Below are 96451 nucleotides of genomic sequence, written 5' to 3' on the forward strand. Positions count from 1 at the left end.
TACTCGGCGATCCAGACCGGCAACAGCGTGGGCATGCAGACGCTGGACCAGAACCTGACCGACCTCGTGAAGCGCAACATGATCAGCGCGGCCGAGGCGCGCAGCAAGGCCAAGATCCCCGAGAACTTTCCCGGATGATCACGGCCGCCAAGCTTGCCGCTGCGCGGATGGAACAGCCCTCCGAGGGGGCGGTGGTCGCCCTGGGGCGGCCCGGCGGCGAACTCCAATAGCAATCGAGAAACGGGACTCGCACCATGGAACGCGACCAGGCATCCAAGTTCATCAACGACCTGCTGAAGCTCATGGTGGGCCGCAACGGCTCCGACCTGTTCATCACGGCCGATTTTCCGCCCGCGATCAAGGTCGACGGAAAGGTGACCAAGGTATCGCCCCAGCCCTTGAACGGCGGGCACACGCTGGCACTGGCCCGCTCGATCATGAACGACAAGCAGGCGGCGGAGTTCGAGCGCACCAAGGAGTGCAACTTCGCGATCTCGCCGCCCAGCGTCGGCCGCTTCCGCGTCAATGCCTTCGTGCAGCAGGGCAAGGTCGGCATGGTGCTGCGGGTCATCCCGCAGGTTCTGCCCACCATCGACGGCCTGGGCGTGCCGCAGGTGCTCAAGGAAGTGGTGATGTCCAAGCGCGGGCTGGTCATCCTGGTGGGCGCGACGGGCTCCGGCAAGTCGACCACGCTGGCGGCCATGATCGACTGGCGCAACGAGCAGAGCTTCGGCCACATCATCACCATCGAGGACCCGGTGGAATTCGTGCACCCGCACAAGAACTGCGTGGTGACGCAGCGCGAAGTGGGGCTGGACACCGACAGCTGGGAAGCGGCGCTGAAGAACACGCTGCGCCAGGCGCCCGACGTGATCCTGATGGGCGAGATCCGCGACCGCGAGACCATGGAACACGCGATCGCCTTCGCCGAGACCGGCCACCTGTGCATGGCCACGCTGCACGCCAACAGCGCCAACCAGGCGCTGGACCGCGTGATCAACTTCTTCCCGGAAGAGCGCCGTCCGCAGCTGCTGATGGACCTGTCGCTCAACCTCAAGTCCTTCGTGTCGCAGCGCCTGATTCCCAAGCAGGACGGCAAGGGTCGCGCCGCGGCGGTGGAGGTCCTGCTGAACACGCCCCTGATCTCCGACCTGATCTTCAAGGGCGAGGTCTCCGAGATCAAGGAGATCATGAAGAAGAGCCGCAACCTGGGCATGCAGACCTTCGACCAGGCGCTGTTCGACCTGTACGAAGGCAACGTCATCACCTACGAAGACGCCCTGCGCAACGCCGACTCGCTGAACGACCTGCGGCTGCAGATCAAGCTCAACAGCCAGCGCGCCAAGTCGCAGGACCTGTCCGCCGGCACCGAGCACCTGGCCATCGTCTGAGGCTTGCAGCGGCTGCAAAGCCGTTTTGCGTGCGTGGGCGTTGTGCGCCCCCCGGCTCCCGCGGCACAGTCGCGTTCCACCGAAGGAGAACGCGATGCCCTTTGTCCGACTGGAGCTTCCCGAGACCATTCCCGCCGCCCGCGCCCAGCGCGCGGGCGAAGCCGTCCACCAGGCGCTCGTCGACACGATGGGCGTGCCGGCGGATGACCGCTTCCAGCTGATCACGCGCCATCCCGCTGGCGCACTCGTGTGCACGCCCGAGTACCTGGGCGTCCGGCACACCGCGAAAGCGCTGTTCGTGCAGGTGACCTGCGCCCCGGGCCGCACCTTGCAGCAGAAGCGCGCCTTCTACGCGCGCACGGCCACCGACGTGGCGGCGGCCTGCGACGTGAGCCCCTCGGACGTCATCATCCACCTGGTCGAGACGCTGCGCGAGAACTGGTCGTTCGGCGAGGGCGTCGCCCATTACACGCTCTGAGGCCGCGGCCTAGAATCGGCCCTTCCTCCTCCAACCCACGCAGCACCATGGCGTCCACCAACCCGAAGACGTACGAATCCACCCCTTCCCGCAAGGTCGCTTTCCTCGGCCTGGGCGTGATGGGCTACCCCATGGCCGGGCACCTTGCGCTGGCCGGCCACCAGGTCACCGTCTTCAACCGCAGCGCGGAGAAGCGCCAGGCCTGGTGCAAGGAGTTCGCCGGCTCGGCGGCGGCGACGCCGCGCGAGGCGGTGGCGGACTGCGAGCTCGTGTTCTGCTGCGTCGGCAACGACGACGACCTGCGTTCGGTGGCGCTCGGGGAGCAGGGCGCACTGGCGGGGATGAAGCCGGGCGCGATCCTGGTGGACCACACCACAGCGTCCGCCAACGTCGCACGCGAGCTCGCCGCCGAAGCGAAGAAGCGCGGCCTGCAGTTCGTCGATGCGCCGGTGTCCGGGGGCCAGGCCGGCGCCCAGAACGGCATGCTCACCGTGATGTGCGGAGGCGAGCAGGCCGCGTTCGATGCGGCGCGTCCGGTGGCGATGGCCTTCTCGCGCGCCTTCACCCTGCTGGGCCCGAGCGGCGCCGGCCAGCTTGCCAAGATGGTCAACCAGGTCGCGATCGCCGGGCTGGTGCAGGGCCTGTCCGAAGCGATCGCTTTCGGCACCAAGGCCGGCCTCGACATGCAGCAGGTGCTGGAGGTGATCGGCAAGGGCGCCGCGCAAAGCTGGCAGATGGACAACCGTGGCAAGACCATGATCGCCGACCAGTTCGAGTTCGGCTTCGCCGTGGACTGGATGCGCAAGGACCTGGGCCTCGTGCTCGACGAGGCCAAGCGCAACGGCGCACGGCTGCCGGTCACCGCGCTGGTCGACCAGTTCTACGCCGACGTGCAGGCCATGGGGGGCAAGCGCTGGGATACCTCCAGCCTGATCAAGCGGCTGCGCTGAGCCGGAAGGCCGCGCAAGAATGACAAAGGGCCGCTTGCGCGGCCCTTTGTCATCGGGTGACTTCAGCGGACGGGCGAGGTCACCGCGCCGCCTGAAATGGGCGGTTGAGCATCAGGCGCCGTCGACCCCGTCGCCGGGACAGCGGATGGGGTGGCAGTGACCGGGGCCACCGTCACCGGTGCTGCGGCAGGGCTTGCCGCCAACGGTGCCTTGGTTCCCGCGGGGGTGATGCCCGCCGCCCGCAGTTCTTCCGGGCTCAACACTTCGAAAATGCGGACAACGCGTTGCACGCCCGAGATCTGGCGGGCGATGGAAGTCGCGCGGTCGGCTTCCCGGGCCGACACCCGTCCCATCAGGTAGACGTTGCCCCGCTCGGTGACCACGCGGAAGGCGTTCGTCTGCAAGTCCGACGCGTCGACGAAGGAGGCCCGCACCTTGCCGGTGATGAACGTGTCGTTGGAACGCTGCGTCAGCGACGTGGGCGCCATCACCGCAATCTCGTTGACGATGCCGCGCACGTTGTCCACGCGCGAGACGGCCTGTTCGGCCTGCTGCTTCATCGCGTCCGTGGGCGCCTCGCCGGTCAACAGCACCTGCCGGTTGTAGGCGGACACGTTGATGTGCACCCGGTCGCCGAGGGCTTCGCTCAGGCGCGAAGCGGCACGGAATTCGATCGTCTCGTCATCGACCTGCGCGCCCGATGTGCGGCGGTCGGTCGCCACCATCGCCGTGCCGACCGCGGCAGTGCCCACGATCAGCGGCGCGCAGCCGGCGAGCGCGCCGGCCAGCAGCGCAGCGGCCACGGAGCAGAGGGGGAGGGAGCGGTGCAGCTTTCGGTTCATATCGGTGGGTCCTGTTCGCCGAGGAGTTGCGCGTCGACGCCGTCGCAGATGCAGTGAAGCGCGAGGATGTGCACTTCCTGGATGCGGGCCGTGCGCTCGTGCGGCACGCAGATGTGCACGTCGGTCTCGCGCAGCACCCCGGCCATCTTGCCGCCGCCGCGCCCGGTGAGCGCGACGACCGTCATCTCGCGCTCGTGCGCCGCCTCGATGGCGGCCAGCACGTTCGCGGAGTTGCCGCTCGTGGACAGCGCCAGCAGCACGTCGCCTGCCTGTCCCAGCGCGCGCACCTGCTTGGAGAAGATGCGGTTGAAATCGTAGTCGTTGGCGATCGCGGTGAGGATGGAGCTGTCGGTGGTGAGCGCGATGGCGCCGAGTTCGGGCCGCTCGCGTTCGAAGCGGCCGACGAATTCCGCGGAGAAGTGCTGCGCGTCCGCGGCGGAGCCGCCGTTGCCGCAGGCGAGCACCTTGCCTCCGCTGGTGACGCAGGCCAGCACCGCCTGCACCGCTTGCGCGATCGGCTTGCTGAGGGTCTGCGCGGCCTGGTACTTCAGGTCCGCGCTGTCGATGAAGTTCTGCTGTATGCGTTGCTCGAGCATGGCCTTCAATGATACCGCCCGTGACGCAGGTGAAAAATGTCTGCGCTGCAGCGCGCAGGTGAACAGCCGGTTACCCGATCCGTCGCAATGTTTCGGGAAGGCGGGCCTCTGTAGTCCCTATCGGACGCCGGCGGGGAGGGAATCGCCGACGCGCGGGCGGCCGTGACCCGACACGAGGTCCCGCGCGGAACTGACTCCGCCAACGTCGTGGTTCACTAATCTTGCGCTTGCTGGCTTAAGTGCCCGCAGATTTCAAGTTCCACAAATCAAGTTCTAGGAGAAGTTGCAATGGCTGTTCTGAAAAAAATTGCCGGTCTGGTCGCTGGTATCTCTGCCGTGGCCGTGATCGGCGTCGCGGTCGCCCAAGGCGTGCCCCCGAATCCCTTCGTGACCAACCCCGCTCTGGGCGCCGGCCAGCAGAGCACCCACCTCACCTCCATGGGTGAGACGGGCGTTCCCGGCCTGATCGACCAGGTGCAGACCGCCCAGATCACGACCGTCCAGCCTGTGGCCGTGGTGGAGCAGCCCGCCGTCGTGGCCCAGGCCCCCGCTCCCGCTCCCGTGATGGAAGAGCGCCAGTCCATGGGTGCCGCCCCGGCACCGGTGGAGCAGGCTCCCGCGCCCGTGATGCGTCGCAAGCACGACCGCAACTAAGCACGGCTCGTGTGTTTCTGCTGGGGCTTCGCTCTGCGGGCGAGCCTCAGCCAGCATCGAAGGCGGCACGCATCCACAGGATGCTGCCGCCTTCGATGCTGATGACGTCGAAGCGGCACGCCGGTGTCGCAGCCAGCCTCATCAGGTAGTGGCGGGCCGCGAACACGATGCGACGCTGCTTGTCCCAGCCGATGCTGGCCGCCGCGCCACCGAAGCGGCGGTCGGCACGCTTGCGCACCTCCACGAACACCAGCGTGCCGTCGCGCTCGCGCATGACGAGGTCGATCTCGCCGCCGCCCCGGCCGGGCGTCCGATAATTGCGCGCCACCAGCGTGAGTCCCTGCGCACGCAGGTGCGCCAGGGCGCGGTCTTCGGCGGCGTCGCCTTGCTCCTTGGTACTCACACCCTGCCTTTCGAAGGAGTCCGATTGAGCGCTTCCTTTGCATCCGCGCTGGCCGCGGCGCGCGACGCGGCGGCTGCGCAGCACTACCCGCAGGGTAGCCTGTACATGCTGGCCACGCCCATCGGCAACCTCGCCGACATCAGCCTGCGCGCCCTGCACGTCCTGCAATTGGTGGACGCCGTGGCGTGCGAGGACACGCGGCACACCCAGGCCCTGCTGCGCGCCTACGGCATCCACAAGGATGCGTGGCTCAGCGTGCACCGCCACAACGAGGCCGAAGGCGCCCAGCAGGTGGTGCGGCGGCTGCAGAACGGAGAACGCGTGGCCTATGCCAGCGATGCAGGAACCCCCGGCATCAGCGATCCAGGCGCGCGCCTGGTGGCCGCCGTCCGCGCTGCCGGATTGCCGGTCGTTCCGGTGCCGGGCGCCAGCAGCGTGACTGCCCTCATGAGCGTCCTGCCGGCGCAGGTGGAGGACAGCAGCTTCGTCTTTGGCGGCTTCCTTTCGGCCAAGGCGGGCGAGCGGCAACAGAGGGTCGAACAGCTGGGGCAGGAAGCACGCGCGGTGGTGCTGCTGGAAGCGCCGCACCGCATCGCCGCCCTGGCCCAGGCGCTCGCCGCGCTGGGCGAGCGCGCAATCACGGTGGGGCGCGAACTGACCAAGCAGTTCGAGGAGATCGCGACGCTGCGCTGCGCGGACTTCCCCGCGTGGCTGCGCTCGGACCCGCAACGCGAACGCGGCGAGTTCGTGCTGGCGCTGCATCCGGTGGCGGTGGTGGCGCAGGAGGGCGACGCGCTGCGCGTGCTGCAGCTGCTGCTGGCTGAACTGCCGTTGAAGACGGCCGTCAAGCTGGCGGCGGACATCACCGGTGCGCCGCGCAACAGCCTGTACCAGTCGGCGCTCGCGCTGAGGAGCGAACCCGAAGCCTGAGCGTCAGATCGCCAGCGGATCGACGTCGACCGCCCACCGGATCAGGCCGCGCATGCGCAATCCCTGCAGCACCGGCTGCCAGGCGGCCAGGAACCCCTGCAGCGCCGGGCGCGAACCGCTTTCCAGCAGCAGCTGCGCGCGCTCGACGTTGGCCACCCGCTGCACGGGCGTGGGCACCGGCGCGTACACCACCACATGGCCGCTGCCGTCCAGTTCCGCCGCTTGTTCTGCGGCTGTGCGCAGGAACTCCTGCGCCACGTCCTGGGTGCGCGCCTCCGCGCGCAGCAGCGCCTGGTAGGCGAAGGGCGGCATGGCGGCCTGCTGCCGTTCCTTCAACTGCTGCGCAGCGAAGGCGGGATAGTCGTGGCGCTTGAGCGCCGTGAAGAGGGGGTGCTCCGGGTTCCAGGTCTGCACCCACATTTCGCTCGCGGGCGCATGCGCCACGTCGCGGCCCGCGCGTCCACCCGCCTGCATCAGCAAGCTGAACAGCCGTTCCGGGGCGCGGAAGTCGCTGGAGAACAGCGCTGCGTCGGGATTCACCGCCGCCACGAGCGTGATCTTGCGAAAATCATGCCCCTTGGTGACCATCTGCGTGCCCACCAGGATGTCCACTTCCCCCGCGTGCACCTGCGCGAGCTGCTCCTCCAGCGCGCCCTTCAGCCGCGTGCTGTCGGCGTCCATCCGGGCGATGCGCACGGGCTCGCCGCCCGGCCTGCGCGTGTCGGCCAGTAATTCGGCGAGGTGCTCCTCCAGCCGCTCCGTGCCGCGGCCCAGCGGTGCGATGTCGACGTTGCCGCACTTCGGGCAGGCGCGCGGCACACGCTCGGTGAAGCCGCAATGGTGGCAGCGCAGCGTGCGGTCGATCTTGTGGAACACGCGGTAGGCGCTGCAATGGCTGCATTCGCTGCGCCAGTCGCAGGCGGTGCAGGCCAGCACCGGCGCGTAGCCGCGGCGATTGAGGAACACCAGCGACTGCTCGCCACGGGCCACGCGCTGCGCGATCGCCGCCAGCAGCGGCGGCGAGAACAGCGTGCCCTTGGGCTGGTGGTTCATGTTGACGATGCGCACCGCGGGCAGGGCACCCGCTCCCACCCGCGTGGGCATCTCGATGCAGCGGTAGCGTCCGCGCTCGCACGCCTGCCAGCTTTCCAGCGAGGGCGTGGCGGAGCCGAGGATCACCTTCACGCCTTCGAGCCGGGCCCGGTAGACCGCCAGGTCGCGTGCCGAGTAGCGCGCCCCTTCCTGCTGCTTGTAGCTCGGGTCGTGCTCCTCGTCGACGACGATCAGCCCCAGGCGCGGCAGGGACGCGAACACCGCCATGCGCGTGCCCAGCACGATGCGGGCGCTGCCCAGGTGGGCCGCCAGCCAGCTGCGCAGCCGCTGCGGGTTGGTCATGCCGCTGTGCAGCGGCACCACGGCGCCGGCGCCGAAGCGCTCTTCGAAGCGGGCCTGCAGCTGCGGCGTGAGGTTGATCTCCGGCACCAGGACCAGGGCCTGGGCCTGCGGGTCGGCTTGCAGGAGCGTCTCCACGGCGCGCAGGTAGACCTCGGTTTTGCCGCTGCCAGTCGCACCGAACAGCAGGAACGGGCCGGGCTGCGCCGCGATCACTGACAGCGCCCGCGCCTGTTCTTCGGTCGGCTCCGGTCGGCTGGTCGCTTCGGGGGAATCCGCAGCCGGCGTTGCGCGCTTCAGACGGCGCCCTAGCTGCACCGCGTCGAGTTCACGCAGTTGCGGCGGCAACGCGGCCAGCGCGACCTCGCCCAACCCCCGTTGGTAATAGCCCGCGGCGAATCCGACGAGCTCGCGCCACGCCGCCGACAGGGGCGGCAAGCCTTCGAGCGGACCCGCGATGGACTTCAGCTCGGCGGGCGGCGTGGGCGTTTCGTCCGGCGCGTCCCAGACCACGCCGCATACTTCACGGCGGCCCAGCGGCACGCGGACCAAGCGACCCGGCGCAAGTGGAAGCTCACTGCGGTAGCTCAGCGCGCCGCCCAGGCTGCTGTGGGCGGGGGTCGGCACCACGACATCGATGCGGATGCTCATCCCCTTCTGCGGTTACGCGTCATGCTTAAGCCAGATCTCGCGAAACCCGGGGTAAGTGCTTGATTCCAAAGTCATTTGCCTTTGGGTTCACTTTGTTGTGGATAACTTTGTTGATACCCATGCCTTGGCAGCCCGGAAGGGCTCGCAAAATCAAGGGCTTGGCTGAGCCGTCCGCAAAATTCGAAGGCGCGGCATCCTAACAAAATCAACGACTTACGAGCGCTCCTGATTTTGAAGCGGCGAAAGGCCGCCGCCACCGGCCTGGATGCGCCGCAACACAGATTTTGTGCATAAGTCAAGCGCCGACCTCCGGGCTTTCCTAACCTTTGCGGCTAGGGAACACCCCGATGCGCCGGTTCAGGTCCTGGGCGATGCACCTCGCATTTGCCGCGAATGCGCGTGCACAGCCTCCACCAACGCCTGCACGTGCTCGGGCGGGGAGTGCTGGCTGATGCCATGGCCGAGGTTGAAGATCTGGGTCGGTCCCTGGCCGTGGCCGGTATGGGGGGCGCCGAAATCCTCGAGCACGCGACGCGCCTCGGCAGCGACCTGCTCGGGCGGCGCGAACAGCACCGCCGGATCGAGGTTGCCCTGCAGCGCCTTGCTGCGGCCCACGATGGCTCGTGCGCGCGCCAGGTTGACCGTCCAGTCGACACCCAGCACGTCGCAATCCAGCGGCTCCATCTCGTCCAGCCAGAGTCCACCGCCCTTGGTGAAAACGATCCGCGGGATGGCCGTGCCGGTGGCATCCGTGCGCTTGAGCTTCGCGAGGACCTTTTGCGTGTAGGCAAGGCTGAACTGCTGGAAGGCGCCGTCGGCCAGCGCGCCGCCCCAGCTGTCGAACACCATCACCGCCTGCGCACCAGCGTCGATCTGCGCATTGAGGTAGGCCGCGACGGCGTCCGCGTTCACCGCAAGGATGCGGTGCATCAGGTCGGGACGGCTGTACAGCATGCTCTTGACGCCGCGCCAGTCATCCGAGGAACCGCCGCCTTCCACCATGTAGCAAGCCAGCGTCCACGGGCTGCCGGAAAAACCAATCAGGGGAACGCGGCCGTTCAGCGCGCGGCGGATGTTGGTCACCGCATCGAACACGTAGCGCAGCCGCTCGAGGTCGGGCACCTGCAGTGCGGCCACCGACTTCTCGTCGCGCAGCGGGCGGGCGAGCTTCGGACCCTCGCCCTCGGCGAAGCTGAGGCCGAGTCCCATGGCATCCGGCACCGTGAGGATGTCCGAGAACAGGATGGCCGCATCGAGCGCGAACCGGTCCAGCGGCTGCAGCGTCACTTCGGTGGCGTACTGCACGTTCGTGGCCAGGCCCATGAAGCTGCCGGCCCTGGCGCGCGTTGCCTTGTATTCGGGCAGGTAACGACCGGCCTGGCGCATCAGCCAGAGCGGCGTGTAGGGAGTCGCCTGGCGCAGGCAGGCGCGCAGGAAGGTGTCGTTGGCGAGCGGCGGGAAGGACATGGGCGCGATTGTCGCAGGGCCTATCATTCCGCCAGTTGAGGAAAAGCATGGACAGTCATTTCGAGCAGGCGCGCGCGCTTTTCCTGTCCGGAGTGGAGCACTACCAGGCCGGACGCCTGGAGCAGGCCGAGCGGCAGTTCGCGGCCGCCCTGTCGCTGATGCCGGGGCGCCCTTCCGTTCTGACCAACCTCGGGGCGGTGCGGCTCAAGCTCGGACGTACCGAAGAGGCCTTGTCCTTGCTGCAGGAAGCGCTGGCGCAGGAGCCGGGCAACGCCGAGGCCCTGGGCCATTGCGGCACGGCGCTGGCGGAGCTCGGACGGCCCGCCGACGCGGTCGCGCACTTCGACCGGGCACTGGCCGCGGATCCCCGGCCTCCCGCGCTGTGGACCCTGCGCGGCACGGCGCTGCGCGAACTGGGGCGCCCGCAGGAGGCCGCCGCATCGTTCCGCGAAGCCTTGGCCCGCGGCGGCGATCCTGAACTGCTGAACTACTACCTGGCCGCGGTCGAACCGGTCGCCGCGCCCCGTCGACCGCCGCGCCACTACGTGGAGGCCCTGTTCGATGGCTACGCGGACGCCTTCGACGGGCACCTTCAGCGATCGCTGCGCTATGACGCGCCCCAGGTGCTGGTGCCGCGCATCGCCGAGGGACGCCACTTCGCGCATGCGCTCGACCTGGGCTGCGGCACGGGCTTGTGCGGCCCGCTGCTGCGGCCGCACGCGCGGCACCTCACGGGAGTCGACCTCTCCGCGAACATGCTGGAGAAGGCGGCCGCGCGCGGGGTGTACGACACGCTGGAACAGTCGGACGTCGCCGATTTCCTGGGTGAGTCGAGCGCGCAGTACGACGCCGTGGTCGCGGCGGACGTGTTCGGCTACGTCGGCGCGCTGGACGAGGTGTTCCGGCTGCTCGCACTGCGCATGCCTGCAGGCGGCGCGCTCGCCTTCACCGTGGAAGAGAGCGAGGAGGGCGAACTGGTGCTGCGTCCCAGCCTGCGCTACGCCCATTCGGAAGCCGGGCTGCGGCGGCTGGCGCAGCAGCATGGCTTCCAGGTGCGGGCGCTGGAGCGCCGTGCGCTTCGGGAGGACCGGGGCCGGCCGATCCCCGCCCTGTTCGCCTGGCTGGAGAAGGGCTAGCAGCCCGCGCGCAGATTCCTAGGCCACGGCCTTGCGCAGGGCCTGGTCCAGGTCCCACAGGATGTCTTCGATGTCCTCGATGCCGACGGACAGCCGGATCATGTCCGGCCGCACGCCGGCGCGGGCGAGCTCCTCTTCATCGAGCTGCCGGTGCGTGGTGGACGCGGGATGGATCACCAGCGTCTTGGCATCGCCGATGTTCGCGAGGTGGCTGAGGAACTCGCAGGCATCGATGAAGCGCTCGCCGGCCTTCACGGCATCGTCGGCACGGATGCCGAAGGTGAGGATGCCTGAAGAACCGGGCTTGCCGTCGATCGAGCGGAACTGCTTCTTCGCCAGCCCGTGGTGCGGCGAATTCTCGAGGCCGGGGTAGTTCACCCACCCCACCAGCGGATGCTCGCTGAGGAACTCGGCGACGCGCAGCGCATTGCGACAGTGCGCCTGCATGCGCAGGTGCAGCGTCTCGATGCCTTGCAGGATCAGCCAGGCGTTGAGCGGCGACAGCGCGCCGCCGAAGGTGCGGTTCACCTCCATGCGCGCCTTCATCGTGTAGCCGAAGTCGCCGAAGGTCTCGTAGAACTTCACTCCATGGTAGGCCTTGCTCGGCTCCAGCATTTCGGGGAAGTTCTTCGCGGCCAGCCCGCTGCCCCAGTCGAACTTGCCGGACTCCACCACGACGCCGGCCATCGTGGTGCCGTGTCCTCCGAGGTACTTGGTGGCGCTGTGCACCACGATGTCGGCGCCGAAGGCGAACGGGTTGCACAGGTACGGGCTCGCGACCGTGTTGTCGATGATGAGCGGCAGGCCATGCGCGTGCGCGATCTGCGCCACTGCCTCGATGTCGAACACGTTCACCAGCGGATTGCCCAGCGTCTCGCCATAGACGGCGCGCGTGTTGGGACGGATCGCGCGCCGGAAGTTGTCCGGATCCTCCGGATCGACGAAGGTCGTCTCGATGCCCAGGCGCGAGAAGCCGATCCCGAGCTGGCCCACGGTGCCGCCGTACAGCGTGCTGGCCGCGACGATGTGATCGCCCGTCTTCAGGATGGCGAGGAGCGCCGTCATCTGCGCCGCCATGCCGGTGGCGCAGGCCAGCGCCGCCCGCCCGCCTTCCAGCGACGCGACCCGCTCTTCCAGCACGGCCACCGTGGGGTTGCTGATGCGGCTGTAGACGTTGCCGAAGGTCTGCAGGTTGAACAGGCTGGCGGCGTGCTCGGCCGAGTCGAACACGAAGCTGGTGGTCTGGTGGATCGGCGTGGCGCGCGCGCCGGTCACCGGGTCGGGAATGGCACCGGCGTGGATCGCGCGGGTGCCGAACGCGTACTCGTGGTCGGCGCCCGGGGTTGGCTGGGGACGAAGGGGGTCTTTCTCTGCGGCCATGGCGAACTCAGTAGAACAGCTGCTGCGGCCGCCGGGCCGAGATGACCCGGGTGTTCACGCCGGCCCAGTTGAGCCCGCCGAACAGGCGCGCGTGCTCGATCTTCACGCACCGGTCCATCACCACGTCGAGCCCGGCCTGGCGCGCCTTGGCCGCGGACGCCTCGTCGATCACGCCGATCTGCAGCCACAGGCACTTCGCGCCGATGGCGATCGCCTCGTCGGCGATCGGCGGAATGTCCGCGCTCTTGCGGAAGCAGTCCACCATGTCGATCGTCACGCCGTCCTTCGCCAGCGCTTGCGCGGCCGCCGTCACGCTGGGGAAGCTGCGTTGCCCGAGGATCTCGCTGGCCGATGGGTTGATGGGCACGATGCGGTAGCCGTGCTCCTGCATGTACTTGGCGGCGAAGTAGCTGGGACGGTGCCATTGCGGCGACAGCCCCACCACCGCGAGCGTGCGGCAGGCGCCGAGGATGCGGCGCAGGTCCTGGATGGTGCTCATGCGGCCAGTGTACGCAGGCCGCGGGCGGCGAGCCTAGAGCGCGATCGCCTGCCGCACGTCCTCGACGCTGAGGACTTCCGACAGCACCACCGGCGGTTTACCGGGGCGGTAGATCACGTACACGGGCACGCCGTTGCGCCCCAGCTGCGCCAGCGCGGCGGTGATCGCGGGATCGCGCCGGGTCCAGTCGGCGCGCAGCAGCGCGTAGTTGTGCGTGCGGAAGTCGGCCAGCACCTCGCCGCGCGACAGCGTGGCCTTCTTGTTGTACTGGCAGGTCACGCACCAGGCGGCGGTGAAGTCCACGAACACCGGCTGGCCTGCGGCGACCAGCTGCTGCACGCGCTCGGGCGCCCAGGCCTGCCAGAGGTCGTCCCTGGCCGCCGCGTTCGTGGCGGACGGCGCCGGACGCGTGATCGCCGCACCCGTGGCCCAACCCACCAGGACCACACCGGCCAATGCGACGGAGGCCAGCGCGATGCGCGTGCGGCCGCGCAAGGTCAGCGCCCACACCACCATGCTCAGCGCCACCAGCAGGGCGAGCAGCGCGCCGGCGCCGTCGATGCCGCTTTGCTGGCCCAGCACCCACACCAGCCAGGCGACCGTGGCGAACATGGGGAAGGCCATGAGGCGGCGGAAGGTGTCCATCCAGGCGCCCGGACGCGGCAACAGCCGCGCCACGGCGGGCACCCAGCTGGCCAGCAGGTAGGGCAGCGCCATGCCCAGGCCCAACGCGATGAAGATGGCGAGCGCTTCGGCGGCGGGCAGCGAGATCGCCAGCCCCAGCGATGCGCCCATGAAGGGCGCCGTGCAGGGCGACGCGATGGCCACGGCCAGCACGCCGGTGAGGAAGGAATTCGCCACCGGATGGCGCGCCTCCAGCGTGGCGACGCTGCTGGGCAGCATCGAGCGGAACTCGAACACGCCCGCGAGGTTGAGCGCGATCAGCGTGAACAGGGCCGCCAGCGTGGCCACCACCGCAGGCGACTGCAGCTGGAAGCCCCAGCCAAGCTGTTCGCCCGCGGCGCGCAGGGCCAGCATCAAGCCACCCAGGGCGGCGAAGGAGGTGACGACACCCAGTGTGTAGGCGATGCCGCTGATGCGGTGGCCGCGGCGATCGTCCGCGTGCCGGGTGAAGCCGACCACCTTGATCGCCAGCACCGGAAACACGCAGGGCATGAGGTTCAGGATGATGCCGCCCAGCAGCGCGCCCAGCAGCGCAGCCAGGAGGGTGCCTGCCGGCGTGGCCGCCGGCGCCACCGGCGTGGCCGCGGCATTGCGCAGCGCCTCCTGCAGGGCGGGCGACACGGTGGCCGCCGGCGCGGCGGGCGGAGGCCAGGCTCCCGACATCTTGGCTTCGGTGCGCCAGCCCTGGTCGCCAGCCACCAGCACCACCGGCATCACCACGGGACTCGCACTGCGATGCGGCGACAGCGGCACGCTCGCGGTCCAGACGTTGCCTTTCCACGCCTGGGTCCAGCGGCCCGCGGGTTCGATCACTTCACCAGTCTCGGGGAAGAACTCCAGGTCCTTGCCCACCACCGAAGCGGGCAGCCCGGGCACGCTGACTTGCAGCGCCTGGCCTTCGACGCGCGCCTCCGCAGGGGCCTTCAGGTCCCGGGGCTGCGCGGCCAGGGCGGCCTGGAAGGCGCCGGCGTTCAGGGCCGTGGTGCTGCGCACCGGCAGCTTCAGCACGAAGTTGCCGTCCTCGGGGATGCATTCCTTCTTGCAGACCAGCCAGGAGGCCTTGAGCTTGATTTCGGCGTCGCCGAAGGGCGAAGGCTTGAAGGCCGAAGTCACGGTCAGCGGCACCGGCAGCAGCACGGTGCCTTCGTAGCCGTAGTTCGCCAGCGGCCCGACCGGGATCTTCTTCGGGACCGGCCAGGCCACCTCGCCGGCCTCGATGCCGGCCGGGAGCGTCCAGGTCAACGTCGTCGGCAGGCCCGAATCACCGGGGTTCTTCCAGTAGGTGTGCCATTCCGGTTGGTGCGCGATCTGCAGCCCCACCCAAAGCGGCTGGCCGGAAACGACGCCTTGCGGCGCATGGGCCATGAGTTCGGCGCGGACCCGTTCCGTGGTCACGACGGCCTTGTCCACCTGTGCCAGGCCGACCGAGGGCAGGAGGGAGGCCGACAGGAAGGCGGCGGCAAGCAGGCGCGCAGGATTCATCGCAGGAGGTGGAGCTCAGCAGGCGGTTCGAAGTTCCGGAGTTCAGGAAAAGCCCAGCACCACCCGTCGGGTGCTGGCGCTCTTTTTCTCGATCTTGGTAACGACCACGCCACCGATCTCCCCCGTGTTTGCAACATGCGTGCCGCCGCAGGGCTGGAAGTCGATGGCCAGCTCCGGGGTGCCGATGCGGATGGTGCGCACGCGGCCGGTTCCGCGCGGCGGCTGCACGGACATGCTCTTGACCAGCGCCGGGTTGGCGTCGAGCTCCTCGTCGGTGATGGCGCCGACCTGCACCGCATGCGCGGCGGCCACCAGGTGGGAGATGCCCTGCGTCAGCGCCTCCTTGTCCAGCGGGTCGGTCATGTTGAAGTCCAGGCGCGCGTACTCGGGCGTGATCGAGCAGCCGTTGACCAGCTGCGGAACGAGGTGGCACAGCAGGTGCGTCGTGGTGTGGAAGCGCATGAGCTTGTGCCGGCGTTCCCAGTCGATGCGCGCGATCACCGCGTCACCGGCGCGCAGGCGCGCGAGGACCTCGTCCTGTCCAACGGCCGGCACGTGCGCGATGTCGGCCGTCGGCTTGCCGTCCGCGTCCTTGGCCTTGCGCGTGTCGGCGATCGCCAGCGGCGTCCCGTCCGCCAGCACGAGCACGCCGGCGTCGCCCGCCTGCCCGCCGCCGAGGGGATAGAACACGGTGCGGTCGAGGACGATGCCCTGCTCGCCGACGGCCACCACGGTCGCGGGCGTCTCGCGGAGGTAGGCATCCTGTCGGAACAGCTCTTGTGTCATGGCGGCTATTGTCCCGCTTTCGCTCACCCCACAGCGGCGCAGGGTAGATGCACACTGGGACATGCGCCCGATTCTTCCTGCCCTGTCCCTGCTGGTCCTGCTGCTTGCCGCATGCGGCGACACGGCCAAGCTCTCCGAGTCCGCCACCACCGGCGCGCAGCCGCAGCTGCCGCCGCCCGCGAAGTCCCTGCTGCCCACGATGCACATCGCGCCCGCCGAAGGCTGGCCGGCCAACGGACAGCCGCAGGCCGCGCCCGGCTACGCCGTCACGGCCCTGGCGCGCGGCCTGGAGCACCCGCGCTGGCTGTATGTACTGCCCAATGGCGACGTGCTGGTCGCGGAGTCCAACAAGCCCGCGCCGCCCCCCGGCCAGGAAGAAAAGGGGATCAAGGCCTGGGTCACCAAGCAAGTGATGAAGCGGGCCGGTGCGGGCGTGCCCAGCCCGGACCGCATCCTGCTGCTGCGCGACGCCAACGGCGACGGGCAGGCAGAACTGAAGACGGTCTTCATCGCCCAGCTGCATTCGCCCTTCGGGATGGCGCTGGTCGGCGACACGCTGTATGTCGCCAACGCGGACGCGGTGGTGCGCTTCCCGTATGCGCCGGGGCAGCAGCAGATCACGGCGTCGCCGCAGAAGGTCACGGACCTGCCGGCGGGCACCAACCACCACTGGACCAAGGGGCTGGTGGCCAGTCCCGATGGCCGCAAGCTCTACGTGTCGGTGGGTTCGAACAGCAACGCGGCGGAGCGCGGCATGGAGGTGGAAGAGGGCCGCGCCGCCATCTGGGAGATCGAGATCGCGACCGGGGCCAAGCGCGTCTTCGCGAGCGGCCTGCGCAATCCGGTCGGCATGGCCTTCGAGCCCCAGACGCGCGCGCTGTGGGCCGTCGCGAACGAGCGTGACGAACTGGGAAGCGACCTGGTGCCCGATTACCTCACTTCGGTTCGCGAGGGAGCCTTCTACGGCTGGCCCTGGAGCTACTGGGGCGCACACGTCGACGATCGAGTGCAACCGCCGCGCCCCGACATGGTGGCACGGGCGATCGCTCCCGATTACGCCCTGGGCAACCACGTCGCGCCGCTGGGACTGGCCTTCGCCGATGGCCGCCTGCCAGCCTTCGCCGGCGGCGCCTTCGTCGGCGAGCATGGCTCCTGGAACCGCAAGCCACGCTCCGGCTACAAGGTCGTGTTCGTGCCCTTCGCCAACGGCCGACCTTCAGGGGCGCCGCAGGACGTGCTCACCGGCTTCGTCAGTCCGGAAGGCAAGGCGTGGGGGCGTCCGGTCGGCGTCGCGCTCGATCGATACGGGGCGCTGCTGGTGGCCGACGACGTGGGCAATGCTGTCTGGCGGGTTGCGCCGGTGCGTTAGCTGCACAGGGCGGTCAGCACCATCGCCGTGATGGAAGGGCCGCGGGTGCACTGGTCCAGCGACGCCACGACCGTGAGCGCCAGCGACGGCCAGAACGCCCGGTTCCAGCTCTCCCGCCAGAGGTAATCAGTGAGGGTGCGCAGCGAATCCATGCACACATGGTGCTGCGCAAGGCCCGCCCTGTGATTCGGCCGAAGGCGACAGCGGGCCCCCGCGTACAGGCTGCGCGACAGTCAGCCTGCGGCTGTCAACGGCAGCGACCTTGCCTACGCGTGTCGGTCAGGAGCGAATCGGCAACGGGAGCGCGGTCTTGTAGCGGACCTGCTTGAGCGCGAAGCTGGAGCGGATCTTTTCGATGCCGGGGATGGGCGTCAGCTGTTCCAGGATGAAGCGCTCCAGGGCCGCGATGTCGGGCACCGCCACACGGATGAGGTAGTCGCTGTCCCCCGTCATGAGGTAGCACTCCATCACCTCGTCGTGTTCGGCGATGCGGCGCTCGAAGGCCGCCAGCGAGTCCTTGGCCTGGCTCTTCAGGCTGATGTTGATGAAGACGCTGAGCCCCAGTCCCAGCTGCTTGGCGCTGGCCAGAGCCACGTAGCGCTCGATCACCCCGGCGGCTTCCAGCGCCTTCACCCGCGCGAGGCATGGCGAGGGCGAAAGGTGAACCCTGCGGGCCAGTTCCACGTTGGTGAGCGACCCGTCCTGCTGCAGCTCGGCGAGGATGCGGAGGTCGACGGCATCGAGTTGCATGGAATGCTGCGCTCCTGTTGTTTGACGGCATTCTATGCGGCGGCTGTGCCGTCCGAGGCCATTTCCGGTGCCCCATGCCGGACCAATGCGCCTAGAGTGGCGGCATGGCCGACCACAGCATCACCCGCTACCTCTCCGACGAAGGCGGCGACCTCGATCCCGTCGAAACCACGGAATGGCGCGACGCATTCCAGGCCCTGGTCGCGACGCACGGACCTGCGCGGGCGCGCTTCATCCTCGACCAGCTGGCCGTGCTCGGACGCCATCCGGCAGTGGGATGGTCGCCCGAGCTGGTCACGCCCTACGTGAACAGCGTGCCGGTGGAACGGCAGCCCGTGTTTCCGGGCGACCTCGCCATCGAGGAGAAGCTCGCCTCGATCATGCGCTGGAACGCGCTGGCGATGGTCGTGCGCGCCAACAGCGCGTACGGCGAACTCGGCGGGCACATCGCCAGCTACGCCAGCGCGGCCGACCTGTTCGAGGTGGGCTTCAACCATTTCTTCCGGGCGCGCAACGCAGCGCAAGGCGGCGACCTCGTGTTCTTCCAGCCGCACAGCGCGCCTGGCGTGTACGCGCGGGCCTTCCTCGAAGGGCGGCTGACCGAGCAGGACCTGGCCCACTACCGGCAGGAGATCAGCGCACCCACCGAGGGCGCGCGGGGTCTCTCCAGCTATCCGCATCCCTGGCTGATGCCGGATTTCTGGCAGTTCCCGACCGGCTCGATGGGCATCGGGCCCATCAGCTCGATCTACCACGCGCGCTTCATGCGCTACCTCACCCACCGGCAACTGCTGGACTGCGAGGGACGCAAGGTGTGGGGCGTGTTCGGCGATGGCGAAATGGACGAGCCGGAGAGCATGAGCGCGCTCACGCTCGCCTCGCGGGAGAAGCTGGACAACCTGGTGTGGGTGGTGAACTGCAACCTGCAGCGCCTCGACGGGCCCGTGCGAGGCAACGGCCGCATCGTCGACGAACTGGAGAAGCTGTTCCGCGGCGCCGGCTGGAACGTGATCAAGCTGCTGTGGGGCAGCGACTGGGACGGACTGTTCGCGCGCGACACCACCCATGCGCTGGTGCGCGCGTTCGCGCACACGGTGGACGGCCAGATGCAGACCTTCGCCGCGAAGGACGGCCGCTTCAACCGCGACAATTTCTTCGGCCAGAACGAGGAGCTGGCGCGCCTGGCGCAGGGCATGACCGACGAACAGATCGACCGCCTGAAGCGCGGCGGGCACGACCTGGTCAAGATCCATGCGGCGTACGACGCCGCGGCGCGGCACCGCGGCCAGCCGACGGTGATCCTCGCCCACACCAAGAAGGGCTACGGCATGGGCGCGGCCGGCCAGGGCCGCATGACCACGCACAGCCAGAAGAAGCTGGAAGACAGCGCGCTGCTGGAGTTCCGCAACCGCTTCAACTTGCCCTTGTCGGACGCGCAGGCGACGCAGCTCGCCTTCCACAGGCCGGCGGAGGACAGCCCCGAGCTGCGCTACCTGCACGCGAAGCGCGAAGCGCTGGGGGGCTACCTTCCCCGGCGCGAGACCGCCTGTCCGCAGGTGCCGGTACCGGACGCGGCGACCTACGCGCAGTTCGCGCTGCAGGCCGGCGGCAAGGAAATGTCGACCACCATGGCCTTCGTGCGGCTGCTAGGCGCGTTGCTGAAGGACCCTCAACTGGGCCCGCGCATCGTGCCCATCGTCGCCGACGAGGCGCGCACCTTCGGCATGGCCAACCTGTTCAAGCAGGTGGGGATCTATTCCAGCGCGGGCCAGAGCTACGAGCCGGAGGACATCGGTTCGGTGCTGTCCTACCGCGAAGCGCTGGACGGGCAGATCCTGGAAGAAGGCATCAGCGAGGCCGGCGCCATCGCGAGCTGGACCGCCGCGGCCACCAGCTACAGCGTGCACGGCATCGCCATGCTGCCGTTCTACATCTACTACTCGATGTTCGGCTTCCAGCGCGTGGGCGACGCGATCTGGGCGGCCGCCGACCAGCGCTCCCGCGGCTTCCTGCTCGGTGCGACCTCCGGGCGCACCACGCTGGGCGGCGAGGGCTTGCAGCACCAGGACGGCAGCAGTCACCTGGTGGCCGCGACCATCCCCAACTGCAAGGCGTACGACCCGGCGTTCGCGGGGGAGATGGCGTTGATCGTGGACCGCGGCATGCGCGAGATGCTGCTGGAGCAGCGCGACGTCTTCTACTACGTCACGCTGATGAACGAAAACTACGCACAGCCGGATCTGCCGGCAGAGGCGCACGAGGGCGTGATCCGCGGCGGCTACCGCTTCGACCGCTTCGGTGATGCGACCGCGCGGCAGCGCGTGACTCTGCTCGGCTCGGGCGCCATCCTCACCGAAGTGCTCAAGGCGGCGCAGCAGCTCGCGGCCGACGGCATTCCCGTGGACGTGCTGAGCATCACCAGCTGGAGCGAGCTGGCGCGCGACGGCCAGGCCTGCGAACAGCGGGCGCTGGCCGGGCAGGCGGACGCCGCGCCCTACGTATCCCGGTTACTGGAAGGCAGCGGACCGGTGATCGCCGCGAGCGACTATGTCCGCGCGGTGCCGGAAAGCATCCGCGCCTGGCTGCCGGCCGGCCGCCGCTACCTGACCCTGGGAACCGACGGCTTCGGCCGCAGCGACACGCGGGCCGCCCTGCGCGCCTTCTTCCACGTGGATGCGGCCAGCATCGTGCAGGCGGCGCACCATGCGCTCGACGCTTAAGATGCGCGCATGCCTCTTGCGTCTCGTTTCTGGGCGGAGCTGAGCACCGCCGATTTCGCCGGACTCGACGCCGCGTCGACGGTCGCCGTGCTGCCGCTCGGCGCCACCGAACAGCATGGGCCGCACCTGCCGCTTTCGGTGGACCATTGCCTGGTCGATGGCATCGTGGCGCAGGCGCTGCCGCAGCTGCCGGCGAGCCTGCCGGTGCTGGTGCTGCCCACGCAGCAGGTCGGTTACAGCCCCGAGCACGCGGACTTTCCGGGCACCCTCACGCTGCCGGTGGAGACGGTGATCGCCACCTGGATCGCGTTGGGCGAGTGCGTCGCGCGCGCCGGCGTGCGCAAGCTGCTGCTGTTCAACGCGCACGGCGGCCAAGTGAGCCTGATGGACATCGTGGCGCGCGAGTTGCGCATGCGCTGCCGGCTGATCGTCTACAGCTGCAGTTGGTGGAACCTGCCGCTGGGCGACGCCGTCACGCAGCTCTTTCCCGCCGACGAACACCGCTTCGGCGTGCACGCGGGCGACATGGAGACTTCGCTGATGCTGGCGCTGCGTTCCGGCGGCGTGCGCATGCAGCACGCCAAGAACTTCCGTTCCACCTCGCAAGACCGCGCCGCGCAGTACCCGCTGCTGGGCAACGGCCGCAGCGCCAAGCTCGGTTGGGCCATGCAGGACTACAACGACAAGGGTGCGGCAGGCAACGCGGCGGCCGCGACAGCGGACAAGGGGCGGCGGGTGCTGCAGTCCGCCGGCACCCAGTTGGCCATGCTGCTGCAGGAGATTGCGCGCCTGCCGCTGGCGACGGTGGTGGATCCCGCGCGCCGCTGAACGCGCTTCGCGGCGGCCGCCCGGCCGCGCTACCATCACGGCTGAAACTGGTTTCAGCTCATGCCGCCCAAGTCCCCTCCCTTCCTGCCGCTTCCAGGCGCCGGCCGGATCACGATCGCCGACGTGGCGGTCAAGGCCGGCGTGTCCAAGGCGACCGTCTCCCGCTTCCTCAACCGCCGGGACGAGCTGCTGACGCCGGAGATCGCGCTGCGCGTGGAGTCGGCCATCGCGGCGCTGGGCTATTCCCCGAGCCCCATGGCGCAGGCCCTCAAGCGCGGGCGTTCCCGGCTGATCGGGTTGGTGGTGGCAGACGTGACGAATCCCTTCTCGGTCGCCGTGCTGCGCGGGGCCGAAAAAGCTTGCCAGGAAGCGGGCTACCTGCTGATGCTGTTCAACCTGGGCGACGACGGCCAGCGCGAGCGCGACGCGATCGAGGCGCTGGCCTCCTACCAGGTCGAGGGCCTGATCCTGAATACGCTGGGCCGCGACGAAGGCGCCGTGGCCGCCGCCGCGCGCCAGGGCCGGCCGGTGGTGCTGGTGGACCGCCGCCACGCCAACATGCCGGCCGACTTCGTCTCCCTCGACAACGCGGGTGCGATCCGGCTGGCAGCAGCGCACCTGGTGGCCGCAGGCTGGAACGAGCTTCTGTTCGTCACCGAGCCGGTCGCCGGTGTGAGTTCGCGGCAGGAGCGGGAAGCGGCCTTCCGCGCGTTCGTGGCGGACCAGCCCGGAGTGCGCGGAGCCAGCTTCGAGTCGACGGCCGAGGACAGCGCCGGGCTGGACGCGGAACTGCGCAAGCTGCGCGCGCGGGGCGCCCGGCCGGCGGTGCTGTCCAGCAATGCCGTGATCACGCTGCGCATTGCGGACGCCGTCGCGCGTCTGGGCTGGCGCTTCGGCGAGGAGATCGGATTCATCGGCGTGGACGAAACCGAATGGGCGCCCCTGGTCGGTCCGGGCCTCAGCACCATCGCCCAGCCGACCGATGCGCTGGGCCGTCTTGCCACGGCCTGCCTGCTGGAACGACTCCGGGGACTGGATGTGCCACCTCGGCAGATCCTGTTGCCGGGCACGCTGGTCGCGCGACGTTCGTCGGCTGCTCCTTCGGCTAGGTGAAAACCCGGATGAAAAGCTGAAACCGGTTTCTATAATTCGCGCCAGAAACCGGTTTCAGACGTGAACTACCAATTCCAGTTCCAGGATGTGTTCGCAGCGTGGCCCCTGCTGCTGCAAGGCACGTGGACCACGATCCAGCTGTCGCTGACCGCCACCGTCCTGGGCCTGGCGGTGGCGATCTTCGGCGCCTGGGCGAAGACGTCGGGGCCGCAGGCGCTGCGCTGGGTGGTCAACGCGTACATCGAGTTGATCCGCAACACCCCCTTCCTGGTGCAGCTGTTCTTCTTCTTCTTCGCGCTGCCGGCCCTGGGGCTGCGCTGGTCCGCGCATTCCGCGGCGCTGGTGGCCATGGTGGTGAACCTCGGCGCCTATGCGACCGAGATCCTGCGCGCCGGCATCGAGTCCATTCCGCGCGGCCAGATCGAGGCCGGGCTGGCGCTCAACCTCAAGCGCCACCAGGTGTTCCGCGACATCATCCTGAAGCCGGCGCTGAAGGCGATCTATCCCGCCCTCACCAGCCAGTTCATCCTGCTGATGCTCAGTTCCGCCGTCGTCTCGGCCATCTCGGCCGACGACCTCACCTCGGTGGCCGCCAACCTGCAGTCGCAGACGTTCCGCAGCTTCGAGATCTACATCGTGGTGGCGCTGATCTACCTGCTGCTGGCCATGGCCTTTTCCGTGCTGTTCCGGGTGATCTACCGGTATGCGCTCGACTACCCGGACCGTCGCTGATGCGCACCTTCGGCTATTCCGAGTTCCTGTTCATCCTCGAGGCGGCGCGCTGGACCATCGCGCTGTCGCTGATCGCCTTCGTGGGCGGTGCCATCGGCGGCCTGCTGGTGGCGCTGGCGCGCACCAGCGACAACGCGGCGGCCCGCGCGGCGGCGACCGCCTTCGTGCAGGTGTTCCAGGGCACTCCCCTGCTGCTGCAGCTGTTCCTCGTGTTCTTCGGCGCGCCGGTGATCGGCATCGACGTGAACCCCTGGGTGGCCGCCGGCGTCGCCCTGATCCTCAACACCAGCGCCTTCCTCGGCGAGATCTGGCGCGGCTGCATCCAGGCCGTCCCGCGCGGCCAGTGGGAGGCGGCCGATGCGCTGGGCCTGCACTACGTGGCACGGATGCGCGACGTGGTCCTGCCGCAGGCCTTCAAGATTGCCCTCGCGCCCACCGTGGGCTACATGGTGCAGGTGATCAAGGGCACCTCGCTGGCGGCGATCATCGGCTTCACGGAAGTCACCCGTGCCGGCCAGATCATCAACAACGCCACCTTCCAGCCGCTGGTGGTGTTCAGCCTGGTCGCCGCGATTTACTTCGCGCTGTGCTGGCCCCTGTCGCTGCTGGCCGGCCGCATGGAGCGGCGCCAGGCCCGGGCGCTCGCGCGCTGACGGCCTTCCCTTTTTCCCACTGGAGACAATCCCAAATGCAATCCTTCACCCGCCGTGCCTTTGCCGCCCTGGGCGTCGCCGCGACCGTGTCGCTGCTCGCCGCTCCCGCCTTCGCGCAGTCGCTCGAAGAGCTGAAGAAGAAGGGCGAGGTCAACGTCGGCCTGCTGGTCGACTTCCCGCCCTACGGCACCACCAACGCGCAGAACCAGCCCGACGGCTATGACGCGGACGTCGCCCGCCTGCTGTCCAAGGACTGGGGCGTGAAGGTGAACCTGGTGCCGGTCACCGGCCCGAACCGCATTCCCTTCCTGCTGACCAACAAGGTCGACCTGCTGGTGGCCTCGCTGGCCGTGACGCCCGAGCGCGCCAAGCAGGTGCAATTCTCCAAGCCGTACTCCGCCGCCACCATCGTGCTGTACGGCGAAAAGAAGGCGAACATCAAGGGCGCGGCCGACCTGAAGAACTTCAAGGTGGGCGTGGCCCGCGCGAGCACGCAGGATGTGGCGCTGACGCAGATGGCACCGCAAGGCACGGAGATCCGCCGCTTCGACGACGACGCATCGGCGATGCAGGCACTGATCTCCGGCCAGGTCGACGCGATCGGCTGCTCCACCACCGTGGCCGCGCAGATCAACAAGCGCCAACCCGGCGCCTTCGAGCCCAAGTTCACGCTGCGCCAGCAGGAGATGGCCGTGGCCATGCGCCCGGGCCAGGACGCGCTGCTGAAGTCGGTGAACGACTTCGTCGCCAAGAACACGGCCAATGGCGAGCTGAACAAGCTGTACAAGAAGTGGCTGGACACCGACCTGCCCAAGATGCAGTAAGCCGGACGGGCGCGACACCATGAACGACAGGACCCCGGCCGGCGCCGAACCGATCATCCGCCTCGAAGGGGTGGGCAAGTGGTTCGGCAAGTTCCAGGTGCTCACCGACATCGACCTGCAGGTCGTGCCGGGTGAGCGCATCGTGGTGTGCGGGCCGTCGGGTTCGGGCAAGTCCACGCTGATCCGCTGCATCAACGGCCTGGAGTCCGTGCAGGAGGGGCGCATCGTGGTCGACGGCATCGACCTCACGGCCGGCAAGCGCAACGTGGACAAGGTGCGGGCCGAAGTCGGCATGGTGTTCCAGCAGTTCAACCTCTTTCCGCACCTCACCATCCTGCAGAACTGCACGCTCGCCCCGATGCGGGTGCGTAAGGTGAGCCAGCAGGAGGCCGAGGCAACGGCGATGAAGTACCTGACGCGGGTGCGCATCCCCGACCAGGCCCACAAGTACCCCAGCCAGCTGTCCGGTGGCCAGCAGCAGCGCGTGGCGATCGCCCGCGCCCTGTGCATGACGCCGCGCATCATGCTGTTCGACGAGCCGACCTCCGCGCTCGACCCCGAGATGGTCAAGGAAGTGCTCGACACCATGATCGGCCTCGCCGAAGAGGGCATGACCATGCTGTGCGTGACGCACGAGATGGGCTTTGCCCGCCGCGTCGCCGACCGCGTGATCTTCATGGCGGACGGGCGCATCGTGGAACAGGCGCCTCCGGAGCAGTTCTTCACGCAACCGCAGGATCCGCGCACGAAGAATTTCCTGGGCCAGATCCTCAGCTCGCACCACCAGCCGGTGGCCGTCTGATGCAGCAGGTCCTGATCTCGCTGTCGTCGTTCGGGGCGGCGGAAGTGCGGCGCCATGGCCAGCTGTGGTTCAGCCTGCTCTCGCTGGAGGCGGGTGCCGATGGCGTCGAGGTGCGCGGTGAGCTGCTGAACGATGCGGCATCCGAACTGCCGGCCATCGCGCAAGCGGTGCGGGCGCGCGGCGGCCAGCTGGTGTATTCCAGTCCGGAAGGGCTGTGGTCGGCCGAAGGTGGGCTGGACACCGCGGCGCTGCGGCGCGGCGTCGCGGCGGCCCGCACGCTGGGCGCCGCGCGCCTGAAGATGTCCATTGGCGGATTCGCGGCCGCCTCGTCGGCCACGCTGCCGCAGCTCGCCGGTGCGCTGGAGGGCGTCGGTGTGGAACTGGTGATCGAGAACGACCAGACCGCGTCGGCAGGCACCGTACCCCCGCTCGCGGCTTTCTTCGCCGCGACGCAGGCGGGTGGCCTGCCACTGGGCATGACCTTCGACATGGGCAACTGGCACTGGACCGGCGAATGCCCGCAGCAGGCGGCGCATGCGCTGGCCGAGCGCGTGTGCTACGTGCACTGCAAGGGCGTGCAGCGTCAGCCGCACAAGTGGGTCGCGGTGCCGCTGGCGGAATCGGCAGCGCCCTGGCGCGCGGTCCTGCGCGCCATGCCGCGCAACGTTCCCTGGGCCATCGAATATCCGCTGGCCGGCGACGACCTGCTGGCGGTGACGCGCGCGGAGATCGCGCAACTGCGGGCGGTGTCGGCCGGCTTCGGAGCCGCAGCATGAGCCAGGCGCCGCGCCACGACGTCGCGCTGTTCGGCGAGATGATGATGATGTTCGTCGCCGACCGGCCGGGCCCGCTGGAGGAGGTTCCCTCCTTCCACAAGCGCACCGCGGGAGCGGAGACAAATGTGGCTATCGGCCTGGCGCGCCTGGGGCTGCGCGTGGCGTGGGCGAGCCGTCTCGGCACCGACTCCATGGGGCGCTACCTGCTCGGCGAGATGCGGCGCGAAGGCGTGGATTGCTCGCACGTGGTGTGCGACCCGGCGCAGCGCACCGGCTTCCAGTTCAAGGGACGGGTCACCGACGGCAGCGACCCGCTGGTGGAGTACCACCGCAAGGGCTCGGCCGCGAGCCAGATGACGCCGGACGACGTCGACGCGGACTGGCTGTGCTCGGCGCGCCACCTGCACGCCACCGGGGTTTTCCCCGCGATCTCCGCCAGCGCCCGCGCCACTGCGCAGCGGACGTTCGAGGTGATGCGCGCTGCCGGCCGCACCATCTCTTTCGATCCCAACCTGCGGCCGACGCTCTGGGCCTCGCCCGAGGAGATGCGGCGCGAAATCAACGCGCTGGCGTTCCAGGCGGACTGGGTGCTGCCGGGGCTGGAAGAAGGCAGGTTCCTGACCGGCGAACAGAGCCCTGAAGGCATCGCCCGCTTCTACCGCACCCGCGGCGCGAAGCTCGTCGCGGTCAAGCTGGGGCCCGAWGGCGCCTGGTACGACGGCGAGCAGGGCAGCGGCCGCGTTCCCGGCTTTCCGGTGCAGGAGGTCGTGGACACGGTGGGTGCCGGCGACGGCTTCGCGGTCGGAGTCGTCAGCGCGCTGCTGCAAGGTCGCGGCGTCGCCGATGCGGTGCGGCGTGGTGCGTGGATCGGCGCGCGTGCGGTGCAGGTGCTGGGCGACACCGAGGGCCTGCCCACGCAGGCGGAATTGCAGGCGGCGGGGCTTTGAACGCGCGCAAGTCGGTGCTCGTGTTCCGCGAGCTGCCTGCCGACCAGTTCGCGCGCATCACCGCGCTGCACGAAGTGGTGGTCGCCAATCCGCGCAAACCGGAGCAGAAGGCCGCCTTCGACGCCGCCCTGCCGTACGCGCAGGGCCTCATTGGCTCCAGCTATGCGATCACGCCGGCGCTGCTCGACACCGCGCCGCGGCTGACGGTGATCTCGTCGATCTCGGTGGGCGTGGACAACTACCCCCTCGCCGACCTGCGCCAGCGCGGCATCCTGCTGTGCCACACGCCGGGCGTGCTGACCGAAACGACGGCCGACACCGTCTTCCTGCTGGTCATGGCGACCAGCCGCCGGTTGGTCGAGCTGGCCGCGCACGTGCGCGAGGGGCGCTGGGACCGCAACATCGGCGACCAGCTGTTCGGCTGGGACGTGCACGGCAAGACGCTGGGCATCCTCGGCTTCGGCCGCATCGGCCAGGCCGTCGCGCGCCGCGCGGCGCTCGGCTTCGGGATGCACGTGAAGTACCACAACCCGCAACCCGTCAATGTGCCGGAGCTGCAAGGCCGCGCCGTCCACACGCCCCTGGACGAGCTGCTGGCCAGCTGCGACATCGTGGCCGCGACCTTGCCGCTGACGACGCAGACCCGCGGCCTGATGGGCCCGCGCGAATTCGCACGGATGAAGCAGGGCGCCATCTTCATCAACGGCGGACGCGGCGCCACCGTCCAGGAAAGCGCGCTGCTGGCGGCGCTGGACAGCGGCCACTTGCGCGCCGCGGGGCTCGACGTGTTCGCGACCGAACCCCTGCCGCTGGACTCGCCCCTGCGCACCCATCCGCGGGTGACCGCGCTGCCGCATATCGGCTCCGCGACCCACGAGACGCGCCAGGCCATGGCGCAGCTCGCCACCAGCAACCTGCTGCAGGCGCKCGCCGGCGAGCGCCCGGCGGCGGCGTACGGCGATTGACGCCCCGCTGGCCGTCCCGTCCTACGCAAGCTTGCGAGCCGGCCGACATGGCGCCGTCACCCCGTCGCTAGATTGGACGCCATGGGCCAGCGTCTTGCCGGCCTCGACTTCCAAGGAGAACTCGATGACGACGGTGGCAGAGGTCATGACGCGGGACGTCCGCACGATGGCGCCGAACGACTCGGTGGTGGATGCGGCGCGCTGCATGGACGAACTCAACGTGGGCGTGATCCCCGTGTGCGACGGCGGCAAGCTGGTCGGCATGGTGACCGACCGCGACATCGTCGTGCGCGGCGTCGCCCAGCAGGGCGAGATCAAGGGCATGAAGCTGGCCGACGTGATGAGCGCCCATGTGCGCTGCGAAGGAAGACGACGACGTCGACCAGGTGCTCAGCGACATGGCCGATGCCCAGATTCGTCGCCTGCCGGTGGTGGACGGCAACCAGCGCCTGGTCGGCATCGTGTCGCTGGGCGACATCGCGGCGAAGAACCCGGGGGACGAGGTCGACGTCGCCACGTCTCTGGGCGACATCTCGACGCCCGCGGAGCCCGACCGGTCGGGAGCCGGAAGCAGCCAGTCCCAGAGTCAAAGCCAGGGCCAGGGACGCAAGCAGCACTGAAGGAGATCCAAATGCCCAATGCCTGGAGTGCGAAGCGCGAACGCCAGTACCAGCACATCAAGGACAGCGTCGAGTCGCGCGGCAAGAGCGAGAAGGTGGCCGAGGAGATCGCGGCCCGCACCGTGAACAAGGAGCGCGCTCAGCATGGTGAAGCGACGCACGCGAATGCGCACAGCTTGAGCGACATGCCGGCGCCCCGGCGCGGTGGCCAGCGTTCTCACCGCGGTGAAGGCGGCCGCACGCGCGAGCAGCTGTACGAGGATGCGAAGCGGAAGCGAATTTCCGGCCGCTCCACGATGACGAAGGCGGAATTGGAACGCGCCGTCGGTCGTTGAACCATCCGCCAGATGGCCGAAGTTGGAGGTCGACCACAACGCTGCGCAGCTTGTCTCGTCGAAGCTGACGCGTCACACCACGGACACGTTCACCTGCCTAAACTGCAAGCAGGTGAAGTCCATGCGTTTCTCTTCCATCTTCCAGCGCAAACCGCGGCCTCGTGAGGCCCGGCCGGAAGAGACGTCGACGCGGGAAAACCCTCAGCCCACCACTTCGCTCCCGCCGGCTGAACTGCCCGAAGACCTGGATGCCCGGGTGCGGCTGCTGGGCGAGTGGCAGGTCTCCGAGAACTGAGACACCCTCCTTGCTGCTGCGAGGAGACCCGATCAACGGAGCCCGCATGCAGACCAAGCCGCCGCTGCCACCCTTCACGACCGAAACCGCCAGGCAGAAGGTGCGCATGGCGGAAGACGCCTGGAACACCCGCGATCCGGACCGCGTGGTGCAGGTCTATACCGAGGACACGCGCTGGCGCAACCGCGCCGAATTCCCCGTGGGCCGCGAGCAGGTGCGTGCCTTCCTGCAGCGCAAGTGGGCGCGCGAGCTGGACTACCGCCTGATCAAGGAGCTGTGGGTCTGCGAGGGCAACCGCATTGCCGTCCGCTTCGCCTACGAGTGGCACGACGCCGCGGGTCAGTGGTTTCGCAGCTACGGCAACGAGAACTGGGAGTTCGATGCCGCGGGCTTCATGGAGCGCCGCTTCGCGAGCATCAACGACCTGCCGATCCGGCCCGAAGACCGCAAGTTCCACTGGCCGCTCGGCCGGCGGCCGGACGATCACCCGGGGCTGGGCGACCTCGGGCTCTGACGCGCACGTCCGCTGCCGCTCGCTTCGGGCAGTGCGCGGGGCGCGAGGAAGGCGCAGCCAGTCGGGTGGCCGCCAGCGTCCAAGGGCGAGCCGATCTTCGGCACGAGCCTTGCAGGGCCCTGCAGGTTCGCAACCCGCGCAGGCGCGGAGACGCGCGCCACGCACCGCACGCGGCACTCCACCGCACCATGCATGCACGCGCGCACCACTCGCATGCAAGGACGGGCTTGGCGAACCGCGCAACCCCATTGTCGAATTCCTGGCCTCCCTTGCGTGCCGGGGCCGACCCACTGCAAGCATCGCAACCAAACGAGGAGCCCGCATGAACCGCAACGACATCACCGAGAAGATCATCGCCGCCAAGGTGTCCCGGGGGATCACCTGGGAAGAGGTCGCGAAGAAAGTGGGCCAGTCCAAGGAGTGGACGACGGCCCTGTGCCTGGGGCAGATGACCGCGAATGCCGAACAGGCGAAAGCCGTCGGCGAGATCTTCGGCCTGAGCGAGGAGGAGCAGAAGTGGCTGAAGGTGGTGCCGTACAAAGGCTCGCTGCCCACCGCGGTGCCGACCGATCCGCTGATCTACCGGTGGTACGAGATCGTCAACGTGTACGGCACGACGATCAAGGAGTTGATCCACGAGGAATTCGGTGACGGCATCATGAGCGCCATCGACTTTTCGATGGACATCACGCGCGAGCCCGATCCCAAGGGCGACCGCGTCAACGTCGTGCTCTCGGGCAAGTTCCTGCCATACAAGACCTACTGAGTCCGGCCATGGAAAAGGGCGCCGGTGGCGCCCTGGGAGTCGACGGCCGCGCGATGGCGGCCGTGCCTTCAGCGAGACTGGCCGCTGCTGTTGTTCCCGCCGCCGTGGGACGAGCCGCTGTTGCCATGCGAGCTGCCGCTGTTGCTGCCGCTGGCATGGCTGCTGCTCGATTCGATCGCCTTGCGGCGGTTCGCACTGCGCGCCATTCCGCCCTTGCGGCCCGCTTCGCGCGCTTCTTCCGAAGTGAACTCGTGCGCCGTCCCCTTCTCGTGGGCGGCGCGGCCGCCTTCGCTGGCGATCTCGCGCTGCCGCTGCGGGTCCATGGAGGCGAATCCCCGGTTGGATTTGCCGCCTTGGTTGCCCTGATTGTTGGATGCCATGGTGAATCTCCTTGCAAAACTGAATGTTGGAACTGCATGTCCGGTCTGCGCCGGCCATGGACATGATTGAGCTTGCAAGCGCGCACTCCGCCCGTCAGGCACCAATGGAGCCGGGTGTAGGAGCGGCCCTACCTCGTCACACGAGGGAGCGTGGCAGGACGCCGTCTTTGAGGCGTTGCAGCAGCGAGCCCGCATGCTCCGGCAGGCCCGGATCGGGCTGCGGTTGAGCTTGCAACCGTGCCAGCAGGCGGGTGAACTGCGAGGCCATGGGCGGAATGGGAGCGAGGTACAGCACCTCGTTGCCGCGGGCGATCAGCAGGGTGGGAAAGGTTTGGATGTCGACGTCGCCCATGGCGTCGTCCTCGTCCTCGACGTCCACCCAGGAGAACCGCATCCCCGGTTGGGCGCGGGCCTGCGCCGTGAACAGGGGCAGCCAGTCACGGCAGACGCCGCACCAGGCGGCGCACAGGCAGGCGACCCACCAGGTGGGCTGTTCGTCGCCGGTCGTGCTGTCCATGCCGGCAGTTTACCGGCAGGGGATCAGGCCGCGGGGCAGCCCGAGTAGGCGTCCAGGGAGCGCTGGTAGGCCGAGGTGCCCACCTGCATCAGGCCCAGGACCGAGTGGAACAGGTGGTCGTGCGTGATGCGCTCCTCGACGCGGCCGCGCAGGCATTGCGGGCTGACGCCGGCCTGCTGCGCGAATCCGGGCGATAGCCACGTGATCCAGGGAATGTGTTTTTGCACGTCCGGCGCCAGAGCGTAGGGCAGGCCGTGCAGGTACAGGTTGTTCTCACCCAGCGACTCCCCGTGGTCGGACACGTAGAGCAGTGCCGTGTCGTAGTCCTGGCGCTGTTGCAGCCAGCGGACCGTGGAGCCGAGCACGTGGTCCGTATAGGCGATGGTGTTGTCGTAGGCATTGCGCAGCTGCTCGCTGCTGCAGTCCGGCAGTTGCCTGCTGGTGCACTCGGGCAGGAAGCGCTTGAAGGTCGGCGGGGTGCGCTCCGAGTAGGCCGGGCCGTGGCTGCCCATCTGGTGCATCACGAGCACGACGCCCTTGCGGCGCTTGGCCTCGGGCAGTGCCGCGACGCGCTCGTCCAGGCCCTTGACCAGGATCTCGTCCCGGCATTCACCGTTCGCGCAGAGCGCATCGTCCTTCAGCGACGAGGTGTTCACCGTCGGCACACGGTCGCACACGCCCTTGCAGCCGCCGGGCTGGTTGTCGATCCACAGCACCGCGAGGCCGGCGTGCTGCAGCACGTCGACCAGCGATTCGGTGTCCTGCCGGCGCGCCAGGAAATCTTCCCGGCTCAGTGGCGAGAACATGCACGGTACGGACGCGGCGGTGCTGGTGCCGCAGGCCCAGGCATTGCGGAAGCTGACTGCCTTGAGCTGCGCCAGCTCCGGCGTGGTGTCGCGCCCGTACCCATTGAGGCCGAAGTTGCCGCTGCGCCCGGTCTCGCCCAGCACCAGCACGAGCATCCTCGGCTTGGCTTGGCCGCTGGCCAGCAGTTGGGCATCGCGGCCGACGGGCTGCAAGCCTGCCTTGAGCCGCGTGCCGCCGAAGGCGCTCTGGCCCACGGCGTACAGCGAGTTCAGGGGATTGAGCAGGTAGCGCAGTTCCTTGTGGTTGCGCATCGCGGAGGCCAGTGGCTGGAAGCTCAGCAGGAGGAGAGCTGCGAGCAGGGCGACGCCGGCGCCCGTTGCCGCGACGTTGCGCACCGCCTGCTGCTTCCAGGGCCGGTGCGCGACCGATGTCCGCCACACCAGCCAGGAAGGAAGTGCCGCGCCCAGCAGAACGACGATCACGAGCTGCGGCGTCAGGAGCCCCAGGGCTTCGTGCCAGTCGGTTTGCAACGTGTTGGTGGCCATGGTGCTGTCGATCACCACGTGGAAGGTCCACATGAAATACGCCCCGATGGCGGACGCGAACAGCAGAACGATGATCGCGGGCTTGAGCACCGGCCGCCACGCGGCCAGGCTCAGCAGGGCGAACAGCGCGGCGGCGAGCATGCCCGCCAGCGCGAAGGCGAGCAGCCAGCCGCCCTGCGAGTCCAGTAGCCCAAGGCTCTCCAGTTTGCGCCAGAGCGGAGCATTGCCGGCACCCGCCATCCAGAGGCTGGCGCCACCGACGAGGTAGGCGGCGGGGATCCGCGGTCGCGGACGGTCTTGCACTTCAGATTCCTTCACCGATTCGGCTGCGTGGCCAGTTGGCATGCACCAGCCAGGCAATCATCCAGCAAACGGCGGCACTCCACAAAGTGTGGCTCATGAAATGGGCCCCCCTCCACTGCTGAGCCAGGCCCAGCACCGCGCCGCCCACCAACGCCGCCAGCAGCCAGCGCCGCGCGATCACGGGATCCGTCTTGCGGAACACGAAATAGCCCGCGACGAAGCTGAAACCCGAAGAGGCATGGCCCGCCGGAAAGCAGTGGCCGCCACCGCCGTCCGGCAGCAGGCTCCAGTGGGAGGCATAGTGAACGAGTCCCCCGAAGTCGGTGAGTTCCCAGGGACAGCTGGTTTTGCTGCCGAGCTTCAGGATGGAAACGGCCAGGGCGCCCAGCAGCGTCGCGACGGCGAGCTGCAGCCTTTCCGCGGTAGCCAGGCGAGTGAGTGGCCGCACCGGCCACCAGACGCAAAGGCACAGCGCGACCGCCAATGCCCACGCCAGGCGCCGGCCGCCCTCGTGGACCACCCCGGCGAGCAGCCAGTGGTCGCGCCATGGAAAGCCTTCGCCGGAGCCGGCCAGGTGCGCGAAAGGCAGGTCCAGGCCGCTCGCGTCCCAGGCGAGGGCCAACCCCAGAATGCCGAGGGTGAACCATCCGGTCTCCGTGAGACCAGACCTCCTGCTATTTTTCATTAGGTGCAATGCTCGGGCTGGCGGCTTAAGTGATCCTTAACGGCACAATCCCGGCATGCGCGTGCTCGTGGTGGAAGACGACAAGGGAATCGCCGAGGGCCTGGCCGCCCACCTGTCCCGGGCAGGCCACGCCGTGGACTGCACGCCCGGCATCGCCCCCGCCTGGCGGGCGCTGGGAGCCGAAGCCTTCGACGTGGTCCTGCTGGACCTGGGCTTGGCCGACGGCGACGGGACCGATTTGTTGCGCCGGCTGCGCCAGGCACCTGCCGGCCGGCTGCCGGACCCGGCCACGCCGGTGCTGATCATGACCGCCCGGGACCAGGTGTCGTCCCGCATTGCCGGCCTCGACCTGGGTGCGGACGATTACCTCACCAAGCCTTTCGACCCGGACGAACTCGCCGCGCGGATGCGCGCCTTGACCCGCCGGTTGGCGGGCCGCGCGGAAACCACGATCCGCTACGGCGATCTGGAGATCGACCCGGCCGCGCGCACCGTACGGCGCGCGGGCGAGCCGGTGGAGTTGTCGGCTCGCGAGTTCTCGGTGCTGCTGGCGCTGATCGAGGCGCGACCGCACGTGCTTTCGCGCGGGCAGATCGAGGCCAAGCTCTACAACTGGGACAGTGCGCTGGAGAGCAATGCGATCGAGGTGCACGTGCACCGCCTGCGCCGCAAGCTCGGCGACACCCTGGTGCGGACGGTGCGCGGCGTCGGCTACTACATGCCGGCGGAGCCCGGCGCATGAAGGCCGCGCAGGGTCCCAGCCTGACTCGCCACCTGCTCGCCTGGGCGCTGGCGGCGCTCACGCTGGTGTGGGCCACCTTCATCCTCTTCGGCTACGCCACCGGCGAGCACGAGGCGGACGAACTCACGGATGGCCACCTGGCCGGCGTCAGCTCGCTGCTGCTGCCGCTCGGTCCCGAGGCCCTGCGCGGAAACGGCCACACCGCGCCCCCCAACGGCAGGGACTTCAAGGCCCACGATTACCAGCGTTCGCTGTCGGTGGTCTTTTGGGACACGCAGGGCCGGGTGCTCGCTCGCACCGGCGATGCGCCGACGCCCCCTTTCATGCCGGATGAAGGGTTTGCCACGCTGGCGCTGGGGAATCCGCCGGCGGCGTGGCGGACGTTCTCCCACTGGGACGCCGAGCACGAGCACAAATTGATGGTGCTGCTGTCGGAAGAAGAGCGGGATGATCTTGCGAGCGACATCGCCGGCCAGGTGATCGAGCCCGGACTCTGGCTGCTGCCGGTGGTCGCCCTGGTGCTGGGCCTCGCCATCCACCGCGGGCTGCGGCCGCTGCGCGCACTGGCGGCCCAGGTGCACGCGCTCGACACGCAGCGCGCGCAGAAGGTGGCTGCACCGGTGCGCTTCCAGGAGCTTGCGGCGACCGTGGACGCCATCAACCGCCTGGTCGACCGCTACCACGCCGCGCTCACCCGCGAGCGCGCACTGGCCAATGAGTTCGCGCACGAATTGCGGACCCCGCTGGCTTCCATGGCCCTGCAGGCGCGCGGCATCCAGGACAGTCCGCCGGGGCCCGCGCAGCAGGAGGCGCTGGCGCGGCTGCAGGAGGACGCGCTGCGCGCGGGCGAGGTGCTGGCCCACCTGCTCGCATTGGCGCGCACCAGCCGGGCGGAACTGGACGAGGCGGCCGAGACCCTGGACCTGGACGCGCTGGCGCGCCGCGTGGTGTCGGAGTTCGCCCCTGCCGCGCACGCCGCCGGGCGCGAGCTGGGGCTGTCCAGCAGCGGGCCCTTTCCCTTGTCCGGCCATCCGGTGCTGCTGGAACTGGCGCTGCGCAACCTGGTGCAGAACGCATTGGCGCACACGCCGCCGGGCACGCAGGTCGAAGTGGAGCTCGATCCCTCCGCGGGCATCCTGCAGGTGAGCGATGACGGCCCGCTGCGCACGGGCAGTCCCGGCGAAGCCACGCCGTCTGCCGTGCAGCCCCTGCGGCTGGGTCTGGGACACCGGGTGGTGGAAAAGGTGGCGGCGCTGCACGGCGCCAGCTTCGAGCCGGACGTACCGCTGCCCGGACACCGGCGCGGCTGGCGCCTGCGCTTCGGCCCCCCGGCGGCGGCTCAGGCGTAGCTCACCCAGTCCCGGTACGCGGGCGCATCGAGGTGCGGGATCGCGTTGAAGCCCACCAGCATGTGGCGCTTGGGCGTGAAGGCGAACTCGGTCAGCGCGGTGTTGCGGATGCGCATGTTGAGGTCGATGGTGACTTCCGGCGGCGTCGACAGCACATGGCCGACCGCCGTGGAGATCGGCCCGCCGCTGGACACGATCAGCACGGTCTGCCCGTAGTGGTTCGCGCGCACGTGGTCCAGCGCGCCTGCCACGCCGGCCCGGAAGTCCGGATAGCTGGGCATGTTGCGCGGTTGCGCCGTGCCCGCCATCCAGCGGCCCAGCCCGTCGCGCAGCAGGCGGAAGTGGTGGCGGTACATCTCGGGCGAGGTGGGTTTCTGCAGCGTCCCGGCATGCACCGTCGCGATCACCGCCTCGCTGTCGTATTCGTTCAATCCCTCCCACGACAGGTGATCCCCCGCGCGGTTCATGCCCTGCAGGATGCCTTCCAGCGTCTGCTTGTGGCGCCGCAACGTGCCGGCGATCAGCGCGTCGAAGTGGATGCCGCGCTCGGCGAAATACTCCCCCAGCCGCACGCTCTGCTTGCGGCCCAGGTCGCTCAGGTGGTCGTAGTCGTCGGCGCCGAAAGACGCTTGGCCGTGGCGGACGAGATAAAGGGTGCCCATGCACCCATTCTGGCAAACGCGGGAAGAGGACTTGGTCCCAGCCGTGACTTCACTTGGGCGGCGACGAGGGCCATGCGCAGCGCCGGCCCACCGATCACAGCGTCAAAGGCCTGCCGAATCCAGCTTCACCCGGCCACGGGGCGTATCGAGCACGGCGCACAGCCGCGCTGCGCCTTCCTTGGCCGTCACGCCTTGCAGGCCCACGGCTTCGTAGGCCGCACGGAGCGTGGCGGCTTCCGGGTGGCTCGCGGTCAGCGAGTGCAGCGTCACGCCCGACTCCGGCATTGCCGAGGCCGGGTGGGTCGCGCCCCACTGGATCAGCGTGGGCAGCGTGCCGTCGAACAACCGCTGCCCGTCTTCGCGGATGCTCATCTGCCACTCGAGCAGGCCGCGCGGCGTCATGCGTGACGCCGCCACTGCCTCGCCGCGATCGATCTGCAGGCCACGCAATGCGGCAAGGGCCTGCCGCAGGTCCGGCACGTTCGCGACGAAATGCAGCAAACGCGGACCGTTGCGCGCGAGCGCGTCGCGCACGGCCTCGGCATCGAGGTCGAACCAGCGGCGCGGGCGCTGCACTGCGCGTCCGGGCTGCACGGCGATGATCTCGAGATAGGCGCGCGGGTGGTCCACCGTGGCGATGCGCGACACGCGGTTGTGCGTGCCCATCAGCGGGTGTTCGCCGCCCGGGCCAGGGACTGTGCCGAGCGTCGCCTCGCACCAGGCGGCGCCCTCGTCCAGGCCGGCTGCAGCCACCACCAGGTGATCGATGCGCGCGCTCATGTCACAGCGCCACGCTGCCGGAAATGCACGTGACCGACGCGCCGCCGATCCACGTCTCTCCCGCGGCATCGCGCTGCACGTGCACGCGGCCGGCGCGGCCGAGTGCAGTGCCCTGGCTCGCGACGTACTGTTCCGGCGCGAGTCCGGCGCCGATCAGCCACTGCGCCAGCGCGGCGTTGAGACTGCCGGTGACCGGGTCTTCGGCCATGCCGTTGTTGCCGGGAAAGAAGGCGCGCACTTCGAAGGCGCATTCGTCGTCCGGGGCACGCGAGCCGACCACGCCGACCTTGCCGCGCGAACCGACCACGCCGACGTCCAGGCCCGCCAGGATGGCGCCGTCGGGCTTGAGCGCGAGCACCTCGCTGGCGCTCCGCAGCAGGACGCCGCGCCAATTCGGGCCGTTGTCGCACCAGGCATGTCCCACGATGTCGCCGCGCGCGATGCCGAGTCCGCGGGCGATCAGCGCCACGTCCTCTTCCGGCAGCGGCCCACTTTTGCGCAGGGGCGGCGCGGCGAAGGCCAGTCGCTGGACGTCGCGCTTGAGCTTGACCAGTCCGACGCCGCACTCCTGCACGACGTACTCGCCCTGGGGCTTGCCGCCCGCCTCCAGCCAGGCATGGCAGCTTCCCAGCGTCGGGTGGCCCGCGAACGGCAGTTCGCGGCCCGGGCAGAAGATGCGCAGGCGGTAGTCGGCGCCGACTTGCGTCGGCGTCAGCACGAAGGTCGCCTCGGACAGGTTGGTCCAGTTGGTGAATTCCTGCATCTGCTCGCCGGACAGGCCTTGTCCATCCAGCACTACGGCGACCGGGTTGCCGCGATAGGCCGTGGCGGTGAAGACGTCGACTTGCTTGAAGAGGCGTTGCGCCATGGTCAGCTCAGGGGAAGGTCGAGAACGCCGCGAGCGGCGGGATGCCGGCGGATGCCGTCGTACCAGCGGTGCAGGTGCGGATGCGCGGGGTGCTCCAGCGGCAGGCCCCACCAGCGGTGCATCTCGCAAGCCAGCGGGATGTCGGCCATCGTGAACTGCTCGCCGGCGATGAAGGGGCGTTGGGCGAGCAGCCCGTCGAGGAGCGCCAGCAATGGCTCGGTGGCCGCGACCGACGCCGCGATCGCCTGGTCGTTGCGGCGGTCTTGCGGTGTGCGGATCAGCTGGATGAAGGCTTCGCGCCCGGCGCCGTTGAACGTGGTCTGCTGCCAGTCCATCCAGCGCTCGGCGTCGAAGCGCGCGCGCAGGTCGCGCGGATACAGCGTGCCGTCCGCGTGCTTCGCACACAGATAGCGCACCACGACGTTGGACTCCCACAGCACGAAGCCGTCGTCCTCGACGGTCGGGACCAGCGCATTCGGGTTGCGTGCAAGGTATTCGGGCGTGCGGGTGATGCCGAAGCTCGCGCCGGCGTCGACGCGTTCGAACGGCACCTGCAGCCACTGCGCGGCGAGCAACACCTTGCGCACGTTGATGGAGGAAAGGCGGCCCCAGATCTTCAGCATCGCTTGCCCGGCAGGTTGTCGTGGATCGTGGCGGCCAGCGTCGCGATGCCGGAGGCGATCTGCTCGGTGGTCGAGGTCACGAAGGACAGCCGCAGCGTGCGCGCATCCGGATCGCCCGCATAGAAAGGCGCGCCCGGAACGAAGGCCACGCCCCGCTCCACGGCCTTGGGCAACAGCGCAAGCGCGTCCATGCCTGCCGGCAGCCGCGCCCAGAGGAACATGCCGCCGTCGGGGATGTTCCATTGCACGTCCAGCCCGGCCATCTCGCGGTCCATCGCGGCGAGCATGGCGTCGCGCTGCGCGTGGTACAGCGCGCGGATCGTCGGCACGTGACGTTCCAGGAAGCCGTCCTGGATCACCTCCGCCACCATCCGCTGATTGAAGCCGGGACTGTGCAGGTCGGCTGCCTGCTTGGCCTGCAGCAGCTTGGGCAGCACGTGCCGGGGCGCCACCAGGTAGCCGAGCCGCAGGCCCGGCGCCAGCACCTTGGAGAACGAGCCCAGGTAGATGCTGCCCTCTCGGTGGCGCGCGGTGAGCGGCGCCGGCGGCGGCGCATCGAACCAGAGGTCGCCGTAGGGGTTGTCCTCCACGATCGGCAGCGCCAGTTCGCGCGCGGTCTGCACCAGTGCCTGGCGCCGCGCCTCGCTCATGGTGCGGCCGGTCGGGTTCTGGAAGTTGGGCAGTACATAGAAGAAGCGCGCGCCGGCCCGCCGGGCCGCGAGGTCGGCCAGGTCCACGCCTTCGGCATCGCTCGCCACGCCCACCACCTCCGGTTCCATCGGCGCGAAGGCCTGCAGCGCGCCGAGGTAGGTCGGCGTCTCCACCAGCACCCGGCTGCCGCTGTCGATCAGCACCTTGGCGACCAGGTCCAGACCCTGCTGCGAGCCGGTGGTGATCAGCACCTGCTCCGGGTCCACGGACCACGGAAGTTGCCTGGCAACGGCTTCACGCAGCGGACGGTAACCCTCGCTCGCGGCGTATTGCAGGGCGCCCTGGCCGTCGGCACGCAGGACCTTTTCGCAGGCTTCGGCGAAGGCCGCGACCGGAAAGGTGCGCGGCGAAGGCAGCCCACCGGCGAAGCTGATGATCCCGGGACGCTCCGTGACCTTCAGGATCTCGCGGATCACGGAGGGGTTCATGCGTTCGGCGCGTCGCGCCAGGGTCCAGCCCGTGGTGGGCGGCAGGTCATCGGGTTTCATCGAGGCTCCAGGACAGGGGAGAAAGCCGGCTTGGGGGCAGCGCGCACGGGCATCCGGCGGCCCGCGAACACGGTGGCGATTACGGCCACGCCGAAGGCGAGCGTGACCAGGTCCAGGTGCTCGCCGAGCAGCGGCACCGCGAACAGCATGCTGAGAAAGGGCTGGACCAGCTGCACCTGGCTGACGCGCACGGTGCCGCCCAATGCGAGCCCGCGGTACCAGGCGAAGAAGCCGATCCACATGGAGAACACGGCCACATAGCCGAAGGCCCACCAGGCGCTCGCCGGCAGCGCCGCGGCCGGGCGCGTCCACCAAGCCAGCGGCAGCGTGAGGGGAGAGGCGATCACCAGCGCCCAGCAGATCACGTGCTCGGCCCGCATGCGCTGGGACAGGCGCGCGCCTTCGCCGTAGCCGATCGCGGCGCACGCCATGGCGGCCAGCAGCAGCAGGTCCGCGGCCTGGATGCCGCCGGCGCCGCCGGACTTGAGCACGGTGAACCCCACCACCAACCCGCTGCCCAGGGCCGCGCAAAGCCAGAAGCCGGCCGAGGGCCGCTGGCGGTGCAGCAGCGCTCCCACCAGCGCCGTCGCCATCGGCAGCACGCCGACCACGACGCTGGCATGCACCGCCTCGACGTGGCGCATGGCGATCGACGTGAACAGCGGAAAGCCGAACACCACGCCGGCGGAAGTGAGCACGAGCGGCCACCAGTCCTGCCGGCGCGGCAGCGGAGCGCGCGTCGCCAGCAGGAACACGGCAGACAGTGCGGCGGCGACACAGGCGCGACCGAGGGCGACGAACACGCCCGACATCAAGGGCGCTTCGGCCGTGCCGACGGCCAGGCGAGTCATGGGCAGCGTCAGCGCGAAGATCGCGACGCCCAGCAGCCCCAGCAGCAGCCCCTTGCGCTCCGGCCCGTTCATACCGTCACCATCCAGGCGGCCGTGGCCGCCAGCACCAGCGCCAGCAGGCGGTTGAACCACAGCAGCCGTTGACCCTGCGCCAGCCATTGGCGCAGCATGGAACCGGCGAGTGCGTAGCTGAAGTTGCTGCTAAAGGCGAACACCGCCATCACCGCGCAGATGATGGCCAGGCGTTCGCCCGGGTTGGGCGCTGGCTGCCCGGCGCCATTCACCACCCAGCCGGCAGTGAGCGTCAGCGCCAGCATCCAAGCCTTGATGTTGAGGAACTGCAGCCCAACGCCTTGCCAGAAGCCCACGCGCAGGCGGCTCGCGTCAACTTCCACCAGGCGGCGCGCGCCGGCCAGCTTCCAGGCGAGCCACAGCATGTAGGCCACGCCGAGCAGCTTGACGGCCCAGCGCAGCGTCGGCACTTCCAGTACGAGCGCGCCCAGGCCCAGGCCGCATCCGACCATCAGCAGCGTCCAGCCCGCTGGGACGGCAACGCAGAAGCGCAGCGCGCGGGGCAAGCCCCCGTTCGCGGCAAGCGCGGTGGACAGCGTGGTGTTCGGTCCGGGCGAGAAGCTCATCGCCGTACAGAACAGCAGCAGCGCGGTGATTTCGGCGCTGCTCATGGGCCAGGGGATTGCGAGGGCATGCCGGTCAATGTAATCTCCGCAACCAGTACACCATCAGTACAGTTCGCCAGATCACCGGCGCTTCTGTGCTGCCCCAGGTGCCAGTACACAGGACGACTCCCATGCTGATGAAGGCATCTTCCCAATCGCTCACCGAGCAGCTTGCCGGCCGTTTTTCCGAGCGCATCCGCAACCGGCTGCTGGCCGCGGGCACCCGGCTGCCCTCGGTGCGCCAGTGCGCGGCGCAGCACGGCGTGAGCCCGTCCACGGTGGTGGCCGCGTATGACCAGCTGCTGGCGCAGGGCCTGGTGGAGGCGCGCAGGAACCGAGGCTTCTTCGTGCGCGAAACCTCGGCCCCCGTCAACGGCGAGGACGCAGCGCCGGTGCTGCCGGCGGGCTTCAACGCGGCCCACTGGATCGTCGCGCGCCGCGGGCCGGCACCGGTGAACGCGACCTCATTGATCCGCGGCATGTTCCACAAGATCAGCGACAAGCCGCAGCCAGGGATGGGCGTGTTCCCCTCCGACTGGCTGGAGTCCACTTTCATGCCGGCGGCCGTGCGCAAGGTCACGAGTACGAAGGCGCTGCACGCCTTCTCGCTGCAATACGGCGAACCGCTGGGCGACGGTGGACTGCGGCGGGCACTGGCGCACAAGCTGACCGGGCTCCACGTGCCGGCGACGCCGGACCAGATCATCACGACGGTCGGCGCGACGCATGCGCTGGACATCATCAGCCGCACGCTGCTGCGGCCGGGCGATCCGGTGATGGTGGAGGAGCCGGGCTGGGCCGTGGAGTTCGCGCGGCTGACGGCGCTGGGCATGCATCTGCTGCCCGTCCCGCGCCGGGCCGACGGGCCCGACCTGGAGGTCATGGCGAAGTACTGCGCGGTACACAAGCCCAAGCTCTACGTGAGCGTGAGCGTGTTCCACAACCCCACGAGCTATTGCCTGTCACCGGGGAGCGCACACCGGATTCTGCAACTGGCGCACCAGCACGACTTTCACGTGGTGGAGGACGACACGTACAGTCACATCGCGCCGCAGCACGCCACGCGGCTGTCCGCGCTCGACGGCCTGCAGCGCACCATCTACGTCGGCGGCTTCGCCAAGATCCTGGCGCCGAACTGGCGCATCGGCTTCCTCGCCGCGCCGCCTTCACTGGTCGAGCAGTTGCTGGACACCAAGTTGCTCGCAACGCTGACCACGCCCGCGCTTCTGGAAAAGGCGCTTGCGCTGTGCATCGAGCAGGGCCAGCTGCGCCGGCACTCCGAGCGCATCCGCACCCGGCTGGACGCGGCGCGCAGCCGCAGCGTGAAGCTGGCGCTGAATGCCGGCTGCCGATTCGCCGCGGAACCCGCGGGCCTGTTCGGGTGGGTGGACACCGGTGTCGACACGGACGCGCTGGCGCAGCGCATGCTGGATGAAGGCTACCTGCTGGCCCCCGGCGCGCTGTTCCATGCCGAGCGCACTCCGAGCACGCTGATGCGCATCAACTTCGCGACCACGCAGGACGCGGCCTTCTGGAAGAAATACACGGAACTGGTGAAGCGGATGTAAGGCCGCGCGCGGCTACAGCATCTCGTCGGGCGAGAAGCGGCCCAGCACGCGCACCAGCATCTTGAGCTTGGTGCTTGCGCCTGGCTCGCCGGTCTCGTCCCGGAAGCTGGCGCCCTGGGGTGCGCGCCAGTGGAGCTTGCCATCGCGCCCTTCCAGGCGGTATGCCGCCGAGGCCAGCGTGTCTTCGACCTGGCGCGTCGCCTGCTGCGCGAGGGCGGTGCTGCGGATCAGGAGACCGACCTCGCTGTTCTTCAACTGGGAGCGCAGATCCAGGTTCATGGAGCCGATCACCGAATAGCGCTGGTCGATGATCACCGCCTTGGAATGCAGACTGGCACGCGAGCCGCTGTTGCCCTTGGAACCGCCGGGCCCGCTACCCCACCAGCCGGTTTGCTTCTGGTTCTGCGAACTGGAGCCGAGCAGGGCCGCCGCGGTTTCGGGGTCGGAGCGCATCTCGTAAAGCTCGACACCCATGTCCAGCAAGGCGTTACGGTAGCGCGCGTAGCCCGCGTGCGCGGCCGGTGCGTCGTTGGAGGCGAGCGAGTTGGTGAGCACGCGGATCCGCACCCCGCGTTTTCGCAACTGCTCGTACACGGCCATCATGCGGGCGCCCGGCACGAAGTAGGGAGAAATGATGAGCACGTCGCCCTGGGCCTGCTGCATGAGGTTGAGCAGGCCGTCGATCACGGTCTCGCCGGCGTTGACCTCGTCGTCGCCCGGACCGACCTTGCCGGGCTTGTCCACGAGCAAGGTGGAAGGTGCCCAGGTGAGCGGGACCGAGCGCAGGTCCATCGGGGGACGCTCGGCCTGGATCACGGCGGTGGGCGTGACGGAGGGCAGCACCGTTGGCGAAACCGTCACGGGCAAGGCGACCGCGGGCGGCTGCGGCGTGCCGGTCGCAGGGCCGGTCGCGGAGGCGGGCGCCTGCGGTTTGCGCAGGGACTCCAGTTCCTTGGGATCGAGCAGGGTTTCGACCGGATAGGAGAGTTCGTCGTTCCAGAAGCGGTCGAAGCTGGCCGACATGTCCTGCACGATGCGGCCGGCGGCCAGCACGTCCAGGTCCACGAAGTTCTGCTTGTCACCGCTGCCGAAGTAGCGGTCACCCAGGTTGCGGCCGCCGGTGATGCCCCACGCGTTGTCGGCGATGAACAGTTTGTTGTGCATGCGCTTCTGCATGCGGCCGACGTCGTGCAGCGACGTGACCACCCGGCCGATCATGCTGCTGCGTGATCCCGGGAGCGGATTGAACAGGCGCATCTCCACGTTGGGTTCGAACGCGAGGCGCAGCACCTGCGCGTCTTCGCCGACGGAGTTGAAGTCGTCGAGCAGGATGCGCACGTGCACGCCGCGCCGCGCTGCTTCGCGCAGGCGCTGCAGGATCACCTCGGTGCTGGCGTCGGCGTGGATCGCGTAGTACTGCAGGTCCAGGCTGCGCTGGGCCGCATCGGCCATCGCCAGCCGGCTGGACAGCGCGTTGTCGACCGTGTCCAGCAGAAAGAATGCGGAATCGCTTCGCGCGCCGGCTTGCGCGCGTCGGGCCTGCACCAACTGCCCGAGCTTGGTCTGGTCGGCCTGGGCAAAGTGCGCGGAAGGCGTGCGGCCGGTGTTCGCCGGCAGGCTCGCGCAGCCGCCGGTCCAGCCCAGGAAGAGTGTGATCGCCAGCCAGCGACAGAGGCCGGGCCAGAAGGGGGACGGCCGAAGGGCAGTGGTCTCGGAAGGGCAGGCGTGCATGGGTCCAGCGACTTTAGCGGCGCCCTCTGCGCAACGGGGCCCGGACAGGTCAGCTATGACCGCCTTCGGATGACGGCAGGAGCCTACAGTTGACCCAGGGTCTCCCAGCGTTCTAGCGCCGTCATCAGCTCGTCCTCGATGCGCTCGCTGCGCGAGGCGAGTTGCTGCGCGCGACCGGGGTCCTCGCCGTACACGCGGCCATCGGCGAGTTGCGACTGGATCTCCTTTTGTTCCAGCTCGAGCGCCTCGATGAGCGCGGGCAACGCTTCCAGTTCGCGCTGCTCCTTGTAGCCAAGCTTGCGGCGCTGCGGCGGGGGTGGCGCCGCAGCCGCCGGCGCTTGCGACGGCGCGCGCGAGGATGATGGCGGCGCCGCCGGCACCTGCGCGAGCTCGCGCGCGCGGCGCGACTGGGTCAGCCAGTCCTGCACGCCTCCTTCGTACTCGCGCCAGCGCCCGTCGCCTTCGAAGGCGATCGTGCTGGTGACGACGTTGTCCAGGAAGGCGCGATCGTGACTCACCAGGAACACGGTGCCTTCGTAATCCTGCAGGAGTTCCTCCAGCAATTCGAGGGTCTCGATATCGAGGTCGTTGGTGGGCTCGTCCAGCACCAGCACGTTGGCGGGCCGGGCGAACAGACGCGCGAGCAGCAGCCGATTGCGCTCGCCGCCTGACAGCGATCGCACCGGCGAGGTGGCGCGCGCGGGCGAGAACAGGAAATCGCCGAGATAGCTCTTGACGTGCTTGCGCTGCTTTCCGATCTCGATCCACTCGCTGCCGGGGCTGATGAAATCCTCCAGTGTCGCGTTCGGGTCGAGCGCACTGCGCATCTGGTCGAAGTAGGCCACCTGCAGGTTGCTGCCGAGTCGCACCCGCCCGCTGTCCGGCGCGAGTTCGCCGAGGATCAGCTTGAGAAGCGTGGTCTTGCCGGCGCCGTTGGGGCCGATCAGGCCCACCTTGTCGCCGCGCAGGATGGTGCTGCTGAAGTCCCGCACGATCACCCGCTCGCCGAATGACTTCGACACGTGCGCGAGTTCGGCCACGATCTTCCCGGTGGGTTGCCCCGTGGCGACTTCCATGCTCACGCGCCCAAGCGCTTCGCGGCGGGCCACGCGGCGCGCGCGCAGCTGTTCCAGGCGCGTGATGCGGCCCTGCGCGCGGGTGCGGCGAGCCTCTACCCCCTTGCGCACCCAGACCTCCTCCTGCGCGAGCAGCCTGTCGGCCTTGGCGTTGACGATGGCCTCCTGCGCGAGCTGATCCTGCTTGAGCGCCTGGTACCTGGAAAAATTGCCGGGATAGGAAAGCAGTCGTCCGCGATCGAGTTCGACGATGCGCGTGGCCACCCGGTCCAGGAAGGCGCGGTCGTGGGTGATCAGCATCACGCTGCCGCGATACTCCAGCAACAGGTTCTCGAGCCACTCGATGGAATCGAGGTCGAGGTGGTTGGTCGGTTCGTCCAGCAGCAGCACTTCCGGTCGACGCACCAGCGCCTGCGCCAGCGCGACGCGCTTTCGGTTGCCGCCCGACAAGGTGTTGATCCGCGCTTCGGGGTCGAGATGCAGCCGGTGCAAGGTTTCGTCCACGCGCTGCTGCCAGTTCCAGCCGTCCTGGGCCTCGATGCGTCCCTGGAGCGCGTCCAGGTCGCCACGGCCGTGCGTGTAGTCGTCGATCAGCGCGACCACGTCCGCCAGTCCGGACTGGACCGACGCAAAGACCGTCGACTCGGAGTCGAGTTCGGGTTCCTGCTGAACGAAGGCCGTGTGCAGGCCTTGTTGCCGCTGCACTTCGCCGTCGTCGGGACGCTCGAGGCCGGCCAGGATGCGCAGCAGCGAGGACTTGCCGGCGCCATTGCGTCCGATCAGGCCGACCCGCTCTCCGGCCTCCAGCGAAAAATCGGCGTGGTCCAGCAAGGCTACATGGCCGAAGGCGAGCTGGGCGTTGGCGAGCGTGATGAGGGCCATGAGGGAACCGGAAAAGGCATGGAGCGTAGCACCGCCGCTGCAGTGGCGCCGCGAGGCATCGGCAACGTGGTGGCGCTTGGCTATAGTGGGACCTGCCGTTCAAGGGAGGGGTTCCGTGGAGCTCAATATCAATGGCGCGCGGCAGCAGGTGGAAGCCGACCCGGCCATGCCCCTGCTGTGGGTGCTGCGGGATCTGTTGCAGTTGACCGGAACCAAGTTCGGCTGCGGCGTCGCGGCCTGCGGTGCGTGCACCGTGCGCGTCAACGGACAGGCCGTGCGCTCCTGCGTGGTTCCGGTGGGGAGCGTGACCGGCAAGGCCATCCAGACCATCGAAGGCCTGGGCACGTCCGCCCGGGCCCATCCCCTGCAAGCCGCGTGGATCGCCGAACAGGTACCCCAGTGCGGCTACTGCCAGAGCGGCATGCTGATGGCGGCCGCGGCGCTCCTGGAGCGCAAGCCCAAGCCCACGGACGCCGACATCGACGAGGCGATGACGAACATCTGCCGCTGCGGCACCTACCAGCGGGTGCGCGCCGCCATCAAGCGCGCGGCGGGGCTCAAGGCGTGAAGCGACGGACCTGGCTGCTCGGCACCACGGCGAGTGCGGGCGCTCTGCTGGTCGGCTGGCTCGCGACGCCGCAGCGCTCGCGACTCGGACTCGCGTCGATGATGAGACCAGGTGAAGGGGACATCGCACTGAACGGCTGGATCAAGGTCCTGCCGGACGGCACGGTGGTGCTGGCGATGCCGCGCAGCGAGATGGGGCAGGGCGTGCATACGGCGCTCCCTCAGCTGGCGGCGGAGGAGCTCGACGTGCCGCTGGCCAGCGTGCGCATCGAGCAAGCCGGATGGGACGCCGTGTATGGCAACGTCGCCATGCTGATGGGTAACCTGCCTTTCCATCCGTCCGAGGAGGATCGCGAAGATGGTTTGGGCCGCGTGAAGGCCGGACGCTGGGTCGTGGGCAAGCTCGGGCGCGAACTCGGGCTGAATGTCACTGGCGGCTCGAGCAGCGTCGCGGATGCATGGGATGTGGTCCGTGTTGCCGCGGCGACCGCCCGTGCGTCGTTGCTGGGGGCGGCCTCCCTGCAGTGGAAGTTGCCCATCGACGAACTGCAGGTCATCGACGGCGTCGTGACGCATCCTTCGGGGCACTCCGCAAGTTATGGGGAACTGGCTCGCGTCGCTGCCGCGACGCCACCTGGCACGGTGCAACTGAAGGCGCGCCAGAGCTGGCGCGTGATCGGCAAGCCCGCGGCGCGCCTCGACGTGCCAGGCAAGGTGAATGGCACTGCCCGCTTCGGGCTGGACGTCCGCCTGCCGGGAATGAAGTTCGCCGCCTTGCGTCTGTCCCCGATGCTGGGGGGGGCGCCCGGGCGGATCGACGCGAAGGCGGCCATGGCGTTGCCCGGGGTCGAGCGCCTGGTGCTGCTCCCTGCCTTTGCGGGATCCTCGGGAGGTTTTGCGATCGTCGCCGCGAGCTTCTGGCAGGCTCAGCGGGCGGTGCAGGCCGTCGACGTGGAATGGCGGGGCCGTGCGGCGGGTGACCTGAACTCGAACCACATTGCGCTCGCGCTGGAACAAGCGGTGAAGCAGCACGAGGGCCATCAATTCTTCGCGGTCGGCGACGTGGACCCGGCGTCCCGCGATGGCGCGCGCACCCTCGAATCCTGGTACAGCGCGCCGTTCCTCGGGCACGCGACGCTGGAACCGATGAACGCGACGGCGAGGGTCGACGGCGATCGGGTCGAGGTCTGGGCGCCGACCCAGGTTCCCCCCATGTGCCGCGCCGCCGCGGCGCGCGTGGCCGGAGTGCCGATCGAGCGCGTGGATCTGTATGTCACCTTGTTGGGGGGCGGCTTCGGGCGCAGGCTCGAGGTGGATTACGTGGCGCAGGCGGTGCGCGTCGCGATGGACATGCCCGGTGTCCCGGTGCAGTTGATCTGGTCGCGGGAGGAGGACATGCGCCATGACTTCTACCGTCCCATGCATGTAGCGCGCCTGCGCGCGACGATCGATCGGGCGGGGCAACCCGTGGGGCTGCAGATCAAGTCCGCCGGCGACGCGATTTCCCCTCGCTGGATGGAGCGGGGCCTGCCGCAGCTGGCCGGCCCCATCGACCTGCCGGACAAGACGGCCTCCGAAGGCCTGTTCGACCAGCCCTATGGCTTTCCGCACCGGCGCATGGAGCACGTGTTCACGCACAGCGGGGTCCCCGTGGGTTTCTGGCGGTCCGTCGGGCATTCCCACAACGCCTTTTTCGGCGAGTCGTTCATGGATGAACTGGCGTGGTCACTGGAGCATGACCCCATTGAACTGCGGCGTGCGCTGCTAAAGGACGCTCCTCGGCACCTCGCGGTCCTCAATCTGGTGGCCGAGAAAGCGGGATGGGGGACGCGGGTCATGCCCGCCGGGCGAGCTCTCGGCGTCGCGCTGCATGAGTCGTTCGGCTCTGTGGTCGGGCAGGTCGCCGAGGTGTCGGTGGACAAGGGGGTTCCACGGGTCCACCGTGTCGTCTGCGCTATCGACTGCGGCACGGTGATCAATCCCCAGATCGTCGCCCAACAAATGGAAGGCGCAGTCGTGTTCGGGTTGACGGCCGCCTTGTACGGGCGGATCGACATACGAAACGGGGTCGTCCAGCAGGGAAACTTTCCCGATTACGCCATGCTCCGGCTCGCATCGGCCCCGCTCGTTCAGACGTGGATCGTCCCCAGCGAGCGGCCCCCCGCCGGTGTCGGGGAACCCGGCGTTCCGCCGGTAGCGCCTGCGGTGGCCAATGCGCTGTTCAGGCTGACGGGGCAACGGCAGAGGAGCCTGCCCTTCGCGCTGTAGACCTCGGGTTTTCCCTTGTGCTATAGTTGCAGGCTTCGCTGATCACGGCGGCGCGAAAAGCGCATCGGGGGCAGCGGAGAGAAAAAGCCCAAACGCTTCGGCGGACGATCAAAAGTCGGTATAGAATCTAGGGCTTCGCTGTTGACGCCAGCGACTCGCGACGTAAGCGCGAATCGCAAACGAAGCAGCAAAAACAGCTGGACAGAGCTTCAAAAAATCTGTCATAATCGAGGGCTTCGCTGATCGCAGCGGGGTTGGCAAGGAAAGAAGGCGCAATGCTGGAAGTTCTTGCGGGTTCGTTAACAACATACAGCCGATAAGCGTGGGCGTTTGATGGCGATTGCCAAGTTCTTCGGAACAAATCAAACGCTCAACGAAAAGAAGTGAAGTTCACTTCGATTCCTAGAGCAAATTCAAGATCGAACTGTAGAGTTTGATCCTGGCTCAGATTGAACGCTGGCGGAATGCTTTACACATGCAAGTCGAACGGCAGCACGGGGGCAACCCTGGTGGCGAGTGGCGAACGGGTGAGTAATACATCGGAACGTGCCCAGTCGTGGGGGATAACGTAGCGAAAGCTACGCTAATACCGCATACGAACTCTGGTTGAAAGCGGGGGATCGCAAGACCTCGCGCGATTGGAGCGGCCGATGGCAGATTAGGTAGTTGGTGGGGTAAAGGCTCACCAAGCCGACGATCTGTAGCTGGTCTGAGAGGACGACCAGCCACACTGGGACTGAGACACGGCCCAGACTCCTACGGGAGGCAGCAGTGGGGAATTTTGGACAATGGGCGCAAGCCTGATCCAGCCATTCCGCGTGCAGGATGAAGGCCCTCGGGTTGTAAACTGCTTTTGTACGGAACGAAAAGGCCTTTTCTAATACAGAGGGCTCATGACGGTACCGTAAGAATAAGCACCGGCTAACTACGTGCCAGCAGCCGCGGTAATACGTAGGGTGCAAGCGTTAATCGGAATTACTGGGCGTAAAGCGTGCGCAGGCGGTGATGTAAGACAGGTGTGAAATCCCCGGGCTTAACCTGGGAACTGCATTTGTGACTGCATCGCTGGAGTGCGGCAGAGGGGGATGGAATTCCGCGTGTAGCAGTGAAATGCGTAGATATGCGGAGGAACACCGATGGCGAAGGCAATCCCCTGGGCCTGCACTGACGCTCATGCACGAAAGCGTGGGGAGCAAACAGGATTAGATACCCTGGTAGTCCACGCCCTAAACGATGTCAACTGGTTGTTGGGTCTTCACTGACTCAGTAACGAAGCTAACGCGTGAAGTTGACCGCCTGGGGAGTACGGCCGCAAGGTTGAAACTCAAAGGAATTGACGGGGACCCGCACAAGCGGTGGATGATGTGGTTTAATTCGATGCAACGCGAAAAACCTTACCTACCCTTGACATGTCTGGAATTTCGCAGAGATGTGAAAGTGCCCGAAAGGGAGCCAGAACACAGGTGCTGCATGGCTGTCGTCAGCTCGTGTCGTGAGATGTTGGGTTAAGTCCCGCAACGAGCGCAACCCTTGTCATTAGTTGCTACGAAAGGGCACTCTAATGAGACTGCCGGTGACAAACCGGAGGAAGGTGGGGATGACGTCAAGTCCTCATGGCCCTTATGGGTAGGGCTACACACGTCATACAATGGCTGGTACAGAGGGTTGCCAACCCGCGAGGGGGAGCCAATCCCATAAAACCAGTCGTAGTCCGGATCGTAGTCTGCAACTCGACTGCGTGAAGTCGGAATCGCTAGTAATCGCGGATCAGCATGTCGCGGTGAATACGTTCCCGGGTCTTGTACACACCGCCCGTCACACCATGGGAGCGGGTTCTGCCAGAAGTAGTTAGCCTAACCGCAAGGAGGGCGATTACCACGGCAGGGTTCGTGACTGGGGTGAAGTCGTAACAAGGTAGCCGTATCGGAAGGTGCGGCTGGATCACCTCCTTTCTGGAAACCGCAATCCAATTCAAACGTCCACACTTATCGGTTGTTGGAAGATGTCGCCAGCGACGTCAAAAGCTCGTCACGCGACCGGCCTGGGTCTGTAGCTCAGTTGGTTAGAGCACCGTCTTGATAAGGCGGGGGTCGTTGGTTCGAGACCAACCAGACCCACCATCTCCAGTGCGCAAGAATTCTCTGGGGGATTAGCTCAGCTGGGAGAGCACCTGCTTTGCAAGCAGGGGGTCGTCGGTTCGATCCCGTCATCCTCCACCATCAACCCATCGGACAACATCAACACCAAAGCGGCTTGGCTTTTTTGGCCAGGCTGTTTTGTTGTTGACTGCGGCATCTGCTGCAAGTCAATCGGCTGTTCTTTAACAATTCATAGAGTCGAATCAGCGTTGTTGGCGGAAACTGCACATTCGTAAAGGTTTAGTGCAGACCGTGCCGCCAATGACAATTTTTTGATTGCGTCAACCAGACTTCAATTGAGCGAAAGCTGCAATTTGAAGACGGCATAACGCGCGAGGTGAAAGACCTCGCGATTCCTTGATTGGCTTGTGAATCCTCGTGAGAGGGGTCAAAGTTATAGGGTCAAGTGAATAAGAGCATGTGGTGGATGCCTTGGCGATTACAGGCGACGAAGGACGTGATAGCCTGCGATAAGCTTCGGGGAGCTGGCAAATAAGCTTTGATCCGGAGATTTCCGAATGGGGAAACCCACCGCGCAAGCGGTATCGCATGATGAATACATAGTCATGCGAGGCGAACCGGGTGAACTGAAACATCTCAGTAGCTCGAGGAAAAGACATCAACCGAGATTCCGAAAGTAGTGGCGAGCGAAATCGGATGAGCCTGCTAGTGATAGCGCAGAACTTAGCGGAACGGCTTGGAAAGGCCGGCTACAGAGGGTGATAGCCCCGTACGTGAAAAGATCTGTGTGGTACTAAGCTAGCGAAAAGTAGGGCGGGACACGTGAAATCCTGTCTGAACATGGGGGGACCATCCTCCAAGGCTAAATACTCGTAATCGACCGATAGTGAACTAGTACCGTGAGGGAAAGGCGAAAAGAACCCCGGGAGGGGAGTGAAATAGATCCTGAAACCGCATGCTTACAAAAAGTCGGAGCCCGCAAGGGTGACGGCGTACCTTTTGTATAATGGGTCAGCGACTTACATTCAGTGGCAAGGTTAACCGAATAGGGTAGCCGCAGGGAAACCGAGTCCGAACAGGGCGTCCAGTCGCTGGGTGTAGACCCGAAACCAAGTGATCTATCCATGGCCAGGATGAAGGTGCCGTAACAGGTACTGGAGGTCCGAACCGACTAGTGTTGCAAAACTAGCGGATGAGCTGTGGATAGGGGTGAAAGGCTAAACAAACTTGGAAATAGCTGGTTCTCTCCGAAAACTATTTAGGTAGTGCCTCGCGTATTACCTTCGGGGGTAGAGCACTGTTTTGGCTAGGGGGTCATGGCGACTTACCAAACCAAGGCAAACTCCGAATACCGAAGAGTACAGCGCGGGAGACAGAGCACCGGGTGCTAACGTCCGGACTCAAGAGGGAAACAACCCAGACCGCCAGCTAAGGTCCCTAAAATTGGCTAAGTGGGAAACGAAGTGGGAAGGCTAAAACAGTCAGGATGTTGGCTTAGAAGCAGCCATCATTTAAAGAAAGCGTAATAGCTCACTGATCGAGTCGTCCTGCGCGGAAGATGTAACGGGGCTAAGCCAGTTACCGAAGCTGCGGATTTGCACGCAAGTGCAAGTGGTAGGAGAGCGTTCTGTAAGCCTGTGAAGGTGGCTCGAGAGGGCTGCTGGAGGTATCAGAAGTGCGAATGCTGACATGAGTAGCGTTAAAGCGGGTGAAAAGCCCGCTCGCCGTAAGCGCAAGGTTTTCTACGCAACGTTCATCGGCGTAGAGTGAGTCGGCCCCTAAGGCGAGGCAGAGATGCGTAGCTGATGGGAAACAGGTCAATATTCCTGTACCGATTGCAAGTGCGATGTGGGGACGGAGAAGGTTAACTCAGCCGGGTGTTGGATGTCCCGGTTCAAGCCTGTAGTCGTGCCTGGTAGGTAAATCCGCCGGGCTTAGATGAGGGGTGATAACGAGGCGGCTTGCCGCCGAAGTGAGTGATACCCTGCTTCCAGGAAAAGCCACTAAGCTTCAGCTTGCAACGACCGTACCGCAAACCGACACTGGTGCGCGAGATGAGTATTCTCAGGCGCTTGAGAGAACTCGGGAGAAGGAACTCGGCAAATTGACACCGTAACTTCGGAAGAAGGTGTGCCTTTAGTAGGTGAAGTCCCTCGCGGATGGAGCCCAATGAGGTTGCAAAAAATCGGTGGCTGCGACTGTTTAATAAAAACACAGCACTCTGCAAACACGAAAGTGGACGTATAGGGTGTGACGCCTGCCCGGTGCTGGAAGATTAAGTGATGGGGTGCAAGCTCTTGATCGAAGTCCCAGTAAACGGCGGCCGTAACTATAACGGTCCTAAGGTAGCGAAATTCCTTGTCGGGTAAGTTCCGACCTGCACGAATGGCGTAACGATGGCCACACTGTCTCCTCCCGAGACTCAGCGAAGTTGAAATGTTTGTGATGATGCAATCTCCCCGCGGAAAGACGGAAAGACCCCATGAACCTTTACTGTAGCTTTGTATTGGACTTTGAACGGATCTGTGTAGGATAGGTGGGAGGCTTTGAAGCCGGGTCGCTAGATCTGGTGGAGCCAACGTTGAAATACCACCCTGGTGCGTTTGAGGTTCTAACCTAGGCCCGTTATCCGGGCCGGGGACAGTGCATGGTAGGCAGTTTGACTGGGGCGGTCTCCTCCCAAAGCGTAACGGAGGAGTTCGAAGGTACGCTAGTTACGGTCGGACATCGTGACGATAGTGCAATGGCATAAGCGTGCTTAACTGCGAGACTGACAAGTCGAGCAGATGCGAAAGCAGGACATAGTGATCCGGTGGTTCTGTATGGAAGGGCCATCGCTCAACGGATAAAAGGTACTCTGGGGATAACAGGCTGATACCGCCCAAGAGTTCATATCGACGGCGGTGTTTGGCACCTCGATGTCGGCTCATCTCATCCTGGGGCTGTAGCCGGTCCCAAGGGTATGGCTGTTCGCCATTTAAAGAGGTACGTGAGCTGGGTTTAAAACGTCGTGAGACAGTTTGGTCCCTATCTTCCGTGGGCGCTGCAGATTTGAGGAAGCCTGCTCCTAGTACGAGAGGACCGGAGTGGACGCACCTCTGGTGTACCTGTTGTCACGCCAGTGGCATTGCAGGGTAGCTAAGTGCGGAAGAGATAACCGCTGAAAGCATCTAAGCGGGAAACTCGTTTCAAGATGAGATCTGCCGGGGCCTCGAGCCCCCTGAAGAGTCGTTCTAGACCAGGACGTTGATAGGCTGGGTGTGGAAGCGCAGCAATGCGTTAAGCTAACCAGTACTAATTGCTCGTGCGGCTTGACCCTATAACTTTGATCAATCGATCAAGGTGTTATGCCAAGGTTGAACGCAATCAGAAATCAAGCGCAGCATCCGCTGCACTGCTGACTAGACTCTATGAATTGGTCTTGCTGGACCCCGTCCAGCAGGGCAAAAAGTTAAGCCTGATGACCATAGCGAGGTGGTCCCACTCCTTCCCATCCCGAACAGGACAGTGAAACGCCTCTGCGCCGATGATAGTGCGGGTTCCCGTGTGAAAGTAGGACATCGTCAGGCTGTTATAGCGACGAAGGCCCGGCAGCAATGCCGGGCCTTTTGTTTTTAGTTCGTGTCTTTCGCTTGCACACCGCAAGAAATTCAGGCGTTGGCCACATTCGGTCCATTGAAGCGAGCTGCGCTGCTGCGAACAAGCTCCTCCAAGATCGACGCCAGCCAGACTTCCAGCGCATGCGCGGTAAACCACCGCTGCCAAACCATCGCGAAGTACGGCGTGCGATCTGCCCAAGCCATGAAGTCGGTGCGCGGCACAGTCTGCAGTTCCAAGAGCTTGAACTTCATCAGCACCTTCGCCGCATGAGCGGCGTGCTTTTCCGGGTGGGTCAGATAGGCGTCCAGCCTGCTGTGAGCTCTGGCCAAGGCTCCCGCGACATCGCTGAACACCGATCCATGTCCCGGAATGACCACCTTGGGCCCGAGCCGCTCGATGACGTCAAGGGTCGTCCTTACCTCAGAAAACGCCTCCGACCCCTCAAGTTCCTGAAAGACGACACCGAAGCCGTTTTGCCACAACGCGTCCGCTGAGATCAACGTTCGTGATTCCGGTTCGAACAGGACGACCGAGTGTGAATCGTGACCGGGCGCCGCATGGACCTGCCACAGAAATTCACCGAGTTGCAGGGACGTTCCGGGACGCAATGTTCCTTCGATGTGGAACCGTGGGCACTCCTGCCCCGTCGGTTCATAGGTCAGCGCGACACGGTCCCATGCACGAACGGACTCTGCCAGTCCTGGCGGGATGAGTGTCCGCAGCGCCGGCCAGCGCGCCTGCAACGCTGCGTTTCCACCGCAGTGGTCGCTGTGCAAGTGGGTGTTGACCAGTGTGGTCACAGGACTATCCCCCGCTGCGCGCGCGACCAATTCCACCGTCTGCGTCGAGTGCGTCCAGTAGCCGCTGTCCACGACGGCAGTACCCGAGCGCCCCCGAAGGACGACGTTGTTGGACGACAGCCAGCCCCGCTCCAAAACCGTCACACCGGAAGGGAGCAAAGATGTCCCCGGATTCGCGCTGGTTTCGCTCACCGCACTGCGCGCAGTTCCCGCCGCAGGATCTTGCCGACATTGCTCTTCGGCAGTTCGTCGCGGAACTCGATGTACTTGGGCACCTTGTAGCCGGTGAGGTTCTCGCGGCAGTGGCTGACCACGCCATCCTCCGTGAGGGTCTCGTCGTTCTTCACCACGAACACCTTGATCGCCTCGCCTTGTTTTTCGTCCGGCACGCCCACGGCCGCACATTCCACGACGCCAGGGCACAGGGAAATGACGTTCTCCAACTCATTGGGGAACACGTTGAAACCGCTCACCAGGATCATGTCCTTTTTGCGGTCGACGATCTTCGTGTAGCCGCGTTCGTCCATCACACCCACATCGCCGGTGCGCAGATAGCCGTCCGCGGTGAACGCATTGGCATTCTCCTCGGGCTTTTCGAAATACCCGGGCGTGACGTTGGGACCCTTGATGCAGATCTCACCCGTTTCGCCGACCGCCAGCGACCGCCCTTCATCGTCCTTGATCGCGATATCGATCCCCGGCAAGGGCAGCCCGATCGTCCCGGAGAACTCCTTGGAGTTCAGCGGATTGTTGGTGCCGATCGCGCAGGTCTCGCTCATGCCCCAGCCTTCCACCATCACGGAACCCGTCACCTGCCGCCAGGACCGCGCGGTCCCCTCGGAGGCGGCCATGCCTCCTGCCTGCGAAACGCACAGCTGCGAGAAGTCGACCGATCGAAACTGGGGATGCTGCAGCAAGGCATTGAACAGCGTATTGACCGCAGGAAGCATGTGGAACTGCCGCTTCTTCAGCACGTCGATGAAGCCGCCGATGTCGCGCGGATTGGGAACCAGCGTCATGTGCGCTCCCCACCGGATCGCCAGCAGGCACAGCGTGAGCGCAAAGATGTGATACAGGGGAAGCGCGGCGATGCCGTTGACGCGGCTGACGTCGCCGATGCGGCCCAGCGCCGGCGTGAACCACGCCTCGGCTTGCAGGATGGCCGCCACCACGTTGCGGTGCGTGAGGACGGCCCCCTTGGACAAGCCGGTCGTGCCCCCTGTGTACTGGAGGAACGCGATCGAATCGAGCGTCTGCTGGCTCGGGCGCAGCGGCAACCGGGACCCCTCTGCCACCGCCGTGGAAAACGGAGTGACTTCGCAGGTGTCCGTCTGGGCCAGGCGGTAGGCAGGCACCATCTTCGCCAGGTGCCGCACGGCAAAAGTGATCCACTGACCGTAGACGGTGCCCAGAAGGTCGCCCATGGCGGTCACGACCACGTGGCGTACCGCCGTCCGGGGAAGTGCTTCCTCCAGCGTGTGGCAGAAGTTCTCCAGGATCACGATCGCCGAAGCCCCGGAGTCCTTCAGCTGGTGCTCCAGTTCGCGCGCCGTGTAGAGCGGATTCACGTTCACGCAGGTGTAGCCGGCGCGGAGCACCGCCGCCATCGTGACGGCAAACTGCGGGATGTTCGGCAGCATGATCGCCACGCGGGCTCCCGGTTCGAGGCCCCGAGACTGCAGCCACGCCGCCAGCGATTGCGACAGCTCGTCGAGCTGCCGGTACGTCATCCAGCGTTCCATGCAGACCGAGAAGGGACGTGCCGCGTTCTTGCGGAACGACTCCTCCAGCAAGTGCGTCAGCGATCCGTATTGCTCGGGATTGATGTCGTGAGGTACCCCGTCGGGGTAGCTAGCCAGCCAGGGCCTGTGGTCCATTCCAACGCTCCTTCTCGCGAAGTCTTGCGCACGGTCGCCCCGCAACGTTAGCGGGCTTGTCCTAGGGTGCGCTGCAGCTCGGTCTCGCAAGCAACGGAGTCGGCATCGAACAGCAGGTCGATGAGGCGCTGCTCGCGCTCCCGGATCAGCTGCAGGAAGCGCTCCGCACCGCCTCGTTGCTTGGCCATCGCCCCGAAAGTGTCGAAACCGGACTCCAGGAAGCGCTGCAAGGAGCTCATGCCCGCCGCGGAAGCGGGGCCGCGCATCATGCGCAGCATGGTGCGCAAGCCGGGCAGACGCGTGAGCCGGATCATTTCGGCGCCGATGGCCACGACCCTCTCCAACTGTCGCAGCCGATCCTGCCGCCGGTCCACGGCCTTCCACGCACGCACATAACCTACGATGTCGTCGTGACCATCCATCGCCTCGATCCGGGCCATGGCGTGATCGAGCGATTCCGTCAGGGCATGCAACTGGGCGAGCGCCGATGCGGTCTGCGCGACATCCTTCGGGAACAGCTTCTCCACGGCGCCGGCGATCCGGGCGAACTGCGCATCGCGTTCGCCGAAGTCGCGATCGCTGTACAGCTCCTCCAGGAAAAAGCGCGTCGCCGCGGCGTAGTCAACCGAAGAAAGCAGGTCGGCATAGCTGCCGGCAAACCGTCGCCCCTGGAAGCGCTTGAGCCGTTGCACCGCCGTTCCAATGGAAGGGACGAGGCGGCTCTCCTCACGCAGTCGCTCGACCTCGGCAACGGCTTCGCGGATGGTTTGCGCAGTGTTCATGCCTGCGGCTAGTCTAGCGGCGCAGAAAGGTCAAAGTCGACATCCCCATGGGATACTGACCGTGATGCCCAGCCGCTCCAGCCTCGCGCGACTGCTGCAGGTCGCCTGCCTGGCCCAGATCGGGTTGGCCGCTGCCTGGCTGGTCGTCCGGTGGACAAGTTCGCCCTGGCAGGCCCTGCTGGAGGCCGCCTTGACCATGGCGATAGCACCGCTCGCGCTCGCCGCGGAATTTGCGGTCGTCTGGCGCTTCAGCCGGACCGATCCTGCGCCGAAGCCGACGGTGGTGCAGCTCCTGCGCGCGTGGCTCTCCGAGACCGGTCACCTGTTTCGCACCTTCTACTGGCGGCAGCCCTTTCGCTGGAAGAGTGAGCCCGACCACCTGGAGGGCGCGCGCGCGGGCCGGGTCGGCGTGGTGCTGGTTCACGGTTTCATGTGCAACCGCGGTTTCTGGAACGCCTGGATGCGCACGTTGCGCGCGCAAGGCCATGCCTACGTCGCCGTGAACCTCGAGCCGGTCTACGGGTCCATCGACGACTACGCGGCGGCGATCAACGACGCCGTGGCGCGGGTCACGCGCTGCACCGGTCGTGCCCCGTTCCTCGTTTGCCACAGCATGGGAGGGTTGGCCGCACGCGCCTGGTGGAGGCAGTCGCGGGGCGTCCGTCCAGTCCAGGGCATCGTCACCATCGGCACTCCGCATGGCGGCACCTGGCTGGCGCGATTCAGCACGCGCGTCAACGGGCGGCAGATGCGGCTGGGAAGCGACTGGGTCCGGGAGCTGGCGGCCCACGAGTCACGCCATTCGCTGCCACCCGTCACCTGCTGGTACACGAACTGCGACAACGTGGTGATCCCCGCCACCACCGCTGTCCTGTCTGCGGCGGACCAGCGCTTCCTCGCCGGACAGGCGCACGTGGCCCTGGCCTTTCGACCCGAAGTACGGCGAGCGGTCCTGGAATTGCTGGGGCGCGACGGATGACCTCCGTCAAGGTGAATCCGTCACCAAGACGGCACTGGAGAATGCCTATCGGCCGTGCAGGCCTGTCCCTAAGCTCTGCCCTGCACTTCGTAGGGGAGCATGATGGATGGAGCCTTGGAGGGAGCGCACGGCGCCTCGTTCGTCGCCGGCTTGATGGACGGCGCGGGACATGGACTGTCATGGGTGCTGGATGAACTCGCCTACGGCGTGCTGCTGGTTTCCCCGAAAGGGAAAGTCCTGCATGCGAACCAGCCGGCGCGCCACGAACTCGCGCGGCGCCAGATGGTGTCCGTGCACGAAGGCCACGTGCAAGCCGGGGACGCCGTGCAGTCCAAGCTGCTGCTCCAGGCGCTCCTCAAGGCGGAGACCGGCCGACGCAGCCTCGTCGGGCTGCGTTCGCCCGTACGCAAGCGCCTCAACGTGGCCGTCGTCCCGTTGGGGTCGGATCGCCCCCACCCTTCCATCGCCCTCATCTTCTCGCGGGCCTCCGTCTGCGATGCGGTCATGCTCTGCTTCTTTGCCCGCACCCACGGACTCACGCCCTCCGAAGAGCAGGTGCTTGCCATGCTGTGCCAGGGCTTTTCGGCGCCGGAAGCAGCCAAGCAACTGAACGTGGCGGTGTCCACCGTGCGCAGCCACGTCCGCAGCCTCTGTGCCAAGACGCAGTCCAACAGCGTGCGAGCACTGGTGGGGCAGGTCGCCGTGCTGCCGCCCATTGGCGCTGCGCACCTGCAGGTACCCCTGCACTGACCCCGTCTGCGGGCGGCCGCACCCATGCTAGAGTTTTCTTCAAGGCAGGAGGGGGAGTCGATGAACGAGCAGGACCGGTTGATCGCACACCTTGCGCCTGCCGTGGGGAGGCTCGCGGCACGCGGCATCGTGCGCAGCTACCGCAAGAACACGATCATCCTCAATGAAGGCGAACCGGGCGACTCGCTATTCGTGCTGCTCCAGGGCCAGGTGAAGGTCTACGCGACGGACGAAAACGGGCGCGAAATCACCTACGGCACCATCGTCGCCGGCGACTACTTCGGCGAGATGTCGCTGGACGGCGCCCCCCGGTCCGCCTCGGTGATGACGCTCGAGTCCTGCCTCTGCGCGCTGGTGTCGCGGGCCGCCGTGCAGCAGCACCTGGCCGAGGAACCCGGCTTCGCCATGCAGCTGGTCGCGCAGGTGATCCGGCGGGCACGCTCCGCGACGGAGACCGCCCGGCAGATGGCCTTGCTGGATGTCTACGGCCGCGTCATTCATACGCTCGAAAGCGAGCGCGGTCCTGGCAGCGTCCATGCGCCCGTGCAGCTCACGCAAATCACCCATCAGCAGATCGCCAGCCGCGTCGGCGCCTCGCGCGAAATGGTGAGCCGGCTGTTGAAGGACCTCGAGAAGGGCGGCTACGTCGAACTGGGCATCAAGCGCATCACGCTGATGAAGAAGCTGCCGGCGCACTGGTAGCGGCCTGGCTCACTCCTGCGGCACGCCGGCGCGCGCCAGCGCACGCGCCATCCGCGCCTCCAGGCTTTCGTGCAGGGCACTCGATCCCAGGAAGGACTTCACGCTGAAAGCGGGCTGCCGTTTCAGCAACTGCTGTTGGGCGGCCCGCGCGTCGCCGAGCCGATCGCAGTCCACCTGGGCTGCCACCAGCGTGCGCCACGCGGGCAGGTAGCGCGGATTGCGCTGCACCGACTGCTGCGCCAGCGCCGCGGCGCCGCTCGCGTCGTGGTTCACCCAGGCCGCGAAAGCCGCGATGGCGTCGTAGAGGTAGCGCAGCGGCTCCAGCACGATCGCATCGGTCGCCTGTTCCGCCGCGTGCCGCGCGGCCAGGCCCGCCCCGCTCAGGGCGAGGAACTCCGCGTGCAGCAGGCGCGCGAGCGTGTGGTCCGGACGCAGGCTCAGGGCCTGTGCGAAACGCTCGCCGGCGGCCTCCATGTTGCGGGCGCAGTGGACCCAAGCATGGCCATCGAGCGCCAGCACCATCGGCGACGCCGGGTCGCCCTGCACGGCGGCTGTGGCATGCGCTCGCGCGAGCGCCTCGTCCTGGCGGGTGGAGCCCGGCGCCGCCTGTTGCACGCGCAGCACGTGCAGGTGTCCCAGCCACGCATGCGCGGCGGGATGGCGGCTCCAGCGATCCAGCAGGTGTTCGAGCATGCCGCGCGCATTCGCGATGTCCACGGGCGACAGCCTGTGCATCAGGCCGACGGAAGCAAGCAGCAGGCTCGGCCCTTCCAGCGAAGTCAACGGGCGGCCCGCGACGGACTCCACTTCGTGCTGCACGATCGCGGAGTGCACGGCCGCCACCGTGCGGCCGCGCAGCGCGCCGTGCAGCAAGCCCTGGCCGTCGGCGGCGGGATTGAAGCTCTCCGCCCAGATCACATGCCCGCTCTCCGCCTCGGCGAGCTCGGCGTGCAGGCCGACGGCGCTTCCCAGCAGGCGGGCGCGGCCGGTCAGCACAAAGCGGGCGCCGACCTCAGACCACACGGAGTTCAGCGTGTCCCGATCGGCATCGAGCGGCGCCGTGGTCATGCGGGACACCACCTGCAAGGTGTCGCTGCGCGCCAGAGCGGTCACCAGTTCGTCGGCGAGTGTGTCGCCGCTGGTCCCGGACACGGGCGAACCCCGCGGACCAAAGGGCAGCACGGCGACGCTGGCGCGCAGGCTGCGCGGGTCGGCGTGCGCCGGCAGCACCGGGGTCTCACCGGCCTGGCGGATGCGGTACGCCCGCACCGGCTGCTTCACGTGCTTGAGGTGGCAGTTTCCGAGATCCTCCAGATGCAGATCGAGCGATCGCCCGAGGCGTTCGCGCAGCGCGGCGGAGATCACCACCTCGCCCGGGCCGGCGAGTGCCGCGATGCGGGCGGCGAGGTTCACGTCGGTGCCGTAGATGTCGTACTTGTCGGCGACGAAGTCCGCCACGTGCGCGCCGATGCGCAGGTGCACGTGGTGCTCGGAGGAAAGGTTCTGGTTGATGTCCCGAAACCAGGCCTGCATCGCGAGCGCCGCGCGGATGCAGCCGGCGGCGTCGCCGAATTCCAGCATCAAGCCGTCACCCAGGCTCTTGTGCAGGCGGCCCGAATAGGCGGGAGCCTGGTCGGTCACGAAGTTGACGAACTGGTGCCAGCGGGTGATGAACTCCTGCTCCCCCTGTTCCATCAGGCGCATCGACTCCACCACGTCGGCCACGGCAATGACCTTGGTGGCGCGCGTGAATGGAAATGCGCGGACGAGAGGGGCGGGCATCGGCTACAAAAGCAAGAACAATTTGCGAACGTTTGTAGCATGCTGTATCTCGTTGCCGTGCGCCTGCATTCCCTGCCTTCCGCATGCAGTTTTCGAGCAGGCACCCTGGTGATTTACGGGAAAACCCTTAAAGTTCATGCATGCCAGACGCCACTCATGAAGGCGCGGCCGGGGGAATGGTCCCGATCCGCGCGCTGGGCCCGGGACACGCTCCTCGTATCGCGGCCCACCTCCTGTCGCTCGAAGAGCACGACCGCTACCTGCGTTTCGGCTACAACGCCAACGACGAGCAGATCCAGCGCTACGTCGACCACCTCGATTTCGAGCGCGACGACATCTTCGGCGTCTTCAACCGCCGGCTCGACCTGATCGCCATGGCGCACCTGGCCTTCATCCCGAACGAGCCGGGCACCCCGGCGGGCGCCGAGTTCGGTGTCTCCGTGCTGAAGAAGGCGCGCGGCCGCGGCTACGGCACGCGCCTGTTCGATCGCGCCGTCATGCACGCCCGCAACGAGGGCGTGGAGCTGATGTTCATCCATGCGCTGTCGGAGAACACGGCGATGATCAAGATCGCGCGCAATGCGGGCGCCACGCTGGAGCGCGCAGGCAGCGAGACCGAGGCGTACCTGCGGCTGCCGCCCGCCACGCTCGACACGCGCGTCAGCGAGCTGGTGGAAGAGCAGGTCGCGCAGGCCGACTACCGCCTGAAGCAGCAGGCCAAGAACTTCATCGATTTCCTGGCCCAGGTGCAGGAGATCCGGCGCGGCGCCCTCGACGCCCGGACCAAGAGCGGCCGCTGAGCCATCCGCACGGCGGAGCCCGGGGCGTGGCCAATCCGTTATCCTATGGGTTCCTTTACTCCGCCTCACGGCTGTGTCTGAACCACATCCTGCGCGCACCGCGCACGAGAAGCAGGACAAGCGCACTTTCCTGCAGAAGGTTGCCGAGTTCATCCACCCGGGGCCGGACTCGACGGCGGAGCTGATCGAAACCCTCGCCGACGCCGAGGACAACGACATCATCGGGCCCGAGTCCCGCGTGATGCTCGAAGGCGTCATCAAGATGGCCGAGCTCACCGCGGGCGACGTGATGGTCGCGGCGCCGCGCATGGACCTCGTCAACATCGACGCCGACTACGACGACATCCTGCACCTGGTGATCGACACGGCGCACTCGCGTTTCCCGGTGCACGAGGGCGATCGCGAGAACATCATCGGCATCCTGATGGCCAAGGACCTGCTCAAGCTGCAGCGGGCGCCGGGCCTGAACCTGCGCGCGCTGCTGCGTCCGGCGGTGTTCGTGCCCGAGAGCAAGGGCCTGAACGACCTGCTGCGCGAGTTCCGCGGCAACCGCAACCACCTGGCGATCGTCATCGACGAATTCGGCCGGGTCGCGGGCCTCATCACCATCGAGGACGTGCTGGAGCAGATCGTCGGCGAGATCGAGGACGAGTTCGACATTGCCGAGGACGAAGGCGACATCTTCGGCCTGGCGGACCGCACCTACCGGGTCAGCGGCGACACCTCCATCGACCGCGTGAGCGAAGCCTTCGGCGTGCAGATGGTTGCCGCCGACGACGAACGCGAGTTCGACACCATCGGCGGCCTGATCGCGCACACCATGGGCCACGTGCCCAAGCGCGGAGAGTCCACGGTGGTGGGCGGCCTGAAATTCGTCGTGCTGCATACCAAGGGCGGCGCCGTGCGCTGGTTCAAGGTCTCGCCGGTCGACGCCGAGCCCGCCCCCGCTTGACTGCGCGCCCGGTCCGATTCGGTGCGCCGCTCGTGGCCGCGCTTGCCGGCCTCTTCCAGGCCGCGTCCATGGCGTGGCCCGGCACCGGCCAGACGCTCTGGTGGGTGCAGTTGCTCTCGCTGGCCGTGCTTGCCGGCCTGTTGCAGCGGCAAGAGGGCGCGCGGCGCGCCGCGCTCGTGGGCTGGTCCTTCGCCACGGCCTGGCTGACCGGCACGTTCTGGTGGCTGTTCATCTCCATGCACGTGTACGGCGGCCTTGCGTCGCCGCTCGCGGCCGCGGCCGTGCTGCTGCTCGCGGGATTCCTTTCGCTCTACTACGCGTTGGCGGCCGGCCTGTACCGGTTCGCGGCAACCGGCAAGGCAGGCCGCGATGCGGCCCTGTTCGCCGGGCTGTGGCTGGGCGCGGAGCTGTTGCGCGGAACACTGTTCACCGGCTTCCCCTGGGGCGCCGGCGGGTATGCCCACGTGGACGGTCCGTTCGCGGCGCTGGCGCCCTGGATCGGCGTGTATGGCATCGGCGCCGTGGCCGCCTGGTTGGCCTGCCTGCTGGCGCTGGCGGTGCGGCGCAGCCAGCGGGGTTCCTGGCGCTACTGGGTCGCGGTGGGCGGCACGGCGGCGCTGCTCGCCGCCTGCAACGCGCAGACGCGCTGGGGGGCGCCCGCGGCGTCCGGCGGCAAGCTGCGTGTCGGCCTGCTGCAGGGGAACATCCCGCAGGACGAGAAATTCGAGGGCGGCACGGGCGTGCCGCAGGCGCTCGAGTGGTACGGCCGCATGCTGCGCGACACCGATGCGCAACTGGTGGTGGCCCCGGAAACGGCGATCCCCCTGTTGCCCGCGCAACTGCCCGAGGGCTACCTCGAAGCCTTGCGCGACACCTTCTCGCAGGGCAACCGGGCCGTGCTGGTGGGCATCCCGCTGGGCAGCTTCGAACAGGGCTACACCAATTCGGTGATGGGCTTTCGCCCGGGGGACGCCGGCTACCGGTACCACAAGCACCACCTCGTCCCCTTCGGCGAGTTCGTCCCGCCCCTTTTCAAGTGGTTCACGCGAATGATGAACATCCCGCTGGGGGACTTCAACGTCGGCGACGTGGGGCAGCCCTCGTTTGCCTGGCAAGGGCAGCGGCTGGCGCCCAACATCTGCTACGAAGACCTGTTCGGCGAGGAGCTGGGCGCGCGCTTCGCGGATCCCGCCGCCGCGCCCACCGTCTTCGTCAACCTCAGCAACATCGGCTGGTTCGGCAACACCCTGGCCATCGACCAGCACCTGCACATCAGCCGCATGCGCGCGCTGGAGTTCGAGCGGCCCATGATCCGGGCGACCAATACGGGCGCCACGGTGATCATCGACCGCCTCGGCCAGGTCACGCACAGCCTGCCGCGGCATACGCGCGGCGTGCTGGTCGGTGACGTGGAGGGCGGCACCGGCTTCACGCCCTTCGCGCGCTGGGTGTCGCGCGCGGGCCTGGCGCCCCTCTGGCTGCTGGCGCTGGCGGCGGCGTTGGCGGCCTGGCGGAGCCGGGGACGCCGGCCGCAGCCCTAAAATGGAAGGTTCCGCGGGCCGCCGGCCCGCGCCGCCCCGGGGCCGGACTGCGCCGCCCCGAAGCCTATGCTCACATTCCAGCAACTGATCCTCAAGCTGCAGTCCTATTGGGACGCCCAGGGCTGCGCGCTGCTGCAGCCCTATGACATGGAGGTGGGTGCGGGCACGTCGCACACCGCGACCTTCCTGCGCGCCATCGGCCCCGAGCCCTGGAAGGCCGCCTACGTGCAGCCCAGCCGCCGGCCCAAGGACGGCCGCTACGGCCAGAACCCCAACCGGATGCAGCACTACTACCAGTACCAGGTGGTGCTGAAGCCTGCGCCGGCCAACATCCTGGAGCTGTACCTCGGTTCGCTGGAGGCGGTGGGCTTCGACCTGAAGAAGAACGACATCCGCTTCGTCGAGGACGACTGGGAGAACCCCACGCTCGGCGCCTGGGGCCTGGGCTGGGAGGTCTGGCTCAATGGCATGGAAGTCACCCAGTTCACCTACTTCCAGCAGGTGGGCGGCATCGAGTGCAAGCCGATCACCGGCGAGATCACCTACGGCCTGGAGCGCCTGGCGATGTACCTGCAGGGCGTGGACAACGTGTTCGACCTGCAGTGGACCGAAGGCCTCACCTACCGCGACGTGTACCACCAGAACGAGGTGGAACAGTCGGCCTACAACTTCGAGCACGCAGACGTGGACTTCCTGTTCACCGCCTTTGCCGCCCACGAGAAACAGGCGAAGCACCTGATGGAGCAGCAGCTGGCGCTGCCCGCGTACGAGCAGGTGCTCAAGGCCGCGCACACCTTCAACCTGCTGGACGCGCGAGGCGCGATCAGCGTGACCGAACGGGCGGCCTACATCGGCCGCATCCGCAACCTGGCCCGCAGCGTGGCCCAGAGCTACTACGAAAGCCGCGAGCGGCTGGGCTTCCCGATGGCCCCGCGCGAATGGGTGGCCGACATGCAGAAGAAGGCGGCCTGAGCGATGGCGATGAAGAACCTCCTGGTCGAACTGTTTGTCGAGGAACTGCCGCCCAAGGCGCTGAAGAAGCTGGGCGAGGCTTTTGCCGGCGTGCTGCTGGAGCAGTTGAAGGCGCAGGGCCTCGCCAGCGACGAGTCGCAGCTCACGTCCTATGCATCGCCGCGGCGCCTCGCCGCGCACGTCACCGCCGTGGCTTCGCAAGCCGCGGACAAGGCGGTGACGCAAAAACTGATGCCCGTGAGTGTCGGCCTCGAGGCGTCGGGCCAGCCCACGCCGGCGCTGCTCAAGCGCCTGCAGGCGCTGGGCGCCGACGCGTCCGCCGTGCCAAGGCTCAAGCGCGCCATGGACGGCAAGTCCGAGGCGCTGTTCCACGACAGCACCGCCAAGGGCGTGACGCTCGCCGAGGGCTTGCAGAAGGCGCTGCAAGAGAGCCTGGCGAAGCTGCCCATTCCCAAGGTCATGACCTACCAGCTGGCGGACGGCTGGACCGACGTCAAGTTCGTGCGTCCGGCGCACGCCCTGGTTGCGTTGCACGGCAGCGATGTCGTGCCGGTGGAGGCGCTGGGCCTGCAGGCTGGCCGCAGCACGCAGGGTCACCGCTTCGAAGCGGCCAGGCAGGAGGTCAGCATTCCGGATGCGGACAGCTACGCCGCGACGCTCGCCAGCGACGGCGCCGTGATCGCCGGCTTCGCCGAGCGTCGCGCCGAGATCGTGCGCCAGTTGCAGGAAGCCGCCGCGCGCGTCGGTGGCGGCGTGAAGCCGATCGAGGACGATGCGCTGCTGGACGAAGTGACGGCCCTGGTCGAGCGTCCCAACGTGCTCACCTGCCAGTTCGAAAGCGAATTCCTGGAAGTGCCGCAGGAGTGCCTCATCCTCACGATGAAGGCCAATCAGAAGTACTTTCCGCTGCTCACCGCGCACGGCAAGCTGACCAACCAGTTCCTGGTGGTCAGCAACATCCGTCCGCAGGACCCCAGCGCCGTGGTCGGCGGCAACGAGCGCGTCGTGCGTCCGCGCCTGGCCGACGCCAAGTTCTTCTTCGACCAGGACCGCAAGAAGACGCTCGAGTCGCGCGTGCCCGGGCTGGCCAAGGTCGTGTACCACAACAAGCTGGGCACGCAGGGCGAGCGCATCGACCGCGTGCGCGCCATCGCGAAGGTGATCGGGGCGCAGATGGGCAGCGACCATCTCGCGCACGAGGCAGACATCGCCGCCAAGCTGGCCAAGGCCGACCTGCTCACCGACATGGTGGGCGAGTTCCCCGAGCTGCAGGGTGTCATGGGCGGCTACTACGCGCGCCACGACAAGCTGGGCCACGAGATCGCGGTGGCCATCGAGGACCACTACCGCCCCCGTTTCGCGGGGGACGCGCTCCCGCGCAACGATCTCGGGCTGGTGGTCGCGCTGGCCGACAAGCTGGAAACGCTGGCCGGCCTGTTCGCCATCGGCCAGCTGCCCACGGGCGACAAGGACCCGTTCGCGCTGCGCCGCCATGCGCTGGGCATCGTGCGCATGCTGATGGAAAAGGACCTGCCGCTGGAACTCGGCGCGCTGGTCACCGAGGCGCTGGGCCTGTTCCCGCAGGCGCAGCCCGCCACCGCCGGACAGCTCACCGACTTCATCTATGAACGCCTGGCCGGCCTGCTGCGCGAGCAGGGCTACAGCGCGCAGGAAGTCGAGGCCGTGCTGGCGCTGAAGCCGCAGCGCCTGGGCCATGTCGCCAAGCGCCTGGCCGCCGTGCGCGCCTTCGCCGCGTTGCCGGAGGCGCCGGCGCTGGCCGCCGCCAACAAGCGCATCGGCAACATCCTGAAGAAGGCCGAGAAGGCCGACGCGCACGTCAACGAGCGCCTGCTGAAGGAAGACGCCGAGAAGGCGCTGTACGCCGCCACGCAGAAGATCGCACCGCAGGCGGGCGCGCAGTTCGACGCCGGCGACTACACCGCCTCGCTGCAGACACTGGCCGCCCTGCGCGGACCGGTCGATGCCTTCTTCGACGGCGTGATGGTCAACGCGGACGAGGCCGACCTGCGCCTGAACCGGCTGGGCCTGCTCGCCACGCTTCACCAGGCGATGAACCGCGTCGCCGACCTGTCCCGCCTGGCCCAGTGAGCCCATGCGCGCGCCCGTTGCATACTTGAATGCGTGGCTGGCCGGCCAGGGGACGGGTGCTCCCGGCGGCGGCACGGCGGGAGGCCGACCATGAAACTCGTGATCCTGGACCGCGACGGCACCATCAATGTCGACAGCGACGAATTCATCAAGACGCCGGAAGAGTGGCAGCCGCTGCCCGGCGCGCTGGAAGCGATCGCGCGGCTGAACCACGCCGGCTGGCACGTGGCGGTGGCGTCCAACCAGTCGGGCCTGGGCCGCGGCCTGTTCGACGTGGGATCGCTCAACGCCATCCACGCCAAGATGTACAAGGCGGTGGCGGCCTTCGGTGGTCGCATCGACGCCGTCTTCTACTGCCCGCACAGCCCGGACGAGGGCTGCCAGTGCCGCAAGCCGTTGCCGGGCCTGTTCGAACAGATCGGCGAGCGCTTCGGCGTCGACCTGCGCACCACCCACGTGGTCGGAGACACCCAGCGCGACCTGCAGGCGGGCTCCGTGGTCGGCTGCCAGCCGCACCTGGTGCTCACCGGCAAGGCGCAAGTGCTGCGCGGCCAGCCGCTGCCGGAGGGCTACCCGCCCGACACGCGCGTGCACCAGGACCTCGCCGCGTTCGCCGACTGGCTGGTCACGCGCGCCCCCGCGCCCCGCCCGACTTGAACTTGTTCCGACGATGGACTTCCTGCGTTCCCTGCTGCACGCGCTCTGGATGCTGGCCACGGTGATCCCCTGGGGGATCTGGATGGTGGTGTCATCGCTCTGGGCCAGCGGCGAAGCCATGTACTGGAAGGCCGCCCGCTGGCTGGGCTGGCAGATCGACGCCCTGCGCGTCCTGTGCGGCGTGCAGGTGCGCGTGAGCGGCATGGAAAACCTGCCGCAGGGCAAGACCAGCCCCGGGATCCTGCTGGTGAAGCACCAGTCGACGCTGGAGACTTTCCTGATCCCCACGCTGATGCCGCATCCGCTGGCCTACGTGTTCAAGCGCGAATTGATCTACATCCCTTTCTTCGGCTGGGCGATCGGGCGGATGGACATGATCCACATCGACCGCAGCCAGCGCGCCCAGGCCTTCAACCGGGTGGTGGAGCAGGGCAAGCGCCTGCTGGCGCAGGGCGTGTGGGTGATCATGTTCCCCGAAGGCACGCGCATCCCGCGTGGCCAGGCCGGCACCTACAAGTCGGGCGGCACGCGGCTGGCCGTGGCCACCGGCGCGCCGGTCATCCCCATCGCGGTGGCCTCGGCGAAATGCTGGCCGCGCAAGGCGTTCATCAAGCATGCGGGCGTGGTGGACGTCTCGATCGGCAAGCCGATCCCCAGCGAAGGCCGCTCCGCCGACGAACTGATGCGCGAGGTGGAAGCCTGGATCGAGGGTGAGATGCGCCGGCTCGATCCCGAGGCCTACGCACACCAGGACGCGAAACAAGCGGCCAACGTGTAAGGGCACTGGTGCCCACGCGGGCCGCGCCCTTAAAATCGCGGCCCATGCAGTCCCCGTTTCAGCTCCTTCTCGACCTGTTCGACGAGCCGAAATCCCTCCCTCCCGCGGCCAAGGCCCCCGCCCCCACCGTCCCCACCGAAGACCTCGAGTGCTCGCCCGGCGAGCCGCTCGAACAGCTGATCGCGCCGCAGGCGTTCCGCCATCCGGACGCGAACCGCGAAGCGCGCCTGGGCGAGGTGCTGGTGGCCTACGAATTCCGCCGCGCCCGGCGCAAGAACATCGGCTTCAGCGTCGGCCCGGAAGGCCTGGTGGTGAGCGCGCCGCGCTGGGTGCCGCTGGGGGAGGTGGAGCAGGCGATCCGCGCCAAGTCCCGCTGGATCGTCAACAAGCTGGAGGCGGCGCGCGAGCGCCAGGAGCGGCTGGAAGCGGCGCGCATCGAGTGGAAGGACGGCGCGACCCTTCCTTTCCTGGGCGAGCCGGTCATCGTGGTGCTTGACCCGCGCCACAACTTCCGCGAGACCGGCGGCGTGCTGAACACCGACACGTCGACCCTGCCCGGCGTGGCGCGCCAGACGCTGCACATCGGCTTGCCGCAGCACGCGCAGCCGGCGCAGATCCGCGACGCCGTGCAGGCCTGGCTGATGCGGCAGGCGCGCGCGCTGTTCATCGAACGCCTGAACCATTACGCGCCGCAGCTGGGCGTGCAGTGGCGCAAGCTCACGCTGTCCAGCGCCGGCACGCTGTGGGGCACGGCGCACAGCGACGGCTCGATCCGCCTGAACTGGCGGCTGGTGCATTTCCGGCTTCCGGTGATCGACTACGTGGTGGCGCACGAACTGAGCCACCTGCGGGTGATGGACCACAGCCCGCGCTTCTGGGAGACGGTGCGCACGGTGGTGCCGAACTATCCCGAACTGCGCGGGCACCTCAAGGACGCCGCGCTACCGGCGTGGTGAGGTGGCGGTTGCGGGCCGCTGCCGCGGGTACAACGGCGCTGGACTCGTAGGCTGGCGGTGAGCCCGGAGGCGAACCCCAGCGCTTCGCGCATCGCTGGGGTTCCTGCGTCACCCCAGCCTACGGGATACCAACCTACGTCGGCGCGAAACGCCAGACGCCTTCCGCATCCTTGCCGCGGCGCAGCTGGCCGCCGTGCCACAGCGCATGCAGGTGCGCCACCGACTCCCCCATCGCGAAAGTCGTCTGGTGCAGGTCCAGCTTGCGCTTGAACAGCACCGGCAGCACGTCGGCGGCGGAGCAGGGGCTGGCCTGGCAGGCTTCCATGACCTCCGCCAGCCGGTCCCGGTGGTGTTCGTGCAGCTGGCGGATGCGCGCGTGCAGGCCGCGGAACGGCTTGCCGTGCGAGGGCAGCACCAGCGTGTCCGGCGGCAGGCCGCGGAACTTGTCGATCGAGCTCAGGAAAAGCGCCAGCGCGTTGGCTTCCGGCTCGATCTCGTACACGCTCACGTTGGTGGAAATGCGCGGCAGCATCATGTCGCCGCTGACCAGCACCTTCAGCGCCTCGCAGTACAGCGAGATGTGCTCGGGCGCATGGCCGAAGCCGCTGATGCAGCGCCACCCGTGGCCGCCGATGGACACGACGTCGCCGTCCTGCATGCGGCGGTAGCGCGGCGGCAGGGCCGGCACGAGGTTGGGGTAGTAGTTGGCCCGGCCTCGGATCTGCCCGATCGCCTCCGGGTCGACCAGGCCGTGCGAGGCGAAGAAATTCGCGGCGCCCTCGCCGCCGAAGGCCGTGGTGCTCTGCGAGGCCAGCCGCGCCGCGTTGTAGTCGGTGGCGCTGATCCACAGCCGGCACTCGTGTTCCGGCGTGCTCCAGCGCTCGCACAGCCAGGCCGCCAGGCCGATGTGGTCCGGGTGCATGTGCGTGACGAGCACGCGCAGGATGGGCAGGCCCTGCAGCTGGGTGGAGAAGACCTCTTCCCACTGCGCCTTGGCCTCGTCGCGGCTGATGCAGCAGTCCACCACGGTCCAGCCGTCGCGGCCGTCCAGGCGGTCCCGCAGCAGCCACAGGTTGATGTGGTCCAGCGCGAAGGGCAGGGCCATGCGGATCCAGCGCACGCCCGGCGCCAGCTCCAGCGTGGCGCCGGCGGCGGGCAGGGTGTCGCCCAGGGGGTACTGCAATTCTCTTTCGAGGAGGTTCATGGGCGGTGCTGATTGACGTTGACGTAAACGTCAGATGTAATCGCCCATTCTAGGCACCCCTTCGCGGCGCCGCTGTCTCCTGCCGTACATCACCCCATGGCTGCATCGCCCACCCACACCTACACGATCAGCGACCTGGCACGCGAGTTCGACCTCACCACCCGCGCGATCCGCTTCTACGAGGACATGGGCCTGCTGCAGCCGGAACGCTCGGGCCCGGGCGGGCGCAACCGCGTCTACAGCACGCGCGACCGGACCCGGCTGAAACTGACCCTGCGGGCCAAGCGCCTGGGCCTGTCGCTGACCGAGGCCAAGGACATCATCGACATGTACGACAGCCCGCGGGACACCGGCCCGCAGCTGCGCAAGTTCCTGACCATCCTCGCCCAGCACCGCCAGCAGCTGGAAGAGCAGATGGCGGAGCTGCAGGCCAACCTGGAAGAGGTGCGGACGCACGAGAAGGAGGCCCGCGGCCTGCTGGCACGGCTCGAAAAGGACAAGGTCAGGGCATAATTGACGTTAACGTAAACGTCAATCAGGCAGGCCCCATGGACGCACCGCGCTTCGAACCGCAGGATCCCTCCTTCGCCGAGCGCGTGCGCGCCAGCTTCAGCAAGCAGGCCGCCATGCACACCATCGGCGCGCGGCTCGCCGACGTCGGCGCCGGCCGTGTCGTGATCGAACTGCCCTGGCAGCAGGCGCTCACGCAACAGCACGGCTTCCTGCACGCGGGCATGGTCGCCACCGCCCTGGACTCCGCCTGCGGCTACGCGGCCTCGACGCTGATGGCCGCTGACGCCGGCGTGCTGACCATCGAATACAAGATCAACCTGCTGGCCCCCGCGCAGGGCACGCTGTTCCGCATGGAAGGCCTGGTGGTCAAGCCGGGCCGCACCATCACCGTCACCGAGGGCCGCGCCTGGGCGCTGCACGAGGGGCGCGAGAAACTGATCGCCACCATGGGCGCGACGCTGATGGCCGTCACCGGCCGCCCGGACGTGAAGCACTGACCGAACCGACAGGAGACACACCATGCAGCTACCCGGCCTGAACTTCGGCCTCGGCGAGGACCTGGAGGCGCTGCGCGACAGTGTGCACGCCTTCGCGCAGGCCGAGATCGCGCCGCGCGCGACTGAAATCGACCGCAGCGACCAGTTCCCCATGGACCTGTGGCGCAAGATGGGCGAGCTCGGCGTCCTGGGCATCACGGTGCCCGAGGAATACGGCGGCGCGAACATGGGCTACCTCGCGCACATGCTGGCGATGGAAGAAATCTCGCGCGCCTCCGCCTCCGTCGGCCTCTCGTACGGTGCGCACAGCAACCTGTGCGTCAATCAGCTCAAGCGCAACGGCAGCGCGGCGCAGAAGAAGAAGTACCTGCCCAAGCTGATCTCCGGCGAGCACGTGGGCGCGCTGGCCATGAGCGAAGCGGGCGCCGGCAGCGACGTGATCTCCATGAAGCTGAAGGCGGAAGACAAGGGCGGGTACTACCTGCTCAATGGCAGCAAGTTCTGGATCACCAATGGCCCGGACGCCCACACGCTGGTCGTCTATGCCAAGACGGAGCCGGAACTGGGCGCGCGCGGCGTCACGGCCTTCATCATCGAAAAGGGGATGAAGGGCTTCTCCATCGCGCAGAAGCTGGACAAGCTGGGCATGCGCGGCAGCCACACCGGCGAACTGGTGTTCCAGAACGTGGAAGTGCCGGCGGAGAACGTGCTGGGCGCGCTCAATGGCGGCGCCAAGGTTCTCATGAGCGGACTGGACTACGAGCGCGCGGTGCTCGCCGCCGGCCCCATCGGCATCATGCAGTCGGTGATGGACAACGTGGTGCCCTACATCCACGACCGCAAGCAGTTCGGCCAGAGCATCGGGGAGTTCCAGCTGATCCAGGGCAAGGTCGCCGACATGTACACCATACTGCAGGCGGCGCGCGCCTACTGCTACACGGTGGGCAAGAACCTGGACCTGCTCGGCTCCGAGCACGTGCGCCAGGTGCGCAAGGACTGCGCTTCGGTCATCCTGTACTGCGCCGAGAAGGCAACCTGGATGGCCGGCGAGGGCATCCAGATCTTCGGCGGCAACGGCTACATCAACGACTACCCGCTGGGGCGCCTGTGGCGCGATGCCAAGCTGTACGAGATCGGCGCCGGCACCAGCGAGATCCGCCGCATGCTGATCGGCCGGGAGCTGTTCGCCGAGACCATGTAGGTATTCCTACGGGCGGGGCGCGCCCCGCCCCCGACCGGGAGACAATCGCCGCATGCCCAACATCCAGGACCTCTTCACCCACAACCGCGCCTGGGCTGCAGAGATGGAGCGCACGCGCCCCGGCTTCTTCAGCGCGCTGACGCAGCAGCAAAAGCCCAGGTTCATGTGGATCGGCTGCTCCGACAGCCGCGTGCCCGCCAACCAGATCACCGGCCTGGAGCCGGGCGAAGTCTTCGTGCACCGCAACGTCGCCAACGTGGTGGTGCACTCGGACCTGAACGCGCTGTCCACCGTGCAGTTCGCCGTGGAGATGCTCAAGGTGGAGCACATCATGGTGGTCGGCCATTACGGCTGCGGTGGCGTGATGGCGGCGCTGCACGGCACGCGCATCGGGCTGGCCGACAACTGGATCCGCCACATCCAGGACGTGCGGGACCGGCACCGCGGCATCCTGGAGAACATCGCGCCCGATCGGCGTGCGGACGCGCTGGTCGACCTGAACGTGATCGAGCAGGTGGTGAACCTGTGCGTCAGCACCGTGATGGTGGACGCCTGGGCCAAGAGCCAGAAGGTCACGATCCACGGGTGGGCCTTCGGCGTGAACGACGGGCTGCTGCAGGACCTGCACATGACGGTGAACAGCGCCGATTCGGTCGAGCCGGTCTACCGCGCCGCCGTCGAAGGCGTGATCGCCAAGTGGAGCTGAAAGCCGCAGCCGATGTTTCCCCAGCGCCTCGACTCGCCGCTTGCCTATGACATCGCCAAGGCGATGCTCGACGGCTTCAACCGCCACTACCGGCTGTTCCGCACCGAGTCCGCGCGCGCCAAGCACCGCTTCGAGACCGCCGACTGGCACGGCCAGCAGCGCGCGCAGCGCGAACGCATCGAGTTCTACGACCTGCGCGTCAAGGAAGCGGTGCAGCGGCTGGAAAAGGAGTTCAAGGCCGGCGACCAGCCCATGGATGTGTGGCACCAGGTCAAGCTGCACTTCATCGGCCTCTTGATCGACCACCACCAGCCGGAGCTGGCGGAGACCTTCTTCAATTCGGTCACCACCAAGATACTGCACCGGACGTACTTCCACAACGACTTCATCTTCGTGCGGCCCGCCGTCAGCACGGAGTACATCGAGAACAGCGAGCCGGCGGCCAAGCCCACCTACCGCTCCTACTACCCGACCCCGGAGACGCTGCGCGCCGACATGGCCCGCATCATCGACAACTTCCAGCTGCAGCGGCCCTTCGAGGACCTGGAGCGCGACGCGGGCTACCTGCTGGAGGCCATCGGCGGCCGGCTGAACCAGGTGAAGCTGCGGGCCAACTTCCAGATCCAGGTGCTGTCGTCCCTGTTCTTCCGCAACAAGGGCGCCTACGTGGTCGGCAAGATCATCAACGGCTTCTCCGAGCTGCCGTTCGCGCTGCCCATCCTGCACACCCGCAACGGCAAGCTGGTGATCGACGCCTGCCTGTTCGGCGAGGACGAACTGCAGATGCTGTTCTCGTTCGCCCGCGCCTACTTCATGGTGGACATGGAGACCCCCTCGGCCTTCGTGCAGTTCCTGCGCTCGCTGATGCCGCGCAAGCCGCGCAACGAGCTCTACAACGCCCTCGGCCTGGCCAAGCAGGGCAAGACGCTGTTCTACCGCGACTTCCTCTACCACCTGAAGCACTCCAGCGACAAATTCCGCATCGCCCCCGGCATCAAGGGCATGGTGATGCTGGTGTTCGACCTGCCGTCCTTCCCCTACGTGTTCAAGGTGATCAAGGACTTCTACCCGCCGCAGAAGGACACCACGCGCGAGCAGATCCAGGGCAAGTACCTGCTGGTGAAGCAGCACGACCGGGTGGGCCGCATGGCCGACACGCTGGAGTACAGCGAGGTGGCCTTCGCGCGCGAGCGCTTCGAGGACGAGCTGATCGAGGAGATCAAGAACTTCGCGCCCAGCCAGCTGGAGATCAGCGACCGCGACGGCGACGGCCAGGAGGAGGTGATCATCAAGCACCTCTACATCGAGCGCCGGATGATCCCGCTGAACATCTACCTGCAGGAGGCGTTCGACGGCGGAGAGAGCACGCAGGTGGAGCGCGCCGTGATCGAATACGGCAACGCGATCAAGGACCTCGTGGCCGCCAACATCTTCCCCGGCGACATGCTGTGGAAGAACTTCGGCGTTACCCGCAACGGCAAGGTCGTGTTCTACGACTACGACGAGATCGAATACCTCACCGACTGCAACTTCCGCAAGGTGCCCACGCCGCGCAACGAGGAAGAGGAGATGTCGGGCGAGGTCTGGTATTCGGTCGGGCCCAAGGACGTCTTCCCGGAAACCTTCGAGCCCTTCCTGCTGGGCCACCCGGTGGTGCGCGAGGTGTTCATGAAGCACCATGCCGACCTGCTGGACCCGGCCTTCTGGCAGTCGCACAAGGAACGCATCCTCGCCGGCCATGTCTACGACGTCTTCCCCTACGAACGCGAGAAGCGTTTCGCGCGCCGGCACCGGCCCACGGAGGCGGACACGGAAGTGGAGATGACGGCATGAAGCCGCTGCGCGCCCTCGCCCTGTGGGCGCTCGTGCTGTGCGGTGACGCGCAGGCGCAGTCCCCGCAGGTGGTGGACCTGCCGACGCGGCCCGGCGTCACGCTGCGCATGCTGGCGCAGGAGCCGCCCTCGCCAGCGTCCGTGGTCGTGCTCATCTCCGGTGGCGCCGGCCAGCTGGACATCGCGTCCAACGGCTACATCCGCCGCGAAGGCAATTTCCTGGTCCGCTCGCGTTCGCTGTTCACGCAGCGCGGGCATGCCGTGGTGCTGCTGGATCCGCCCAGTGACCACAACCGGCCGCCCTACCTGGGCGGCGACTTCCGCGAGAGCCCGGAACATGCCGCCGACCTGGCCGCGGTGGTGCAGTGGGCGCGCGGCAAGTACGGCAAGAAGGTCTGGCTGGTCGGCACCAGCCGCGGCACGCACTCCGCCGCCACGGCCGCGCTGCAGTCGCAGGGCGCTGCCGCGCCGGACGGCATCGTCCTCACCTCCACCATCCTGGGCCGTTCGCGCTTCGGCGACAGCACGGCGCGGCCACTCACCGAGCTCGACCTGACCGCGCTGCGCCTGCCCGTGCTGGTGGTGCACCACGAACAGGACCCCTGCGGCGCCTGCGCGCCGGCGCAGCTGCCCGCGCTGATGAAGCGCCTGCCAGCCGGCACGCCGCTGCACATGTTTTCCGGCGGTGAGTCGCGCGGCGCGCCGTGCGAGGCGTTCTCCCACCACGGCTTCAACGGCATCGAGGACCGCGTGGTGGAGGACATCTCCGGCTGGATCAAGGCGCAGCCATGAGCGAAGAGTGGCGCGACGCCTGGGAAGTGGCGAGCTTCATCGTCACCACGCTGGGCCTGCCCTTCGCCATCCTGTTCTTCGCCTGGGAGCAGCGCAAGGAGCGCGACAACGAGGAGGAGGAGGGCTACCAGCTGCTCTCCAACGCCTACAACGACTTCCTCAAGGTCGTGCTGTCCCATCCGGACCTGCACCTGCGCTCGCAGGAGCCGCTGCTGGACCCGACGCCGGAGCAGCGGGAGCGCATGCTGGTGATTTTCGATATGCTGGTCTCGCTGTTCGAGCGCGCCTACCTGGTGGCCTTCAAGGCCAGCATGAGCGAAACCGAGAAGCGCCGCTGGAACAGCTGGGACGATTACATGCGCGAGTGGTGCCGCCGCGAAGATTTCCACCACGCCTTGCCGCTGCTGCTGCATGGCGAGGATCCCGAGTTCCGTGAATACATCCGCCGCGTCGCCGAGGAAGAGAGCGGCCCCATCCCCTCGCAATATCCCGTTTCCCAGACCGTTTGACTCAAGGAGAGAACACCATGGCTGATTCCATCGTCATCGTCGGCGCCGCCCGCACCCCCATGGGGGCCTTCCAGGGCGACTTCTCGACGCTCGCCGCGCACGACCTCGGCGGCGCCGCCATCAAGGCCGCCGTGCAGCGCGCCGGCATCCCGGCAGACGCCGTGGGCGAAGTGCTGTTCGGCAACTGCCTGATGGCCGGCCAGGGCCAGGCGCCCGCGCGCCAGGCGGCCTTCAAGGGCGGACTGCCCAAGAGCGCCGGCGCCGTCACGCTGTCCAAGATGTGCGGCTCCGGCATGAAGGCTGCCATGTTCGCGCATGACATGCTGCTGGCCGGCACCCACGAGATCATGGTCGCGGGCGGCATGGAGAGCATGACCAACGCGCCCTACCTGCTGCTCAAGGGCCGCGGCGGCTACCGCATGGGCCACGACAAGGTCTATGACCACATGATGCTGGACGGCCTGGAGGACGCGTACGAAGCCGGCCGCTCCATGGGCACCTTCGGCGAGGACTGCGCGGCCAAGTACAAGTTCTCGCGCGAGGCGCAGGATGCCTTCGCCACCGCCTCCGTGCAGCGCGCCAAGAAGGCCACCGAGTCCGGTGCCTTTGCCACCGAGATCACGCCGGTGACGGTGAAGACCCGTGCCGGCGAGACGGTCGTCTCCATCGACGAAGGCCCGGGCAAGGTCAAGCTGGACAAGATCGCGACGCTCAAGCCCGCCTTCAAGAAGGACGGCACCATCACCGCCGCGTCCAGCTCCTCCATCAACGACGGCGCCGCGGCGCTGGTGATGATGACCGAGAGCACCGCCAAGCGCCTGGGCCTGAAGCCCCTGGCGCGCATCGTCGGCCATGCCACGCACGCGCAGGAGCCCGAGTGGTTCACCACCGCCCCGGTCGGCGCCACGCAGAAGCTGCTGGCCAGGACGGGCTGGAAGGTGTCCGAGGTGGACCTGTGGGAAGTGAACGAAGCATTCGCCGTGGTGCCGATGGCGCTGATGGCGGAGCTGAAGGTGGCGCACGACATCGTCAACGTCAACGGCGGCGCCTGCGCACTGGGCCACCCGATCGGCGCGTCCGGCGCCCGCATCATGGTGACGCTGATGAACGCGCTGAAGGCGCGCGGCGGCAAGCGCGGCATCGCCACGCTGTGCATCGGCGGCGGCGAAGGCACGGCGGTGGCGCTGGAGCTGGTCTGAGCGCCGCACGGCCGCCCGAAGGCGCTCGCCCCCTCCGCTTGCGGAGGGGGGAGGAGCAGCCCGCGCAGCGGGCAATCCTGGGGGAGGTTGGCCAGTGAGCACTATTCTCGTCATCGGGGCTTCGCGCGGACTGGGACTGGAATTCGTCCGCCAGTACCGCGAGACCTGGGACCGCGTCATCGCCAGCGCGCGCGATGACGCCGGCCTCAAGCGGCTGGAGAAGCTGGGTGCGAAGGCGCTCAAGATCGACGTGGCCGACCCGGCCAGCGTCGGCGGCCTCGGCCGGCAACTCGATGGCGAGAAGATCGACCTCGCGCTGTACGTCGCGGGCGTCATGTCGCGCGGCGGCGCCACCGCGCCGCCGACGCGCGAGGATTTCGACCGCGTGATGCACGTCAACGTGCTGGGTGCCATGCAGGTCATCCCCCAGGTCGCGCCGATGGTGGAGGCGGCCGGCGGCCGCTTCGTCTTCATCAGCAGCGAAATGGGCTACATCAGCGCAGTGGAGTCCAGCTACAGCTGGGTGTACCGCGCGAGCAAGGCGGCGCTGAACATGACCGTCGCGTCGGCGCAGCCCGACTATCCCAAGGCCGTGATGGTGACCATGAGTCCCGGCTGGGTGCGCACCGACATGGGCGGCGCGGACGCGCCGCTCACTCCCGAACAAAGCGTGACCTCGATGCGCGCGTCCATCGAGGGCCTGGGCCCCAGGCACAAGGGCGCCTTCCTCAACCACGACGGCCGCCGCTTCAAGGGCTGGTAGGCCGCAACCACCATGCTGCTGACAGCCGACCAGGAAATGATCCGCGACGCAGTGCGCGATTTCGCCCGCGAACAGCTGTGGCCGCACGCGGCGCAGTGGGATCGCGAGCGCACCTTTCCGCGTGAGGCGCACCGGGGGCTCGCCGCGCTGGGCGCGTACGGCATCTGCGTGCCCGAGGAATTCGGCGGCGCGGGGCTCGACTACGTCACTCTGGCGCTGGTGCTGGAAGAGATCGCGGCCGGCGACGGCGGCACCAGCACCGCGATCAGCGTCACCAACTGCCCGGTGAACGCGATCCTCATGCGCTACGGCAACGACGCGCAGAAAAAGAAATGGCTGACGCCCTTGGCGCAGGGCGAGCTGCTGGGCGTGTTCTGCCTGACCGAACCGCACGTGGGCAGCGATGCCTCGGCGCTGCGCACCACCGCGGCGAAGGACGGCGACGGCTACGTGCTCAACGGCGTCAAGCAGTTCATCACCAGCGGCCAGAACGGCCAGCTGGCCGTGGTGATCGCGGTCACCGACAAGGGCGCGGGCAAGCGCGGCATGAGCGCCTTCCTGGTGCCGACCGACGCACCGGGCTACGTGGTCGCGCGGCTGGAGGAGAAGGTGGGCCAGCATTCCAGTGACACCGCGCAGATCAACTTCGAGAACTGCCGCATCCCGGCGGAGAACCGGATCGGCGAGGAAGGCGAAGGCTACAAGATTGCGTTGTCGGCGCTGGAAGGCGGACGCATCGGCATCGCCGCGCAGAGCGTGGGCATGGCGCGCAGCGCCTTCGACGTCGCGCTGCAGTACGCCAAGGAGCGCCAGAGCTTCGGCACCGCCATCTTCAACCACCAGGCCGTGGGCTTCCGGCTGGCCGACTGCGCCACGCAACTGGAAGCGGCGCGCCAGCTGATCTGGCATGCGGCCTGCCTGCGCGACGCCGGCCGGCCCTGCCTGAAGGAAGCCGCGATGGCCAAGCTGTTCGCCAGTGAAATGGCCGAACAGGTGTGCAGCGCCGCGATCCAGACCCTGGGTGGCTACGGCTACGTCAACGACTTCCCGGTGGAGCGCATCTGGCGCGACGTGCGCGTCTGCCAGATCTACGAAGGCACCTCGGACGTGCAGAAGATCCTGATCCAGCGCGCGCTGGCCTGAGCTCCGCGCGCTGCAGCACAGTGATCCGCGTCACAAGGAGCCCGGCAGCGCCGGGCTTTTTTGTTTCCGCCCCTCGGCCCGCCGTGCTTGACAAAGCGTACGAATAAGCGTACGCTTTTGTGCATTGGAGAGCACCCATGGCAAACCCCGTCACAGCTAGCGAAGCGCGTGCCAACCTGTACCGGCTGATCGATGAGACCAACGAGTCTCATCGGCCTGTCGTGATCGCGGGCAAACGCAGTAGTGCCGTCCTCGTATCGGCGGAGGATTGGGATGCGATTCAGGAGACGCTGTATCTCCTGTCCGTCCCCGGCATGCGTGAATCGATCAAGAAAGGCATGGCTGAGCCTCTTGACAAGAGCGCCAGAGAAGTGAAGTGGTGAAGTGGCGGGTCGTCTACGCCAAGCATGCGCTGAAGGACGCAAGGAAGCTCTCAGCTGCAGGTCTGAAGGAAAAGGCGCAAGAGCTGCTGGAGGTGTTGGCGCAGGACCCCTTTCAGAACCCGCCTCCATTCGAGGAGCTTGTGGGAGACCTGGAGGGGGCGTATTCCCGCCGAATCAACATCCAGCACCGCTTGGTGTACGAGGTGTTCAAGAAGGAACGGACGGTTCGTGTCCTTCGAATGTGGAGTCACTATGAGTGAGGCGAGGGATAGCAGGTCGGTCCCTTCGGTGATCTAGACCAAGCGTCGGCCCGGCAAGCCACCTTCCGGCGCGCCGCGCCGTCGAGGTCTAACATCGCTGTCGCGACCACGTCAGTGGCATCCATGCCAAAGGAGATCCCTCATGATCGAACACACCCTCGATAAGGCGCACTCCATCCTGTATGTGCGGCCCACGTCGTCGCTGCAGCAGGGCGATTTCGCGGCCCTGGCCAGCACGATCGACCCCTACATCACCGAGACCGGCGACCTGGCCGGCCTCGTGATCGAGGTCTCCGCGTTTCCCGGGTGGGAAAGCCTCGGTGCGATGGCGGCCCACTTCCGGTTCGTGCGCGACCACCACAAGCGCATCCGGAAGATCGGCGTCGTGACCGACTCCGCGCTCGGCAAGGTCGCGGAGCAGTTGGCTTCGCACTTCGTCTCGGCGGAGATCCGTCGCTTCCCGGCGGGAGAACGCGAAGCCGCGACGCAGTGGATCCTGAACGCCGTTTGAAGAAGGCCCGGGTTCGCTCGCGATGAGTCCCCACGTCGTAGCGGTCAGTGCAAGCCCGGTACACGCTTTCACGAAAGGCCCGGCCACGCAGATCCGGCTGCTCGCCGGCCTGGGCGTCGAGGGCGACGCCCACTGCGGCGTGACGGTGCAGCATCGCTCGCGGGTGGCTCGCGACCCGACGCAGCCCAACCTGCGGCAGGTCCATCTGATCCATGGTGAGCTGTTCGAGGAGCTGGCCGCCCAAGGCTTCGACGTGGCGCCTGGCCGGCTCGGAGAGAACATCACCACCCGCGATCTCGCCCTGCTGGCCCTGCCGGCCGGCACGCAACTGCTGCTCGGCGCGTCCGCCATCGTGCAACTCACCGGCTTGCGCAATCCTTGCGCGCAACTCGACCAGTTCCAGCCAGGCCTCATGGCGGCGGTGCTCGGCCGCACGCCCGAGGGAAAGCTGGTGCGGAAGGCCGGCGTGATGGGCGTTGTCATCGCGGGCGGTGCCGTGCGTCCGGGGGATCCGATCGCGGTCCGGCTACCCGCACGTCCGTACCGGGAACTGGAGCCGGTCTAGGAGGTTGCCCGCTGCGGCGGCGGGCCGACTTTTGCCGCACATCAACGATTGCGCGCGCCCTGCGCATTCTCCCAAGTCATTCATGCTGCACTGCACCATACGCCCCCTAGAATCCCGCCGCACAGGGGAACTGCCACATGAAGAAGAACAAGTGGTGGGGAGTGAAGGTGGCCGCCATGTGCGCGCTCGCCTCGCTTCTCGGGGCGGGCTCCGTGGGCGATGCCCATGGGGCGTACAGCGATTGCGCGATGTGCCACCTGGATCCGCCTCCGGATTCCGGGGCCAAGGACTACTTCGATTACTTCGTCCCGCCCGAGCGGCGGCATCCGACGGGCGTGGCCTATCCCGGCGCGCAGGACCCGGATTTCTTCCGGCCGACCGCGGTAACCGGAGACGTCGCCTTCTTCGACCGGAACGGCAATGGCGTCGCCGACCTGGACGAGGTGCAGCTGTTCGGAACCAGCGGGATGCTCGAATGCGCTTCCTGCCATCGCGAGCATGGCGACACACCGCCGCCCGCGCAGCCGCACATGTACCTTCGCGTCGCCTCCGACTTGCTGTGCCTGGTCTGCCACCGGATCTGACCCCGGCGGCAATTCACTCCCCCTCAGTCAGAAGGCGGTCGGGACGCGCAGCGTGAAGACGCAGCCGACGCCCGGCTGGTCGCGCACGCTCAGCTTGCCGCCGTCGGCCTCGACGCTGCGCCGGGCAATCGACAAGCCGAGGCCCAGGCCCGAGCGGTTCGGGTCATGCTGCGCGAAAGGCTTGAACAAGGCGTCCGCCGTGCCGGCGGGAAGCCCGCCGCACTGGTCGGTGACGTCGATGTCCACTTCGTTCTCGCCGGGGCGCGTGCTCAGGGTCACCAGGGTGCCGGGTCGCGTGAACTTGAAGGCGTTCTGCAGGATGTTGCCGAGCGCTGCCAGCAGCAAGGAGCGATTGCCGGTGATCTCGAGGGCCGGGTCCACCGGCGCCACCTCGAAGCTGGCCCCTTTTCCCTCCGCATAAAGCCGCGCCGACTCCCCCGCCTCGGCGATGAAGCCGGCGAGCGCGAAGTTGCGCGTCGACACCGCAGCGCCCTGGCGGACCTCGTCCAGCGCCACGCTGATCAGGTGCTTCATGTTCTGGATGCTTCGCTTCAGGACCCCGCCGGTGGCGCCGGAGACCGAGAGCTGGCTTTGCTCCAGGGCAGCCATCGCCAGCGAAGCCGTGATCAGCGCGTTGCGCAACTCGTGCACCAGGAAGCCCAGGCGCTCGTTGAACACGTCGGCTTGCTGCTGGGCGAGCGAGGCATCGCGCTGGAAACTGAACTCCGTCACCGCCCCGGCGATCGCGTTGTCCAGGCAGCGATTGAGCGTCCTGAATTCCTGGACGCCGAAAGGCGCATCGCGCTCCACGGCCAGGTCGGTGATGGCCTGGCACAGGTCGCCATAGTCGTGGACGACCTGGTCGATGGAGAACCCCAGCGCCAGCAGCTCGCGGCCATGCGCGATGGCACTCACGCCCATTTCCGAGAGCGAACTCGCGTCGCCCCCTGACGAACCGGAGATCCTCACGCTTTCGACGGCCTCCCCGCCTTCCTCGGCCCGCAGCGTTCGTTCGAGCTGCCCCAGGAAGATCGGGATGCCGTGTTTCAGTTGTTCGGGAGTGGCCGCACGGGTCGGCCGGCGCGCGACCTTCGCCTTGCAGCGTTCGATCAGTTCGGCGCGGTTGTTGGCCAAGAATGCATGCATCATGCGATTGGCCTCCAAAGACACCACGGTACGCCCTTGTTGAGCCAAAAGCTTGGGAAAAGAGGGGCGTGTCGTTACCAGCTGTACGATCGGGTTTCCCGCATGCCGCAGCGGAAAAGCGGCGGCAGCGCGCCGAAGACGAACAGGAGAGAAGTCACCCATGCCGATCACCAAGGGCTTCCGCGCCCTCGTCGACGAAGCCATGGCGCAGGTCAAGACCTACTCGGTGGCGCAGGTGCGCGACCGCCTGGGCCAGCCGGACCTGCTGGTCGTCGACATCCGCGACGTGCGGGAACTGCAGGCGGAGGGCACCGTGCCCGGGAGCTACCACGCGCCGCGCGGCATGCTGGAGTTCTGGGTCGATCCGGCCTCGCCCTACTTCAAGAAGGTGTTCGCGGACGAGCGCAAGGAACTGGTGCTGTTCTGCGGCGCCGGCTGGCGCAGCGCGCTGGCGGCCAAGACGCTGCAGGACATGGGGCTGGCCAACGTGGCCCACATCGACGGCGGCTTCACCGAGTGGCTGCAGCAGGGCGCGCCCACCGAGACCCTGGAGGAGCGCAAGGCCAGGAAGCCCGCATGAGCGTCAGCGCCGACGGGGCCTGCCCCTGCGGACGCGTCGACGCGCGCAAGCGGCCGCTGGCCTTCGCGCGCTGCTGCGGCCCCTACCTGGCCGACTTCGCCCACACGGCCGCGCCCGACGCCGAGGCGCTCATGCGATCGCGCTACTGCGCCTTCGTGCTGGAGGACGCCGACTACCTGATGGCCACTTGGCACGGGTCCAGGCGGCCCCCCGACCTGGAGTTCGAAGCCGGAACGAAGTGGCTGGGGCTGGAGGTGCGCGATCACCGACTGGTCGATGAGACCCACGCCGAGGTGGAGTTCGTCGCGCGCTCGCGCCATGCCGGCCGCGCGCAACGGCTGCACGAGCGCAGCCGCTTCGTGCGCGAGGACGGCCGCTGGTATTACGTGGATGGAGACACGAAGTGAGATTCGACGCGGTGCTGTTCGACTGCGACGGCGTGCTGGTGGACAGCGAAGGCATCACCAACGGCGTGCTGCGCGACATGCTCGAAGAGCGCGGCTGGAATCTCAGCGCCCGGGAGTGCATGCGCATCTTCCTGGGCAAGGCGGTCAAGGACGAACGTGCGCTGATCGAACGGCACACCGGCCAGCCGCTGACGGAAGAATGGTTGGTGCATTTCCGCGAACGGCGCAACGAGGGGCTGCTCGCGGGCGTGCAGCCCATTGCCAATGCGGTGGCGGCGGTGGCGGCGATCAGCGATCGCTTTCAGGGCCGCATCGCCTGCTGCTCCGGCGCCGACCGCTGGAAGGTGGAGATGCAGCTGGCCAAGTGCGGGCTGCTGCCCTTCTTCGACGGCCGCATCTTCAGCGGCCACGAGATGCCGCGCTCCAAGCCGGCGCCGGACGTGTACCTCGCGGCCATGGAGCAGCTCGGCGCGCTGTCGCAGCGCTGCGCGGTGGTGGAGGACACGGTCACCGGCGTGACTGCGGGCATCGCCGCGGGCGCGACGGTCTTCGGCTACGGCCCGCCCGAGGCGGGCCACGACGTGCCGGCGGCACTGCGTGCGGCGGGCGCCTCGGTCATCTTCACGGACATGGCGGAACTGCCCCGGCTGCTGGAAGGATGAGCAGAGGCTGTCGGCCTTCTCCTACAAGGGGCAGCTCGACCGCACTCCCATAATGCCTGTCCCCCTCTTTTCCCTCCCGGCCGACAACCATGAATCCAGACAACGAGGCCGTGCTCCAGCTCCTGCGACAGCACGAAGAAGACATCCTGACGCAGTGGTTGCAGGAGGCCGGGTCGGCCTCCACGCGCATGAGCGATGCGGCCCGGAAATCGATGCGCGCAGAGGCCGAGGAGGTGCTGCACGGCCTGCGCGATGCGCTGCAGGCGGGGGCCGATCCCTCCCAGTTCCAGGCCCCGGGCTGGACCGCCGTGCGCCAGAGCCTGGAAACCCTGTCCCGCTCGCGCGCGGCGCAGGGCCAGTCCGCCGGCGACACCAGCGTGTTCGTGCTGGCCTTCAAGCGGCCGGTCTTCAACCTGGTGCAGAAGCACGTCCCCGCGGACCGGCAGATGGGCGTGGTGTGGGCCATGTCCACGGTGGTGGACCGCATGGCGCAGTGGACGGTGACCACCTACCAGCAGACGCGCGAAGAGATCATCAAGCGCCAGCAGCAGGACCTGCTGGAGCTGTCCACGCCCGTGATCAAGCTGTTCGAGGGCGTGCTGGCCGTGCCCATGATCGGCACGCTGGATTCCAGCCGCACGCAGGTTGTGATGGAGACGCTGCTGGAGCGCATCGTGGCGACCGGCTCGCGCCTGGCCATCATCGACATCACCGGCGTGCCCACCGTGGACACGCTGGTGGCGCAGCACCTGCTGAAGACGGTGAGCGCCATCCGCCTGATGGGCGCCGAATGCATCATCAGCGGCATCCGGCCGCAGATCGCGCAGACCATCGTCCACCTGGGCATCGACCTGCAGGGCATCGCGACCAAGGCCTCGCTGGCCGACGCGCTGTCGCTGGCGATGGAGCAGCAGGGCTTCGTGATCACCCGTTCCCGCTAGGCGCGCGGCGATGTACCGCATCCCGATCCTGCAGATGGGCAGCACCCTGCTGGTGACCATCCAGCTCGACATGCAGGACCAGATGGCGCTGGCCTTGCAGGACGACCTGGCCAACAAGATCGCCGACAGCGGCGCCAAGGGCGTCCTGATCGACATCTCGGCGCTGGAGATCGTCGACTCCTTCGTCGGCCGCATGCTGGCCAGCATCTCCGGCATCTCGCGCGTCCTGGACGCCACGACCGTCGTGGTGGGCATGCAGCCCGCCGTGGCGATCACGCTCGTGGAACTGGGCCTGTCCCTGGAAGGTGTGCGCACGGCGTTGAACGTCGAGCGCGGCATGGAACTCCTGCAGCAGCAACGGCGGGGGAACGGCCTTGGCCCCTGAAGGCAACTCCGGCTCACTGCCCCTGCGCGGCGAGGAAGACATCGTCGCCAGCCGCCAGAAGGTGCGCGCGCTCACCCAGCAATTGAAATTCAGCCTGGTCGACCAGACCAAGATGATCACGGCGGCCAGCGAGCTGTCGCGCAACACGGTCGTGCACGGCCACGGCGGCGAAATGCGCTGGGAATTGCTGGACGACGGGATCCGCCGCGGCCTGCGCCTGCATTTCGAGGACCAGGGCCCCGGCATCCCCGACCAGAAGCTCGCGCTCACCGACGGCTGGACGTCCGGCGGCGGCATGGGACTTGGCCTTCCCGGCAGCAAGCGGCTCGTGCAGGAGTTCGAACTGAAGTCGACCCCCGGCCAGGGCACCCGCGTGAGCATCACCCGGTGGAAATGATCGCCGGCAGCCACCACGCGGTCTTCCCCATGGGCGACCCCAGCCGCGTGGGCGAAGCCCGCCGGCACGCCGCGCAGCTCGCCGCCGACTGCGGACTGGACGACGTGGACGCGGGCCGGCTGGCCCTGGTGGTGACCGAACTGGCCACCAACCTCGTTCGCCATGCGCGGCACGGCCGTCTCTGGCTGTCCGCGCGCCCCGGGCGCAGCGAGGTGGAGGTGGTCGCCGTCGACGAAGGTCCCGGCATCCCGGACGTCGAGCGATCGCTGGGAGACGGCTTCTCCACCGCCGGCACGCCCGGCACCGGGCTGGGCGCCGTGCGGCGGCTGGCGCAGGACTTCGACCTGCACTCCACGGTGCCCGGGGGCACGGTGGTGGTGGCCCGCGTGCGCGCGGCCAGACTGCCCGGGCCGCGGGACGCCTTCCTGCCGGGCGCGGTCTCGCTGGCGGCGCCGGGCGAGAACGTGTGCGGCGATGACTGGGCCTTCGCCCTGGAGGGTGACCGCGCCTCGCTGGTGGTGGCCGACGGCCTCGGCCACGGTCCGGATGCGGCCGAAGCCGCGGCGGTGGCGCTGGAATCCTTCGCCGAGGACCCGTTCGCGTCGCCCCGGCAGTTGATGGAGCGCATCCACCAGGCCTTGCGGCGCACGCGCGGCGCCGCCGTGATGGCGCTGCAGGCGGACGCCGGCGCCGGCACCATCCGCAGCGCCGGCGCCGGCAACGTGATGGCGCGGCTGGTGTCGGGCGTGTCGGACCGCGCGCTGCTGTGCCAGCACGGCACCGCGGGGATCGCGATGCGCACGCCGGAAGAGATCACCACGCCCTGGCCGCCGCATGCGCTGCTGGTCGTGTACAGCGACGGGATCGAGTCCCGCTGGTCGGGCGGCGTGCTGGCGCCGGTGCTGGGGCGCGATCCCGTGCTTGCCGCGACGCTGCTCGCGCGCGACCATTGCCGTGGCCGCGACGACGCCACGGTCGCCGTGCTGCGGCGCAAGGACTGACATGCCCGATCCCACTCCCTCCCCCGACGCGCTGCAGGCGGCCCTGGAGGACAGCCGGCGCGAGGCGCACGAGCTGCGCGCGGAGCTGGAGGAGACCAACCGCGGCGTGCTGGCGCTCTACGCCGAACTCGATGCGCAGGCCGAGCAGCTGCGCGAGGCCACCGAGCTCAAGAGCCGCTTCCTCGCCTACATGAGCCACGAGTTCCGCACGCCGATCAACTCGATCCGCAGCATCACGCGGCTGCTGCTGGACCGGGTCGACGGGCCGCTCACCGAGGAGCAGGAAAAGCAGGTCTCCTTCGTGCAGCAGAACGCCACGGAATTTGCCGAGATGGTGGACGACCTGCTGGACCTGGCCAAGGTCGAAGCGGGGCGGGTCGAGATCTCGCCCGCGTGGTTCGAGATGGTGGACCTGTTCTCCGCGCTGCGCGGCATGTTCAAGCCGGTGCTGACCAACCCCGCCGTGAGCCTGGTGTTCGAGGAGCCGCACGACGTGCCCAAGCTCTATACGGACGACCGCAAGCTTTCGCAGATCCTGCGCAACTTCATCTCCAACGCGCTCAAGTTCACCCCCAAGGGCGAGGTGCGGGTGTCCGCCCGCTTCGAGGGCGACGGGATGGTGACCTTCTCGGTCACCGACACCGGCATCGGCATCTCGCCGGAGTTCCACGAATCCATCTTCCAGGACTTCTCGCAGGTGCAGTCGCCGCTGCAGAAACGCCTGCGCGGCACCGGCTTGGGCCTGTCGCTCAGCAAGCGGCTGGCCGAATTGCTCGGCGGCAGGGTCCGGCTGGACAGCGCGACCGGGCGCGGTTCGGTCTTTTCTGTCACCATCCCCGTGCAACTGCAGGGTGCCAAGCCTGAATGATCGACACGGATGTCATCAACGCCACCATCGACCGCTCGGTGCATACCGTGCTGGTGGTGGATGACAACCCGGCCACCCGGTATTCGACCGCGCGGGTGATTCGCGCCGCGGGCTTTCGCACCGCGGAGGCGGGCAGCGGCGGCGAGGCGCTGGAGCTGATCGCCCAGGGCGTGTCCGGCGTCGTGCTCGATGTGCACCTGCCCGACATCGACGGCTTCGAACTGTGCCGCATGATCCGCTCCAAGCCCGCCACGGCCTCTTTGCCGGTGGTCCACCTGTCCGCCGAGTACGTGCGCAGCGAGGACCGCGTCACCGGCCTCAATGCCGGCGCCGACGGCTACATGGTGCATCCCGTGGAGCCGGCGGTGCTGGTCGCAACGATGCAGGCGCTGATCCGCGCGCGCACCGCCGAGGACGAACTGCGCAAGAGCGAGCAGCGCTTCCGCGCGATCTACGACCAGGCGCAAAGCGGCATCGCGCTGCTGGACGGCGAGGGCCGTTTCGAGGACGTGAACCCGGCGATGCTGCGGATGCTGGGGCGCACGCGCGAGGAGATGGTCGGGCGCCCGCTGTCCGATTTCGTGCCGCCGGAGTGGAGGGCTTTCATCGGCGCGCAGATCGGCCGGCCCTCCGACGAGCACACGCCCTGGCGCGGCGAGTTCCCGCTGCTGGCCGCCGACGGACATCCGGTGCGGCTGGAATGGAACGTGTCCTCGCACGCGCAGCCGGGCGTGCGCATCGCGATCGCGCTGGACATCTCCGAGCGCTACGAACTGGAGCAGCGCCGGCGCGACCTGCTGGAGCGCGAGCAGGCGGCGCGCCGCTCGGCCGAGCGCCACAGCCGCACCAAGGACGACTTCATCGCGGTGCTGTCGCACGAGTTGCGCACGCCGCTGAACGCCATCATCGGCTGGGTGCACATCCTCAAGCGCCGCGGCAGCACGCCCGAGGGGACCAAGGGCCTGGACGCGATCGAGCGCAACGTGAAGACGCAGGCGCGCATCATCTCGGACATCCTCGACGTGTCGCGCATCAACTCCGGCAAGCTGCGTCTGGACCGCGAGTGGACCGACCCGGCGGACCTGGTGCTGAGCTCCATCGACGCGCTGTCGGGCAGCATCGACGAGAAGCGCATCCGGGTCGAGGCGACGGTGCAGGACGCGCGTGCGCCCGCCTACCTGGACCCGGCGCGCTTCCAGCAGATCTTCTGGAACCTGATGACCAACGCCGTCAAGTTCTCGCCCGAAGGTGGCCGCATCCTGGTCGGCCTGCAGCGCGCCGGGGATCGACTACGGCTGGAGGTGCGCGATTTCGGCCAGGGCATCAGCGCGGAGTTCCTGCCGCAGCTGTTCGACCGCTTCACGCAGAGCGACTCCCCCGGCAATCGCCGGCACGGCGGCCTGGGCCTGGGCATGTCCATCGTCAAGCACCTGGTGGACCTGCATGGCGGCGAAGTGAGCGCCACCAGCGAAGGCGCGGGCCGGGGCACGCTGGTGCACGTGGAGCTGCCGGTCGAGCCGCAGGGAGAGTCGGTGCTGCCTTCGGACGCGCCGGACACCGAGAGCGGGGCGGAGGACGTGGACAGCGCCGCCGTGCAGGGCCTGGACGTGCTGGTGGTGGAGGACGACCGCGAGGCCAGCGAGATGATGACCGTGGTGCTGTCCGACCGGGGAGCGCGCGTGCGCATCGCCGTCGACTACGACAGCGCTTTGCGTGCAGTGCAGCAGGCCTGGCCGGACGTGATGGTGAGCGACATCGGCCTGCCGGGGCGCGATGGCTACGAACTGGTGCGCAGCGTGCGCGAGCTGGAGCGCGAGCGCCACGCACCGCACCTGCAGGTGATCGCGCTGACGGCGTTCGCGCGCGCCGAGGACCGCGACAAGACGCTGGCCGCCGGCTTCGACCTGCACCTGAGCAAGCCGCTCAAGCCGCACCAGTTGCTGGAAGCCATCGCGCGATGCGCGCGCTCCGCCGCGGGAACGTGAGCGCCTACCGACCGGCCAGCCCGGCCGTGCGTCCCCTGAAGAATCTTTCGCGACTGCTTAAGCGTTGAGCACCGCAGTGCGGACCGCACCGGGCCTTGCGCCGCACGCTGAGCGACCGTTCAAATCGCGCATCTTGTCCACAGCGCCGGTGGATATCTCGCAGCGCCGCCGCCGCGAAAGCGCTTGACAGCCCGTCGGCCGCGGCGCAAGCGGGCGCGCTTCAGCGGTTCGGCTTGTCCTGGCTCAGGTACTCGCGCACCTTGTCGGCGCGGTCGCCCACGGCCTGCACCGCTTCCTTGATCCGCTCGGGCGTGGTGCCGAGGGACTTGGCCCAGTCGCGCAGCTCGTAGTCCTGGTGGATGTTGATGCGCTGGCGGTCCTGGCCCTGGGCGTTGCTCTTGTCGTCGGACATGCTGGATGCTCCCTTTTGGATGAGACAGCCGATCCTCGCGCCGCCCGCGGCCGCCCGCGCGTAGGAGCATGGCACGAGAGGCTGTGCGGCGCCTCCGGCGCGGCCCGGATGGCGCGCTCCGGCGATGGGGGAATAATGGTCCGCATCTGCCACCAACCCAGGGACTCCATGCGTTTCCTCTCCCATGCCTGGTCCGTCGTCGGACTCGCCTGCGTCGCCGCCTGCACGCCGCCCAGCAGCCCGCCCCCCAACCCGCCCCCGGGGGCGTCCAGCGTGCCGAACGCTGGCGCGCTGACCGGCACCGCCCGCGTCACCACTCCCAGCGGCATCATCTTCGAGTCCGTGCGGAACGGAACCGGTCCCTCGCCCAAGGCGACCGACACCGTCAAGGTCCACTACCGCGGCACCTTCCCCGACGGCCGCGAATTCGACAGCTCCTACAAGCGCGGCGAGCCCACGTCCTTCCCGCTCAACCGCGTGATCCCCTGCTGGACCGAGGCGGTGCAGCTGATGAAGCCGGGCGGCAAGGCGCGCATCACCTGCCCGCCGCAGCTGGCCTACGGCGAACGCGGGGCCGGCGGCGTGATCCCGCCCAACGCCACGCTGATGTTCGACATCGAACTGATCTCCATCGGAGGCTGATCGCCATGCTGACCTTCTATTACGCGCCGGGCACCTGCGCCCTGGCCTCGCACCTCGCGCTGGAATTCTCGGGCGCGCCTTACGAGGCCAAGCGGCTGGACTTCAAGCAGCAGCAACAGCGCACGCCGGAGTACCTGAAGATCAATCCGAAGGGCCGGGTGCCAGCGCTGGTGACCGAGCGCGGCGTGCTCACCGAAACGCCCGCGCTGCTGCAGTACATCGCGCAGGCCTTTCCGCAGGCCGCGCTGGCGCCGGTCGACGATCCCTTCCTGCTGGCCAAGGCCAACGAGTTCAACAGCTACCTGTGCTCCACCGTGCACGTGAACCACGCGCACAAGGGCCGCGGCTACCGCTGGGTGGAGCCGGACGACACCGCCGCCCTGGACGCCATGAAGAAGAAGGTGCCGCAGACCATGGCCGAGAGCTTCACGCTGATCGAGGAGCAGATGTTCAAGGGACCGTGGGTGCTGGGCGAGAAGTTCGGCACCAGCGACATGTACCTCTACACTCTCAGCCGCTGGCTGGAAGGCGATGGCGTGGACGTGCAGCGCTTCCCCCGGGTGGCCGACCACATGCGGCGGATGGCGGCGATTCCGCAGGTGCAGAAGATCGTCGCGCTGCACCAGGCCTGACGCCATGTACCAGCCATTCAACCTCGAGGGCCGCGGCGTCGTGGTGACCGGCGGCAACGGCGGCATCGGCTGGGGCATGGCGCGCGCGCTGCTGGCCGCCGGCGCCAACGTGGCGATCTGGGGCTCCAACCCGGAGAAGACCGAGCGCGCCAAGGCGTCGCTCGCGCAGGAATGCGGCGACGCCGCGCGCGTGCACGCCTTCGTGTGCGACGTCGGCGACGAGGCGCAGGTGGAACGCAGCTTCGCCGACTCGGTCGCGGCGCTCGGCCGCGTCGACAGCTGCTTCGCCAACGCCGGCGTGTCGGGCAAGGGCACGCTGCTCACCGAGATGACGCTGGAGGAGTTCCGGCGGGTGCAGCGGATCAACGTCGACGGGGTCTTCCTCACCTTGCGGGCCGCGGCGCGCCACATGGCGCAGCACGGCCGCGGCGGCTCGCTGGTCGCGACGGCCAGCACCGCGGCGGTGGAAGGCGCCGCACGGAACAGCCACTACGGCGCGTCCAAGGGCGCGGTCACCTCCTTCGTGCGGGCCCTGGCCGTGGAACTGGCGCGGCACAAGGTCCGCGTGAACTCCATCCTGCCGGGCTGGATCGTCACCGACATGACCGAGCGCTCGGTGCAGAACCCCAAGTTCGCCGAGGCGGTGCTGCCCCGGATCCCGGCGCGCCGCTGGGGCGAGATCGACGACTTCGGCGGGATCGCGGTGTTCCTGGCCAGCGACGCCTCGTCCTACACGACCGGGGAACAGTTCGTCATCGACGGGGGCTACACGAAGTTCTGATCCCTTGCACAAGTCGCAGGCGACTTTTGCAGGTGGCTGAGCCGGTGCGGGGAAGACCCTCGTGCCCCCTCTGTGTCACAATTCCCGCAGCTCCGGGGTGTACGCGACAGCGTGCTGAGATCCAGACCCGTGAACTTGAACCGGTTCAGACCGGCGGAAGGAGAGCTGCAGACCCGACCCATCCCGTGGCCGGGCGGCGACGCCTTCGGAGCACATGCACTTGCGCGAAGGAGTCCCCTTGCAGAGCACCGCCGCTTTCCGCTATCCCCGTGTCCTGTCCATCGCCGGTTCCGACTCGGGCGGTGGCGCCGGCATCCAGGCCGACCTCAAGACCTTCACCGCCCTCGGCTGCTTTGGCATGACCGCCATCACGGCGCTCACCGCGCAGAACACGCTGGGCGTGCGCTCCATCCATGCGGTGCCGACCCATATGCTCGCGGACCAGATCGACGCGGTGGTGGAGGACATCGGCGTCGACGCCGTGAAGATCGGCATGCTGCATTCGGCCGACACCGTGCGCACGGTCGCGGCGGCGCTGAAGCGGCATGGCCTGGGCCAGGTCGTGCTCGATCCCGTGATGATCGCCACCAGTGGCGCCAAGCTGATCGACGACGCGGCGATCGACGTGCTGGTGCGCGAGCTGTTCCCGCTGGCGGCGCTGGTCACGCCCAACCTGGACGAGGCCGCCCTGCTGGTGGGCCGGGCGCTGGCCAGTGAAGCCGACATGGAGGCCGCCGGGCGCAACCTGATCGAACGGGGTGCGAACGCGGTGCTGGTCAAGGGCGGCCATCTCGCCGGCGACACGGTCAGCGACCTGCTGCTGGCACGCGGCGCGCGGCCGGTGTGGATGCGCGCAGCGCGCATCGCGAGCCCGAACACGCACGGCACCGGCTGCACCTTGTCCAGCGCCATCGCCAGCCATCTCGCGCTGGGCGCCGACCTGTCCGAAGCGGTGGCCGGCGCCCGCGCGTTCGTGCGCGGCGCGCTCGACGCGGGCGCGCGCG

At 67.8% G+C, this 96451-nt stretch carries 98 protein-coding genes, 2 tRNA genes, 3 rRNA genes and 1 pseudogene (1 of these 104 cut by a window edge); 73 read left to right on the forward strand and 31 right to left on the reverse strand.

Going from position 1 to position 96451, the window contains the following annotated elements; all coding sequences use genetic code 11:
- The 4 genes from AC1DSA_RS15235 to AC1DSA_RS15250 form a co-directional block, all read left to right on the forward strand.
- Window positions 1-138: the 3' portion of a type IV pilus twitching motility protein PilT gene (locus AC1DSA_RS15235; RefSeq protein WP_477890606.1), read on the forward strand. Its footprint begins 906 nt before the window's first position; 138 of the gene's 1044 nt are visible here — the last part of the coding sequence; its start codon lies beyond the left edge, outside the window; its stop codon occupies window positions 136-138.
- A 116-nt stretch (window positions 139-254) separates the two neighbouring features.
- The gene (locus AC1DSA_RS15240) at window positions 255-1391 is read left to right on the forward strand and encodes a PilT/PilU family type 4a pilus ATPase (protein ID WP_477890608.1); all 1137 of its coding nucleotides are present in this window, start codon (window positions 255-257) and stop codon (window positions 1389-1391) included.
- A 94-nt stretch (window positions 1392-1485) separates the two neighbouring features.
- Window positions 1486-1869 carry a tautomerase family protein gene (locus AC1DSA_RS15245; protein WP_477890610.1) on the forward strand — a complete coding sequence of 128 codons (384 nt, stop codon included), beginning with the start codon at window positions 1486-1488 and terminating at the stop codon, window positions 1867-1869.
- 47 nt (window positions 1870-1916) lie between these two features.
- Window positions 1917-2819, forward strand: coding sequence for an NAD(P)-dependent oxidoreductase (locus AC1DSA_RS15250; RefSeq protein WP_477890612.1), 903 nt, complete (start codon window positions 1917-1919; stop codon window positions 2817-2819).
- 62 nt (window positions 2820-2881) lie between these two features.
- Here the strand turns inward: AC1DSA_RS15250 and AC1DSA_RS15255 are convergent, their stop codons facing one another.
- Window positions 2882-3661, reverse strand: coding sequence for a BON domain-containing protein (locus tag AC1DSA_RS15255; RefSeq protein WP_477890614.1), 780 nt, complete (start codon window positions 3659-3661; stop codon window positions 2882-2884).
- Window positions 3658-4257, reverse strand: a complete 600-nt coding sequence (locus tag AC1DSA_RS15260) for a phosphoheptose isomerase (protein ID WP_477890616.1) — start codon at window positions 4255-4257, stop codon at window positions 3658-3660. Before AC1DSA_RS15260 ends, AC1DSA_RS15255 begins: the two co-directional genes overlap by 4 nt.
- A gap of 288 nt (window positions 4258-4545) precedes the next feature.
- Here AC1DSA_RS15260 and AC1DSA_RS15265 point away from each other — a divergent pair, with 288 nt between their 5' ends.
- On the forward strand, window positions 4546-4911 hold the full coding sequence (locus AC1DSA_RS15265; protein ID WP_477890618.1) for a hypothetical protein: 366 nt from the start codon (window positions 4546-4548) through the stop codon (window positions 4909-4911).
- Between the two features lie 46 nt (window positions 4912-4957).
- On the opposite strand, the gene AC1DSA_RS15270 is transcribed toward AC1DSA_RS15265, so the two are convergent.
- A complete protein-coding gene (locus tag AC1DSA_RS15270) occupies window positions 4958-5314 on the reverse strand; it encodes a YraN family protein (protein ID WP_477890620.1) in 357 nt (118 codons plus the stop codon).
- A 24-nt stretch (window positions 5315-5338) separates the two neighbouring features.
- Here AC1DSA_RS15270 and rsmI point away from each other — a divergent pair, with 24 nt between their 5' ends.
- The gene (gene rsmI / locus AC1DSA_RS15275) at window positions 5339-6244 is read left to right on the forward strand and encodes a 16S rRNA (cytidine(1402)-2'-O)-methyltransferase (RefSeq protein WP_477890622.1); all 906 of its coding nucleotides are present in this window, start codon (window positions 5339-5341) and stop codon (window positions 6242-6244) included.
- Window positions 6245-6247: 3 nt separating this feature from the next.
- Here the strand turns inward: rsmI and AC1DSA_RS15280 are convergent, their stop codons facing one another.
- Window positions 6248-8287, reverse strand: coding sequence for a primosomal protein N' (locus tag AC1DSA_RS15280; protein WP_477890624.1), 2040 nt, complete (start codon window positions 8285-8287; stop codon window positions 6248-6250).
- Window positions 8288-8644: 357 nt separating this feature from the next.
- Window positions 8645-9754 carry a uroporphyrinogen decarboxylase gene (gene hemE, locus AC1DSA_RS15285; protein ID WP_477890626.1) on the reverse strand — a complete coding sequence of 370 codons (1110 nt, stop codon included), beginning with the start codon at window positions 9752-9754 and terminating at the stop codon, window positions 8645-8647.
- 47 nt (window positions 9755-9801) lie between these two features.
- On the opposite strand from hemE, the gene AC1DSA_RS15290 reads away from it, so the two are divergent.
- The gene (locus tag AC1DSA_RS15290) at window positions 9802-10890 is read left to right on the forward strand and encodes a class I SAM-dependent DNA methyltransferase (RefSeq protein ID WP_477890628.1); all 1089 of its coding nucleotides are present in this window, start codon (window positions 9802-9804) and stop codon (window positions 10888-10890) included.
- Between the two features lie 18 nt (window positions 10891-10908).
- On the opposite strand, the gene AC1DSA_RS15295 is transcribed toward AC1DSA_RS15290, so the two are convergent.
- The 4 genes from AC1DSA_RS15295 to AC1DSA_RS15310 are packed head-to-tail and all read right to left on the reverse strand — an operon-like array spanning window position 10909 to window position 15721.
- Entirely contained in the window at window positions 10909-12270 is a 1362-nt protein-coding gene (locus tag AC1DSA_RS15295) for an O-acetylhomoserine aminocarboxypropyltransferase/cysteine synthase family protein (protein WP_477890630.1), read from the reverse strand.
- Between the two features lie 7 nt (window positions 12271-12277).
- Window positions 12278-12769 carry a CoA-binding protein gene (locus tag AC1DSA_RS15300; protein ID WP_477890632.1) on the reverse strand — a complete coding sequence of 164 codons (492 nt, stop codon included), beginning with the start codon at window positions 12767-12769 and terminating at the stop codon, window positions 12278-12280.
- A gap of 33 nt (window positions 12770-12802) precedes the next feature.
- Complete coding sequence (locus tag AC1DSA_RS15305) at window positions 12803-14935, reverse strand: protein-disulfide reductase DsbD family protein (protein WP_477890634.1); 2133 nt, start codon at window positions 14933-14935, stop codon at window positions 12803-12805.
- Between the two features lie 42 nt (window positions 14936-14977).
- Window positions 14978-15721: an alanyl-tRNA editing protein gene (locus tag AC1DSA_RS15310; protein ID WP_477890636.1), complete on the reverse strand. Its 744-nt coding sequence runs from the start codon at window positions 15719-15721 to the stop codon at window positions 14978-14980.
- 61 nt (window positions 15722-15782) lie between these two features.
- Here AC1DSA_RS15310 and AC1DSA_RS15315 point away from each other — a divergent pair, with 61 nt between their 5' ends.
- A complete protein-coding gene (locus AC1DSA_RS15315) occupies window positions 15783-17090 on the forward strand; it encodes a PQQ-dependent sugar dehydrogenase (protein WP_477890638.1) in 1308 nt (435 codons plus the stop codon).
- Here the strand turns inward: AC1DSA_RS15315 and AC1DSA_RS15320 are convergent.
- Together AC1DSA_RS15320 and AC1DSA_RS15325 are read right to left on the reverse strand one after the other, a co-directional pair.
- Complete coding sequence (locus tag AC1DSA_RS15320; RefSeq protein WP_477890640.1) at window positions 17087-17242, reverse strand: hypothetical protein; 156 nt, start codon at window positions 17240-17242, stop codon at window positions 17087-17089. The two genes, AC1DSA_RS15315 and AC1DSA_RS15320, sit on opposite strands and share 4 nt — an antisense overlap.
- Before the next feature lie 127 nt (window positions 17243-17369).
- Entirely contained in the window at window positions 17370-17840 is a 471-nt protein-coding gene (locus AC1DSA_RS15325; protein ID WP_477890642.1) for an Lrp/AsnC family transcriptional regulator, read from the reverse strand.
- Between the two features lie 104 nt (window positions 17841-17944).
- On the opposite strand from AC1DSA_RS15325, the gene mdeB reads away from it, so the two are divergent.
- From mdeB to cynS, 16 genes and pseudogenes are all read left to right on the forward strand, one after another.
- Window positions 17945-20560 (forward strand): alpha-ketoglutarate dehydrogenase, encoded by a 2616-nt coding sequence (mdeB, locus tag AC1DSA_RS15330; protein WP_477890644.1) that lies wholly within the window; start codon window positions 17945-17947, stop codon window positions 20558-20560.
- A gap of 9 nt (window positions 20561-20569) precedes the next feature.
- Complete coding sequence (locus tag AC1DSA_RS15335) at window positions 20570-21388, forward strand: creatininase family protein (RefSeq protein ID WP_477890646.1); 819 nt, start codon at window positions 20570-20572, stop codon at window positions 21386-21388.
- Window positions 21389-21448: 60 nt separating this feature from the next.
- Window positions 21449-22501: a LacI family DNA-binding transcriptional regulator gene (locus tag AC1DSA_RS15340; RefSeq protein ID WP_477890648.1), complete on the forward strand. Its 1053-nt coding sequence runs from the start codon at window positions 21449-21451 to the stop codon at window positions 22499-22501.
- Window positions 22502-22561: 60 nt separating this feature from the next.
- Window positions 22562-23233, forward strand: coding sequence for an amino acid ABC transporter permease (locus AC1DSA_RS15345; protein WP_477890650.1), 672 nt, complete (start codon window positions 22562-22564; stop codon window positions 23231-23233).
- Window positions 23233-23886, forward strand: coding sequence for an amino acid ABC transporter permease (locus AC1DSA_RS15350; RefSeq protein ID WP_477890652.1), 654 nt, complete (start codon window positions 23233-23235; stop codon window positions 23884-23886). The genes AC1DSA_RS15345 and AC1DSA_RS15350 overlap by 1 nt, the downstream gene beginning before the upstream one ends.
- A gap of 35 nt (window positions 23887-23921) precedes the next feature.
- The gene (locus AC1DSA_RS15355; protein ID WP_477890654.1) at window positions 23922-24710 is read left to right on the forward strand and encodes a transporter substrate-binding domain-containing protein; all 789 of its coding nucleotides are present in this window, start codon (window positions 23922-23924) and stop codon (window positions 24708-24710) included.
- A 19-nt stretch (window positions 24711-24729) separates the two neighbouring features.
- Window positions 24730-25512 carry an amino acid ABC transporter ATP-binding protein gene (locus AC1DSA_RS15360; RefSeq protein WP_477890656.1) on the forward strand — a complete coding sequence of 261 codons (783 nt, stop codon included), beginning with the start codon at window positions 24730-24732 and terminating at the stop codon, window positions 25510-25512.
- Window positions 25509-26288, forward strand: coding sequence for a sugar phosphate isomerase/epimerase family protein (locus tag AC1DSA_RS15365; protein WP_477890793.1), 780 nt, complete (start codon window positions 25509-25511; stop codon window positions 26286-26288). The genes AC1DSA_RS15360 and AC1DSA_RS15365 overlap by 4 nt, the downstream gene beginning before the upstream one ends.
- The gene (locus tag AC1DSA_RS15370) at window positions 26285-27235 is read left to right on the forward strand and encodes a sugar kinase (RefSeq protein ID WP_477890658.1); all 951 of its coding nucleotides are present in this window, start codon (window positions 26285-26287) and stop codon (window positions 27233-27235) included. Before AC1DSA_RS15365 ends, AC1DSA_RS15370 begins: the two co-directional genes overlap by 4 nt.
- Window positions 27232-28200, forward strand: coding sequence for a 2-hydroxyacid dehydrogenase (locus AC1DSA_RS15375; protein ID WP_477890660.1), 969 nt, complete (start codon window positions 27232-27234; stop codon window positions 28198-28200). The genes AC1DSA_RS15370 and AC1DSA_RS15375 overlap by 4 nt, the downstream gene beginning before the upstream one ends.
- Window positions 28201-28366: 166 nt before the next feature.
- A pseudogene (locus tag AC1DSA_RS15380) lies at window positions 28367-28426 on the forward strand (hypothetical protein); the annotation flags it as partial.
- Between the two features lie 124 nt (window positions 28427-28550).
- The gene (locus AC1DSA_RS15385; RefSeq protein ID WP_477890662.1) at window positions 28551-28820 is read left to right on the forward strand and encodes a CBS domain-containing protein; all 270 of its coding nucleotides are present in this window, start codon (window positions 28551-28553) and stop codon (window positions 28818-28820) included.
- An 11-nt stretch (window positions 28821-28831) separates the two neighbouring features.
- A complete protein-coding gene (locus tag AC1DSA_RS15390; protein ID WP_477890795.1) occupies window positions 28832-29155 on the forward strand; it encodes a plasmid stabilization protein in 324 nt (107 codons plus the stop codon).
- A 22-nt stretch (window positions 29156-29177) separates the two neighbouring features.
- Window positions 29178-29450: a hypothetical protein gene (locus tag AC1DSA_RS15395; RefSeq protein WP_477890664.1), complete on the forward strand. Its 273-nt coding sequence runs from the start codon at window positions 29178-29180 to the stop codon at window positions 29448-29450.
- A 46-nt stretch (window positions 29451-29496) separates the two neighbouring features.
- A complete protein-coding gene (locus AC1DSA_RS15400) occupies window positions 29497-29964 on the forward strand; it encodes a nuclear transport factor 2 family protein (RefSeq protein ID WP_477890666.1) in 468 nt (155 codons plus the stop codon).
- Window positions 29965-30286: 322 nt separating this feature from the next.
- A complete protein-coding gene (cynS, locus tag AC1DSA_RS15405; RefSeq protein WP_477890668.1) occupies window positions 30287-30730 on the forward strand; it encodes a cyanase in 444 nt (147 codons plus the stop codon).
- Window positions 30731-30798: 68 nt separating this feature from the next.
- Here cynS and AC1DSA_RS15410 read toward each other — a convergent pair whose 3' ends face one another.
- From AC1DSA_RS15410 to AC1DSA_RS15425, 4 genes are all read right to left on the reverse strand, one after another.
- A complete protein-coding gene (locus AC1DSA_RS15410; protein WP_477890669.1) occupies window positions 30799-31110 on the reverse strand; it encodes a KGG domain-containing protein in 312 nt (103 codons plus the stop codon).
- 136 nt (window positions 31111-31246) lie between these two features.
- Window positions 31247-31627: a thioredoxin family protein gene (locus AC1DSA_RS15415; RefSeq protein ID WP_477890670.1), complete on the reverse strand. Its 381-nt coding sequence runs from the start codon at window positions 31625-31627 to the stop codon at window positions 31247-31249.
- A 23-nt stretch (window positions 31628-31650) separates the two neighbouring features.
- Entirely contained in the window at window positions 31651-33282 is a 1632-nt protein-coding gene (locus AC1DSA_RS15420; protein WP_477890672.1) for a phosphoethanolamine transferase, read from the reverse strand.
- A 1-nt stretch (window position 33283) separates the two neighbouring features.
- Complete coding sequence (locus AC1DSA_RS15425) at window positions 33284-33904, reverse strand: phosphatase PAP2 family protein (protein ID WP_477890674.1); 621 nt, start codon at window positions 33902-33904, stop codon at window positions 33284-33286.
- Between the two features lie 118 nt (window positions 33905-34022).
- On the opposite strand from AC1DSA_RS15425, the gene AC1DSA_RS15430 reads away from it, so the two are divergent.
- On the forward strand, window positions 34023-34709 hold the full coding sequence (locus AC1DSA_RS15430) for a response regulator transcription factor (RefSeq protein WP_477890676.1): 687 nt from the start codon (window positions 34023-34025) through the stop codon (window positions 34707-34709).
- The gene (locus AC1DSA_RS15435; RefSeq protein WP_477890678.1) at window positions 34706-36058 is read left to right on the forward strand and encodes a histidine kinase dimerization/phospho-acceptor domain-containing protein; all 1353 of its coding nucleotides are present in this window, start codon (window positions 34706-34708) and stop codon (window positions 36056-36058) included. Before AC1DSA_RS15430 ends, AC1DSA_RS15435 begins: the two co-directional genes overlap by 4 nt.
- On the opposite strand, the gene AC1DSA_RS15440 is transcribed toward AC1DSA_RS15435, so the two are convergent.
- The 7 genes from AC1DSA_RS15440 to AC1DSA_RS15470 all read right to left on the reverse strand — a co-directional run bounded on the left by AC1DSA_RS15440 (window position 36049) and on the right by AC1DSA_RS15470 (window position 41724).
- Window positions 36049-36720: a histidine phosphatase family protein gene (locus AC1DSA_RS15440; RefSeq protein WP_477890680.1), complete on the reverse strand. Its 672-nt coding sequence runs from the start codon at window positions 36718-36720 to the stop codon at window positions 36049-36051. The genes AC1DSA_RS15435 and AC1DSA_RS15440 overlap by 10 nt on opposite strands.
- 102 nt (window positions 36721-36822) lie before the next feature.
- On the reverse strand, window positions 36823-37500 hold the full coding sequence (locus tag AC1DSA_RS15445) for a VOC family protein (RefSeq protein WP_477890682.1): 678 nt from the start codon (window positions 37498-37500) through the stop codon (window positions 36823-36825).
- Between the two features lies 1 nt (window position 37501).
- Window positions 37502-38368, reverse strand: a complete 867-nt coding sequence (locus AC1DSA_RS15450; protein ID WP_477890684.1) for a PhzF family phenazine biosynthesis protein — start codon at window positions 38366-38368, stop codon at window positions 37502-37504.
- A 2-nt stretch (window positions 38369-38370) separates the two neighbouring features.
- A complete protein-coding gene (locus AC1DSA_RS15455) occupies window positions 38371-38991 on the reverse strand; it encodes a glutathione S-transferase family protein (RefSeq protein ID WP_477890686.1) in 621 nt (206 codons plus the stop codon).
- Complete coding sequence (locus AC1DSA_RS15460; RefSeq protein WP_477890688.1) at window positions 38985-40190, reverse strand: aminotransferase-like domain-containing protein; 1206 nt, start codon at window positions 40188-40190, stop codon at window positions 38985-38987. The genes AC1DSA_RS15455 and AC1DSA_RS15460 overlap by 7 nt, the downstream gene beginning before the upstream one ends.
- Window positions 40187-41113, reverse strand: coding sequence for a DMT family transporter (locus tag AC1DSA_RS15465; protein ID WP_477890690.1), 927 nt, complete (start codon window positions 41111-41113; stop codon window positions 40187-40189). The genes AC1DSA_RS15460 and AC1DSA_RS15465 overlap by 4 nt, the downstream gene beginning before the upstream one ends.
- Window positions 41110-41724 carry a LysE family translocator gene (locus AC1DSA_RS15470; protein ID WP_477890692.1) on the reverse strand — a complete coding sequence of 205 codons (615 nt, stop codon included), beginning with the start codon at window positions 41722-41724 and terminating at the stop codon, window positions 41110-41112. The genes AC1DSA_RS15465 and AC1DSA_RS15470 overlap by 4 nt, the downstream gene beginning before the upstream one ends.
- A 125-nt stretch (window positions 41725-41849) precedes the next feature.
- Between AC1DSA_RS15470 and AC1DSA_RS15475 the strand changes: the two genes are divergently transcribed.
- Window positions 41850-43286, forward strand: a complete 1437-nt coding sequence (locus AC1DSA_RS15475) for an aminotransferase-like domain-containing protein (protein WP_477890694.1) — start codon at window positions 41850-41852, stop codon at window positions 43284-43286.
- 12 nt (window positions 43287-43298) lie between these two features.
- Here AC1DSA_RS15475 and AC1DSA_RS15480 read toward each other — a convergent pair whose 3' ends face one another.
- Together AC1DSA_RS15480 and AC1DSA_RS15485 are read right to left on the reverse strand one after the other, a co-directional pair.
- On the reverse strand, window positions 43299-45017 hold the full coding sequence (locus AC1DSA_RS15480; RefSeq protein WP_477890696.1) for a phospholipase D-like domain-containing protein: 1719 nt from the start codon (window positions 45015-45017) through the stop codon (window positions 43299-43301).
- Between the two features lie 83 nt (window positions 45018-45100).
- Window positions 45101-46975, reverse strand: a complete 1875-nt coding sequence (locus AC1DSA_RS15485) for an ATP-binding cassette domain-containing protein (RefSeq protein WP_477890698.1) — start codon at window positions 46973-46975, stop codon at window positions 45101-45103.
- A 115-nt stretch (window positions 46976-47090) separates the two neighbouring features.
- Between AC1DSA_RS15485 and AC1DSA_RS15490 the strand changes: the two genes are divergently transcribed.
- The 7 genes from AC1DSA_RS15490 to rrf all read left to right on the forward strand — a co-directional run bounded on the left by AC1DSA_RS15490 (window position 47091) and on the right by rrf (window position 55478).
- A complete protein-coding gene (locus AC1DSA_RS15490) occupies window positions 47091-47543 on the forward strand; it encodes a (2Fe-2S)-binding protein (RefSeq protein ID WP_477890700.1) in 453 nt (150 codons plus the stop codon).
- Entirely contained in the window at window positions 47540-49810 is a 2271-nt protein-coding gene (locus tag AC1DSA_RS15495; protein ID WP_477890702.1) for a xanthine dehydrogenase family protein molybdopterin-binding subunit, read from the forward strand. The genes AC1DSA_RS15490 and AC1DSA_RS15495 overlap by 4 nt, the downstream gene beginning before the upstream one ends.
- A gap of 421 nt (window positions 49811-50231) precedes the next feature.
- Window positions 50232-51762 (forward strand): 16S ribosomal RNA (locus AC1DSA_RS15500).
- Window positions 51763-51853: 91 nt separating this feature from the next.
- Window positions 51854-51930, forward strand: a tRNA-Ile gene (locus tag AC1DSA_RS15505).
- 23 nt (window positions 51931-51953) lie between these two features.
- A tRNA-Ala gene (locus tag AC1DSA_RS15510) sits at window positions 51954-52029 on the forward strand.
- Window positions 52030-52348: 319 nt separating this feature from the next.
- Window positions 52349-55228, forward strand: a 23S ribosomal RNA gene (locus AC1DSA_RS15515).
- Between the two features lie 137 nt (window positions 55229-55365).
- A 5S ribosomal RNA gene (rrf, locus tag AC1DSA_RS15520) occupies window positions 55366-55478 on the forward strand.
- The 16S, 23S and 5S rRNA genes sit together here with 2 tRNA genes alongside, the layout of an rRNA operon.
- An 81-nt stretch (window positions 55479-55559) precedes the next feature.
- Here rrf and AC1DSA_RS15525 read toward each other — a convergent pair.
- Genes AC1DSA_RS15525 through AC1DSA_RS15535 form a run of 3 tightly spaced genes read right to left on the reverse strand, consistent with a single transcriptional unit; the run spans window position 55560 to window position 58968 of the window.
- Complete coding sequence (locus AC1DSA_RS15525) at window positions 55560-56501, reverse strand: MBL fold metallo-hydrolase (protein ID WP_477890704.1); 942 nt, start codon at window positions 56499-56501, stop codon at window positions 55560-55562.
- The gene (locus tag AC1DSA_RS15530; RefSeq protein ID WP_477890706.1) at window positions 56498-58186 is read right to left on the reverse strand and encodes an AMP-binding protein; all 1689 of its coding nucleotides are present in this window, start codon (window positions 58184-58186) and stop codon (window positions 56498-56500) included. The genes AC1DSA_RS15525 and AC1DSA_RS15530 overlap by 4 nt, the downstream gene beginning before the upstream one ends.
- A gap of 47 nt (window positions 58187-58233) precedes the next feature.
- Window positions 58234-58968: an FFLEELY motif protein gene (locus AC1DSA_RS15535; protein ID WP_477890708.1), complete on the reverse strand. Its 735-nt coding sequence runs from the start codon at window positions 58966-58968 to the stop codon at window positions 58234-58236.
- 64 nt (window positions 58969-59032) lie between these two features.
- Between AC1DSA_RS15535 and AC1DSA_RS15540 the strand changes: the two genes are divergently transcribed.
- The 3 genes from AC1DSA_RS15540 to AC1DSA_RS15550 all read left to right on the forward strand — a co-directional run bounded on the left by AC1DSA_RS15540 (window position 59033) and on the right by AC1DSA_RS15550 (window position 61399).
- Complete coding sequence (locus AC1DSA_RS15540; protein ID WP_477890710.1) at window positions 59033-59947, forward strand: esterase/lipase family protein; 915 nt, start codon at window positions 59033-59035, stop codon at window positions 59945-59947.
- A 102-nt stretch (window positions 59948-60049) separates the two neighbouring features.
- Window positions 60050-60697, forward strand: coding sequence for a helix-turn-helix transcriptional regulator (locus AC1DSA_RS15545; RefSeq protein ID WP_477890712.1), 648 nt, complete (start codon window positions 60050-60052; stop codon window positions 60695-60697).
- A 60-nt stretch (window positions 60698-60757) separates the two neighbouring features.
- Window positions 60758-61399, forward strand: coding sequence for a Crp/Fnr family transcriptional regulator (locus AC1DSA_RS15550; RefSeq protein ID WP_477890714.1), 642 nt, complete (start codon window positions 60758-60760; stop codon window positions 61397-61399).
- 9 nt (window positions 61400-61408) lie between these two features.
- On the opposite strand, the gene AC1DSA_RS15555 is transcribed toward AC1DSA_RS15550, so the two are convergent.
- Entirely contained in the window at window positions 61409-63181 is a 1773-nt protein-coding gene (locus AC1DSA_RS15555; RefSeq protein WP_477890716.1) for an adenylate/guanylate cyclase domain-containing protein, read from the reverse strand.
- Between the two features lie 140 nt (window positions 63182-63321).
- Between AC1DSA_RS15555 and AC1DSA_RS15560 the strand changes: the two genes are divergently transcribed.
- From AC1DSA_RS15560 to AC1DSA_RS15595, 8 genes are all read left to right on the forward strand, one after another.
- Window positions 63322-63981: a GNAT family N-acetyltransferase gene (locus AC1DSA_RS15560; RefSeq protein WP_477890718.1), complete on the forward strand. Its 660-nt coding sequence runs from the start codon at window positions 63322-63324 to the stop codon at window positions 63979-63981.
- Between the two features lie 73 nt (window positions 63982-64054).
- Complete coding sequence (locus AC1DSA_RS15565) at window positions 64055-64933, forward strand: HlyC/CorC family transporter (protein WP_477890720.1); 879 nt, start codon at window positions 64055-64057, stop codon at window positions 64931-64933.
- Window positions 64934-65001: 68 nt separating this feature from the next.
- Entirely contained in the window at window positions 65002-66474 is a 1473-nt protein-coding gene (lnt, locus tag AC1DSA_RS15570; protein ID WP_477890797.1) for an apolipoprotein N-acyltransferase, read from the forward strand.
- Between the two features lie 66 nt (window positions 66475-66540).
- Complete coding sequence (gene glyQ, locus AC1DSA_RS15575; RefSeq protein ID WP_477890722.1) at window positions 66541-67446, forward strand: glycine--tRNA ligase subunit alpha; 906 nt, start codon at window positions 66541-66543, stop codon at window positions 67444-67446.
- A 3-nt stretch (window positions 67447-67449) separates the two neighbouring features.
- On the forward strand, window positions 67450-69555 hold the full coding sequence (gene glyS / locus AC1DSA_RS15580) for a glycine--tRNA ligase subunit beta (RefSeq protein ID WP_477890724.1): 2106 nt from the start codon (window positions 67450-67452) through the stop codon (window positions 69553-69555).
- A gap of 90 nt (window positions 69556-69645) precedes the next feature.
- Window positions 69646-70212 (forward strand): D-glycero-beta-D-manno-heptose 1,7-bisphosphate 7-phosphatase, encoded by a 567-nt coding sequence (gmhB, locus tag AC1DSA_RS15585; protein ID WP_477890726.1) that lies wholly within the window; start codon window positions 69646-69648, stop codon window positions 70210-70212.
- Between the two features lie 13 nt (window positions 70213-70225).
- The gene (locus AC1DSA_RS15590) at window positions 70226-70990 is read left to right on the forward strand and encodes a lysophospholipid acyltransferase family protein (protein WP_477890728.1); all 765 of its coding nucleotides are present in this window, start codon (window positions 70226-70228) and stop codon (window positions 70988-70990) included.
- Window positions 70991-71034: 44 nt separating this feature from the next.
- The gene (locus tag AC1DSA_RS15595; protein ID WP_477890730.1) at window positions 71035-71946 is read left to right on the forward strand and encodes a M48 family metallopeptidase; all 912 of its coding nucleotides are present in this window, start codon (window positions 71035-71037) and stop codon (window positions 71944-71946) included.
- A 133-nt stretch (window positions 71947-72079) separates the two neighbouring features.
- On the opposite strand, the gene AC1DSA_RS15600 is transcribed toward AC1DSA_RS15595, so the two are convergent.
- Window positions 72080-73150 (reverse strand): MBL fold metallo-hydrolase, encoded by a 1071-nt coding sequence (locus AC1DSA_RS15600; protein ID WP_477890732.1) that lies wholly within the window; start codon window positions 73148-73150, stop codon window positions 72080-72082.
- A 96-nt stretch (window positions 73151-73246) separates the two neighbouring features.
- Between AC1DSA_RS15600 and AC1DSA_RS15605 the strand changes: the two genes are divergently transcribed.
- The 15 genes from AC1DSA_RS15605 to AC1DSA_RS15675 all read left to right on the forward strand — a co-directional run bounded on the left by AC1DSA_RS15605 (window position 73247) and on the right by AC1DSA_RS15675 (window position 84608).
- Window positions 73247-73663, forward strand: coding sequence for a MerR family transcriptional regulator (locus AC1DSA_RS15605; protein ID WP_477890734.1), 417 nt, complete (start codon window positions 73247-73249; stop codon window positions 73661-73663).
- 35 nt (window positions 73664-73698) lie between these two features.
- Window positions 73699-74160: a PaaI family thioesterase gene (locus AC1DSA_RS15610; protein ID WP_477890736.1), complete on the forward strand. Its 462-nt coding sequence runs from the start codon at window positions 73699-73701 to the stop codon at window positions 74158-74160.
- A 22-nt stretch (window positions 74161-74182) separates the two neighbouring features.
- Window positions 74183-75361 (forward strand): isovaleryl-CoA dehydrogenase, encoded by a 1179-nt coding sequence (locus AC1DSA_RS15615; RefSeq protein WP_477890738.1) that lies wholly within the window; start codon window positions 74183-74185, stop codon window positions 75359-75361.
- Window positions 75362-75413: 52 nt separating this feature from the next.
- Window positions 75414-76067 (forward strand): carbonate dehydratase, encoded by a 654-nt coding sequence (gene can, locus AC1DSA_RS15620; RefSeq protein WP_477890740.1) that lies wholly within the window; start codon window positions 75414-75416, stop codon window positions 76065-76067.
- Between the two features lie 12 nt (window positions 76068-76079).
- Window positions 76080-77900 carry a bifunctional isocitrate dehydrogenase kinase/phosphatase gene (gene aceK / locus AC1DSA_RS15625; protein WP_477890742.1) on the forward strand — a complete coding sequence of 607 codons (1821 nt, stop codon included), beginning with the start codon at window positions 76080-76082 and terminating at the stop codon, window positions 77898-77900.
- Window positions 77897-78691 (forward strand): alpha/beta hydrolase, encoded by a 795-nt coding sequence (locus tag AC1DSA_RS15630; RefSeq protein WP_477890744.1) that lies wholly within the window; start codon window positions 77897-77899, stop codon window positions 78689-78691. The genes aceK and AC1DSA_RS15630 overlap by 4 nt, the downstream gene beginning before the upstream one ends.
- Window positions 78688-79200: a hypothetical protein gene (locus tag AC1DSA_RS15635; protein WP_477890746.1), complete on the forward strand. Its 513-nt coding sequence runs from the start codon at window positions 78688-78690 to the stop codon at window positions 79198-79200. The genes AC1DSA_RS15630 and AC1DSA_RS15635 overlap by 4 nt, the downstream gene beginning before the upstream one ends.
- Window positions 79201-79217: 17 nt before the next feature.
- On the forward strand, window positions 79218-80399 hold the full coding sequence (locus AC1DSA_RS15640; protein ID WP_477890748.1) for an acetyl-CoA C-acyltransferase: 1182 nt from the start codon (window positions 79218-79220) through the stop codon (window positions 80397-80399).
- Between the two features lie 94 nt (window positions 80400-80493).
- Window positions 80494-81162 (forward strand): SDR family oxidoreductase, encoded by a 669-nt coding sequence (locus tag AC1DSA_RS15645; protein WP_477890750.1) that lies wholly within the window; start codon window positions 80494-80496, stop codon window positions 81160-81162.
- A 12-nt stretch (window positions 81163-81174) separates the two neighbouring features.
- Window positions 81175-82305, forward strand: a complete 1131-nt coding sequence (locus tag AC1DSA_RS15650; protein ID WP_477890752.1) for an acyl-CoA dehydrogenase family protein — start codon at window positions 81175-81177, stop codon at window positions 82303-82305.
- A 137-nt stretch (window positions 82306-82442) separates the two neighbouring features.
- The gene (locus tag AC1DSA_RS15655) at window positions 82443-82688 is read left to right on the forward strand and encodes a type II toxin-antitoxin system Phd/YefM family antitoxin (RefSeq protein WP_477890754.1); all 246 of its coding nucleotides are present in this window, start codon (window positions 82443-82445) and stop codon (window positions 82686-82688) included.
- Window positions 82685-82948, forward strand: coding sequence for a Txe/YoeB family addiction module toxin (locus AC1DSA_RS15660; protein WP_477890756.1), 264 nt, complete (start codon window positions 82685-82687; stop codon window positions 82946-82948). The genes AC1DSA_RS15655 and AC1DSA_RS15660 overlap by 4 nt, the downstream gene beginning before the upstream one ends.
- A 142-nt stretch (window positions 82949-83090) precedes the next feature.
- Entirely contained in the window at window positions 83091-83459 is a 369-nt protein-coding gene (locus tag AC1DSA_RS15665; protein WP_477890758.1) for a SpoIIAA family protein, read from the forward strand.
- Window positions 83460-83481: 22 nt separating this feature from the next.
- The gene (locus AC1DSA_RS15670) at window positions 83482-84024 is read left to right on the forward strand and encodes an MOSC domain-containing protein (RefSeq protein WP_477890760.1); all 543 of its coding nucleotides are present in this window, start codon (window positions 83482-83484) and stop codon (window positions 84022-84024) included.
- A gap of 137 nt (window positions 84025-84161) precedes the next feature.
- Entirely contained in the window at window positions 84162-84608 is a 447-nt protein-coding gene (locus AC1DSA_RS15675) for a hypothetical protein (RefSeq protein ID WP_477890762.1), read from the forward strand.
- A 27-nt stretch (window positions 84609-84635) separates the two neighbouring features.
- Here AC1DSA_RS15675 and AC1DSA_RS15680 read toward each other — a convergent pair whose 3' ends face one another.
- Window positions 84636-85925 carry a sensor histidine kinase gene (locus AC1DSA_RS15680; RefSeq protein ID WP_477890799.1) on the reverse strand — a complete coding sequence of 430 codons (1290 nt, stop codon included), beginning with the start codon at window positions 85923-85925 and terminating at the stop codon, window positions 84636-84638.
- Between AC1DSA_RS15680 and AC1DSA_RS15685 the strand changes: the two genes are divergently transcribed.
- From AC1DSA_RS15685 to AC1DSA_RS15725, 9 genes are all read left to right on the forward strand, one after another.
- Entirely contained in the window at window positions 85915-86334 is a 420-nt protein-coding gene (locus AC1DSA_RS15685) for a rhodanese-like domain-containing protein (protein WP_477890764.1), read from the forward strand. The two genes, AC1DSA_RS15680 and AC1DSA_RS15685, sit on opposite strands and share 11 nt — an antisense overlap.
- Window positions 86331-86741 carry a YchJ family protein gene (locus tag AC1DSA_RS15690; protein ID WP_477890766.1) on the forward strand — a complete coding sequence of 137 codons (411 nt, stop codon included), beginning with the start codon at window positions 86331-86333 and terminating at the stop codon, window positions 86739-86741. The genes AC1DSA_RS15685 and AC1DSA_RS15690 overlap by 4 nt, the downstream gene beginning before the upstream one ends.
- The gene (locus tag AC1DSA_RS15695; protein ID WP_477890768.1) at window positions 86738-87403 is read left to right on the forward strand and encodes an HAD family hydrolase; all 666 of its coding nucleotides are present in this window, start codon (window positions 86738-86740) and stop codon (window positions 87401-87403) included. The genes AC1DSA_RS15690 and AC1DSA_RS15695 overlap by 4 nt, the downstream gene beginning before the upstream one ends.
- A gap of 89 nt (window positions 87404-87492) precedes the next feature.
- Window positions 87493-88344: an STAS domain-containing protein gene (locus AC1DSA_RS15700; protein WP_477890770.1), complete on the forward strand. Its 852-nt coding sequence runs from the start codon at window positions 87493-87495 to the stop codon at window positions 88342-88344.
- A 10-nt stretch (window positions 88345-88354) separates the two neighbouring features.
- Window positions 88355-88729, forward strand: a complete 375-nt coding sequence (locus tag AC1DSA_RS15705; RefSeq protein WP_477890772.1) for an STAS domain-containing protein — start codon at window positions 88355-88357, stop codon at window positions 88727-88729.
- Window positions 88719-89126, forward strand: a complete 408-nt coding sequence (locus AC1DSA_RS15710) for an anti-sigma regulatory factor (protein WP_477890774.1) — start codon at window positions 88719-88721, stop codon at window positions 89124-89126. The genes AC1DSA_RS15705 and AC1DSA_RS15710 overlap by 11 nt, the downstream gene beginning before the upstream one ends.
- Complete coding sequence (locus AC1DSA_RS15715) at window positions 89123-90127, forward strand: ATP-binding protein (protein ID WP_477890801.1); 1005 nt, start codon at window positions 89123-89125, stop codon at window positions 90125-90127. Before AC1DSA_RS15710 ends, AC1DSA_RS15715 begins: the two co-directional genes overlap by 4 nt.
- Before the next feature lies 1 nt (window position 90128).
- Complete coding sequence (locus AC1DSA_RS15720; RefSeq protein WP_477890776.1) at window positions 90129-90995, forward strand: sensor histidine kinase; 867 nt, start codon at window positions 90129-90131, stop codon at window positions 90993-90995.
- A complete protein-coding gene (locus AC1DSA_RS15725) occupies window positions 90992-92980 on the forward strand; it encodes a hybrid sensor histidine kinase/response regulator (RefSeq protein WP_477890778.1) in 1989 nt (662 codons plus the stop codon). Before AC1DSA_RS15720 ends, AC1DSA_RS15725 begins: the two co-directional genes overlap by 4 nt.
- A 220-nt stretch (window positions 92981-93200) precedes the next feature.
- Here the strand turns inward: AC1DSA_RS15725 and AC1DSA_RS15730 are convergent, their stop codons facing one another.
- Window positions 93201-93392, reverse strand: a complete 192-nt coding sequence (locus AC1DSA_RS15730) for a DUF3606 domain-containing protein (protein WP_477890779.1) — start codon at window positions 93390-93392, stop codon at window positions 93201-93203.
- A 168-nt stretch (window positions 93393-93560) separates the two neighbouring features.
- Between AC1DSA_RS15730 and AC1DSA_RS15735 the strand changes: the two genes are divergently transcribed.
- From AC1DSA_RS15735 to thiD, 4 genes are all read left to right on the forward strand, one after another.
- Window positions 93561-94034 carry an FKBP-type peptidyl-prolyl cis-trans isomerase gene (locus tag AC1DSA_RS15735; protein ID WP_477890781.1) on the forward strand — a complete coding sequence of 158 codons (474 nt, stop codon included), beginning with the start codon at window positions 93561-93563 and terminating at the stop codon, window positions 94032-94034.
- Window positions 94034-94666, forward strand: a complete 633-nt coding sequence (locus AC1DSA_RS15740) for a glutathione S-transferase family protein (RefSeq protein WP_477890803.1) — start codon at window positions 94034-94036, stop codon at window positions 94664-94666. Before AC1DSA_RS15735 ends, AC1DSA_RS15740 begins: the two co-directional genes overlap by 1 nt.
- A gap of 4 nt (window positions 94667-94670) precedes the next feature.
- On the forward strand, window positions 94671-95447 hold the full coding sequence (locus AC1DSA_RS15745) for an SDR family NAD(P)-dependent oxidoreductase (protein ID WP_477890783.1): 777 nt from the start codon (window positions 94671-94673) through the stop codon (window positions 95445-95447).
- 214 nt (window positions 95448-95661) lie between these two features.
- Window positions 95662-96451, forward strand: a 790-nt coding sequence (gene thiD / locus AC1DSA_RS15750) for a bifunctional hydroxymethylpyrimidine kinase/phosphomethylpyrimidine kinase (RefSeq protein ID WP_477890785.1), incomplete at its 3' end; no start/stop codon positions are given.

It is taken from the genome of Ramlibacter sp. P4_H7 (genome assembly GCF_056400765.1).

Excerpts from the sequence above, each read along its gene's own strand:
- AC1DSA_RS15430 (WP_477890676.1), top strand. The coding sequence starts at position 34,023 with ATGCGCGTGCTCGTGGTGGAAGACGACAAGGGAATCGCCGAGGGCCTG.
- AC1DSA_RS15705 (WP_477890772.1), top strand. The coding sequence starts at position 88,355 with ATGTACCGCATCCCGATCCTGCAGATGGGCAGCACCCTGCTGGTGACC.
- AC1DSA_RS15335 (WP_477890646.1), top strand. The coding sequence starts at position 20,570 with ATGCCTCTTGCGTCTCGTTTCTGGGCGGAGCTGAGCACCGCCGATTTC.
- AC1DSA_RS15540 (WP_477890710.1), top strand. The coding sequence starts at position 59,033 with ATGCCCAGCCGCTCCAGCCTCGCGCGACTGCTGCAGGTCGCCTGCCTG.
- glyQ (WP_477890722.1), top strand. The coding sequence starts at position 66,541 with ATGCTCACATTCCAGCAACTGATCCTCAAGCTGCAGTCCTATTGGGAC.
- AC1DSA_RS15245 (WP_477890610.1), top strand. The coding sequence starts at position 1,486 with ATGCCCTTTGTCCGACTGGAGCTTCCCGAGACCATTCCCGCCGCCCGC.
- AC1DSA_RS15410 (WP_477890669.1), bottom strand. The coding sequence starts at position 31,110 with ATGGCATCCAACAATCAGGGCAACCAAGGCGGCAAATCCAACCGGGGA.
- AC1DSA_RS15630 (WP_477890744.1), top strand. The coding sequence starts at position 77,897 with ATGAAGCCGCTGCGCGCCCTCGCCCTGTGGGCGCTCGTGCTGTGCGGT.
- AC1DSA_RS15355 (WP_477890654.1), top strand. The coding sequence starts at position 23,922 with ATGCAATCCTTCACCCGCCGTGCCTTTGCCGCCCTGGGCGTCGCCGCG.
- AC1DSA_RS15615 (WP_477890738.1), top strand. The coding sequence starts at position 74,183 with ATGCAGCTACCCGGCCTGAACTTCGGCCTCGGCGAGGACCTGGAGGCG.
- AC1DSA_RS15435 (WP_477890678.1), top strand. The coding sequence starts at position 34,706 with ATGAAGGCCGCGCAGGGTCCCAGCCTGACTCGCCACCTGCTCGCCTGG.
- AC1DSA_RS15315 (WP_477890638.1), top strand. The coding sequence starts at position 15,783 with ATGCGCCCGATTCTTCCTGCCCTGTCCCTGCTGGTCCTGCTGCTTGCC.
- AC1DSA_RS15470 (WP_477890692.1), bottom strand. The coding sequence starts at position 41,724 with ATGAGCAGCGCCGAAATCACCGCGCTGCTGCTGTTCTGTACGGCGATG.
- AC1DSA_RS15730 (WP_477890779.1), bottom strand. The coding sequence starts at position 93,392 with ATGTCCGACGACAAGAGCAACGCCCAGGGCCAGGACCGCCAGCGCATC.
- AC1DSA_RS15605 (WP_477890734.1), top strand. The coding sequence starts at position 73,247 with ATGGCTGCATCGCCCACCCACACCTACACGATCAGCGACCTGGCACGC.
- AC1DSA_RS15610 (WP_477890736.1), top strand. The coding sequence starts at position 73,699 with ATGGACGCACCGCGCTTCGAACCGCAGGATCCCTCCTTCGCCGAGCGC.
- AC1DSA_RS15385 (WP_477890662.1), top strand. The coding sequence starts at position 28,551 with ATGTGCGCTGCGAAGGAAGACGACGACGTCGACCAGGTGCTCAGCGAC.
- AC1DSA_RS15265 (WP_477890618.1), top strand. The coding sequence starts at position 4,546 with ATGGCTGTTCTGAAAAAAATTGCCGGTCTGGTCGCTGGTATCTCTGCC.
- AC1DSA_RS15310 (WP_477890636.1), bottom strand. The coding sequence starts at position 15,721 with ATGACACAAGAGCTGTTCCGACAGGATGCCTACCTCCGCGAGACGCCC.
- AC1DSA_RS15390 (WP_477890795.1), top strand. The coding sequence starts at position 28,832 with ATGCCCAATGCCTGGAGTGCGAAGCGCGAACGCCAGTACCAGCACATC.
- AC1DSA_RS15600 (WP_477890732.1), bottom strand. The coding sequence starts at position 73,150 with ATGAACCTCCTCGAAAGAGAATTGCAGTACCCCCTGGGCGACACCCTG.
- AC1DSA_RS15685 (WP_477890764.1), top strand. The coding sequence starts at position 85,915 with ATGCCGATCACCAAGGGCTTCCGCGCCCTCGTCGACGAAGCCATGGCG.
- AC1DSA_RS15725 (WP_477890778.1), top strand. The coding sequence starts at position 90,992 with ATGATCGACACGGATGTCATCAACGCCACCATCGACCGCTCGGTGCAT.
- AC1DSA_RS15545 (WP_477890712.1), top strand. The coding sequence starts at position 60,050 with ATGGATGGAGCCTTGGAGGGAGCGCACGGCGCCTCGTTCGTCGCCGGC.
- AC1DSA_RS15650 (WP_477890752.1), top strand. The coding sequence starts at position 81,175 with ATGCTGCTGACAGCCGACCAGGAAATGATCCGCGACGCAGTGCGCGAT.
- AC1DSA_RS15590 (WP_477890728.1), top strand. The coding sequence starts at position 70,226 with ATGGACTTCCTGCGTTCCCTGCTGCACGCGCTCTGGATGCTGGCCACG.
- AC1DSA_RS15295 (WP_477890630.1), bottom strand. The coding sequence starts at position 12,270 with ATGGCCGCAGAGAAAGACCCCCTTCGTCCCCAGCCAACCCCGGGCGCC.
- AC1DSA_RS15255 (WP_477890614.1), bottom strand. The coding sequence starts at position 3,661 with ATGAACCGAAAGCTGCACCGCTCCCTCCCCCTCTGCTCCGTGGCCGCT.
- AC1DSA_RS15465 (WP_477890690.1), bottom strand. The coding sequence starts at position 41,113 with ATGAACGGGCCGGAGCGCAAGGGGCTGCTGCTGGGGCTGCTGGGCGTC.
- AC1DSA_RS15440 (WP_477890680.1), bottom strand. The coding sequence starts at position 36,720 with ATGGGCACCCTTTATCTCGTCCGCCACGGCCAAGCGTCTTTCGGCGCC.
- AC1DSA_RS15720 (WP_477890776.1), top strand. The coding sequence starts at position 90,129 with ATGCCCGATCCCACTCCCTCCCCCGACGCGCTGCAGGCGGCCCTGGAG.
- AC1DSA_RS15260 (WP_477890616.1), bottom strand. The coding sequence starts at position 4,257 with ATGCTCGAGCAACGCATACAGCAGAACTTCATCGACAGCGCGGACCTG.
- aceK (WP_477890742.1), top strand. The coding sequence starts at position 76,080 with ATGTTTCCCCAGCGCCTCGACTCGCCGCTTGCCTATGACATCGCCAAG.
- AC1DSA_RS15595 (WP_477890730.1), top strand. The coding sequence starts at position 71,035 with ATGCAGTCCCCGTTTCAGCTCCTTCTCGACCTGTTCGACGAGCCGAAA.
- AC1DSA_RS15670 (WP_477890760.1), top strand. The coding sequence starts at position 83,482 with ATGAGTCCCCACGTCGTAGCGGTCAGTGCAAGCCCGGTACACGCTTTC.
- AC1DSA_RS15300 (WP_477890632.1), bottom strand. The coding sequence starts at position 12,769 with ATGAGCACCATCCAGGACCTGCGCCGCATCCTCGGCGCCTGCCGCACG.
- AC1DSA_RS15450 (WP_477890684.1), bottom strand. The coding sequence starts at position 38,368 with ATGGCGCAACGCCTCTTCAAGCAAGTCGACGTCTTCACCGCCACGGCC.
- mdeB (WP_477890644.1), top strand. The coding sequence starts at position 17,945 with ATGGCCGACCACAGCATCACCCGCTACCTCTCCGACGAAGGCGGCGAC.
- AC1DSA_RS15665 (WP_477890758.1), top strand. The coding sequence starts at position 83,091 with ATGATCGAACACACCCTCGATAAGGCGCACTCCATCCTGTATGTGCGG.
- hemE (WP_477890626.1), bottom strand. The coding sequence starts at position 9,754 with ATGTCCTTCCCGCCGCTCGCCAACGACACCTTCCTGCGCGCCTGCCTG.
- AC1DSA_RS15555 (WP_477890716.1), bottom strand. The coding sequence starts at position 63,181 with ATGCCCGCCCCTCTCGTCCGCGCATTTCCATTCACGCGCGCCACCAAG.
- can (WP_477890740.1), top strand. The coding sequence starts at position 75,414 with ATGCCCAACATCCAGGACCTCTTCACCCACAACCGCGCCTGGGCTGCA.
- lnt (WP_477890797.1), top strand. The coding sequence starts at position 65,002 with ATGGCGTGGCCCGGCACCGGCCAGACGCTCTGGTGGGTGCAGTTGCTC.
- AC1DSA_RS15360 (WP_477890656.1), top strand. The coding sequence starts at position 24,730 with ATGAACGACAGGACCCCGGCCGGCGCCGAACCGATCATCCGCCTCGAA.
- AC1DSA_RS15735 (WP_477890781.1), top strand. The coding sequence starts at position 93,561 with ATGCGTTTCCTCTCCCATGCCTGGTCCGTCGTCGGACTCGCCTGCGTC.
- AC1DSA_RS15530 (WP_477890706.1), bottom strand. The coding sequence starts at position 58,186 with ATGGACCACAGGCCCTGGCTGGCTAGCTACCCCGACGGGGTACCTCAC.
- AC1DSA_RS15655 (WP_477890754.1), top strand. The coding sequence starts at position 82,443 with ATGGCAAACCCCGTCACAGCTAGCGAAGCGCGTGCCAACCTGTACCGG.
- AC1DSA_RS15320 (WP_477890640.1), bottom strand. The coding sequence starts at position 17,242 with ATGGATTCGCTGCGCACCCTCACTGATTACCTCTGGCGGGAGAGCTGG.
- AC1DSA_RS15240 (WP_477890608.1), top strand. The coding sequence starts at position 255 with ATGGAACGCGACCAGGCATCCAAGTTCATCAACGACCTGCTGAAGCTC.
- AC1DSA_RS15350 (WP_477890652.1), top strand. The coding sequence starts at position 23,233 with ATGCGCACCTTCGGCTATTCCGAGTTCCTGTTCATCCTCGAGGCGGCG.
- AC1DSA_RS15745 (WP_477890783.1), top strand. The coding sequence starts at position 94,671 with ATGTACCAGCCATTCAACCTCGAGGGCCGCGGCGTCGTGGTGACCGGC.
- AC1DSA_RS15475 (WP_477890694.1), top strand. The coding sequence starts at position 41,850 with ATGCTGATGAAGGCATCTTCCCAATCGCTCACCGAGCAGCTTGCCGGC.
- AC1DSA_RS15290 (WP_477890628.1), top strand. The coding sequence starts at position 9,802 with ATGGACAGTCATTTCGAGCAGGCGCGCGCGCTTTTCCTGTCCGGAGTG.
- gmhB (WP_477890726.1), top strand. The coding sequence starts at position 69,646 with ATGAAACTCGTGATCCTGGACCGCGACGGCACCATCAATGTCGACAGC.
- AC1DSA_RS15460 (WP_477890688.1), bottom strand. The coding sequence starts at position 40,190 with ATGAAACCCGATGACCTGCCGCCCACCACGGGCTGGACCCTGGCGCGA.
- AC1DSA_RS15550 (WP_477890714.1), top strand. The coding sequence starts at position 60,758 with ATGAACGAGCAGGACCGGTTGATCGCACACCTTGCGCCTGCCGTGGGG.
- AC1DSA_RS15455 (WP_477890686.1), bottom strand. The coding sequence starts at position 38,991 with ATGCTGAAGATCTGGGGCCGCCTTTCCTCCATCAACGTGCGCAAGGTG.
- AC1DSA_RS15675 (WP_477890762.1), top strand. The coding sequence starts at position 84,162 with ATGAAGAAGAACAAGTGGTGGGGAGTGAAGGTGGCCGCCATGTGCGCG.
- AC1DSA_RS15715 (WP_477890801.1), top strand. The coding sequence starts at position 89,123 with ATGATCGCCGGCAGCCACCACGCGGTCTTCCCCATGGGCGACCCCAGC.
- AC1DSA_RS15445 (WP_477890682.1), bottom strand. The coding sequence starts at position 37,500 with ATGAGCGCGCGCATCGATCACCTGGTGGTGGCTGCAGCCGGCCTGGAC.
- AC1DSA_RS15415 (WP_477890670.1), bottom strand. The coding sequence starts at position 31,627 with ATGGACAGCACGACCGGCGACGAACAGCCCACCTGGTGGGTCGCCTGC.
- AC1DSA_RS15325 (WP_477890642.1), bottom strand. The coding sequence starts at position 17,840 with ATGCAACTCGATGCCGTCGACCTCCGCATCCTCGCCGAGCTGCAGCAG.
- AC1DSA_RS15305 (WP_477890634.1), bottom strand. The coding sequence starts at position 14,935 with ATGAATCCTGCGCGCCTGCTTGCCGCCGCCTTCCTGTCGGCCTCCCTC.
- AC1DSA_RS15640 (WP_477890748.1), top strand. The coding sequence starts at position 79,218 with ATGGCTGATTCCATCGTCATCGTCGGCGCCGCCCGCACCCCCATGGGG.
- AC1DSA_RS15635 (WP_477890746.1), top strand. The coding sequence starts at position 78,688 with ATGAGCGAAGAGTGGCGCGACGCCTGGGAAGTGGCGAGCTTCATCGTC.
- AC1DSA_RS15700 (WP_477890770.1), top strand. The coding sequence starts at position 87,493 with ATGAATCCAGACAACGAGGCCGTGCTCCAGCTCCTGCGACAGCACGAA.
- cynS (WP_477890668.1), top strand. The coding sequence starts at position 30,287 with ATGAACCGCAACGACATCACCGAGAAGATCATCGCCGCCAAGGTGTCC.
- AC1DSA_RS15340 (WP_477890648.1), top strand. The coding sequence starts at position 21,449 with ATGCCGCCCAAGTCCCCTCCCTTCCTGCCGCTTCCAGGCGCCGGCCGG.
- AC1DSA_RS15250 (WP_477890612.1), top strand. The coding sequence starts at position 1,917 with ATGGCGTCCACCAACCCGAAGACGTACGAATCCACCCCTTCCCGCAAG.
- AC1DSA_RS15690 (WP_477890766.1), top strand. The coding sequence starts at position 86,331 with ATGAGCGTCAGCGCCGACGGGGCCTGCCCCTGCGGACGCGTCGACGCG.
- AC1DSA_RS15535 (WP_477890708.1), bottom strand. The coding sequence starts at position 58,968 with ATGAACACTGCGCAAACCATCCGCGAAGCCGTTGCCGAGGTCGAGCGA.
- AC1DSA_RS15480 (WP_477890696.1), bottom strand. The coding sequence starts at position 45,017 with ATGCACGCCTGCCCTTCCGAGACCACTGCCCTTCGGCCGTCCCCCTTC.
- AC1DSA_RS15485 (WP_477890698.1), bottom strand. The coding sequence starts at position 46,975 with ATGGCCCTCATCACGCTCGCCAACGCCCAGCTCGCCTTCGGCCATGTA.
- AC1DSA_RS15560 (WP_477890718.1), top strand. The coding sequence starts at position 63,322 with ATGCCAGACGCCACTCATGAAGGCGCGGCCGGGGGAATGGTCCCGATC.
- AC1DSA_RS15400 (WP_477890666.1), top strand. The coding sequence starts at position 29,497 with ATGCAGACCAAGCCGCCGCTGCCACCCTTCACGACCGAAACCGCCAGG.
- glyS (WP_477890724.1), top strand. The coding sequence starts at position 67,450 with ATGGCGATGAAGAACCTCCTGGTCGAACTGTTTGTCGAGGAACTGCCG.
- AC1DSA_RS15280 (WP_477890624.1), bottom strand. The coding sequence starts at position 8,287 with ATGAGCATCCGCATCGATGTCGTGGTGCCGACCCCCGCCCACAGCAGC.